Source organism: Micromonospora sp. WMMD964 (assembly GCF_029581455.1).
In the GTDB taxonomy this organism is placed as follows: Bacteria; Actinomycetota; Actinomycetes; order Mycobacteriales; family Micromonosporaceae; genus Micromonospora.
Genome location: NZ_CP120860.1, coordinates 1,306,822 through 1,422,164, shown reverse-complemented (window position 1 = coordinate 1,422,164; position 115,343 = coordinate 1,306,822). Strand labels below are relative to the sequence as shown.

Sequence of the window (115,343 nt, the reverse complement as noted above, 5' to 3'; positions counted from 1 at the left end):
CCGGGTCGAACGGGCCGGTGGGCAGGTCGTCGTACCGCCGTTCGAGGTGTTCGACCGAGGCTGGATGGCCGTCTTCGCCGACCCGGCCGGCGCCACCTTCAGCGTCTGGCAACCCCTGGCGATGACCGGTGCCGAAGTGTTCAACGTGCCGGGCGCGATGAGCTGGAACGAACTGGTCACCCCCGACCCGGAGGGTGCGAAGGTCTTCTACGAGCTGGTGTTCGGCTGGCAGCCGGACGACCAGGCGGTGGGGCCCGTGACGTACACCGGTTGGCGGCTCGGGACGCAGATCGTCGCCGGGATGATGCCGCCGCTGGCCGACGACTTCCCGGCCGACCTGCCCGCGTACTGGACGGTGTACTTCGCGGTCACCGACGCGGACGCCGCCGCGGCCCGCGCCGCCGAGCTGGGCGGAACGATCCTGGTCCCACCCCGGGACATCCCGTCGGGCCGGTTCGCCGCCCTACGCGACCCCCAGGGCGCCCTCTTCTCCGTCATCGACCTGGGCGCCTGACCCACGAGCCCCGAGGGGGTCGGGGCGGGTGGGGCGGACGGGGACCACCAGGGGGCCGTGGGTGCCCGGGACCACCCGGACGCTGGCCCGGTAGTGGGTGGCGAGCAGGTGCTCGGTCAACACCTCCGACGGGGACCCGGCGGCCACCACCCGACCGCCGGCGAGCATCACCATCCGGTCGGCGTACTCGCCGGCCAGGGAGAGGTCGTGCATCGTGGCGAGGACGGTCAGGCCGTGCTCACGGCGCAACTGGTCGACGAGCTCCAGTACCTCCTGCTGGTGACCGATGTCCAGGGCGCTGGTCGGCTCGTCGAGCAGCAGCAGTGTCGCCCCCTGGGCGAGCGCGCGGGCGAGGAACACCCGCTGCCGTTCACCGCCGGAGAGGGTGGCCAGCTCGCGACGGTGGAAGCCGGTGAGGTCCAGTCGCCCGAGCACCTCGTGCACGGCGTCGAGGTCGGCGGTCGACTCCCGGCCCAGCGTCGGGATGTACGGGGTCCGGCCGAGCAGCACGTAGTCCAGCACCGACATGCCGGCCGGCACCACCGGCGACTGTGCCACGGTGGCCACCACCCGGGCGCGGTCCCGGCGGCGCAGCGCCGTGCTCGGCGTACCGAAGAGGGTGATGGCCTCGGGCGCGGCCAGCAGGCCGCCGACGGCGCGCAACAGGGTCGACTTGCCGGCGCCGTTCGGGCCGATCACGGTGACCCACTCGCCGGGGGCGACGGTGAGGTCGACGCCGGTCAGGATCGGTGTGCCGCCGAGGTCGACGTGCAGGCCGCGCACCTCGACGGCGGGTACGCCGCCGGAAGAGCCGGCGGCGGACGGGTCGGCGACGGGTTCGCGGCTCACGTGAGCACCCGCCGGGCGGTGCGCAGCACGATCACGAAGAACGGGCCGCCCAGCAGGGCGGTCACCACTCCGATCGGCACCTCGGCCGGGGCGGCGGCGGTGCGGGCCACCACGTCGGTCAGGGCCAGGAACGCACCGCCGAACAGCAGGGACAACGGCAGGATCATCCGGTAGCTCGACCCGGCGAGCAGCCGGACGGTGTGCGGCACGATGATGCCGACGAAGCCGATCAGGCCGGTGGCGGATACCGCCGCCGCGGTGCCCAGGGAAGCTGCCGCGATCAACAGGTAGCGGGTGCGCTGCGGGTGCAGGCCCAGACTCTTCGCCTCGTCGTCACCCACGGCCAGGACGTCCAGCTCACGGCGGTGCAGCAGCACCACCACAGTGGTCAGCACGGCGTACGGGAGCACCAGCAGCACGTCGTGCCAACCGGCGGTGGCGAGCCGACCCAGCAGCCAGGAGTAGACCGGTTGGATGCTGTCGGCGTGCTTCTGCAGCAGGTAGGTCTGCCCGGCGGAGAGGAACGCGGAGACCGCCACCCCGGCCAGGATCAGCATCGCCGGTGAGTGGCTGCGCCCGCCGGCCGCGCCGAGCACGTAGGTCATCGTCACGGCGAGCAGCGACCCGGCGAACGCGGCCAACGGGATGGTCATCGGCAGCCCGGAGATCGCCCCCTCCCGGCCGGCGCCGCCGAGGGCGATCGCCGCGGTGACCGCGAGGCCGGCGCCGGCGGCCACCCCCAGGAGGTACGGGTCGGCGAGCGGGTTGCGGAAGACGCCCTGGTAGCAGCCCCCGGCGAGGGCGAGCAGGCCGCCGACGAGCAGGGCCAGCACCACCCGGGGCAGCCGCAACTCGGTGACGATCGCGATCTCCCGCTCGGACAGGCCGCTGTCGAGGTGGACGCCCGGGATCAGGTTGAGCAGTTCGGCGGCGACGCTGCCGGCGGGCAGGCTGACCGGCCCGAGGGACACCCCGGCGACGAGCGCGACGAGCACCGCGAACACTCCGGCGACCAGCCAACGCTTGCGCAGCCCGGCGGGCCGGGCCACCGGTGGTGGCCCGACGGACCGGGCCGCCGACAGCGGCCCGGTCACCGACGGGTCGGGGTCACGCGGGCACCTTGGCGACCGCGTCGATGATGACCCGGAGGAGGTCGACGACGCGCGGGCCCCAGCGGGAGGCGATGTCGTCGTCCAGCGCGATCACCTGGTTGTTCTTGACCGCGGTGAGCCCGGCCCAACCGCTGCGCGCCTTGACCGAGTCGGCGTTCTGCTGGCAGCACTTGGAGTCGGCCAGGAAGACGAAGTCCGGGTTGGCCTTGACGACGAACTCCTGGGACAGCTGCGGGTAGCCGCCGTTCTTGCCGTCCGCGTCGGCCGGGTCGGCGATGTTGGTCAGCCCGACCTGGCTGTAGAGCGAGCCGATGAAGGTCTTGCTGGTGGCGCTGTACAGCTCCGGGCCCAGCTCGTGGAAGTAGGTGAGCTTCGTGGTGCGCTGCGGCAGGTCCTTGACCAGCTTGGTGATGTCGTCCTTCATCCGGGTGGCGACGTCGTCGGCCTGGTCGGCGTGCCCGGTGAGCGTGCCCAGCTCGGTGATCTGCCGGTACGAGTCGTCGAGCGTGGTCGCCGCCGGGGTGAGGTAGACCGGGATCTTCAGCTTGGTGAGCTGGTCGACGATCTTGTTGGTGTCGTTGGCGAGGACCACCAGGTCGGGGCTCTTGCCAGCGATGGCCTCGGCGTTGGGCTGGAAGCCGGAGAGGTCGGTCTTGGGCGCGTCGGCCGGGTAGTTGGACTGGTCGTCGACGGCGGTCACCTGCGGGCCGGCACCGATGGCGAAGAGCATCTCGGTGGCGGTGGGCGACAGCGAGACGATCTTCTCGGGACGCTTGTCGAGGGTGAGCGCGCCGACCGTGACCGGGTAGGCGGCGGCCGCGGTGCCGGCGCTCGGCTTGTCGTCGGCCTTCTCGGCGCAGGCGCCGAGGGCGAGCGCGGCGACCGCGAGGGTCGCGGCGAAGAGCCGAGGGGTACGTCTGTTCATGGGGGCCTCCTGTCGGTCGAGGAGTGTGGTGCTTCGCCGACAGGGACTTTCGTACGCCCGCCCACGAGGCGCCCTTCCTCGAGAGCGCGTATCGCGACCGATCCGTAGGCGACCTGGCTCGTCCCCACCGGAGTGGGGCATCACAGTTGCGGGACAGCGCCGGGTTAGCACCGGCTTCGCTGCGGACTGGTCGCTAAGACGGTAGCGCACCGCCACGACGTGCCGGATCGACCAGGGGTCGATCGGCGCTGGACGATCAACCGGACCGTCGCGCAGTGCGGGATATGTCCCGGATACGGCACCTCGGAGGCGGGTGGTGGGGCCCCGCCGGGCGGAGCGGGGCCCCACCCGATCAGGAGGACGTGATGGTGACGTTGTCCACAGCCGCCTCTACCAGACTGGCGCCGGAGGCGTCCGCCGCCTCCACCAGGATGCGTACCGACTGGCCGGCGTACGGGCTGAGGTTGAGGCTGGCGACCGCCCAGCTCCCGTTACGGTTGGTGGCCGCGCCGGCCTGGGTGAGCAGCGCGGTGGTACCGCCGTTGTGCACCACGCTCACCCGCAGGTAGTCCGCCGACGAGGCGTTCGAGCCGTGCGCCAGGTACCAGGCCAGCGAGAGCGTCAGCGTGCCGGACGACGGCAGGGTCACCGCCGGGGAGCGGGCACTCGTCACACCGCCGTCGACGTCGTAGTCACCGGCTGCCGATCCGGCGAGCCGACCGGTGACCAGGTCGTTGGAACCGGCGTACGGGGTGAGCTGCTTGGCGCCGGAGGAGGTGGTCGCCTGGGCGGCACCCCGTTCGAACGCGCCGACCGTGGCGGTGTCGGTGCCGGACGGGTTGACGGTCCAGCCGGTGGCCGTCTCGAAGGTGTCCGACCAGACCGTGGTGCCACCACCACCGCCGCAGTACTGCGCCTGCTTGCCGATCGCCCGGTACGGGCAGTCGGCGTACTCGCTGAGCATCAGCACCGCCTCCCGGTTGCGCGAGGTCTGCGCGGGGATCACCTCGTCGGGCGGGTAGAAGCCGCCGCCGCTGGACGAGCCGGGATACATCTCGAAGGTGTACGCCCAGATGTTGTGGGTTGCCCACATCCAGTCGATGCTGTCCCCGTCGGTGATGTAGAGGTCGCTGGACTGCTGCGGTGTGTAGTTGTTGGTGGCCGCCATCTGCTGCCCGATGGTGGCGAAGGTGTTGTACTGGTCCGCGCTCATACCCGCCGCGGTGTTCGCCGTGGTGTAGCCGTACGGCCAGAGCACCAGCTGCGAGTACGTGTGGAAGTCGATGTTCGCCTTGATCTGCTGCACGCCGCCGACCACCCGGCCGTTGACGAAGTTGCGCAGCGCCTGCGTCTCGGGCGCGGAGAACGCCGACGGCCCCCGGTAGGTCTCCGACGAGGTACTGCCGGACGAGCCGCCGCAGCAACCCCAGTTGTAGGACCAGTTGCGGTTCAGGTCGGTGCCCACGTTGGACGAACCGCTGTTGGGCTGCCGGTTCTTGCGCCAGGACCGGTACGACCCGGTGGCGATGTCGTACTCGCTGCCGTCCGGGTTGACCGTCGGCACGATCCAGATCTCCCGGCTGTTGACGATGTTGGTGATCCGGGAGTCGCTGCCGTAGCTGTCGGTGAAGAGGTTGAGCAGGTAGATCGCCATCTCGACGGTCAGGTGCTCACGGGCGTGCTGCTGGGCGTTGAACAGGATCTCCGGTTCACTCTCGTCGGTGCCGACGTTGTCGGAGATCTTCACCGCCATCAGGTCGCGGCCCTCGTACGACGATCCGATGCTGATCTTGCGGGCGATCGCCGGATGGTCGGCGACGACCTGGTTCACGACGGCGGTCAGTTCGGCGTAGTCGTGGTAGTTGGAGTCGGCGGGCGGGAAGGCCAGCGTGCCGATCTCACCGGCGCCGCGCTCGGCGTTGGGCGGCGGGGCCAGGGGTTCCAGCCGGAAGCCGAGCTTGCCGATCGCGGCAGCCTCGGCGGCGGTCGCCGAGATGTGCAGCACACCGTGCTCGGAGTAGTCGATGGCGGCTCCGGTGCGGGCCACCGCGTTGCGGTCGGCGAGGGTCCGGGGCCCGAGCACCCGGTAGCCGGCGGCGGCCGGCTCGGCGGTCCGGTCCGGCGCCGGCTGGGCGGCGACGGGGCCGGTGGCGACGGTGACGATTCCCAGCCCGGCGACGACGGCGAGCACCAGGACGCGGCGGAGGGGGTTGGACGTGCGGAGGGCCATGGACTACCTCCTCGATGGGCGGGAGATCCCGCTCGGTGAAGGACACTTCACCACCTGTCACATGGTCATATCAATATCGATCGCTGGCTTGTCCATCCCGAGCCGATCATCTCGGCGGCAATGATTTTCCACCCACCAACATCTGGCGAAACTTCTCTCCGGGCGGAAAACTGACCAGCGACGATGCCCCTCTCGACACCGCGGAGCACCAATGGCCAGATCCCGCCTGCACGCGGCCGCCCTCGCCGGCGTCACCGCGTTCACCCTGCTCGCCACCGCCGCGCCCGCGACGGCGGCCCGCCCACCCGCCGTCAGCCACGACGAGCAGATCACCTTCCAGGACTGGTCCGGGCCCGCCGACTGGCACCGGGGCGACCGGTCCGGCACCCGCGTGGCGCCCGGCCCCCGGGCGGGCCTCACCCTGGCCCGCCCGGCCGGCACCACCGAATACGTCGACCCGCACACCGGCGCCGCCCGCACCTGGGAGTACGGAACCTGGACCTCACCGGTGACCCGGATCGGGTTCGACGCCACCGAGCTGATCGCCTCATGTAACGCGGAGACCCCCGCCGGCACCTGGATCCAGGTGGAGATGCAGGGCAGCTACACCAGCGGTGACCAGACCCCGTGGTACGTCATGGGTCGCTGGGCGTCCGGCGACACCGACATCAAGCGGACCAGCGTCGAGCGGCAGGGCGATCCCTGGTCGACGATCTGGACCGACACCTTCAGCATCGATGACGCCGCCGCCGGGGTGCTGCTGCGGTCGTACCAGCTGCGGCTGACCCTCTACCGGGCACCCGGGCAGACCGCCGCGCCGGTGGTCCGGATGCTCGGCGCGATGAGCTCCACGGTGCCGGACCGGTTCACCGTGACGCCGAGCGCCGGGCACATCGCCTGGGGCGTCGAGCTGCCCGTGCCGCGTTACTCGCAGAACGTGCACGCCGGGCACTACCCCGAGTACGACGGCGGCGGCGAGGCGTGGTGCTCACCGACCTCCACGGAGATGGTGGTCGAGTACTGGGGTCGTAGGCCGTCGGCGGCCGACACCTCCTGGGTGGACCCGACCTACCCCGACCCCACCGTCAACCACGCGGCCCGGATGACCTACGACTACGCGTACGACGGGGCGGGCAACTGGCCGTTCAACACCGCGTACGCGGCCGGCTTCCCCGGGCTGGAGGGGCGGGTCACCCGACTGCACTCGCTGGACGAGCTGGAACGATTCATCGCCGCCGGCATCCCCGTCGTGACCAGCCAGTCCTTCCTCGCCAGCGAGCTGGACGGGGCGAACTACGGCACCTCCGGACACCTCTTCGTGGTGGTCGGCTTCACCGCCGACGGCGACGTGATCGTCAACGACCCCGCCTCGTCCAGCAACGACGTGGTGCGCAACGTCTACAAGCGCGCGCAGTTCGAACAGATCTGGCTGCGGACCAAGCGCACCAACGCCAGCGGGGGCACCTCCGGCGGCTCCGGCGGCATCGCGTACCTGATCAAGCCGGTGTCCAAGCCCTGGCCCAAGGTCCCAGGCTCCACCAACTGGTAACCCACCACCCACCGGGCTCACCCCGCCCTCTGCACGGGTGATCAAGAGGTTTGCGTCACGGATCCCGTCTTCGATGACGCAAACCTCTTGATCAACGTGAGGAGTCGGTGGGCGGGGTCTGGTTCGGGTCTTGGTCTTCGCCGGCCAGGGCGGAGCGGAGGCGCTCCTTCTCCGCCCGGCGGCGCTCGGTCGCGTCGGCCATCTCCCCGGCCATCTCGTCCCGCCACCCGCGCAGCAGGAAGAAGGAGAGCGCGGCGGAGAAGACCAACGCCAACATCAGCTTCAGGAACACGTTCATGTCGATCAGCCAGAGACCCGCCAGCACGGCGACGAACAGCCCGATCCGGCCCAGCGTGTACTTGAGCGCGGCGCTCACCCGCACCACTCCGTTCTCTCCGTCGCCCGCCGAGGCCGGCGGAACTGTCGATCCGCCCGGTGGGCGGTAGCGGTCAGCCGGTCCGGCGGGCCAGCCAGCGGACGCCCGGGAACCAGACCACCGCGTACGCCACGGTGAACGCCGCCGCCGCCAACGCGCCGGAGAGCAGCGGCGGCAGCCCCGCGCCCAACCCGGCGATCAGCAGACCGACGAACACGCCCACGGCCGCGGCGACCACCGCCGCCAGCACCCGCGCCGCACCGAAATCCCAGGCCCGGAAGTCGTCCCAGAACAGCCACGCCGGCAGGATCACCGCCAGCCAGCCGTTGGTGTGCCCGAAGTCACCGGCGCCGATCGAGGCGAACGCCCAGTCGAACAACACCAACGCCAACGCGCCGATGACGACCCCGGCCAGGCACACCCCGAGCAGGTCACCCAGGGTGGCGACCCGCCCCTCGGCGTCCCGGCGGGGAAACCCGCCCTGCTGCTCGGAACCGCTCTGCTCGGTCATCGACTGCGAGGGTACGTGGTGACTCAGGCCCAGACCTGCTGCGGCTCGGCGCGCCGCTGCGCCAGCGACGGGGCCTTGTCGTACTCCCGGACCACGTTGTAGCGGGTGTCCCGCTCGACCGGCTGGAAACCGGCGTCCCAGATCAGGTGCAGCAGGTCCTCGCGGTGCATGGTGTTCGGGGTGCCGTACGAGTCGGCATCGTGCGTGATCTTGTATTCGACCACCGAGCCGTCCAGGTCGTCCACGCCGAAGTTCAGCGAGAGCTGGGCCACCGACAGCCCGTGCATCACCCAGAAGTTCTTCACGTGCGGCACGTTGTCGAAGAGCAGCCGGGAGACGGCGAACGTCTTCAGCGACTCGGCCGGCGACGCCATGGTGGTGCGCGCCTGGATCCGGTTACGGATCTTGCCGTCCGCCGAGTCCACGAAGTCGTGCTGGTAGCGCAGCGGGATGAAGACCGCGAACCCGCCGGTCTCGTCCTGGAGCTCACGCAGCCGCAGCACGTGGTCGACCCGGTGCCGGGGTTCCTCGATGTGGCCGTAGAGCATCGTCGCCGGGGTCTTCATGCCCTTGCTGTGCGCCAGGGCATGGATGCGCGACCAGTCCTCCCAGTGGCAGGCGTGGTCGACGATGTGCTGCCGGACCTCCCAGTCGAAGATCTCCGCGCCACCGCCGGTGAGCGACTCCAGACCGGCGTCCATCAGCTCGTCGAGGATCTCGTCGGCGCTCAGACCGCTGATCTTCTCGAACCACTGCACCTCGGTCGCGGTGAAGCACTTGAGCTTGACGTTCGGCAGCGCCGCCTTCAGCTCCCGCAACACCTTCGGGTAGTAACGCCAGGGCAGCGTCGGGTGCAGACCGTTGACGATGTGCAGCTCGGTGAGCTGCTCACCCTCCATCTCCTTGGCCTTGCGGACCGCCTCGTCGATGCGCATCGTGTACGCGTCCTTCTCGCCCGGCTTGCGCTGGAACGAGCAGTACGCACAGGACGCCGAGCAGACGTTCGTCAGGTTGAGGTGCCGGTTGACGTTGAACATCACCCGCTCACCGTTCAACTCGGTGCGCTTGTGGTGCGCCAGCCGCCCCAACCAGGTCAGGTCGTCACTCTCGTAGAGGGCGACCCCGTCCTCCCGGGTCAGCCGCTCACCGGCGTACACCTTCGCTTCGAGCTCACGCTTGAGTCCGGCGTCCATGGCACGTCCCTTCCACCTGCGGTCCCGGTCGAGCGTACGTCGGGACGCCGACAGCCCCGGCGGCACGGTCGCCGGCAGCGACCCACTTCACCGAACTCTCAGCCTCCCGTAACCCGGCCACGCATCGACAAGGTTGGCGAGGTGCGGTAGTAACAAGGTGGGGCGGAACACACACACTGGTACCGTCCCGGCGGTCGCGCCCACCGTGCGCGGCGAGGAGCAGCGGGACGGGGAGCGGCATGATCTACAGCGGGCGCGGGCGACGGCAGCGACGACGGAGCCCGGTGATCTCGCCGGTGCTGCGTCCGAAGCTCTGGGCCGCCCTGCTCGGTGCGATCGCCGCCGCCGTGATGGCCACCCCCGCGTACGCCGAGCCCGGTATTCCCACGACGGTGCCGGACGCCGGCGCCCGACCGCCGGCCATCGGCACCGTTCAACTGCCCGGCGGCCCACCCGTCGCCGGCGTCCCGGCGCCGCCGGTGGGCACCATCGGCACCGGCCCGCTGGCCGCGCAGATCTACGCCGGCGAAGCTCAGGTCGGCACACTCGGCGATGCGCTTCTGAAGATCAAACAGAAGCAGTCCGACGCGAAAGCCCAGGTGGAATCCGCCGGCAAGGTGCTTGCCAGCGCTCAGGACGCCCTGCTTCGAGCGCAGCAGGTGGCTGACGCGGCAGCCGCCGAGGCCGTCAAGGCAGCCGCCGCGCTGCCGCCCGGTGACCTCGCCGAGGACATCCGAGAGCTGAGCCGCCTCCAGCAGATCACCCGCGGCGAGAAGGTCGACGGCGGCACCACCGGCGTGGCCGGAGGGCTGTCCCGGGCCCGCGCCGCCGAGCAGGAGGCGTACCAGAAGCACGCCGAGGCCAAGAACCTGCTCGCCGCCGCCGACGCGGAGTTCACCGCGAGCGAGACGGCGCTGCGCACTGCCGAGGCGAGCCTGCTCAAGTTGCGCCGCGACAACGCCGCCCAACTGATCGAGATCGAACGTCAGCAGGAGGCCGCCGAGCAGCAGTACGGTGCCGGCTACGTCGCCAACCAGAGCATCAGCGGCATGGCCGCGCACCCCCGGGCACTGGCCGCGGTCCGGTACGCGCTGGCGCAGCTCGGCGACCCGTACAAGTGGTCCGAGGAGGGGCCGGACGAGTTCGACTGCTCCGGTCTGATGTGGGCGGCGTACCGGTCTCCCGGCGCCGACTACTTCGACCTGCCCCGGGTCTCCCGGGACCAGTACGCCGCCACCCGGGCCCGGACCGTGCCGCAGGGCGCGCTGCTCCCCGGCGATCTGCTCTTCTTCGCCTCCGGCAGCAGTTGGACGACGATCCACCACGTCGGCATGTACATCGGCAACGGCAAGATGGTGCAGGCACCCACCACCGGCGACGTCGTCAAGATCTCGGTCGTCCGCTGGTCCCGGCTGTACGCCGCGACCCGGGTGATCGGCGCGGTACCGGCGCCGATCGTGACGGTTCCGACTCCGCCGGTCTCGACGCCCAGCACGACGCCCACCCCCAAGCCGACGCCCACCAAGTCCGCCACGCCGACGCCGACGCCGACCAAGTCCGCGACCCCGACGCCGACGCCGACCAAGACCACCACCCCGACGCCGACGCCGACCGGCAGCGCGACTCTGACGCCGACGCCGACGCCGACCAAGACCACCAACCCGACCAACACGCCGACCACGCTGCCCTCGGCGCCCACCAGCGCGCCGAACACGACGACGCCGCCGACCACGCCGAAGGCCACCACGAGCGCGACCGGCGGCAGCAACCCGACGGGCAGCGCCAGCGCCACCGGTTGATCCGCCACGACCCGCTCCGGCTGTCCGCTCGGGACGATCTGTGGCACGGTGACAACCAGGCACATCCGACTCGACGTCACGGGTCCGGGTGCGAGCATGGCGCGGAGGGCGGAGATGGCCGAGCAGAGAGATCCGGCGGAGACTGTCGACCCCGTGGTCGACCGAGCCGACCCGCCAGGGCTCGGCGGCGCTGACCCGGTGTCCGACCCGCCGTCGTCCACCGACCCCGTGACCTCGGGGGCTGACCCGGTCCTCAGCGACACGGTCCAGGCCGCGCGAACCGACACCGGAGACGCCGCCGCCACCGCGTCTCCCGACAGCTCCGCCGACACCGGAGACGCCGCCGAAGCCCCGGCCGCTCCCGCCGAGGCCACTGCCCAGACGACGCGGACCGAAACCGCCGGCCAGGCGATCCCCGCCGAGACCGGCGGCCAGGCGACGCCCGCCGAGACCACGGCCCCGACGACGCCGACCGAAACCGCCGACCAGGCGATCCCCGCCGAGACCGGCGGCCAGGCGACGCCCGCCGAGGCCACTGGCCAGACGACGCCCGCCGCGGTCCGCCCGGAGCAGGCCGCCGCGCCGGTACGGGCCCGCGCCAGCGTCGCGACCGCCGGGGCGTCCCGCAGCGATCTCCCGGCCAGCGCCCCGGCCAGCGCGACCACCTACCGCGCGACCGGCTCGGCCGACGTCGCGGTCCCCGGGCAGCGCAACGAGTCGCCCGCACCGGCCCGGGCCAGCGCCACCGTTCCCAGCAGCAGCCGCGTCGCGGCCGGTGCGATCGGCACCCCGGACCCGCGGGCCAGCACACCGACCGTCTACGGAGCCGGGCCGGTGAATCCCGAGCCGCCCGAGCCCGCGCAACCGCCGCAGCCCGCCCAACCGCCGCAGCCGGCGACTCCCGAGCCGGAGCCGACGCCCCCGCCGCCCGGCCCCGGGCCGACCCAGCCGGCACCACCCGAGCCGGAACCCGCGCCGACGCCGGGTCCGTACCCGCCCGGGCCGATGCCGACGCCACAGCCCCGACCCACGCCACCGCCCGGTCCGGTCCCGCCGGTCCCCGGCCCGCCCGTACCCCCGCCCTCACCGGTGCCGCCCATCCCGGGTCCGCCGTCTCCGCCCGTCCCCGGGCCGCCCGTTCCGCCACCCGGACCGCCCGTGCCCGCGCCACCGGCGCCGCCCGGCCCGATGCCGGCACCGCCGTTCCCGCCGCCGCCCGCGATGGGCGACACGCCCGGTGTACGCGCGACCGCGTCGGTCTCCGCACCGCCGGCCGGATGGGCCGCCACCGCCGAGACGACACGCTCGACGTCAGGCGGCGGGTGGGCCGAGACACCCGTCTCCGCACCGCCGGTGGTGCCGGCCCCCGCCCTGCCGAGTTGGCCGCCGTCCAGCGTCGGCGCTCCCCCGTCGACCGGAAGCGGCACCGGGAACACCCGGACCACCGGGCCGACCGCCAGGTCGGAGGTCAATTCCGGACCGGGTCCGGCCGGTGTTCGTGACGGGCGACGCGGCGGCTCCGACCTGGCCGGCACCGTCTACGGCAGCGGTGAGGGACCGGGCTTCACCACGATCGCGATGCCCACCAACGCGGTGGAGACGTCCGGCTCGCTGACCGGGCACATCCTGGCCCAGGGCTGGGCGGACACGCCGGCCGAGCGATCCCGCAACACGCGTGTGGTGATCGTTCTGGTCGCCGCGCTGGGGCTGCTGGTCGCGATCAGCGTCATGATCGTCCTGCTCGCCGGCGACGTGTTGGACGGTCTGGTGGGCGGCGCGCTCAACGGGTGAGCCGCCGAGTGGACGCGATGGTGAGTCCGCCCACTACGGTCGGGCAACCGGCTGGCGGGTTCGCCGGACCGCCGTACACTGGCTTAGATCACTGACCCGGCGCGCGTGGTGCGCGCCCCTGGGCGATCTTGCGGGCGATCCGGCGGCACAGCCGCGGCAGGCCATCGCGAAGATGCGCCCCGCTCGAAAGGCTTTTGTTGACCACCTCTGCTGACTCCAGCACCGTCACGTCCGTTTTCGACCCCACCCCGGCGACCGACGCCGCCGATTCCATCGACTTCGCCGCGCTCGGTCTGCCCGAGCCGCTGGTCCGCGCCTTGGCGCGGCAGGGCATCACCAGCCCGTTCGAGATCCAGCGGGCCACCATGCCGGACGCGCTCGCCGGCCGGGACGTGCTGGGCCGTGGGCAGACCGGTTCGGGCAAGACGCTCGCGTTCGGCCTGCCGCTGCTGGCCCGCGTCGCCGCCGCCGAGCCGGCCCGCCCGATGCGTCCGCGCGCCCTCGTCCTGGTCCCGACCCGCGAGTTGGCCATGCAGGTCAACGACGCTCTGCTGCCGCTGGGCAAGGCGCTCAACGTGTTCCTGAAGACCGCCGTCGGCGGTGTGCCGTACGACCGTCAGATCGACGCGCTGCGGCGCGGCGTGGAGATCATCGTGGCCACCCCCGGTCGGCTCGGTGACCTCATCGAGCGGGGCATCTGCCAGCTCGACGACGTCGAGGTCACGGTGCTCGACGAGGCCGACCAGATGGCCGACATGGGCTTCCTGCCCGAGGTGACCGAGCTGCTGGCGAAGACGCCCGCGAACGGTCAGCGGCTACTCTTCTCGGCCACCCTGGACGGTGACGTCGACGCGTTGGTCAAGCGGTTCATGAACGACCCGGTGACCCACTCGACGGCGCCGTCGACCGCTTCGGTGTCCACCATGGACCACCACATGTTGTTGATCCCACCGCACGAGAAGTTCCCGGTGGCGGCGTCGATCGCCGCTCGGGACGGCCGGACGATGGTCTTCGCGCGTACGCAGCTCGGGGTGGACCGGCTGGTCGAGCAGCTCGCCGCGGTCGGGGTACGCGCCGGTGGGCTGCACGGCGGCAAGACCCAGCGGATGCGCACCAAGACCCTCGCCGAGTTCCGTGAGGGCCGGATGAACGTGCTGGTCGCCACGGACGTAGCGGCTCGGGGCATCCACGTCGACGGGGTCACCCTGGTCCTGCACGTCGACCCGCCGAAGGACCCGAAGGACTACCTGCACCGGGCCGGGCGCACCGCCCGGGCCGGCGAGTCGGGCGCGGTCGCCACGCTGGTGCTGCCCAAGCAGCGCCGCACCACCCTGGCGATGATGGAGAAGGCCGGCGTCGCGCCGGCCGAGACCCGGGTCCGGGTCGGCGACCAGGCGTTGGCCGAGCTGGTCGGGGCGCGGGAGCCCAGCGGTGTCCCGGTTCGCGTCGAGGCCGAGCCGCGCGGCTACGGCGACCGCTCCGGCGGCCCGCGCCGATTCGGTGACCGCACAGGCGGCGACCGCCGCTACGGCGACCGCCCGCAGGGCGAGCGCCGCTACGGCGACCGGCCCACCGGCGAGCGGCGCTACGGCGACCGTCCGCAGGGCGAGCGCCGCTACGGCGACCGGCCCACGGGCGACCGGAACTACGGCGACCGTCCGCAGGGCGAGCGCCGCTACGGCGACCGGCCGACCGGCGACCGGAACTACGGCGACCGCCCGCAGGGCGAGCGGCGCTTCAGTGACCGACCCACCGGCGAGCGCCGGTTCGGTGACCGGCAGCACGGCGACCGGCAGCACGGCGACCGGCAGCACGGCGACCGGCCGCAGGGCGAGCGGCGCTACGGCGACCGGCCGACCGGCGACCGGAGCTACGGCGACCGGCCCGCCGGCGAGCGGCGGTACGCCGATCGGGACTCCCGGGGCTACGGCGACCGGCCGCAGGGCGAGCGCCGGTTCGGTGATCGGCCGCAGTTCGGTGACCGGGACGGCCGGGGTGACCGGCCGACCGGCGAGCGGCGCTTCGGTGACCGGCCGCAGGGCGAGCGGCGGTTCGGTGACCGCGACGAGCGGCGGTTCGGTGACCGCGACGAGCGGCGGTTCGGCGATCGGGACTTTCGGGGCGGCTTCCGCCCGGAGGGCCGCGGTCGGGACGACCGTCCCCGCGACGACCGTGCCCGTGACGACCGTCCGCGCGACGACCGGCGCGGTTTCGGCGGGCGACCGCCGGCGCGTACCCACTGATCTGCTGATCCACTGAACGCCGTCGCGGAGCGCACGCTTCGCGGCGGCGTTCGCGCATGCCCTGCCGAGGCGGGCCGGGTCGCGTAACGTCCGGCTCATGCCGACCATGCCGCAGTCAATCTTCTGGTCCCGGACGGACACCGCCGGCAGCGAGCAGGTCCTCTTCGACGACAGCCGCGGGTTGGCGGCCCGGGGCACGCTGCTCGCCGTGGACCCGATCCCGTGGACCGCCCGCTACCAGCTGACCACGGCACCGGACTGGTCCACCGCCCGGGTCGAGGTCGAGGTCGAAGGGCTGGGCTGGCAGCGCAGGGTGACCCTGGAGCGGACGGCTGACCGGTGGCGGGTGACCACCGCGGAACAGGGCGACCTGGACCGGGCCCTGGTCAACGCCGGTCATCCCCGGGCCGGCCTGCCGGGCACCGACGACCCGGACCGGCTGGCCGACGCGCTCGACGTCGACCTCAGCGGCTCGCCGCTGTTCAACACCCTGCCGGTCCACCGGCTCGGGCTGGCCGCCGAGCCGGCCGACATGGCACACCGGATCACCGTCGCCTGGGTGCTGCTGCCCGGCCTGGAGGTGGTGCCGGCCGAGCAGATCTACACCGGGCTCGGGCCGGGCCGGGTGCGCTTCGCCAGCGGCACCTTCACCGCCGACATCGATCTGGACGACAACGGCTACGTGGTGCGCTACCCCGGGCTGGCGGAGCGGATCGACCCGCGCTGAACGCCGGCCGACCAGTCGCGCCCACGCCGAAGGTCAGCCGACCGCTCGCGCCCACGCCGAAGGTCAGCCGACCGCTCGCGTCCGCGCGGCTCAGGCGGGCCAGGTGCCGCTGGTCAGGAAGCGGTCGATGGTGGCCAGGTGCGGCGTCAGGTCGAGGCCCTGGGCGGCCACCCAGTCGTCGGAGTAGTAGGTGTCCGCGTACCGGTCGCCCGGATCGCAGATCAGGGTGACGACCGAACCGGTCCGGCCCTCGGCGAGCATCGCGGCGATCAGGCCGAACGCGCCCCACAGGTTGGTGCCGGTGGAGCCGCCCACCCGGCGGCCGAGCACCGCCGAGCCGGCGCGCATGGCGGCCAGTGACGCCGCGTCCGGCACCTGGACCATCCGGTCCACCACCGAGGGCAGGAACGATGCCTCCACGGTGGGACGGCCGATCCCTTCGATCCGGGAGCCCTTCCCGGTACGCACCGACCAGTCGGCGGCCAGCCACGCCGGGTAGAACGCCGAGTTCTCCGGGTCGACCACGCAGAGCTTGGTGGCGAGTCGGCGGTACCGGGCGTACCGGCCGATCGTCGCGCTGGTGCCCCCGGTGCCGGCGCCCACCACGACCCAGGTGGGGATCGGGTGCCGTTCCAGTTCGAGCTGGGCGTAGATCGACTCGGCGATGTTGTTGTTGCCCCGCCAGTCGGTCGCCCGCTCGGCGTAGGTGAACTGGTCCATGAAGTGCCCACCGGAGTCCTCGGCCAGCCACCGGGCCTCGACCACCACGCTGGCGGGGTCGTCCACCAGGTGACACCGGCCGCCCTGGAACTCGATCTGCGCGATCTTCTCGGGCGAGGTGGAGGCGGGCATCACCGCGATGAAGGGCAGACCGAGCATGCGGGCGAAGTACGCCTCGGAGACCGCCGTGGAGCCCGACGACGCCTCGACGATCGTGGTGCGTGGCCCGATCCAGCCGTTGCAGAGGCCGTAGAGGAACAGGGAGCGGGCCAGCCGGTGCTTCAGTGAGCCGGTGGGGTGCGAGGACTCGTCCTTGAGGTAGAGGTCGATCCCCCACGCCCGGGGCAGCGGGAACGGGAGCAGGTGGGTGTCGGCCGAACGGTTCGCGTCCGCCTCGACGGCGGCGATCGCCTCCGTCACCCAGGTTCGGCTGGCCTCGTCGCACCGGTCGAGATGAGTCACGCCGGAAACCTAGCAAGCAGGTCAGGTGCCGGTCAGGGCCGGTCCGGCCGGGTGCTCCGGCGGTGTTGACGACGTTGACCGGCGCGGCCGGCGGCCTGGACGAGCGGGGTCAGCGCGACGGCCAGCCGGGGCAGTGCGTCCAGCAGTCGCACCTGCGCTCCCCGCCACCGGGGCAGGCTGACCACCGGGCGTGGCCGGTGGGCCAACCGGACCGCTCGGGCGGCCACCTGCTGAGCGGTCAACATCGACCCGGTGAACGAGGCCACCGCGCCCGGGTCGTCCAGCCGGTCGTGCAGCATCGGGGTCCAGATGCCGTCCGGGCAGAGGCAGGAGACGTGCACCCGCCGGTATCCCGCGATCCGCAGGTCGGACAGGGTGCCCAGGCTGAATGCCAGTAGGGCGTGCTTGCTGGCCGCGTACACCGTCTCGCCGGGCGCGGCGATCAGCCCGGCCAGCGAGACGACGTTCAGCACGTGGCCGTGGCCCTGACCGCGCATCACGGCCAGCGCGGCGAGGGTGCCGTTCATGGCGCCGAGGGCGTTGACGTCGAACATCCGGCGGCGGGTCGGCCCGTCGTGCTCCCAGGACGGCCCGGTGGTCAGGACACCGGCGTTGTTGACCCAGAGGGCGAGGTCACCTCGGTCTGCCGCGGTCGCGGCGACGGCGGCGCAGGCGTCCTCGTCCCGAACGTCCAGGGCTGCCGACCAACCGCCGAGGGGTGCTGCGGCGGCGGCCACCGCCTCCGGGTCGAGGTCGGTGAGCAACACCGTCCAGCCGTCGGCGTGCAGCGCGGTCGCGATGGCGCGGCCGAGACCGCCGGCAGCGCCGGTCACCACTGCCACGCGAGGTCCCGGCGGGGTCATCGGCGCACGCTACCGCCGGCCGACCGGGCGACACCAGGGTACGCGGCGGTCAGGCCGCAGGCGGGCCGACCGGCTGCGGGCGGTTCTCCCACTTGGTGGAGAGGGCGATGGCGGTACGGGTGGAGGCCACCCCGGGTGTCCGGTTCAACCGCACGATCAACTGCTCCAACTCGGCGATCGTGCCGACCCGGGCCTTGAGCAGGAACGACTCGACGCCGGCCATGAAGTAGCAGGACTCGATCTCGGGCAGTACCCGCAGCGACTCGAGCATGTCGTCGGTGTCGGCGCCGGAGTCCTCGACGATGCCGATCAACGCGGTGACACCCAGCCCGATCGACTCCGGGGCGACGTCCGCCCGGTAGCCCCGGACCACGCCGCTGCTCTCCAACTTGCCGACCCGTTCGTGCACGGCCGGAGCCGAGAGGCCCACCTGTCGGGCCAGCTCGGCGTACGAGAGGCGGGCGTTGCCGCGCAGCAGGTCGACGAGATTCAGGTCGATGGCGTCCACAGAGAGTGACCCTAGCCGCTGAGGCATAACGTGCGGGCTTCGGCATCCGTTGGACTGAGTGGTGAGTCACTGTTGACAAACCGCCGGTCAAGGCGGAGGTCGCACAAGTACCATTACTAACTCCTCACTCAGTGCATTTTTCGCGTTTGGGCGGACAGGTCATGTCCGCGGTGCTGTAATTGCCATACGTCCCTCATGACGGCTCTGGGCTACGCACCAGCCGGGGGCAGTGTGTTCAGCCGGGGGCTTCGTCGACGCGAGGAGGGGGCTGTGGACACTGGAGATCGCCTGCTGACACCGGGTGAGGTCGCCGCGCTGTTTCGGGTAGACCCGAAAACTGTGACGAGATGGGCGGCGGCCGGCCGGATAGGAAGCATCCGGACTCCAGGCGGGCATCGCCGGTTTCGGGAATCCGAGGTGCGGGCCCTGCTTGAGGGGGAGGGCATGCTGGACGAGGTGGACGAGGTCGGAAAGCCACGCAATGTGGGGCCGGCCGCATCCACGGGGCCGGGTCCGGCCAACGCCGGCATGTACTGAACTGGTGCGGACATCGCTACGCGGACCGGACTTCGGCCCGGTCCGCGTCCCGCCTCGGCCGACCGCCGGGCGGTCTCGCGGCGCGGGGCGGATGCTTGCCGACCGGTCGGCTCAGCTCCGGGCCGTGCCGAGCTGGCCGGACCACCGCCGGAACAGGGTGTGGGGGACGCCGAGCGCGTCGAGTACCTTGCCGGCCACGAAATCGACCAACTGCTGGGCGCTGGCGGCCGCGCCGGCTCCGTAGAAACCGGGGCTGGCGGGCAACACGACAGCACCTGCGTCGTGCAGTGCGATCAGGTGCTCCAGGTGACTGCGGGTCACCGGTGTCTCCCGGGGGACGACCACCACCGGACGGCGTTCCTTGAGGTTGACCTCGGCGGCGCGCTGTAGGAGGTCCTTGGAGAGCCCGATCGCGATGCCGGCACAGGCTGCCGTGCTGGCCGGCACCACTGCCATGCCGCGTACCCGGTAGGAGCCACTGCTCGGCCCGGCGGCCAGGTCACCGGCCGCCCAGTGCCGCACGTCCGCCCCGGTCAGGTCCCGGTCGAGCCAGGCGGCGAGATCCTCGGCCCAGTGCCCGTCGCGGAACGGTCGGCCGGTCTCGTCGAGCACGGTGAGTCGTGCCGCGCGGGAGACGATCAGGTCGACCGGCTCGCCCGCGTCGAGCAGCCCGCCGATGACGGCCGCCGCGTACGGCGTGCCGGACGCTCCGGAGACCCCGACCACCCATGGTTCCCGCATGCCCCCAGCCTGCCTGGTCCGGCTGGGTCGGTGGGGAGCACCCCCGGGATCTCCGGATCGGCATGGCCGACGGGCTACGTGGGCATTCCGTCGACCTGACATGCTGCTGGTGGGGATTCGCATCGGAACCATCTCGCACAGGAGGCATCGGTGACGACCGGCGAGACCCTTCGGGTGTTGCGCACCGAGTGTCCGATCCCGTCCCGGCTCTCACCGTACGCCGACGACGTGCAGGAGTGGCTCCTCGGCCTGCTGCCCGACCTCGACCTCGCCCTGGACGACGCGGCGGTGCACCGGCTGGCCCGGGGAGGGTTCGCCAGGTACGCCGGAAGGCTCTACCCGGACGCCACCGAGGCCGATCTCCAGGTGTTGACGGCGCTGTTCACCTGGTTCTTCCTGGTCGACGACGCCAGCGACGGGTCGGGTCGGCTGACCTCGGAGCAGATCCGGGCCCTGCGCGACGACACACTGACGCTGCTGCGCGAAGGCCCCCGGCTGCGTCGGGCCGGGCTCACCGGCCCGCTGCGGCGGCTACTGGCGTTGGCCTGGGAGGAGCCGCGCCGCCGGATGCCGGCCCGGTGGCGGTCACGTTTCACCGACGCGGTGGGCCGGCACCTCGACGGCACCTGGCAGGAGGCGGTCAACAAGGAGGCCGGCCACCGGCCCGGCGTCGACGAGTACGTGGAGCTGCGGCGGGCGACCTCGGCGGCGGAGGTGTCGTACGCGCTCGTCGAGTTCGCGGGCGGGCGTCCGTTGCCCGATCCGGTCCACCAGCACCCACTGCTGCGTCAGATCGCCCAGGTCGGCAACGACCTGCTCTCCTGGTACAACGACCTGGCCTCGCTGGAGAGGGACCGGGCTACCGCGGGCGGGCACAACCTCGTCCTGGCCATCGAGGCCGAACTGGCGGTGCCGTCGGCGCACGCGGTCACCCTGGCCGTCGAGCGCTGGCGGGAGTCGATGCGACGCTTCCTCGCGCTGCGGTCGGCGGTGCCGTCGTTCGGCCCGACGGTGGACCGGGCGGTCACCGACCACCTCGACGTGATCGCGTACGCCGTCCGCGGCACCATCGACTGGACCCTGGAGAGCGCCCGCTACCCCACTGGAGACGACGAGCCGGTGGTCACCCGGTCAGGGGCGTAGGTCGAGTCGGATCACCAGGTCGAGCAGCGCGAAGACGAACAACGCGATGCCGACGAACCCGTTGGCCGTGAAGAACGCCCGGTTGACCTTGCTCAGGTCGGTCGGGGTGACCACCAGGTGCTGGTACGCGAACGCGACGGCCGTCAACGCCAGCCCGATCCACCAGAGCCAGCCGAGCCCGATCAACGCGCCGAACCAGACGAACAGCGCGAAGGTCACCACGTGCGCGATCGTGGAGGCGTGCAGCGCGAAGCGCCGGCCGTACCGGGCGGGCACGCTGTGCACGCCGATCTCCTGGTCGATCTCGGAGTCCTGGCAGGCGTAGATCAGATCGAAGCCACCGATCCACAGCCCGACCGCCGCGCCGAGCACCCAGGCCGGCCCGGAGCCGTCCAGGGTGCCGGTGACCGCGAGCCACGCGCCGACCGGCCCGACCGCCTGGGCGACCGCCAGGATGGCGTGCGGCCAGTTGGTGAACCGCTTGCCGTACGGGTAGACGACCAGCGGCACCACAGCGAGCGGCGCGAGCACCAGGCAGAGCGGGTTGAGCAGGGCGGCGGCGGCGAGGAAGACCACCAGCGCGACGGCCGCGCCGGTCCAGGCCGTCCGCACGCTCACCGCACCGGTGACCAGTTCCCGCCCGGCGGTACGCGGATTCCGCGCGTCGATCCGGCGGTCGAGGATCCGGTTGGCGGCCATCGCGAACGTCCGTGCCCCGACCATCGCCACGGTGATCAGCAGTAGGTCCAGCCACCGCACCCGCCCGCCGTCGACCTGCATGGCGCTCAGCGCCGACAGGTACGCGAAGGGCAGCGCGAACACCGAATGCTCGATCGCGACGAGCTTGAGGAAGGACTTGACCCGGCCCGGCTTCTCGGCGGGAGCGTCGAGGACGACCATCAGATCCCGTACTCCTTCCAGCGCTTGTCGACCAGGGCCGTGACTTCCGGACTCATGCTCATCTCCTCCGGCCAACCCCGGGTGTAACCCTCGGTCGGGAGCTTGCGGGTCGCGTCGACGCCTGCCTTGCCGCCCCAGAACTGCTGGTACGACGAGTGGTCGAGGTGGTCCACGGGGCCCTCGGTGAGCAGCAGGTCGCGGGCGTAGTCGACGTTGCCGAAGGCGCGGAAGGCGACCTCGTTGTAGTCGTGCACGTCGCAGTCCTCGTCGACGATCACGATGAGCTTGGTCAACGACATCAGGTGCGCGCCCCAGATCGCGTTCATCACCTTCTGCGCGTGCTTCGGGTACCGCTTGCGGATCGACACGATCGCGCAGTTGTGGAAGACCCCGGCGGCCGGCAGGTCGTAGTCGACGATGTCCGGGATCATCAGCTTCAGCAGCGGCTGGAAGATCCGCTCGGTGGCCTTGCCGAGGCCGTGGTCCTCCTGCGGCGGCTTGGAGGTGACGATCGAGTGGTAGACCGGCTTGCGCTGCATCGTCATCGCCTCGACGTGCAGCACGGGGAACGGCTCGACCGGCGTGTAGAAGCCGGTGTGGTCGCCGAACGGCCCCTCGGGCAGCCGCTCACCGGGCTCCAGGTAGCCCTCCAACACGATCTGCGCGTGTGCCGGGACCTGCAACGGCACGGTGAGGCAGTCGACCATCTCCACCCGCTCGCCGCGCAGGAACCCCGCGAACAGGTACTCGTCGATGTCGCCGGGCAGCGGGGCGCTGGCCGCGTACGAGACGACCGGGTCGCAGCCGATCGCGATGGCGACCGGCAGGCGCTGCCCGAGTCGTTCGGCGACCGCGTGGTGGGCGGTCGAGTCCTTGTGGATCTGCCAGTGCATGCCCAGGGTGTTGCGGCCGTGCTGCTGGAGGCGGTACAGGCCGAGGTTGCGCTTGCCGGTCTCCGGGTGCTTGGTGTGGGTCAACCCGTAGTTGTGGAAGATCCCGCCGTCGCCGGGCCACACCTGCAACCCCGGCAGCCGGTTCAGGTCGACGTCCTCACCGCGGTAGACGACCTCCTGGCAGGGCGCGGTCTTCACCTTGCGCGGTGGCACCGACTTGAGCTGCATGACCTTGCCGAGGCCCTCCCGGATGCCCGACCAGCCGACCGGCAGCTCCGGCTTGATCAACGCGCCGATCCGGGCACCGATCTCGTCCAACGAGTCGACTCCGAGGGCCATCGCCATGCGCTTCTCGGTGCCGAACAGGTTGATCGCCACCGGCATCTCGCCCCGGGTCGGACGCTCGAAGAGCAGCGCCGGACCACCGGCCCGGACCGTGCGGTTGACCACCTCGCTGATCTCCAGGGTGGGGTCGACCGGGACGTCGACCCGGCGCAACTCCCCCGCGCGCTCCAGCGCCGCGAGAAAGTCCTTGAGATCGGTGTACGGGAAGCCACGAGCCGCCATACCCGCCAGTCTCCCGCACCGGGTGCGGTACGACCCAAGCCGGGTGCTGTGACACCGGCGACGGCTCCATACTTCCGGTCCGCCACCCTTCGGCTTGATCCACTCGGGTTCACGGAAGGTGCGGTGTCCTACGGCTGGGACACCGCCGTTTTCCCGAAACGCGAGTGGATCAAGCCGAGGGGGCGGTCAACGGTGTGCCGGCTGGTGCGGCGGGTCAGGCCGCGGGCGTCCAGGCGTGGGCGGCCAGCGGTGGGTCCAGCGGCGCCCGGGTGAGGCGGTTGGCGAAGGTGGACATCGTGTACGCGCCGACGCCGAGCACCACGTCCAGCGCGTGCCGGGGTAGGTAGCCGGCGGCGAGGAAGTCGTCCAGCTCGTCGTCGGGCACCGCGCCCCGGTGGTCGAGCACGGCCAGCGTGAACCGGCGTAGCGCCTCCAGCCGCGGATCGGGCAACGACGATCCGGCGCGAAGTGCGGTGATCAGCTCGGGACTCACGCCGAGTCGGGTGAGCTTGCCGGTGTGCAGGGCGACGCAGTAATGGCACTCGTGGGTGGTGGAGACGACCAGGACGACCACCTCCCGTTCCAGGTCAGACAGATCGGTCTGCTCGAAGCCGGCACTGGCGGCGATGAAGCCGGCGAGCAACTGCGGCGAATCGGCCATCAGCGCCACCGGGGTGGGCAGCCAGCCGAACCGGGTCTGCGCACCCTCGATGGCCCGACGGGCGGTGACGGGTGCGGTTTCGGCGGTGTGTTCGGTGAAGACGGACACGGTTCACCTGCTTTCGCATATTCAGCCGGGATGGCCGGATGGCCGCGCTCGCGGGGTTGCGAGCGTGCGGGACCGGGTGCGCGGAGTCGAGAGCGCGGATTGAGCGGGGGATCGGGAGCGCGGGCGAGCGAGGGGTCAGGGGCGTTGCGAGCGCGGGTTTGCGAGCGCGGGTTTGCGAGCGCGGGTTTGCGAGCGCGGGGTTTGCGAGCGCGGGGTCGGAGCTGCGCGAACGGGAACGCGCAGGGTTGGGCAGCGCGGGACTGGGGTTACCAGGGACGGCACGGCAGCCCGTACGATAGTCAACGTGGTTGACGAAATAGTAAACGTGGTTGTCGAACATGGCAAGCGCTGATCCGGCCCGGCCCGGCTTCCAGTTGCCGCTCCTGCTGCTGGCCGGGTTTCGGACGCTCATCGACGATTTGCACGCCGAACTGGCTCGGCAGGGGCATCCGGAACTACGGCCGCTGCACGGCTTCGTGCTCCAGGCCGTCGGAATGGGCGGCACCACAGCCACCGAGTTGGGTCAGCGCCTCGGCATCTCGAAGCAGGCCGCCGGCAAGACCGTCGACCGGCTGGTCGAGGTCGGCTACCTGGAACGCGTCGATGACCCCCGGGACGCCCGCCGCCGGTTGGTCCGGGTCACGCCGCGCGGCGCCGACGGACTTCGCCGGTCGGCGGAGGTCTTCGACGAGCTACGTCGACGGTGGACAGATCGCCTCGGCGAGGAACGGGTCGACGCCATTGAGGACGACCTGCGCACCATGGCCTCGACTAACTGGTTCCGTCTGGACATGCCGGGCTGGTTCGGCGGCTGAGCAACAAGCGCGATCGACGCCCAGGCGTGACCGACACCAGGGCACGACCGACGCCTGGGCATGATCGACGCCTGGGCGTGACCGACGCCTGGGCATGATCGACACCTGGGCATGATCGACACCAGATCGCCGATGTGGTGCCATGCGCAAGGCCGGAAGCCGCCACATCGCCGACCTGGAGTGGATCACCCTGCCGGATACCGCCACATCGCCGAGCCGGCGTGGACCAGGGTGGGCTGGGTTGGTGCCGGGCGCGCTTTCCGGCGGGCGGGGTCCAATGCGGGTGGGTGGGTGGTGGTTTGCGCAGGCGTGGTCCAGCGCGGGTCGGTGAGGTGGTGACTTCCGGCGCGACAGCCCGCGGAGAGCCCACCCGGCACCAACCCCAGCCCGCCCCGCACCCGCCCAGCCCGCCGGGCACCGAACCAACCCACCCCTTCCGCATCAGCCCACCCCGCCGGGCACCGAACCAGACCCAGCCCGCCCCGCACCAACCCACCCCATCCCGCATCAGCCCACCCCGCCGGGCACCGAACCAGACCCAGCCCGCCCCACACCAACCCACCCCGCCGGGCACCGAACCAACCCACCCCCTCCCGCATCAGCCCACCCCGCCGGGCACCGAACCAACCCAGCCCGCCCCGCGCCAACCCACCCCGCCGGGCACCGAACCAAACCCAGCCGGCACGGAGCCGAAGTCGGTCAAGGTCTCCGGGCACATCTCACCCGTCGTGGCGTGACGGTGGGGCTGGGGCGCAGGCTGGGGCGATGTCGGATGCGTACGTCGTCGGCGACCCGGACGGGTTGTCGCCATTGCTGATCGCGGTACGCGACGCGGTCGCTCGGGAGCTGCACGCACAGGTGGCGCTACGTGGTGAGCGAATCGAGCTGGCCGATGTTCCGGAGGTGTCCTACCAGGTCACGGTCCAGGTCGAACGGACCCTGCGAGCCTGGCAGCCTAGGTGACAGTCGCCCGGCCAGACCCCCGTGTGGGGCCATCCGCCGCACGATCGGCCCATCCAAGACTGTCATAGGTGATCTCTAGGATCAGGGGTGCCGATCGGGCCGGGGACGTCGATCCCGGCTTCTTCCGATCGGCTCATCCCTCACCAAGGAGATCGATGAGATCTGTGCACGTTACGCGTGGCAGGCTCCTGCGCGGCCTCACCGCGTTGGTCGTGGGCACCGCGACGGTCGGCGTGGCGGCTGGTCCGGCCATGGCTCAGGACGACCCGGGCTGGGTCAGCGCCTGGCTGGACGACCTCACGGTCGGCGGTCCGGGCGCTCCCGGCCGCACTGTTCCGCTGACCCTGACCAGCACCGGCGCCACCCAGCCCCGGGTGACCGTCGACCTGACCGGCCTGACCGGCGTGGCCACCGCCACCTTCCCCGATTACTGCGCCACCGAGGGCGCCTCGGTCACCTGCCCGATGCCGCCGACGGCCGTCGACGATTTCGGCACGCTCACCGGTACCGTGCCGGTGGTGTTCCGGGCCGCGCCCGGTGCGACCGACGGCGCGACCGGCACCCTCGCCTACACGGCGCTCGGCGAGCAGATCGAGCCGTCCACCCAGCAGGCGGCGATCACCGTGCGGTCCGGGCCTGATCTGCTCGACCTCGTCCAGGAGTCCGTCTCCGGCGTCGCGGTCGGTGACAGCCTGCCCGTGCCGGTGGCCGTGATGAACGCGGGTGACCAGCCGGTCGTGGACCTCCGGCTCACCATGAGCTTCCCGGTGGGTCTGATTCCGGCCAGCTACCGCAACTGCCGCTACGGCACCAACACGTCGCTCGCCACGGTGGTGGTCTGCACCGTGCGGGGCACGTTCGCCCCCGGCCAGCGGCACGAGCTGCGGCAGAAGCTCACCACCACGGTCGGCCCGGCCACCCTGGGCAGCAAGCGGATCACCCAGTTCGTGGAGCCGCTGGCCGGTGCCGGGCCGCTTCCGAGCGGGGTGAAGCTCACCCGCCGCGAGGCCGAGCAGGGGCTGCGGCTGCGGCCGGTGGGCGACCCGCTCGACGTGATCCCGGCCGGGGTGACCGGCGCCGCAGGCCAGACCTACCTGCGCTCGGTGCAGGGGGCCTTCGACGTCGTCGCCCGGGGCGCGACAGTGACCGGGGCCGTCGGTGACACCGTGCGGGTCACCGTGGGCCTGCGCAACGAGGGCCCTGGTGTCCCGGACGCCACGCTTTCCGGCGGCGGCGTCGGCAGCTTCCTCTTCGTGCCCCCGGTCGGCACCACGGTGGTCGGCAACCCGTCGAGCTGCTGGCTCAACGGGGACGAGGAGTCTGCCGGAGACGCCCCGACGACCTATTACTGCAACGGCCCGGGGGGCGTGTTCCCAGCCGGTCTGACCCACACCGCGGCGTTCGAGCTGCGGATCGACAGCCTCTCCGGGACGCCGGGCGAGGTCCGGCCGTTCGAGCGCTACCCGCGGGTGGACGACAACCCGGGCAACGACGTCGCCCCGGTGACGGTGGGCTGATCCGGCACGCCACAACGACGCGGGCCGGTCACTGACGGAATCCGTGACCGGCCCGCACGCCGTTTTCCAGGTCAGTCCAGCCCACCGTACGAGTGCAGGCCGGTGAAGAAGATGTTCACGCCGAACAGGTTCATCAGCATGGTGAGGAAGCCGAGCACCGCGAGCCAGGTCGCCACGTTGCGTCGCACGCTGGGCGTGGCCCGGGCGTGCAGGTAACCGGCGTACACGACCCAGGAGATGAACGCCCAGGTCTCCTTCGGGTCCCAGCCCCACGGCCGACCCCACGCCGCCTCGGCCCAGATGGCACCGGCGATCACCGCGAAGGTGAAGATCGGGAACGCGAAGGCGTGCAGCGCGAAGGTCAGCCGCTCCAGGCCGGCCGCGCCGGGCAACCGCTTGGCAAGGGTGTACGGGAAGCTCCGCTTGCCCTTCTCGTACCCGTTGCGCATCAGGAAGCCGACCGCCGGCACCGCACCGAGCAGGAAGATGCCGGACGCGAACACGATCGTCGAGACGTGGATGATGAACCAGTACGAGTTCAGTGCCGGCACCAGCGGCACGATCGGCACGTACAGGACCAGCTCGGCGGTGGCCACCAGCAGCACCATCACCAGGGTGAGGAACAGCCCGAGCTTGCGCAGCGACGGTCGCTTCCAGAGCACCACCAGCCAGGCGGCGACCCCGATGAACGTCACGGTGAGCACGAACTCGTACATGTTGCCCCACGGCATCCGGTCCGCCGCGAGGCCGCGGGTGACCAGCGCCGCCAGGTGCAGCACGGCGGCGACTGCGGTGGCGCCCACCCCGAGCAGACCGGCGAGGCGGGCACGCCGGGCGGAACGGTCGGCCCCGGGCGACGGCGGGACGGGCGCGGGCGGCTCAGCGACCACACCACCGCCGGCACCCACCAGCTCGCGGATCGGAGCCGCCGCCGCGACCCGGGTACGGGCGTTGCCCAACGCGTACTCGACGGCGTGGCCGATCATCGCGACCAGGTACGCCAGGATCGCGAAAGTGACCAGATTGTCGGAGAGTGCGGACATCACTCGGCTCCTTCTCGCACACCTGCCCGGTCGCCGGAGTCAGCGCCGTCGTCGGCCCGTCGGTCACCGCTGACGGCGGCCACGAGCTGGGCGAACTCCTCGGCGAACCCTGGATAGTCGGTGCGCGGCAACCCACCGGCCTCCACCAAACTACTACCGCCCGTCGGAGATCCTTCGCCGGGGTTGGCCGGTATGACCCGGAAGAACACCCGGCGACGCCGCCCGAACAGCGAACCCATCAGCCCGACCAGCAGGACGCCACAGCTGATCAGCAGCGGCGTCGCACCGGGGTCGTGTCGGACGGAGAGGGTGACGTACCGCTCGGTGCCCAAAAACTCGACGGTGGTGCCGTCCGCCAACGTCCAGGTCTCGCCCTTCTTGAGGAGCTTGGTGCCGACCTCCTTGACCTTGCCGGCACGCACCTGACGCTGGTCGAGCTGGTAGACCGAGCCGGGGATGCCGGCGTCCATGCCGAGGTTGCCCTGGTAGGCGACCAGGTTCAGCACCGGGTTGCGCTCGGTCGGATACTGCGAGCGGACGAACGGCCCCTGCTCGGGTGCCGTGGGCAGGTAGATGCCGGTGAAGGCCATCTGCCCGTCCGGGCTGCGCCGGCCGGTAGCCGGGTCGACGTTCGCGTCCGGGAACGCGGCCAGGCCCTCACTGGTCAGGCCCATGTCGCCGGTGGTCAGGAACGGCTCGTCGCTGACCTGGCTGTTGCCGAACCGGTCGGTGTAGCGGATCACCGGGGCATAGCCGTGGCCGAGCAGGTAGACGTTCGCGTCGGCGAGACGCAGCGGCGAGTTCACCGAGAAGTCGGCGCTGCGGGTCGGCTCGTCCGGGCCGTCGACGGTGACCGTCGCGTTGAAGAACTCCGGCTGACCGGACGGCAGGAACCGGGCCTCGAAGTCGTCCAGCCGCAGGCAGAAGCGGGGAAGGTCGGCGCTGTCCACCCGGGGGCCGAGCTTCGCCTCGGCGTACTGCTGGCGGGTGTTGCAGAAGGCGTTGTCCGCGCCCGCCACCAGCAGTCGGTTACCGCTCCAGCCGTACCACGAGCCGAGCGCGACGCCGATCAGCACCGCGATGAGCGAGGTGTGGAACAGCAGGTTGCCGGTCTCCTTGAGGTAGCCCTTCTCGGCGGAGACCTCGTCGCCGCGCACCTCCACCCGCCAGCGGCGCTTGCGCAGCACGTCGGCGATGGCCGCCACGCCACCGGGCGGGGCGGGCAGCACGGTGTGCTGCGGCAGCCGACTCATCCGCTTCGGCGCGGCCGGCGGCCGGGACCGCAACGCCCGGATGTGGTCACGCAGTCGGGGCGTGATGCAGCCGATCAGGGAGGTGAACAGCAGCAGGTAGATCGCGGAGAACCAGACCGACCCGAAGACCTCGAACGCGCCGATCCGGTCCAGTCGGGGGGCCCAGTCCGGGTGGTCGACGAAGTACTCGTTGACCTTCTCCGGGCTGATCCCGCGCTGCGGCAGCACCGAGCCGGGGATGGCGGCGACAGCGAGCAGGAAGAGCAGGATCAGGGCGGTACGCATGCTGGTCAACTGCCGCCACGAGTTACGCAGCAGCGCCAGCAACCGGTTCGGCCGGCGGCGTGGTGCCGGTGCCACGGTCTCCGGCCGGTCGTCGACGACCGTCATCAGATGCTCACCTCGCCCACCCCGACGGTGGTCTGCAACCAGATCACGAAGCTCTGCCATCCGCCGGTGACCAGCGCCAGGCCGATCAGGATGAGCAGGGCGCCGCCGACCCGGGTGACCCAGCGGCTGTTGCGCCGGACGGCGCGGAAGACCCCGAGCAGGCGTTCGAAGCCCAGCCCGAAGACCACGAACGGTATCCCCAACCCGAGGCAGTACGCCACGGCGAGCACCACGGCGCGGTCGCTCTGGCCGGAGGCGGTCGCCATCCCCATCACCGCGCCGAGCGTCGGGCCGGTGCAGGGCACCCAACTGAGTGCGAAGACCGCCCCGAAGACGGGTGCCCCGAGCAGCCCGGCCGAGGGCAGCCGGGAGATCCGGAACTCCCGTTGCAGGGCGGGGATCATCCCGAGGTAACCGAACCCGAGCACGACGATCAGCACGCCGACGGCGATTTCGAGCTGCCGCTCGTACTCGAAGAAGACCCGGCCGATGCCGGCGAACAGGATGGCGGTGGCGACGAAGACGACGGTGAAGCCGGCGATGAAGAGCAGCGTGCCGGCGAGCACCCGGCCCTTGACGGCGACCGTGGCGGCCCGCTCCCGGACCGCGACGCCGCCGCCGTCGGGGGCCGGGTCCGCGGGAGCCCGGCGGCCTTCGAGGTCCGCCCCGGCGAGGCCGGTGACGTACGACAGGTAGCCCGGGACGAGCGGGAGCACGCACGGGGAGAGGAAGCTGACCAGACCGGCGAGCGCCGCCGCGCCGATGGCGAGCAGCAACGGCCCGTTCAGGGCCAGGTTCCGGAAGGTCTCGCCCATCAGTTCGACGCCGGCTTCTCGGCCGCGATCCGCTCGACGATCGGTTGCAGGCCCTCCTGCTTGACGGCGGCCCGGATCACCGACGCGATCCGCCCCTCCCGGTCGAGCACCACCGTCGCGGGGACGGTGTTCGGCGGGATGTCGAGGTCGAGTGCCAGCCGGCTGGCCGGGTCGAACAGGCTCGGATAGGTGACCCGCCCCTGCTCGAACGCCTTGGCCTTGTCCCGCGAATCCTGCACGTTGATGCCGAGGAAGGTCACCCCGGAGCCCTTGGTGGCCTGGTAGACGGCTTCCAGGTCGTCCGCCTCCGCCCGACACGGCGCGCACCAGGAGCCCCAGAAGTTGACCACGACGACCTGGCCGCGCGCCTGGCTGACGTCATAGGTGCCGCCGAGCAGCAGCTCCCCGGCGAGCTTCGGAGGGGCCGAGCGCTGGTCCGGTGCGCACTCGAAGATCCCGTCGGTGGTGGTCGTGCAGGTCTTCTCCTGCCCCTTGGACGACGTGCAGCCGACCAACGCCACCGCGGCGACTCCCGCGAGCAGGCCGGCGGTCCACCTCCGGGCGTTCATCAGGCCCCCTTGGCCGTCCGGGCGGTCGCGGAGAGGGCGATCAGGTGCGCGGCCGGCTCGCTGTAGCCGATGCCCACCACCTTCGCGCCGTCGAAGTGGAACGAGGTGAGGCTGGCCAGCCCGCACTGACGCTTGCGCGGGTCGTGCCAGAGCCGCTTGCGCTCGACGTAGCGGCGCAGGGTCCAGATCGGCAGCTGGTGCGACACCAGCACCGCCTCGCGCCCCTCGGCGGCGACCCGGGCGGCCTGCACGGCGGCGAACATCCGCTCGGCGATCACCCGGTACGCCTCGCCCCAGGACGGGGTCACCGGGTCGCGCAGCACCCACCAGTTGCGCGGGTCACGGAACGACCCGTCGCCCGGGGACACCTTCTTGCCCTCGAACCAGTTCGCGCTCTCGATCAGCCGCTCGTCCACCCCGACCGGCAACCCGAACTGGGCGGCGATCGGCTCGGCGGTCTGCTGGGCGCGTTCCAGCGGGCTGGCCACCACGTGCACGATCTCCCGCTCGGCCAGGCCCTGCGCGGCGGCCTTGGCCATCTGCACACCCAGCTCGGAGAGGCGGAAACCGGGCAGCCGACCGTAGAGGATCTGATCCGGGTTGTGCACCTCGCCGTGCCGCAGCACGTGGACCACCGTCTTGCTCACCGTTGACTACCCCCCGTGACCAGCCGCCGCTGCGGCGTTCGCCGCCGTCGGCAGCGCGTCGGCGATGTGCTCCAGAGCGGCGTCGTCCAGCGCCGCCGACACGAACCACGACTCGAACGCGCTCGGCGGCAGGTAGACGCCGGCGGCGAGCATCGCGTGGAAGAACGCCTTGAACGCCGGCACCTGCTGGGTGCGGGCGCTGTCGTAGTCGACCACGTCGGCGTCGGTGAAGAAGATCGAGAACATGCTGCCCGCGTACGACAGACGGTGCGGGACCCCGGCGGCGGCCAGCGCGTCGGAGGCCAGCTTTCCCACGACGGCGGCCGTGTCGTCGAGCTTGCGGTAGAGCGCGTCGTCGGCGAGCCGCAGCGTCGCCAGCCCGGCGGCGCAGGCCAGCGGGTTACCGGAGAGCGTGCCGGCCTGGTAGACCGGGCCGGCCGGCGCGAGTCGCGCCATGATGTCCGCCCGCCCGCCGAAGGCCGCGGCGGGCAGGCCACCACCCATGACCTTGCCGTACGTCCACAGGTCCGCGTCGGAGGCGTCGAGGCCGTGCCACCCGGCGCGGGACACCCGGAACCCGGTCATCACCTCGTCCACGACGAGCAGGCCACCGTGGGCGTGGGCGATCCGGGCGAGCTGCTGGTTGAAGCCGTCGCGAGGAGCGACCACCCCCATGTTGCCGGCGGCCGCCTCGGTGATCACCGCCGCGATGTGCGGGCCCTCGGCGGCGAACGCCTCCTCGACGGCCCGGATGTCGTTGTACGGCAGCACGATCGTCTCGCCGGCCGCCGCGCCGGTCACGCCCGGCGAGTCGGGCAGACCCAGGGTGGCCACGCCGGACCCGGCGGCGGCGAGCAGCGCGTCGACGTGCCCGTGGTAGCAACCGGCGAACTTGACGATCTTCGAGCGGCCGGTGTAGCCGCGGGCCAGCCGGATCGCCGACATGGTGGCCTCGGTGCCCGAGTTGACCAGGCGGACCTGCTCCATCGGGGTCCGGTCGACCAGCTCCGCGGCCAGCTCCACCTCACCCGGGGTGGGAGTGCCGAAGCTGGTGCCCCGGGCGGCGGCGGCCTGCACGGCGTCCACCACCTCCGGGTGGGCGTGCCCGAGGATCAGCGGCCCCCAGGAGCAGACCAGGTCGACGTAGCGGCGGCCGTCGGCGTCGTACAGCCACGGGCCCTCGCCACGGACCATGAAGCGTGGGGCACCACCGACCGCCTGGAAGGCACGCACGGGGGAGTTGACCCCGCCCGGCACGATGGCGCGGGCGCGGTCGAACAGGGCCTCGGAGGCCGGCGCTTCGGCCGGGTAGCGGCCGGATCCGGCGGGAAAGATGTCGGTCACGATGCCGCCATTGTGTCAGCGGCGAGCGGCTCACCAGCAGCCACCCCGCGAGGGGGTTACCCGGCTCACCCACAGCCGGTGCCCGTCGGCGGCGCCGACACCGGGCGTTCCGCCTGGGCGGCGATGGCTCACAGCTGGCGCGGCGACCTCTCGCGGCCTGGGCGGCGAGGGCATGCGGCCTGGACAGCCACGGCCCCGGCCTCGGCGGCGAGGGCTCCCGGCCTGCCCGCCGACGGCTCACGGCCTCGACAGGCCGGACCGGTCGGATCGCGCTAGGCTGACCGGGTGGATCGTGCCGAACTGTCCATCACGCTACACCGGACGGGCGACGAAGCTGTGCTTCGCCTGGCCGGTGAGATCGACATGCTCACGGCGGCCCAGCTCTCCACCGTCGTCAACGAGGTGCTGGCCGACCCGCCGCCGCGGATCGTGCTCGACCTCGGCGGTGTCACCTTCTGCGACTCGCAGGGCCTGGGCACCCTCGTCGTGCTCAGCCGCAAGGCCAGCCACGCCCAGAGCCTGCTGATGCTGACCCACGTGGGTGACTTCCTCATCCGGGTCCTGGACATCACCGGGCTCCGCAGCGCCCTGATGATCCGCAACGACCAGCCCACCGGCTGACCCACCCGCCGCGTCAGGCGGTGTTGCCCCAGCGGGCCTGCTCCAACATCTCCACCGCGCGCTCCCGGGCCTCGGCGTCGTCGGAGCGCAGCAGGGTCGTCGCCTCGTCGACCGCATCGGTGAGCCTCCGCCACTGCGTGTCACGCTCTCGGACGAGGTCCGACTGGGCGGCCAACTGCCGGGTCTTCACCCACAGCTCGACGAAGACCGACACCTTGGCCCGGAGCACCCACGGGTCGAACGGCTTGGTCAGGTAGTCCACCGCGCCCACCTGGTAACCCCGCAGGGCGAGCTGGGCGTCCCGGTCGGCAGCGGTCAGGAAGATGATCGGCACGTGCCTGGTCCGCTCGCGGCGCTTGATGTGACTCGCCGTCTCGAAGCCGTCCATGTCCGGCATCTGCGCGTCGAGCAGGATCACCGCGAAATCGTCCACCAGGAGTTGCTTGAGCGCCGCCTCGCCACTCTCCACCGCGACGGACTGCACCGGCAGGCCCTGGAGGATGGCCTCCAGGGCCGTCAGATTCTGCCGCCGGTCGTCCACGAGCAGCGCCTTGGCCATCTGGGTCACGAAGTCTCCTCGGTGCGGCTGCCGTTGATCCAGGACGACATCAACTCGATCAGATCGTCCAGGTCGACCGGCTTGGTGATGTAGTCGCTGCCCCCGGCAGCGAGCGCCGACTCACGATCACCAGGCATGGCCTTGGCGGTCAGGAAGACCACCGGCAGGTCGGCGAAGCGGTGGTTGCGGCGGATCTGGCGGGTGGTCTCGTAACCGTCCTGGTCGGGCATCATGGCGTCCATCAGCACGATGTCCACCTCCGGATGCTCGGCCAGCAGGCGGACACCGTCCGCCCCGTTGTCCGAGTACAGCACGGTCATCCCGTGCAGTTCCAACGCGCTGGTCAAGGCGAAGACGTTCCGGACGTCGTCGTCCACGATCAGAACGGTGGCGCCGTCCAGTTGACGGGTGGCCGGTGCCTCCGGCCGCTCCGGCAGCAGCTCCAGCGGCGGCATGAGCAGCGACGACGGCAGGCCGGCGCGCTGCGGAGACGGCGGCTGGGGCGCGACCACCGCGTCCGGAGCCAGCACCTGCGGCACGAACAGGGTGAACGTCGAACCCTGACCGGGCGCCGACGACACGGTGATGGTGCCGCCGATCAGCCGGGCCAGGTCGCGGCTGATCGACAGACCCAGACCGGTGCCGCCGTAGCGGCGACTGGTCGTGCCGTCCGCCTGCTGGAACGCCTCGAAGATGATCGACAACTTGTCGTCGGAGATCCCGATCCCGGTGTCGATCACGGTGAACGCGATCACCTGTTGGGCGTTGGTCAGCGCCGGCACGTCGAACACCGCGTTCTCCGCCGCCGGAGCGATCCGCAGCGTCACCGCGCCGTTGTCGGTGAACTTCACCGCGTTGGAGAGCAGGTTGCGCAGGATCTGCTGCAACCGCTGCGCGTCCGTCACCAGCGCCGGCGGCAGATCCTTGCTCACCCGTACCTGGAAGTCCAGGTTCTTCTCCTCGGCCTGCGGCGCGAACGCCTGCTCGACGAAGCCGCGCAGCTCGGTGAAGCGGATCTCGGTCGGCTCGACGTCCATCCGACCCGCCTCGATCTTGGACAGGTCGAGGATGTCGTCGATCAGGCGCAGCAGGTCGGAGCCGGACCCGTGGATGGTCCGGGCGAACTCGATCTGCTTCGGGCTGAGGTTCTGCTCCGAGTTCTCCGCGAGCAGACGGGCCAGCAGCAGCAACGAGTTCAGCGGCGTACGCAGCTCGTGGCTCATGTTGGCCAGGAACTCCGACTTGTACGCCGAGGCCCGGGTCAACTGCTGCGCCTTCTCCTCCAGGCCCAGTCGCGCCAGCTCGATCTCCCGGTTCTTCGTCTCGATGTTGCCCTTCTGCTCGGACAGCAGAGTGGCCTTCTCCTCCAGCTCGGCGTTGGTGCGCTGCAACTCCGCCGACTGCTCCTGCATCTCGTGCGCCAGGCGCTGCGACTGGGCCAGCAACTCCTCCGTACGCCGGTTGGCCTGGATGGTGTTGACGGCGATGCCGATGGTGAGCACCAACCGCTCCAGGAACGCGAGGTGCAGCTCGGAGAACGCCGACACGCTGGCGAACTCGATCACCCCGAGCAGCTCGCCCTCGAACAGCACGGGGAGCACCACCAGGTCGGACGGAGGTGTCTCGGCCAGACCGGAACGCAGGGTGAGCCGGCTGTTCGGGGAGGCGCTGACCCGGATCGTGCGGCGGGACAACGCGGTCTGCCCGACCAGCCCCTCACCCGGCCCGAAGGTGACGTCGGTGCCCCGCGCCACGTACCCGTAGGAGGAGGTCAGCCGCAGCCGCATGCTGCCGTCGGTGTCGTCGGCCAGGAAGAAGGCGCCGAGCTGGGCGTCGACCAGCGGCGTCACCTCCGTCATGATCATGCGGCAGACCTCGCCGAGGTCGCGCTGGCCCTGCAACAGGCCACCGATCCGGGCCAGGTTGGAGTCCAGCCAGCCCTGCTCGGCGTTCTTCTTGGTCGTCTCCCGGAGGGTGACGATCATCTGGTTGATGTTGTCCTTCAGCTCGGCGACCTCGCCCTGCGCCTTGACCGCGATCCGCTGGGTCAGGTCACCCCTGGTCACCGAGGTGGACACCTGGGCGATGGCCCGCAGCTGCGTGGTCAACGTCGAGGCGAGCTGGTTGACGTTCTCGGTGAGGTCCCGCCAGGTGCCGGAAACGCCCTTCACCTGCGCCTGACCGCCCAGCTTGCCCTCGATGCCGACCTCGCGGGCCACCCGGGTCACCTCGTCGGCGAACGACGACAACTGATCCACCATCGTGTTGACGGTCGACTTCAGCTCCAGGATCTCGCCCTGCGCGTCCACCGTGATCTTCTGGCTCAGGTCGCCCTTCGCCACCGCCGTGGTCACCGAGGCGATGTTGCGGACCTGACTCGTCAGGTTCGACGCCATCGAGTTCACGTTGTCGGTCAGGTCCCGCCAGGTGCCGGAAACGCCCTTCACCTGCGCCTGGCCACCCAGCTTGCCCTCGGTGCCCACCTCGCGGGCCACCCGGGTCACCTCGTCGGCGAACGACGACAACTGATCCACCATCGTGTTGACGGTCGACTTCAGCTCCAGGATCTCGCCCCGCGCGTCCACCGTGATCTTCTGCGACAGGTCACCCTTGGCGACCGCGGTGGAGACCTGGGCGATGTTGCGGACCTGGGCGGTCAGGTTCGACGCCATCGAGTTCACGTTGTCGGTCAGGTCCCGCCACGTGCCGGCGACACCGCGCACCTGGGCCTGACCACCCAGCTTGCCCTCGGTGCCCACCTCGCGGGCCACCCGGGTCACCTCGTCGGCGAACGACGACAACTGATCCACCATCGTGTTGACGGTCGACTTCAGCTCCAGGATCTCGCCCCGCGCGTCCACCGTGATCTTCTGCGACAGGTCACCCTTCGCCACCGCCGTGGTCACCGACGCGATGTTGCGGACCTGACTGGTCAGGTTCGACGCCATCGAGTTCACGTTGTCGGTGAGGTCGCGCCACGTACCGCTGACGCCCTTGACCTGCGCCTGCCCGCCCAGGTTGCCCTCGGTGCCCACCTCACGGGCCACCCGGGTCACCTCGTCGGCGAACGACGACAACTGGTCCACCATCGTGTTGACGGTGTTCTTCAACTCCAGGATCTCGCCCTGGGCATCCACCGTGATCTTCTGCGACAGGTCACCCTTCGCCACCGCCGTGGAGACCTGGGAGATGTTGCGGACCTGGCTGGTCAGGTTGCCGGCGAGCTGGTTGACGTTCTCGGTGAGGTCCCGCCAGGTGCCGGACACGCCCCGCACCTGAGCCTGACCGCCCAGCTTGCCCTCGATGCCCACCTCACGCGCGACCCGGGTCACCTCGTCGGCGAACGACGACAACTGATCCACCATCGTGTTGACGGTGTCCTTCAGCTCCAGGATCTCGCCCTGCGCCGCCACGGTGATCTTCTGCGACAGGTCACCGCGCGCCACCGCCGTCGAGACCTGCGCGATGTTGCGGACCTGGGCGGTCAGGTTCGACGCCATCGAGTTGACGCTGTCGGTCAGGTCCTTCCAGGTGCCCGCCACGTTCGGCACCTCGGCCTGACCACCGAGCTTGCCCTCGGTGCCCACCTCGCGGGCCACCCGGGTCACCTGCTCGGCGAAGAGCCGCAGCGTGTCGGTGAGGTAGTTCATCGTGGCGGCCAGCTCGGCCACCTCGCCCCGCGCGCCGACAGTGATCTTCTGCGACAGGTCGCCCTTGGCCACCGCCGTCGCCACCTGCGAGATCGACCGCACCTGGCCGGTCAGGTTCGACGCCATGGTGTTCACCGAGTCGGTGAGGTCCTTCCAGGTGCCGGCGACACCCCGCACGTCCGCCTGACCGCCCAGCTTGCCCTCGGTGCCCACCTCACGGGCCACCCGGGTCACCTCGTTGGAGAACGAGGACAACTGGTCGACCATCGTGTTCACGGTGCGCCCGATGCGCAGGTACTCACCGCGCAGCGGCCGACCGTCGATCTCCAACGCCATGTGCTGCGACAGGTCGCCGTCGGCCACCGCCACGATGACCCGGGCGATCTCGGTGGTCGGTCGGCCCAGGTCGTCGATCAGCGAGTTGATCGCCCGCTGCCCCTCCGCCCAGGATCCGTCCAGCCCTTCGTCGTCGAGCCGCTCGGTGAGCCGGCCGTCGCGACCGACGATGCGGCTGATCCGCCGCAGGTCCAGGTACTGCCGCTCCTGGAGCGAGACGACCTCGTTGAAGGCGTCCGCCACCTCACCGGCCGCGCCGGCACGGCGGGGAAGCCGGACCTTCAGGTCGCCGCGACCGATCCGTCGCAGTGCCTCGGTCAACTCACCGAGGAGCGCCTCGTGGTCGGGCGCGGACGGATCCGCCACCGACTGCTTCGCCGTGGTCATCATTCCTCGCTCAACTCGGGGGCACCGGTCCGTGCGGACACACCGGCACCCCATATTGTGCCCGCGCGAGCCGTAGTGCCAGGGTGTGCGACCCGCCAGGTGGCCGGGATCGCCACCGGGACCGCCTCGACGACGCTGGATCGGGCACGGCCCACCGCAGACCTCGCAGGGGTGACCGACGGGCCCGGAATGCCTGTTCCGTACGGGCGCTCACGCCGAGGCGGAGTCCGGACACGGCTCGATTGCTCTCTTCGCCCGCGCAAGGCTCGCGAGGGTGATCGGCTTGGCACCCGGTAGGGGGACGGTAGAGGATACGGGGGTGTCAGCCGAGGCGGGGACGGCGACGAACGGAGCCCGGGACGGGGCGGTCCGGCGTGTCCGGCTGCCCGCGGATCGCCGTACCCCGGCCGCCGCCCGCGCCGTGGTCCGCTCGGTGTTGACCGAGTCACACCTGGACGAGTTGGTCAACGAGGCACTGCTGCTCACCACCGAGCTGACCACGAACGCCGTGGAGCACGCCCGCACCGAGTTGGACATCGAGGTCGTCGCCGACGAGATCGGGCTGACCGTCACCGTCCTCGACTTCGCCCCCGGCTCCGGCGACGAGCTGACCGTCGGCACCCGCAACGACTCCGCCGAGATCAACGAGGTCTCCGAGCGGGGTCGCGGCCTCCTGCTGGTCGACCACTTCGCCAGCCGCTGGGGCACGACCTACCTGCCCACCGGGAAGGGCGTCTGGTTCCGGCTGGACCGCCCCGGCGTCGAGGCGTCGGCCGAGGACGTCGCCGACCGCCCGACGGCACCGGCCAGCGCCGGCCCCGGTACGACCACGGAGAAGTCCGCGCCGAGCGCCAGCGCGATGAGCGAACTCATGCAGACCGCGCCCGACCTGTACGCGGACGACCCCCTGCCCGACTTCGCCACCAGCCTCCTCAGCCGGGTCGCCGAGATGGTCGGCGCAGCCGGCGGCACGATCCGCCTGGACCGGGGCGACGGGCAGGGGCGGCAGGTGTTGGCCCGCTTCGGTCGACCGCCCCGCCCCGACAGTGAGCTGCTCCGGGTGCCGTTGACGGTGCACCGCCCGTACGCCGGGGAGCTGGAGTTGGACGCCGCGCCGTCGGCGTACGCCCGGCCGTTGGCGGTGCTGACCGCCGAGCGCCTGTCGCTGCACCTGGAGAACGACCGACTGCGCCGCGCCGACGTCCGTCGACAGGTGTGGCTGACGTTCCTGGCCGAGGCGAGTGAACTGCTCGCCCAGTCGTTGGACGTCGACCTGACCATGGCGCTGGTGCCGCAGTTGGTGGTGCCGCGGCTGGGCCAGTGGTGCGCGGTGCACACCACCGACGAGTGGGGTCGGCTGCGGCTGGCGGCGGCCAGCCACGCCGACGAGTCGACGCTTCCGCAACTGCACAAGGTGTTGGCGGAGACCGGGCCGGATTCGATCCAGGCCCGCCTGCGCGAGGCGTCGCGCAGCGCGGCGCAGATCCCCCTGGGCGGGCCGATGGAGGGTTTCGCGGTCCCCCTGATCGCCCGTGGGCAGCGGCTCGGCACCCTGGCGGTGGGGCGGCACCAGCGCCACCGGCACGATCCGGACGAGGTGGCCGTGTTGGAGGACGTGGCCCGGCGGGCCGCGTTGGCGATCGAGAACGCGCGGATCCACGCCGAGCGCCGTCGGGTGGCGCAGACGCTCCAGCAGTCCCTCCTGCCTCCGGCGCTTCCCGTGGTGGACGGCATCGGTTTCGCCGCCGAGTACGTGCCGACCGGCGACGACGCCGAGGTGGGGGGCGACTTCTACGACGTGGTGCCGCTGCCCGACAGACGGTGGCTGGTGGTGATCGGTGACGTCTCGGGCAAGGGCGTCCAGGCCGCCGCGGTGACCGGGTTGGTCCGCGATGTGATCCGGGTTCTGGTCGGTGACGGTAAACCGTTGCCGGAGGTGTTGGCACGGCTCAACGAGACGCTCGTCGAGCGGGGCGGCGGGCGGTACTGCACGTTGGCGCTGGCGGCGGTCGGGCCCGGCGAGGGCGACGGGCTCGACGTGTCACTGCACCTGGCCGGGCACGACCGGCCGGTGCTGCTGTCCGCCACGGGCGGCGCGGGGTTCGTCGGCACCGGCGGCACCGCCCTCGGCCTCCTCGACACGATCACCTCACCGACGGCGGAGATCACCCTCGCGCCCGGCGACTCACTGATCTTCTACACCGACGGCGTCACCGAGCGGCGGCGGGGCCGGGAGTTGTTCGGCACCGAACGCCTGCGGGGTGCGGCAGCGCCCCTGGCGGGATATTCGGCCGACGTGGTGGCCGCCAGGCTGCGCTCCGCCGCGATCAACTTCTCGGTCGAGCCGCCCCGGGACGACATCGCCGTCCTGGTGCTCCGCAACGACGCCACCTGACCCGCCGCAGCCTGAGCCGACCTGCACACCTGGTGGATGGACTGACCGGTCACAGACCGCCAGGGAGGCGCCCGGGCGCGAGCCGGTGTTCCGGATCGAGGTGCTCCTTGGCCGCCCGCAGCCGGGTCAGGCCGGCCAGCTCGCCCCAGAGGTCGACGGCGCGGCGGACCGCCGTCGGGGCGGAGACCACCACGCAGCGGCCCTGCCGGGCCAGCAGCACTCCTCGGACGGCCGCCAGGATCGACGCCACCCGGTCGGGGGCCAGGGCTCCGGGCAGTGCCGCGTGCACCACGCCCAGCCCGGCGGAGCCACGCACCGGCACCGGCGCGCCGGCCGCGTCGCGCAACGCGTAGACGGCGGCGTGCAGGTCGCCGATCGGCACCTCCAGGCGCAGTGCGGTGTCGCCGGGCGCGAACGGGTATCGACGCCACCACGTGGGCGCGGAGTGGGCGATCGTGGCCTCCCCGTGCAGCAGGCCGACCAGGCGCTCGGCGCGTTCGGTGACGTCGGAGGGGCCGCCCTCCAATAGCACCACCAGGCTGCCCGCCCGCGACGGCGCTCCGGCCCGGCCGGACATCGACGGGTGGCGCTCCCGGGCGGTGGCCGCCGGGTGGCCCGGCGGGTACGCCGCACGCGGCCGGGGCAGGCCCCCGGGCAGGTCCAGCTCGATGGCGGCCGGCTCCAGTCGGGCGGCCAGGATCGTCCGGACCAGGTCGTGCACCTCCAACGGCGTCCACACCGGACGGGACACCCACAGTCGGCTCGCCGGAACCGGCTGCACCCGCAGGGTCGCCGAGACCAGCACACCGAGCGCACCCTGCGAGCCGCAGAGCAGCCGGGCCAGGTCGAGACCGGGCGCACCACCCCCGGCACTCACCAGCTCGCCGTCGGCGGCGAGGTAACGGACGCCGAGCAGTTGGTCGCACGGGCTGCCGTGGCGGTGGCTGATCGGGCCCGCCTCGCCCGCGGCGAGCACCCCGCCCACCGTCGCACCCGGCGACGGGGCGTCCATCGCCAGTCGCTGGCCGGTGCGCTCCAGGGTGGCCTGCACCGCCCGCAACGGGGTGCCGGCGCCCACCTCGGCCACCAGCGCGCCGACCGGCTCGTGACCGATGCCGGCCAGTCGACCGGTGTCGAGCAGGATGTCCACCTGCACCGGGGTGGCACCCCAGTCGATCTTGGTGCCGGCGCCCCTGGGCACCACCGCCAGGTCGTGCGCGGCGGCCAGCCGCAGCACCTCGGCAGCGGCGTGCGGACCGCCCGGCACGGCCACCCAACGCGCCGGACGGCCGGCCACCTCGTCGGCCGGCCCACCCAGCCGGGAGAACGGTGGGCCACAGATGGCCGCCAATCGTCGGGTGATCTCGAGGGCTCCGGACCGGCCGAGGGAACTCGCTGCTGCCGCCATGGCGGTTATCGTACATGTGTTCGAAAGACGTGGTGACGACTATCAGGATGCCGCTGGTCCGGCGCACATCGGGCACCGGCCGGTAACGTGGCCGCCGTGACCACCGAGACTGCCCCGCCCGCGGCGAAGCGGGTGCCCAGCGAGCGCACCCACCACGGCGACACCGTCATCGACGAGTACGCCTGGCTCGCCGCCAAGGACGATCCGGAGACAATCGCCTACCTGACCGCCGAGAACGCGTACACCGACACGCGCACGGCGCACCTGGCCGACCTACGCGCCGCGTTGTTCGAAGAGACCCGCCGGCGGACCAGGGAGACCGACCTGTCCGTGCCGACCCGCAAGGGCGGGCACTGGTACTACACCCGGACGGTCGAGGGGCAGCAGTACGGGGTGCACTGCCGCCGCGCGGTCCGCGACGGTGAGACCGACCCGCCGGTCAGCGCCGACGGTGCCCCGCTCGACGGTGAGGAGGTGCTGCTCGACGGCAACCTGCTGGCCGAGGGGCACGACTTCTTCTCGCTGGGCGCGTTCGACGTCAGCCCGGACGGCCGTTGGCTGGCCTACTCCACCGACTTCTCCGGCGACGAGCGGTTCACCCTGCGCGTGAAGGACCTGACCACCGGCGAGCTGCTGCCCGACGAGGTGCCCGACACCTTCTACGGCACCGCCTGGTCGTCCGACGCCTCGGTGCTCTTCTACGTGACGGTGGACGACGCCTGGCGGCCGAACCGGGTGTGGCGGCACACCATCGGCTCGGCCGCCGCCGACGACGTGGTGGTCCACCAGGAGGACGACGAGCGGTTCTGGGTCGGCGTGGAGCTGACCCGCTCGGAGAAGTTCATCCTGATCGACATCCACAGCAAGGTGACCAGTGAGGTGCTGGTGATCCCCGCCGGCAACCCGGCCGGCGCGCCCGCGGTGATCGCCCCCCGACGCCAGGGCGTCGAGTACGCGGTGGAGCACCACGGGCACCGCTTCCTCATCCTGCACAACGACGGCGCGGAGGACTTCGCGCTGGCGTTCACCTCGGCGGACACACCGGGCGACTGGGTGCCGGTGATCGAGCACTCCCCCGGCACCCGGTTGGAGTCCGTGGACGCCTTCGCCAACCACCTGGTGGTGTCGCTGCGCACCGACGGCCTCACCGGGCTGCGGGTCCTGCCGGTCGGCAGCGACGACTCGTACGACATCGACTTCCCGGAGCCGCTCTACAGCGTCGGGCTGGACGCCAACCCGGAGTACCGCACCGGGCAGGTCCGCCTGCGCTACTCCTCCCTGGTCACCCCCGACTCGGTGTACGACTACGACCTGGTCACCAGGCAGATGGTGCTGCGTAAGCAGAAGCCGGTGCTGCCCGGCCCGGACGGCCGGCCGTACGACCCCGCCGAGTACGAGCAGCACCGCGACTGGGCACTCGCCGACGACGGCACCCGGGTGCCGATCTCGCTGGTCTGCCGCGTCGGCACGCCCCGGGACGGCTCGGCGCCCTGCGAGCTGTACGGCTACGGCTCGTACGAGGCCAGCATGGACCCGTGGTTCTCGGTGGCCCGACTGTCCCTGCTGGACCGGGGCGTGGTCTTCGCCGTGGCACACACCCGGGGCGGCGGTGAGCTGGGTCGACGCTGGTACGACCAGGGCAAGCTGCTGGCCAAGAAGAACACCTTCACCGACTTCGTCGCCTGCGCCCGGCACCTGGTCAAGGCCGGCTGGACGGCCAGCGACCGGCTGGTAGCCCGGGGTGCCTCGGCCGGCGGCCTGCTGATGGGCGCTGTCGCCAACCTCGCGCCGGACGCGTTCACCGGCATCGTGGCGCAGGTGCCGTTCGTGGACGCGCTCACGTCGATCCTCGACCCGTCGCTGCCGCTGACCGTCACCGAGTGGGAGGAGTGGGGCAACCCGCTGGAGGATCCCGAGGTGTACGCGTACATGAAGTCCTACACGCCGTACGAGAACGTGACCGCCGTCGACTATCCGGCGATCCTCGCGGTGACCAGCCTCAACGACACCCGGGTGCTCTACTCGGAGCCGGCGAAGTGGGTCGCCCGGCTGCGCGCTGTCGCACCGAACGGTGACTACCTGCTCAAGACCGAGATGGGTGCCGGGCACGGCGGTCCGAGCGGTCGCTACGACGCCTGGCGCGAGGAGGCGTTCATCAACGCCTGGATCCTGGACCGGATCGGCCGCGCCTGACCGTCTGCTCGACTCCGGGTCGGGATGCCGCGAACATCCCGACCCGGAGTGGATCCGCCCCGCCTAGACTTCCGACGTGAGCGACGAGGCGGGCGAGGGGGCCGGCGATGCGGGCACCCCGGGCGCGGCCCGGCGCAGGTCCGGTTGGATGATCCTCGCCGTCGTCGCCGCCGCACTGCTCGTCTGCTGCTGCTCGGCCGCCGTCGGGCTGTTCATCTCCTGGTCCGCCGGGCTCTTCCACGCCCCGACCTGAGCAGCCCGCGCGTCGCGGCAGGGCGTCACACGCGACCGGCACCCACCAGCGCGGCAGCCTCGCCGGTACGCGCCATCCGCTGCCAGCGCAGCCGGTTGCCGATCAACGCGGTGACCACCGACTGCACCACCACCAGATACATCAACTGCCGGTAGACCAGTTGCTGCAACGGCAGCGCCCACAGTGGGCCGTACCGTTCCCGGTCCAGGCGCAGCGCGTAGCCGGCGGTGGCGGCCTGAAGCAACAGCAGTCCGGCCCAGGCCAGGGCGAGGGTCGACCAGGGCAGGAAGAGCAGGCCGTAGACGGCGAACACGTCGACCGCCGGGGCGGTCAGCGGCAACACGATCTGGAACACAGTGAGGTACGGCAGGCCGCGCCGGCCCAGCTTGCCGCCGGCACCCGACTCACGCAACGCGTGCCGGTGCTTCCACATCGCCTGCATCGTGCCGTAGCACCAGCGGTAGCGCTGCCGCCAGAGCTGACGCAGCGACGACGGGGCCTCGGTCCAGGCGATGGCCGACTCCTCGTAGACCACCCGCCAGCCGGCCCGGAGCACCTTCATGGTCAGGTCGGTGTCCTCAGCCAGGGTGTCCGACGGCACCCCGCCGACCCGCAGCAGCACCTCACGACGGAACGCACCGATCGCGCCGGGGATGGTCGGCATGCACTCCAACACGTCGTACATCCGCCGGTCGAGGTTGAAGCCGATCACGTACTCCAGGTGCTGCCACCGGCCGAGCAGCCGGCGCCGGTTGGCGACCTTGGTGTTGCCGCTGATCGCACCGACCGACGGGTCGGCGAAACCCTGGACCAGCCGATGGACGGTGTCCGGCTGGAACACGGTGTCCCCGTCCACCAGCACCAGCAGGTTCGCCCGGGCGGCCCGGATGCCGGTGTTCAGCGCCGCCGGCTTGCCGGCGTTCGCCTGCCGGATCACGCGTACGCCGCGCAGCCGCATCCGCTCGACGATGTCGGCGGTGCCGTCGTCGGACCCGTCGTCCACCACGATCACCTCCAACGCCGGGTACGCGCTGGTTATCAGGGACCGGACCGTGGAGGCGATGTTCGCCGCCTCGTTGTACGCGGGGACGATCACCGACACGGGTACCCGCACCTCGGGCCGGCCCGGTCGGGGACGTCGGACCCGGCGGACGTGCCGCTGGGCGCAGAACACCTGCACCGCAAGGCGTGCGACACCGAGCACGAGCGCGGTGGCCAGCAGCACGTTCATCACCCCGGCGGACCAGCGGGCGCCGGTCTGGGTCCACCGGAGCGCGGTGCCGCTCAACCGGGCGCCGGAACTCGCCGGGACCATCGACGGCGAGGCGTCGATACCGGCGGACACGGTGGTGAACCGGTAGCCGCGATCGGCCAACGCGGGCAGCAGCCGGTCCAACGCGGCGAGGGTCTGCGCCCGGTCACCGCCGCCGTCGTGCATGAGCACCACCGCCCCACGCCCCTGCTTGGGGGTCGCCGCTCGGACGATCTGCTCCGAACCCGGGCGCTGCCAGTCCTTGGTGTCCAGGTCGGCGAGTACCGCCACGTGACCGGCCTGGGCCGCGCCGCGCAGAGCGGTGTACTCGGGGTCGGTCAGGGCGGCCGGCACGGACGAGAACGGCGGTCGGAACAGCGTCACCTCACGGCCGGTGGCCGCCGCGACGGCCTTCCGGGTCAACGACAGTTCGAGGTCGCGCCGCCACGGCGACACGGTGGCGAGGTCGGCGTGGGTGAACGTGTGTGACCCGATCTCGTGGCCCTCGGCGAGAATCCGCCGCACGAGCTCCGGGTGCTCGTTGACCCGGGCACCCACCACGAAGAAGGTGGCCTGCGCGCCGTGTCGGCGCAGCATGTCGAGGATCTGCGGGGTCCAGCGCGGGTCCGGCCCGTCGTCGAAGGTCAACGCGATGGTGCGGTCCGGCAGCGCCCGGGTCGCCGGTTCGGCCTGGTCCAGTCGCAGCACCGGACCGCCCGAACCGGCGGCGGCCGGCACTCCCCGCGCCGGCTGGTCACCGGCGGCGGGCGTACCGGACCCGCCGGTGAGACCTGTCACCAGACCGTTCACGGTGAGCGCCGCGAACAGCAGGAGCAACCCGAGCAGGAGCAACAGCCAGTGCGCGCGAGGGTCACGCCGGGCGACGTGTCGCGGCCTCGTCACTGCGGCTTCCCCGGCGACCGGGTCGGCTTCGCGGTGTTGCGGTGCTCGTCGCCACGCCCCGGCCGGTCAGTGGCCGACGGCGCTCCGGTAGCCGTGACCGGCGTTCGATCGTCGGCGGTCGGGGTGGGCCGCGGCGGAGGCGTCGAGGTGCGGGGCGACGGCGACGGCGACCTGACCACCCGGGGCTGGTTGATCCCGTCGACGCCGGCCTCCAGCGGACGGGTCTGCCGGGGGGTGTCCGACCAGCCGGGCAGCGGCACCGAGGTGTCCAGGAAGATCCCGGCGGTGACCAGTGCGAGGCTGGTCAGCAGACCGAGACCCACCGTGGTGCCGGCGATGACTGTCAGTCGACGGCGCCGCCCGGTGCGGTCGACGAACACCGGCGGGGTCGACCCCGACTGACTGTGCATCTGCGGTCTCCTACCGACGCCACGCCGGGACCATCCGGTCCCGGGCACCGGAGACCCGACGGGCCAGGCCTCCGGTGCAGTCAGCGGTACCGCCACCTGCGGTGTTACATCGACTCAGGTCGTGCGCAGCTCGTCCACCGCCGTGCTGGCGCGCAGGAAGAGCAGGCCGACGCCGACCGTCACCAGCACCGCGACCAGCCCACCAGCGCCGAGCCAGGCCAGGTGCTCCAGGGGTACGGGAACGGCTCGCTGAACTTCGGGGAAGTGCACGATCCGGGTGTATTGCCCGCTGGTGGCCGGGTCGGCACAGAGCGCCGCGGTGGCCTCACAGATCATTTCCGACCCGCCTCCTGCGGACACCTCCGTGACCAGCCCTCGGCCGAGCAGGGTGCCCACGGTGAGCGCGAGCAGGATCGCCGGCACGGCCGGCGCCAACGCCTGCCAGGCCACCGAGCGGCTCAGCGCCGCGCGGGGCACACCGGTGGCGACCAACGCGGCGTACGCCCGCCGCCGGGCGACGATCCCCTCGACCAGCGCGACGATCAGCCCGCCCGCCGCGATCAGGACGGCCACCGCCACCGCGGCGTCGACCAGATCCATAGTGGACAGGTAGAACGAGTCGCGGACCTCGGCCCCGCCGACGAGCTGGTTCTGCTCCCGGTCGACTTGGTCCTGGGTGGCGAAGTAGGCGCGCTGAGCGGCCGCACCCCCGCCGAAGATCAGGGCAGCGAGCAGCGCCGCGAACGTGCGGCTCCCGGCCCACGGGTCGGCCATCAACCGGCCCGCCGCGAGCAGGGCCGGGGGCCGACGGGCGTATCGCCGCATCAGCTTCCCGCAGTGGTACGAGATCCAGCCGGTGCCGATCACCACTCCGATCATCGCCGCGAGGGCACTCACCGCGAACATCAGCGGCACCAGCCGGCTGAGCATCGCGGTGTTGTCGCCGAACCGGTCGTACACCGGGCGGACCGCCGCGAACGACACCACACCGAGCCCGATCAGGTAACCCGCCCACGGCCGGGGGCCGCGTTCGCGGGCCGCCTTACGGCTCACCCCGAGCGGGGTGGTGGTGACCGTACGCAGCATCAGCACGGTGGCCAGCGCGGCGACGACCGGCAGGCCGAGCACCACGGCGGCCACCGCCCCGGGCGACGGCATCACATCGGTCGGCAGGGCCAGTTGGCCTCGCGCGTCCGGCCGGTGCAGCAGCTCGCGGCCGACCAGGTGGACACCCAGCCCGGTGAGCGTGCCGAGCAGGGCGGCCAGGCCGGTCTCCAGCACGGCCAGCCTCGTGACCTGACCGGGCGTGGCCCCGGCGAGTCGGATCGCGGCCAACCGCCGGTCCCGCGCCGGTGCGCCGAGCCGGGCACACTGACCGGCCAGCGCCAGCACCGGAACCATCAGCATGAGCAGCGCGAACGCCGTCCCGCCGCGCAGCCCCGGCTGTTCGAGCAGCGCGTTGTGGTACTGCTCGGACCACCTGTTCGGGTTTTCGTCCGTCGCCAGCGGTGTGGGGATGGCCAGCACGGTCAGCGCCGCGAGCCCGGCCAGGGTCGCCAGCAGGGCGCTGAGGGCGGTCAGCACCACCCGGGCGACGTCGGTGCGGCTCCCGGCGAGCGCGAGGCGGACCAGCGTCGCCGGTCTCACCGCGCGCCGCCGACCATCGGCACGTCGAGCCCCAGGCCGGTGTGGTCGACCAGGCCGTCACGCAGCACGATCTCCCGATCGGCGTACGCGGCGATCCGCGGCTCGTGGGTGACCAGCACGACGGAGGTGCGCTGCTCACGGGCGAGCCGGACCAGTTGGGTGAGGACCTGCTCGCCGGTGAGCGTGTCCAGTGCCCCGGTCGGCTCGTCCGCGAACAGCACCCGAGGCTCGGTCACCAGCGCCCGTGCCGTGGCGCAGCGCTGCTGTTGACCGCCGGACATCTCACCCGGCCGGACATCAGCCACCTCGGGCACCCCGAACCGTTCCAGCCAGGTGAGTGCCGCCGTCCGTGCCTCTCGCCGCCCCGTGCCGGCGAGGAGCAGGGGAAGGGCGACGTTCTCCGCCGCCGTCAACTCGGCCACCAGTTGGCCGAACTGGAACAGCACCCCGAACTCGGTGCGCCGCAGCCGGGACCGGGCCGCCTCCGACCAGGTGTCGATGCGCTGCCCACGCCAGGTCACCTCGCCCGCGTCCGGGCGGAGGATCCCGGCCAGGCAGTGCAGCAGGGTCGACTTGCCGCAGCCACTCGGACCGGTGACGGCGACGATCTCGCCCTCGGCCACGTCGAGCGTCACACCGCGTAGCGCGGGTGTCGGGCCGTACGCCCGAACCACGCCGCGAGCCTGGAGTTGCGTCACGGGTGCACCTCCCGGTGCCAGTCGGCGACCCGGCCCAGGGTGGTGTGCAACCACCGCAGGTCCGCGTCGAGGTGGGAGATCGCGAAGTCGGCGGCGACCACATCGCTGAGGGTGGCGGCTGGGTCGGCCTTCACCGTCGTCAGCTCACGCAGACGTGCGGTGTGCGCGGCGCGCTGGGCGATCAGGTAGGACCGGGCCCGGTCGACGTCGGCGACCAGGAGCGCCACCACGACCTTGGCGAAGAGCGTGCTGGCCACGTACGGCATGGGTGGTTCCACAGTGGCGAGCCACTGGTCCAGGGTGACCCGGCCCCGGTCCGTCAGTGCGTAGGCCGTGCGATCCGGCCCGCCCGCGCGGTCCTGCCCGGCGGCGGCCACCAGGCCGTCCCGTTCGAGGCGACCCAGGGTGGCGTAGACCTGCCCGAAGGCCAACGGCCGGGCTCTCGGCAGCCGCTCGTCATGCGCACGCTTCAGCTCGTAACCGTGCCGGCTGCCGGCAGCCAACAACCCGAGCAGAACATGCGGCGTAGACACGCCACCCACTATTCACCCAGCGAATACCCAAGTCAACAACCCCACCCCAGCCCGCCCCCACGCCCGGCCCCCGGCCCCCAACCCCCCGGCCCCCGGCCCTCGGTGATCAAGAGGTTTGCGTCAAGAACGCGCCGCAATCTGACGCAAACCTCTTGATCACCGGAACGAGGGGTGGGGGTGGGGGTGGGGGGTGGGTGGGGGGCGGGGGTGGGGGTGGGGGGGCGGGGGGTTTGGGGGCTTTTAGGGGGTTGGGGTGGGCCAGGTGGGGGTGCGGCCGGTTTGGGTCAGGAGGTGGGCCAGGTCGGGGTGGTCGGTCGGGGTGGGGTGGGGTACCGGGTCGGCGAAGACGCCCATCTTGCGGGCGGTGGGGGCCAACTGCTCGACGAGGCCGTGCAGCTCGGCCACCGCCTCCGGGGCAGGCTGGTACGACTGGCCGGTGGCGACGGCGAGGTCCCAGCCGTGCACGGTCAGGTCCAGCAGGGCCATCCCGCCGACGACGGCCTGCGGCATGCCCATGCCCGGCGACACACCCTCCAGGGTGGACGGATCCGACCACGCCGCGACCAACCGATCGGTCTCCACCTCGAACCGGTCCCGCCAGCCGTCACCGAGGTGGTCGGGCTTCTCGGCCCACTCCACCGAGTGTTTCGCGGCCAGCCCCTGGAAGTTGACCACCACCTCGAAGAGGTGGTTGAGCAGGTCCCGCACCAGGTAGTCACGACAGGGCGTGGGCAGGTCGAGCTGGTCGTCGGTGATGCCCCGCACCACATCGACGGTTCGCGGCGCGGCAGCCGCCAGCAGATCGCTAGTCTGAGTGGTCATAGGGCCAGCGTATGAGGGTGGTCTTGAACAAATGCGACAGCGACCGCGTGGCGACAGCCGGGGCATTCTCGACCCCGCGCGCATGCTGCGCGAGGTGCGCTTCCAGCGGCACCTGCCGGCGGAGCCGCTACGCCACTGGGTCGAGCACTACTGGTTGATCGACTGGGCGTTGCGTACACCGTTCGAGCAGCGGGTCGTGCCACACCCGGCGGTGAATGTGGTGTTCCGGCAGGACGGTGACGGGCCCGAGTACGGCGAGGTCGCCGGTGTGGGCCTCGACCTGTTCCGGGTCACGCTGACCGGCACCGGCCGCGTCTGCGGTGTGCAGTTCCGCCCCGGCGGTTTCCAGACGTTCTGGCGACGACCCGTGAGCGAGCTGACCGGTCGGCGGGTGCCGCTGCCCACCGGTCGGCTGACGATGCCGCCCGGCGCGGTGTGCGCGGGCACCGACGACGAGCGTTGCGCTGCCCTGGACAGCCTGCTCACCGCCTGGGGGCCGAGACCGGACCCGGCGGCCGAGCAGGCCATCGTGTTGGCCGAGGCCGTCCGCACCGACCGGACGGTGCTGCGGGTCGACGACCTCGCCGCGCGGCACGACGTTCCGGTCCGCCGGTTGCAGCGACTCTTCCTGGAGTACGTGGGGGTCGGGCCGAAGTGGGTGATCCGCCGCTACCGGCTCCAGGAGGCCGTCGAACAGGCTGCCGGCACCCCACCGAGCTGGGCGGACCTCGCCGCCGACCTCGGCTACAGCGACCAGGCCCACCTGGTGCGTGACTTCACCACGGTCGCCGGGGTGTCCCCCGCCGCGTACGCCCGGTCGGTGCGCTGACGGTCAGCGGCGGCGCAGGACGACGACGGCCACGTCGTCCTGGATCTCCGGCGGGGCCAACTCCACCAGCAGGCGGGCGCAGAAGCGGTCCAGGTCGTCGTCGACGGTGGTGGAGATCGCGGCGACCGCGGCCAACCCCTCGTCGATCGTCGCGTCCCGCCGCTCGATCAGCCCGTCGGTGTAGAACACCAGCGTCGCCCCGGCCGGCAGCACGAACTCCAGGTCGGGCGGGCGAGGCGCCCGGACGCCGAGCAGCGGTGCGGAGTGCTGCACGAACTCGACCTTGCCGTCCATGCTGAGCACCGGCGGGAGGTGCCCGGCGCTGGCCAGCCGGACCCGACCGGTCGGCGGGTGCAGCAGCAGCACGCAGAGCGTGGCCAGTTCGTTCGGCAGCAGGGTGCGCATCAGCTCGTTGACCCGGTGCAGGATCTCGCCGGGCTGGTGCCCCTCGACGGCGTACGCCCGCACCGCGTGCCGCAGCTCGGCCATCACCGTCGCCGCGTGCAGCGAGTGACCGGCCACGTCCCCGATCGCCAGCAGCAGGTGCCCGTCGAGCATCACCAGCTCGTAGAAGTCGCCGCCCACCTCGGTCTGGGCGCTGGCCGGCTCGTAGCGCACCGCCATGTCCAGCCCGGCCACGTCGGGCAGGCCGCGCGGGAGCAGGCTGCGCTGGAGGGTCACCGCGATCCGGTGCTCCTCGTCGAACGAGCGCTGCGCCTCCACGGCCGCGGCCACCGCCTGCGCGAGCTGCACGAGCACCGGGGTCCGAGCGGTCTGGGTGGCGGTCGGAACCACCACGTAGAGCGGGGCCCGGTCCTCGCGCAGCTTCGCGGCGGCGACAGTCACCGTGTCGCCCGCCGGCCAGTCAACCAGCGCCCAGTCCGCCGGAGCCTCCACCCGGACGGTGGAGCCGGTCGGCACACCGGTGTCGTCGACGACCCACGGCACCACCGAGGCCGGGGCGCCGGGGCCGGCGCAGATCCCGGCGAGACAGTCCCCGTCGAACGTCTCGGCGATCACCGCCGCCGGGCTCTTGAAGATCTGCGCGGCACCCTCGGCGGCGGCCTCCAGCAGGCGCGCGAAGGTCGGCGCGGCGTGCACCGCCACTGTCGTGTCGGCCAGGCCGAGCAGCCGCTCGGCGAGCAGTTCGGCGCGTTGCCGGGCCTGGTAGTAGCGCAGGACCGCCCGGGTGGTGGCGATCAACTCTTCCGGCTCGATCGGCTCGGTCAGGTACGCGTCCGCGCCCCGGGTCAGCCCCTGGGCCCGGTCGGCGACGTCCACGGCGTGCGCCGACACGTGGATCACCGGCATCGCCGGGTGACGGGCCTTGATCTGTTCGCAGACCTCGTAGCCGCTGAGGTCGGGCAGCCGGACGTCGAGGACGACGAGGTCGATCCGGTCCACCTCGACCCGCGCCAACGCCTCGGCGCCGTTCTCGGCCTCCAGCACTGTGAAACCGGCCCGGGTCAGCCAACTGACCAGCAGGTAGCGCTTGGTACGACTGTCATCGACCACCAGGACGGTCGTCGGCATGCCGTCCACGCCGTCACGCTCCGCCGACGGGTAGCGAGACGTGGAACGTGCTGCCCCGACCGGGCTCGCTGGTCAACTCCAGCGTGCCGCCGAGCAGCGTCACCAACCGTCGGGCGTACGGCAGGCCGAGGCCGGTGCCGCCGACCCGGGTGGCGCCCGGCACCTGGTAGAACTCCTCGAAGATCCGGTCGTGCAGCTCCGGCGCGATGCCCGGCCCGGTGTCGCTGACCTCGAAGGTCCACCGGTCGCCCTGCTGGTGGGCGCGCAGTCGCACCTCGCCGCGCTCGGTGAACTTCAACCCGTTGTGCAGCAGATTGCGCAGCACCTGACCGAGCAGCACCTCGTCGGTACGCAGCAGGGCCGGGGCGTTCGGCTCCTCCACCACCAACTCCACCTCCGGACGGGTGGCCAGCGCGCGCAGTGTGCCGCGCAGTTGACCGAAGACCGGGCGCAGGTCGACGTCCGACAGGTCCAGCTCGATCCGCCCGGATTCCGCCTTGGCCAGGTCCAGCAGCTCGTTGACCAGGTTGAGCAGGTCCGCCGCCGACGACCGGATCAGGTCGACCTGCCGGCCCTGCTCGTCGGTGAGCGGGTCGGACGCGGAGTCGGTGAGCAGCCGCCCCAACCCGATGATCGCGGTGACCGGGGCGCGCAGCTCGTGGCTCACGTTGGCGAGGAACCGGCTCTTCGACTCGCTCGCCGCCCGCAGTTGGGCCGACTTCTCGTCCAGCTCGGCGTAGAGGGCGACGACCCCCCGGTTGGTCTCCTCCAGCTCCTCGGTGAGCTGGTTGTAGAGCGCCAGCACACCACGGTTGGTCTCGGCCAGTTCCTCGTTGAGCACCGCCAGCTCGTCGCGTTGGCTGCGTACCTCGTCGAGCGCGGCGATGAGTTGACCGTTCTGTACGGTCAACTCGTCCAAAGCGCTGGCCGGGGCGATACTGCCGAGTTCGCTGCGGAACTCGGCCAACCGCTCCGGGGTCGGGATCGGCGCGTTGGCCGGGACTCGTCGGGACATCCTCACGACCGTAACCCCGTCGACGGTCGACACGCTCAACGTGTCGACCAGCCGGGACACCGCACCGGACTGCGGTTCGTAGCGGCCGTCCGGCAGCGGGGTCACCGGAGCCAGGTCGGCGCGCAGGTGGTACCGGCCGTCGGCACCCGCGTCGACGTGGAAGGTGACGTCCGCGCCGCCGGTCGTGCCCAGCAGGTCCCGGGCCACCTCGCTGAGCGCGGTGGCGACGCGGACCTGGTCCTGGTGTTCGAGGCCCACCACGGCGGCCACCTCGCGGCCCCGCTGACGGATCACGAAGATGTCCTGCTCGACCCGCAGCGCCATCGCGAGCAGCGGCTGCACGGCCGGGTCGCGGGTCATGCCCAGGACCTCGCGACGAGTACGCAGGCGTCGTCGCGTCGCACGCCCGCGTCGCGCAGGAGGGTCGCCGCGATGACCAGCGGGGAACGCTCCGCCAGACCCGGGTAGTCCTCCAGCCGCCAACGGTCGACCACCCCGTCGCTGTGCATCACCAGCCGGGAACCCGGACCGAGCGGGTAGTCGTACTCCCGGATGGCCGGGCGCTGGTGGCCGGCGATGCCGGGCAGCGACACCAGCCCACGACGGCGGCCGTTCTCCTCCACGATCGCACCGGCGATGTTGCCCAGACCGGCGTAGCGCAGGACACCCGCCTCCGGCGTCAGTTCGGCGACCGCGAGCGCGGCACCACGGGTGTGCGACATGCTCCGGTGCAGGTGGGTGATCACCGCCGCTGGTGGACCGGCCGGGGCGGTGCGGAACGCGGCGAGCGCGGCCTCGGTGGCGGCGGCGGCCAACGGGCCGTGCCCCAGGCCGTCGCTGACCAACACCTGGTGCCGCCCGTCGGCGACCCGGACGGCGTACCCGTCGCCGCTGACCGTCTCGCCGGTGATCGGCCGGGTGAGGGCACCGGCCCAGGAGGGCCGCGCGGGCTCCGCCGGCCAGACCTGCACGGCGAAGACGGTGCCCCGGCCGGGAAGCGAGTATCCGTCGAACCAGCTGGCCTGCCGGACGATGGCGCCCAGACCGATGCCGAGCGTGCCGGTGGTGGAGTGCCCGTCCTGGGACGAGACGGTCAGGTCGGCCATGCCCGGCCCGGAGTCGATCGCCACCAGCTCCACCCCGGCCTGCCCGGCGCGACGCACCGGCCGCAGCAGCAGCACACCGTCGTCGGCGTGCTTCACCAGGTTGCTGGTCAGCTCGGCCGCGACGATGGCCAGGTCGGCGATACGCATCTCACCGATCTCGACCTGCGCACCGAGTCGCTCGGCGGCACGCCGGACGGCGCTCGCCGCGCTGCTGGCCTCCACCCGGAACCAGATGCCACTGTCGGCGACCGCCTCGGCGTTCACCGGGACCACTTGGTGACCGTGATGCGGGTGCCGGTCTCCGGCGAGGTCTCGATCTCGAACTCGTCGACGAGGCGACGGGACCCGCTGAGGCCCAGGCCGAGGCCACCGCCGGTGGTGTAACCGTCGGTCAGGGCCAGGTCGAGGTCGGCGATGCCCGGCCCGGAGTCGGCGAAGACGATCCGGAGGCCCCTGCGCCGACCGTTGTCCACGGTCGCCACCTCGACCGAGCCACCGCCGCCGTAGACGAGGGTGTTGCGGGCCAACTCGCTCGCCGCGGTGACCACCTTGGTCTGGTCGACCAGGGACAGCTTGACGGCCACCGCCACGGACCGGACCAACTGCCGGACGCGCACCACGTCCTCGTCGCTGCGAACCGACTGCGCCTGCGGGTGGCCCAGGTCGATGCCCGCGGTCACGGCGTGGCCGTCTCGGCGTCCGGATCGTCGTCGAGCTGGTCGTCGAGCTCGTCGGCGCGGGCCGCCGCGATCAACTCCATGCCGCGTTCGACGTTCAGCGCGGTACGGATGCCGTTCAGCGACAGCCCCAGTTCGACAAGGGTGATGGCGACGGCGGGACGCATCCCGACCACTACCGTCTCCGCGTCCAGCACCTTGGAGATCGACGCGATGGTGGAGAGCATCCGGCCGACGAACGAGTCGACGATGTCCAGCGCGGTGATGTCGATGATGACGCCGTGGCAGCCGGTGTCCACGATCCGCTCGGCGAGGTCCTCCTGGAGCGCGACCGCCGTCTGGTCGGACATGTCCACCTGGATGGAGACGAGCAGGATTTCGCCGATCTTGAGGATCGGTACGCGTTCCATCAGTTGCTCCGACGCGGTTGGCGACGGGCCGTCTCCACCCCGGTCAGCCGCAGCACGTGGCGCAGCGCGTCGGCGAGGCTCGCCTTGGTGGCGATGTCGCCGAACTCGATGCCGAGCGCCACGATGGTCTGCGCGATCTGCGGACGGATGCCGGAGATGATGCAGTCGGCGCCCATCAGCCGGGCGGCCACCACGGTCTTCAGGATGTGCTGGGCGACCTGGGTGTCCACCGCCGGCACGCCGGTGATGTCGATGATCGCGTACGGGGAGCCGGTGTCGACCAGGGTCTGCAGCAGCCGCTCCATCACGACCTGAGCCCGGGCCGAGTCCAGCGTGCCGACCAGCGGGACGGCCACCACACCCTCCCAGAGCTTGACCACCGGCGTGGAGAGTTCGAGCAGCTGCTCGGCCTGGTCGGCGATCAGGCTCTCCCGGGTGCGGACGAAGCTCTCGAAGGTGTAGAGGCCCATGTCGTCGACCAGCTTGGAGAAGGCGACGAAGTCGTGTAGCGCGTTGGCGCCGCCGGTCTCCTGCATCAGCTCGGCCAGCACGTCCTTGAGGGCGAACACGCTGATCGTGGTCTCGGTGGCGGAGAAGCCCTGCCGGGCCCGGCCACGGGACAGTTCGGCGAGCGCGGCGCGCAGCTCGGCGGCGTGGTCGGCGGACAGGTCGACGGCACCCTGCTCGCCGGTGGTGACGATGGCGCGGTGCAACTCCTGGACCTGTCGGCGCAGCTCGGCCTGGCTGAGCCGGCCTCGCAACGAACTGGTGACGATCTCGGTCCACCGAGCCGTGACCCGGTCGGCCTGCCCGCCGAGCAGCGCGACGAGCCGATCACTTTCTTCGGTGCTCAACGCCATTTCGAACCCCCTTGACCTGGACCGGGCGGACTCTATCACCGGGGCCCGATCAACTACTTGCCCCGTAGCAACGGAATGACGATGGCCACCGGATCCCGGCTCCCGTTCTGCGTTCGCCCCCCGTCGTGGGATACCGTTCCCCCGATAACAGGAGGTCTGGCGAATGTCCTTGACGGTGCACACGGAACAACGCGGCGATGTGGTCGTCGTGTCGGTCGCGGGCGAGCTGGACATGGCCACCGCACCGCAGCTGCAGGACCAGATCACCGACCTGCTCGACAAGGGCCGTAGCCGGCTGGTGTTCGACCTGGCGGATGTCTCGTTCTGCGACTCGACCGGTCTGTCGGTCTTCGTCCGCGCCAAGAACAGCTGCGACGAGGCCGGCGGCGTGGTCCGGCTGGCCGCGCCGCAGCGCGGGGTGCTGCGCATCCTCGAGGTGAGCGGGCTGGTCGAGGTGCTGCACACCTACCCGACGGTGGACGAGGCAGTCGCCGGCGAGTCGACGCCGGCCTCCTCCTGACCGCTGCCGTTCCTCACTCGTCCTCGACGTAGCGGGGACGGGCGATCGCCATGCCCGCCGTGGTCTGCACGGCGAGGGCGCCCAGCAGGAACCCGATCGGGGCCGTCCAACCGCCGGTGGCCTCGTAGAGGATGCCGACCATCAGCGGGCCGAGTGCGGCGATCACGTATCCGGTGCTCTGCGCGAACGCGGAGAGCGCGACGGTCCCCTCGGCGGTGCGGGCGCGCAGGCCGATGGCGGTCAGGATCATCGGGAACGCGCCCTGCCCGACGGCCAGCAGCGCGACCCAGAGCAGCGCGGCGCCGTGCGGAGCCAGCGCCAGCCCCAGGTAGGCGAGCGCCGACGCGGTGGTCAGGCCGAGCACCAGCGGGCGCAGGCTGCCCAGCCGACCGGCCAGGGTGGGCATCAGCAGTGCGATCGGCACGCCGAGCGCGGTCACCCCGGCGAGCAGCAGCCCGGCCGACTCGGGCTGGTAGCCGGCGTCGCGGAACAGCTGGGCCAACCAGCCCATGATCGCGTACCCGCTGAGCGACTGCGCCCCGAAGTACACGGCCATCGCCCAGCCCAGCCGGGTCCGGGCCGGTCGGACCCGGGTCGGCGCGGCGGTCGTCGGGGTCGTCCGCCGCGCGCCCGTCCGGGTCCGCAGCGCCAGCGGCACCCACGGGAGTACGGCCACCGCGGCCATCGCGGCCCAGATGCCGAGCCCGGCCCGCCAGGACCCGAAGGCGTGCGCGATCGGCACGGCGGTGGCGGCGGCCACCGTCGTGCCCACCGTCAACGCCATCGTGTACGCGCCCGTGACCAGGCCGGTGCGGTGCGGGAAGTGCTGCTTGACGAGCATCGGCAGCAGGATGTTGGCGACCGCGATGCCGGACAGCGCCAGCGCGCTGGTGAGCACGAAGATCCAGGTCGAGTCGGTGACGACCCGGAGCACCTGACCGACGGCCAGGGCCGACATCGCGACCACCAGCACCCGGGCCGGTGCCACCCGGCGCACCAACCACGGGGTGAGCGCGCCGAGACCGGCGAACGCGATGGTCGGCAGGGTGGTGACCAGACCGGCGGTCGCGCCGGAGAGGCCCAGTCCGTCGCGTACCTCGTCGAGCAGCGCGCCGAGGCTCGTCACCACGGCACGCAGGTTGACGGCGACCAGCAGCATCCCGACCAGCACGAGCGCGCCACCGGTCGCCGGATGCGTCCGCCGGGGCTCGCCGGGGCCCTCCGCCGGGCGGGTGTCGACGGCGACGGGGGCGGGCGGCGCCGGAGCGGCGGTGGGTGGCGGGGTCATGACCTCTAACCTACAATCATGGGATGAATTTAGGCCCGGTGTTGTAACCAGTGCCACCCTCGGTCGATTCCTCCTCCGCGCCCCCGGCACCGCCACGCGGGCGGCCCGCCGTGCCGCCACGCGGCCACCGCGTCCGGCAGACCATCGAGCAGCTCCGGGCCCGGATCCTCGGCGGTGAGTGGCCGGTCGGCGGGCGCATCCCGACCGAGCCGCAGTTGGTCGCCGCGCTGGGCGTGGGGCGCAACACGGTCCGCGAGGCGGTTCGCGCCCTGGTGCACGCCGGGGTGCTGGAGTGCCGGCAGGGCTCCGGCACGTACGTGGTCTCCACCGACGAGCTGGCCCCGGTGGTGGCCCGCCGCCTCGGCGACGACCGGATGACCGAGGTGATCGAGGTACGCCGCGCCTTCGAGGTGGAGGCCGCACGTCTCGCCGCGCTGAGGCGTACCCCGGAGGATATGGCGGCGCTCGACGGCGCCCTCGCCGCCCGCGAGACCGCCTGGCACGACGGCCGGGTCGACGCGTTCGTCGAGGCCGACGCGGCGCTGCACACGGCGGTGGTCGCCGCCGCGCACAACACCATGCTCGCCGAGCTGTACGCCTCGGTCGGCAGCGCCCTGCGCAGCACCGTCGCCCAGGCGATGGGCGACGCGCTCACCCCGGAGCGCTACGTCGACCACAGCCGACTGGTCGAGGCGATCCGGGCCGGCGACCCGGGCCGGGCGGCGCTCGAAGCCGGCGCTTTTCTGGAGCCCGCCGAACGGGCATAGGTTGTCCCCGACAGAAAAGCGGACACCTCGGGAGTACGGATGCTCAAGGGCTTCAAAGACTTCATCATGCGCGGCAACGTCGTCGACCTGGCGGTCGGTGTCGTCATCGGCGCCGCGTTCACCGGCGTGGTCACCCAGCTGACCAAGTCGTTCCTCGAACCATTGATCCGGGTCATCGTGCTGCTGATCACGGGCAGCGACAAGGGCCTGGCCGGCACGGCGCCCGAGTTCCGCGGCATCGCGTTCGACTGGATCGCTTTCGTCAACGCGGTGATCACCTTCCTGCTCACCGCGGCGGCGCTCTACTTCCTGGTCGTCTACCCGATGAACCGGCTGGCCGAGCGTCGCAAGCGGGGCGAGGAGCCGCCGCCTGCCGCGCCGAGTGAGGAGGTCAAGCTGCTCACCGAGATCCGGGACGCGCTGGTCTCCGCCGGCCACACCACCCCGGGTCAGCAGCGTGGGGCGCTGGACGACGTGCTGGGCCGCCGGACGGAACCGCCGACGCAGCGCTGACTCGATCGGATGCACATCGGCCCCTGTGGGAATCCCGCAGGGGCCGCATCTTCTCGTACGTGTGTTCGATAGAGTCCCGCCATGGAGCAGCGGAAGCACTGGTGGAACGGGAAGTGGGGGAGGCTGGCCCGGCGGGACGTCTTCCTGCGGGTCGACGCCGACCGGTGGCACGTCGAGCAGCGCGCCGGCGGGGCCGAGGGCATCTCCCGGTTCTACGAGTACGGCAGTGCGGACGAGGCCGAGGACACCGTCCGGGCTCTCCTCGACGGCCCGGACACCTGGCGGGAGTTGTCCCCCCGCCCGCCGGGCAGCTGGACCCTCCCGAACAGCTGAGCGGGCTCACCGCTCCAGGCCCGGCCGGGCGGCCGCTGCGACGCCCCCTGCCGTCACGGCCCGGCACCCTCGGCACCCGGCACCCGGCACCCGGCACCCGGCTACCCGGCACCCGCGGCGTCCCGCGCCGGGAGCCGGTAGCACTTTTCAACGATATGACTCTGAGGCATTTTTATGACTCAGAGTCATATCGCTCTCCAGCGCGGCCGCCGCCCGGCCGTCCATCCAGCCCGCCTGAGCGTAGGCACGGCGTGTCGCGAGCCCACACGGTGTCGACCCGCCCGACACGGCCGCCCAGCCCGCCCCTGCACGGCGTCGGCCGGCCCATGCACAGCTCGGCCGGTCAGGCACGGCGTCGGCCCGGAGCGGACCGGACTGCCGGGCTGGCTGAGCGTCCGGCGGGGTGGCGGGGTACGGCGTTTAGCGGCGCGCCGACCCGGGAACCGCGATGTGATGGACCAGCAGGACGCGCAGCAGGCGACCATCTCGCGGATCACCACCGGGATGCCGGTGATCGACTCAGCCGGCACCGAGGTCGGAACGGTGGACCTCGTCCAGCGGGGCGACCCGAACGCGGTGACCGTCCAGACCTCGACCGCCGACCCGGGCAGCAGCCTGGACGAGCTGATCGAGTCGACCGCGGTCGAGGAGCCGGACGTCCCGGCCGACCTGGCCGCGCGGCTGCTGCACAGCGGCTACCTGAAGGTGTCGACGGAGTTGACCCGTACCGGCGCGGTCTACGTGCCGGCCGACCGGATCGGGTCGGTGGCCGACGGTCGGGTCCTCCTGGCCGTCGGCGTGGCCGACCTACCCCCCGAGGAGTGATCCGCCGGCCCTGGCCCGTCGGCCGGCGGCTCGGTGGGCGGGAGGCGGCGGCGGTGGAAGAGCAGCAGCATCAGGCAACCGGCGGCCAGGCCCCAGAACGCGCCGCCCACCCCGATCAGCGTCACCCCGGAGGCGGTCACCACGAAGGTGACCACCGCGGCCTCCCGGGTCGCCGGATCGGCCACCGCCGAGGCGAGCGCGGTCGCGAGGGCGCCCAGTAGGGCCAGCCCGGCGACCGCCTCGATGAGGATCGGTGGGGCGACCGCGACCAGCGCGGTGGCCGCTCCGGCACCCAAGCCGAGCAGGGCCAGCCCGAGCCCGGCGGTGATCGAGGCGATCCACCGGCGCTCCGGGTCGGGGTGCGCGTCGGGGCTGGCGGCGAGCGCGGCGGTGATCGCCGCCAGGTTCACCGCGTGCCCACCGGCCGGGGCGGCGAGCAGGCTGGCCAGGCCGGTGGCCCGCAGGGCGGCGCCGAACGGCGGCCGGTAGCCGTAGCCGACCAGCACGGCCATGCCGGGTACGTTCTGCGCGGCCATGGTGACCAGGAACAGCGGAAGGGCCAGCCCGACCAGCGCGGACGCGTCCCAGGCCGGCATGGTCAGCGTGACCGACGGGACCAACGCGGCAGCGGTCAGGCCCGCCGGCGGTGCGGTCGCCGCGATCGCCGCCACCGCCACCACCAGCGCGCCGGGCACCGCCCAGCGGCGGGCGAACCGGTGCAGCGCCAGCCAGGCCACCACCACCGGGCCGGCCACCAGGGGCAGCTCGACCAGTGCGCGGACCGGGGCCGTACACAGTGGCAGCAGCACCCCGGCGAGCATCGCACCGGCCACCGGCTTGGGGATGGCGGCCACCGCGCGGCCGAGGGGCGGGAACAGCCCTGCGGCGACGATCAGCGCCCCGGAGACGAGGAAGGCGCCCACCGCGACCGGCCATCCGCCCGGGGGCGGCCCGGTCGCGACCAGCAGCGCCGCGCCGGGTGTCGACCAGGCCACGCTCATCGGGATGCGGTGCCGCCAGCCCAGCCAGGCGGCGGCGAGCCCGCACGCCACGCAGAGGGCGAGCAGCCCGGAGGCGGCCTGCGCGTCCGACGCGCCGGCCGCACGGAGCCCGGCCAGGACGACTGTGAACGAGCTGGCGAAGCCGACCAGCGCGGTCACCACACCCGCCAGCAGTGGTTGCACACGTCCGGCCATTCGACTCCCCCGACTGTTCCGTTTACGGAACGACAACGTGTAGCACCATAGTCGGGTGCCGCAGCCACCACCAGCCCGCCGCCCGGGCCTCGACGTGGATCCCGTCGTCGTCGGCCGCCGGGTTCGCGCCCTACGCGAGGAGCGGGGCATCTCGCTGTCCACACTGGCCCGGCTCGCCGGCGTCGGAAAGGCCACCCTCTCCGGCCTGGAACACGGCACCCGCAACCCCACCCTGGAGACGCTCTGGGCGGTCACCGCGCAGCTCGGCGTACCGTTCACCGCCCTGTTGGCCGAACCGGCGGCCGAGCCGATCGTGCACGGCACCGCCGTCACCGCCACCCTGCTGGAGGTGTTCACCGACACCGACGCGACCTACGAGCTGTACCGGATGCGCGTCGCTCCGGGCGTCGTACAGACCTCTCCCGCCCATCAACCAGGCGTGACCGAGCACATCACCGTCTTCGCCGGAATGCTGCGCGCCGGGCCCGCCGACGCGCCGCTGACCGCCCCGGCCGGTGGCCACCTCCGCTGGGTGTCGGACGTGCCGCACACGTACGCGGCAGTGGGTGACGAGGAGGTCGCCGCCAGCCTGCTGCTGCGTTACCCGCGCCGCTGAGACGCGGTCCCGGCGGCGCATATCTCAATCATTTTCGCCCCACGCAGTAGTGCGTAGAGACGAAGGCAGGGTCTTCTTGGCAAGCTTGACCCCATGACGCTGATCCTCCGCTCGGTCATCCTCAACGACATCGGCTTGGTTCGCACCAACAACGAGGACTCCGCCCTCGCCGGTGACCGCCTGATCGCCGTCGCCGACGGCATGGGTGGGCTGCCCGCGGGTGAGGTGGCGAGCGAGATCGTGATCCGGATCCTGGACGAGCTGGCCCCGCCCACCGACCCCGACAGCGCCGCCGACGCCCTACGCGCCGTGGTCAGCACCGCCAACCAGCGCATCCACGCCGCCATCACGGTCGACCCGGCCCGGGAGGGGATGGGCACGACGCTCACCGCGGCGCTGCTGGCCGGGGAGACGCTGGTGCTGGCCCAGGTCGGCGACTCCCGCTGCTACCTGCTGCGCGACGGGGAGCTGACCCAGCTCACCCGGGACGACACGTTCGTGCAGGCGCTTGTCGACCAGGGCACGCTCTCCCCCGACCAGGCCCGTCACCACCCGCAGCGGTCGCTGGTGACCCGGGCCGTGCAGGGTGCCGACACCCCGCCGGCGGTCGGTGTCCTGACCGTGGTGCCCGGCGACCGGCTGCTGCTGTGCAGCGACGGGCTCTCCGACTACGTGGAGGACGACGCCATCGCGGCGGCGCTGGGCATGTACTCCGACCGTCAGCAGTGCGGCGAGCAGTTGGTGAAGCTGGCTCACCACGCCGGTGCTCCGGACAACGTGACAGTCGTGGTCTCCGACGTGGTCGCCCGCTGACCTCACCCGACCCGCTCGACGGTTCGCGGAACCGGTCGGATCGGGTTCGGCCGCCTCGGTAGGTAGTTGTGCCATCTAGCTTGCACCGCTACTGTCCGACGCGTGGATTCCGACCGGCGCGGGCAGTGGCTGCGAGGGGTGCTCGACATCTGCGTGCTGGCCCTGCTGGCCGAGCGCGAGTCCTACGGCTACCAGCTCGCCCAGGCGCTCGACGCCTCAGGTGTGGGGCCCATCCAGGGCGGCACGCTCTACCCCGTGCTGCTGCGCCTGCAGAAGACCGGCCTGGTCACCGCGCAGTGGCGGGAGGGCAACGCCGGGCCGGCCCGCAAGTACTACCGGCTCACCGACGACGGGTACGCGGCGCTCCGCGCGGGCGGCAGCGCCTGGCTCGCCTTCGTCCAGCCGGTGAACGACATCGTCACGAAGGGGGTCACCCGGTGAACGCCGACGATTGGCTGCGGACGCTCACAGCCGAGTTGCACCAGCGCCGGGTGGCACCGGACGCCGCCCGACACGTGGTCGCCGAGGCCGCCACACACCTGCGCGACGGGGGCGGTGACCCCTGGGTCGTCTTCGGTCCACCCCAGCAGTACGCGGGAGCGGTCGTGGAGAGCATCGGCACCGCGCCCGGACCACGCCCCGGGCCGGTTCGGCTGCACGCGGCAGGCATCACCAAGCGGTACGGACGGCGAACCGTGTTGCGCGACGCCACGCTCACCGTCCGGGCCGGTCAGATCGCCGCCGTCGTCGGCGCGAACGGCTGCGGCAAGAGCACCTTCCTGCGCATCTGCGCCGGGCTGATGTCACCGGACGCCGGTGAGGTGACCGTCTCCGGGAAGCTCGGCTACTGCCCGCAGTCCGGCGGCACCGCCGACTTCCTGCTCGCCGACGAGCACTTCGTGCTGGTCGGTGCCGGTCAGGGGATGGCCCGGGGCCCGGCCCGTCGCGCCGGTCGGGCGGCGGCACGTCAGCTCGGTTGGGAGGCGGGCGGGGACGTGCAGGCCCGCCACCTGTCCGGCGGCACCCGGCAAAAGCTCAACCTGACCATGTCCACGCTCAGCGCCCCCGACGTGCTGCTGCTCGACGAGCCGTACCAGGGCTTCGACCAGGGCACCTATGTCAACTTCTGGGACCAGCTCAGCAGCCTGCGCGACGCCGGGGCGGCGATCGTCGTGGTGACCCACCTGCTCAACCAACTCGACCGGGTGGACATCGTGCTCGACCTGACCCCGGCACGAGAGACCGAGTGGCACGCGCCCGGCATCCAGGGAGGTCACCAGTGAACCGGCTCGTCACCGTCGCCGAAATGACAGTGCGGGAGCTGCTGCGGCGTCGAGGCGTACTCCTGCTGTTGTTGTTGATGCCGTTGACCTTCTACCTGATCCGGCGGGACGCCTACCTCGGGCAGTCGGTCCGGTCGCTGCTTCTCGGCGTGGGCTGGGCGGTGAGCACCGCCGCGCTGTTCGCCACGACCGCGGCCCGCGAGCTGGAACCGAGGCTGCGGATGGCCGGCTACCGCCCACATCACCTCTACCTCGGTCGGGTGCTCGGTCTCTGGACGGTGGGGCTGATCATCTCCGTGCCGTTCTTCCTGCTCCCCATGGTCGACGGCGCGGAGCTGCGGTACGCCGGCCTGGCCGCCGCGCTGCTCTGCTCCGTCGCGGTGGCGGCGCCGTTCGGGATGCTGATCGGCGCGCTGCTGCCTCGTGAGATGGAGGGCACGCTGCTGCTGCTCACCGTGGTCACCGTGCAGATGCTGATCGATCCGGCCGGGTCCGGGGCGAGGTTGACGCCGTTCTGGTCGACCCGGGAGATCGCCACCTGGGCGGTGGACCACACCGACCAGGGCTACCTCTCCCGGGGCCTGCTGCACGGACTCGTCGTCACCACCCTGCTGGCCCTGGGCGTTGCCGCCGTGTCCAGCGTCCGCCTGCGCCGCCGCCGACACCTGCGCCAACTGCCGGTCGGCTGACCGCGCTGGTCGACATCGACGGCGGGGATCGGCGAATCCGGTTGCTGCCACCTCGGCGGCGGGTTGAGATGGACGAATGACCATCCGCCGGGTGACCGCCGACGACCGTCTCACCACCAGCTTCCCGCTGGCCGCGTACGCCTTCGAGTCCTCGCCGCTCGGCGCCGCACGCATCGACGAGTTCCGCGACTACCTCCCCTACCAGGAGGACAACCGGACGTTGATCGTCGAGGAGGGCGGTGCCACGCTGGCCGCCGTCTCGGCCATCCCGATGCGGCAGAACCTGCGCGGGGTGGTGCAGCCGATGGCCGGCGTGGCCTCGGTGGCGACCCACCCGCTGGCCCGCCGGCAGGGGCACGTCCGGACGTTGCTGCACCAGCTCCTCGACGAGATGCGCGACGAGGGGCACACGCTCAGCGCGCTCTACCCGTTCCGGCCCAGCTTCTACGCCCGGTTCGGCTACATCGGGCTGCCCAAGCCACGCCGGGTCACCTTCGCCCCGGCCCACCTGGGGTCGCTGCTCCGCGTGGACCTGCCCGGCGAGGTGAGCTGGGAACGCATCGCGGCCGGCTATCCGGTGTGGCGGGCGTTCACCGAACGCAACCTCCAGGAACGGCACGGCTTCTCGATCTTCCCGGACTACCGGGCGGCCGGAATGCGCGACCGGGACGAGTACTGGCTGGTGACGGCCCGGGTGGGCGGGGAGGTCACCGGCGCGGTGACGTACCGGATCGACGGGCACGGCGGCACGCTGCACGGCAACGAGATGCTGTACGTCGATCCGCTCGCCCGGACGTTGCTGTTGCAGTTCTTCGCCCGGCACGTCGACCAGATCGAGCGGGTCAGCGTCCAGGTCCCGCCCGACGAGTTGCCGGAGCTGTGGCTGACCGACCTGGACGTGCACGTGGAGGCACGGACGGCCGTACCGGCTTCGTCGGCCCCGATGGCCCGACTGCTGGCGATGGACGCGTTGCGTGGGCTGCCCGCCGGGCCGGGTCGGGTACGGGTCGAGCTGACCGGGGACCGTTGGCTGGCCGGCACCCACCTGCTGGACGGCACGACCGGCACGGTCGAGCTGGTCGACGACACCACCGGCGGTACGCCCACCGCCACCCTGACCGCCGCCGGTCTCTCCGCCCTCGCGTACGGGGTGTTGGACCCGGCAGAGCTGCCGTTGCGGGGCCTGGGCGAGGTGCCTGCGGACGCCGCCGCCGAGCTGCGCGGCATCTTCCCCCGTCGGGTGCCGTGCCTCTTCGCCGACTTCTGAGCTCCCTTAACCAGGGGTTGAACCGGCACGGCGAATTCGTCGCGACACCGTCGCGGCTCCTAGCATCACCTGGTGCGCATGACGTCGCTTGCCGCTCTGCTCGTCCTCGGTGTCGCCACCGCGACCCTGCCCGCCTGCGCGGCCGACGATCCGGCTCCCGCTTTCCAGTCCGGCTCGTCCACCCCGCCGACGGCAGTGGTGACCGGCGACCAGGACGCCTCCCCGGGGTCCCGGGACGGCCTCGGTGGCCCGGGGGCCAGCGCCAGCCCGAAGCCCGCCGGGAAGCTCCTCGCGGCCGGAAACCCGAACGGCAGGGCCAGCGTGCCGGCCGAGGCGCGGGCGGTGGACACCTCGAAGCCGACCCGGACCGTCGGCACCGGCACCCCGGCCAGCTGCACCTCGGCGGCGGTCGTGAAGGCGGTCGCGGCGGGCGGTGTCATCACCTTCGACTGCGGCCCGGCACCGGTGACGATCAAGATGGCCGCCACCGCGAAGGTCCGCAACGCCAACGGGCCGAAGGTCGTGCTGGACGGCGGCGGCAAGATCACGCTGAGCGGCCAGGGTCAGCGCCGCATCCTCTACATGAACACCTGCGACGAAGCCCAGGGATGGACCACCTCGCACTGCCAGAACCAGGATCACCCGCAGCTCACCGTGCAGAACCTGACGTTCGCCGACGGCAACTCCACCGGCGACAAGGCCGAGGGCGGCGGCGGTGGGGCGATCTTCGTGCGCGGCGGCCGGTTCAAGGTGGTCAACTCGCGCTTCGTCGGCAACCGCTGCGACCGCACCGGCCCGGACCTGGGTGGCGCGGCCGTCCGGGTGCTGAGCCAGCACGACAACAAGCCGGTGTACGTGGTCAGCAGCACCTTCGACGGCGGCTCCTGCTCGAACGGAGGGGCGCTGAGCAGCATCGGCGTGTCGTGGGTGGTGCTGAACAGCCTGCTCAGGAAGAACGAGGCGATCGGCAGCGGAGCCAACCCGGCCAAGTCCGGCACGCCGGGCGGCGGCAGCGGCGGTGCGATCTACTGCGACGGCAACGAGTTCACCGTCCGGATCGCCGGCACGATCATCGAGGACAACAAGGCGAACGAGGGCGGCGGCGCGATCTTCTTCGTGAGCAACAACCGCACCGGCACGATGCGGATCGAGAGCTCGACACTGCGCCGCAACCCGAGCGGCAGGTTCGAGACCCGCGGGTTCCCCGGCATCTTCTTCCTGGGCGCAAAGAACCCCACGGTGACGGGCTCCAAGCTGTCCTGACGCTCCACTTCTCTTCGTTGATCAAGAGGTTTCGGTCATCGGAGGCGCCTTCTCTGACCGAAAGCTCTTGATCAACGCGGTCAGTAGGGGTTGCCCTGGCCCGGGGGGCGGGCTTTGAGGAGGGCGGTGGGGCGGCCGGGCAGGTCGCGGGTGCCGGACAGCGGTGGGCTGCCCGTGTGGTCGCCGTCGGCCATCCCGGCGAAGAGTTCCTTGAGGGCCGCCAACGCGTCGATGGTGGGCCGCCAGCCCAGCTCGGTCTCGGCACGTTCGCTGGACATCAGCGGGGCGTTCAGACCCAGCTCCACCCAGCCCGCGTCGACCGGCTGCAGCCGCGCCCGCCAGCTCAGCGCCGCCGCCGCCCGCAGCACCGGCGCGGCGACCGGCACCGTCCAACCGTGGAAATGCCGGGCCACCAGCTCCGGAGTCAGCACCGGGTCCGCGGCGACGTTGAAAGCGCCGCGCACATCACCCAACACCGCCCGGGTGTACGCATCAGCGACGTCGTCGGCGTGCACCGCCTGCATCCGCAACCGGCGGTTCGTCGGCACCAGCGGAATCCGACCGAACCGCAGCAGCCGCACCGGCGCCAGCGGGCCGAGGAAGTAGCGGGTGATCTCCACACCGGCGGCCCGCTGGAAGATCAACCCGGGTCGCATCCGCACCACCCGCAACGTGGGGTGATCCCGCTCGACCTCGTCCAGCAGTGCCTCCACCTCCGCCTTGTGCTCGCTGTACGACGAGCCGGGCACACCGGTGGCCGGCCACCGCTCGCTGATCGGGTGGTCCTTCGGGCCGGGCGCGTAGGCGCCCACCGACGAGGCGTACACCAGGGCCGGCACTCCGGCCCGCACCACCCCGTCGATCACCGCCCGGCTGCCGTCGACGTTGGTCCGGCGCAGCACCCGCTGGTCATGGCTCGGCTGGATCTGCCAGGCCAGGTGCACCACCGCGTCCGCACCCCGGAACACCTCGGAAAGCTGCCCCATCGCGCCCGGCGCGCCGATGTCGCAGGAGTGCCACTCCACCTGGTCGTACGGCTCACCGGCGTCCGGGCCGGGCAACCGCCGAACCACCCCGGCCAACTCCACGCCCCGCTCCCGGCGCAGCCGCCGCAGCAATGCCGTACCGACGTTGCCGCTGGCCCCCACCACCACGATCCGCATGCCCGACCCCGTACCCGCCCAGCCGCAGCTCAACCACCCACCCAGGCTCGACGCCCGCCTGTTCTGTCCGAGCTTGCCCACTCGGGCCATCCAGCAGCCCACACGGGTGATATCAATCCCCCATGTCCCGATCTCTCGCCCGCGGACTTCTCCGCGGGACGTTGACGCTCGCCCTGGTCACCTCGACAACGGTCCTCGGCAGCGCGGTGGCACACGCCGCCACCCCACGACTGGCGCTAACCGCGCTCTCCTTCGAACACTCCACGGTCGATGCGACCCAGGACAACGGGTCGAACCGGCTGACCTTCACCGCCACCAACACCGAACCCGACGCGCAGTACCTCGCGGGCACCGTGACGCTGCGCATGCGCAGCTCGGTGACCGGTGAATGGCTGGGGCACGACCGTGTCGTGCAGTTCGACTACAACTCCGGCTGGGGCGACGTCGAACTCGTGTCGGGCACCCCCCGAGAGGCGACTTTCGCGTACCACATGCCGGTGCGCCGCTACTCCGACGCGACCACGGCGACCTGGGAGGTCACCAAGGTCACCCTTCGTGGCGACGACATCTCCGCGACGGTCGGCGCCGCCAAGTTGAGCACCTTCCCGGGCTACCGCTTCACGGCGACCACGCTCATCGACTCGTCCGCACCGACGTTCAGCTCCCTCGCGCTCTACAACGGGCGCGACCCGTACTTCTACGTCAAGGACGACCCCGCCCACTTCGCGATCGACCTGACTGTCGACGACTACCAGTCCGGCTTCTGGAAGGGCTCGATCAAACTGGTCGGCCCGGGTGGGCAGAGCATCAGCACGCAGATCGACTGGGCGCGCGACGAATACAGCACCGCCTTCCGGTGCGGCCTGTCGACCAGCGGTGACGCCGACGGCCACTACATGCCGTGTTCGATGGAGATGAAGTTCCCGCCGGGCACCGCACCGGGGAGCTGGCGGGTCGCCCAGATCATCCTGATCAACAACGCGGGCGGCCGGGCCACCTACAAGAACCCCGCCGGCCCGTCGATGGTGGTGACGTCCAACTCGACCCTGCAGGCCACCGACTTCGTCGTGTCGCCGAACCCGGTCAACAACTGGCGCGCCGACGTGACCACCGAGCTGTCGATGGCGGTCAGCGGCGCCGTCCGCGGCATCTCCCAACTCGACGTCACCTTCGAGGACCAGTGTTCGACGACCGGGCAGCCCTACACCACGGCCGACGGTAGGCTCGCCGTCCGGGTGCTGGTGTCCAGCCGCGCACGCGGCTGCGAGGTGAAGAAACTGTCCGTCCGGGACGGCGCCGGAAATCTCGCGCTCTACGGTGCCGACGCGTCGGCACCGGACCCGCAGATCTCGATCGACCAGGTGCCCAGCACCGAACCGCCGACGGCGCTCAGCGCCGCGCTCGATCCGGCGTCGATCCCGTTGAGCCAGCTCGCCAACCAGAACATCAGGCTCACCGTGCAGGCCGAGGTGAAGGTCGCGCCCGTCACGAACATGCCGGTCTACGTGTACGACGCCGACGGCGACGTCGTGTTCCAGACGTCCGGATACGGCAGCCAGGCACCCGACGGCTCGCTCACGTACGACATCTGGCTCGGCTACCGGGATCTGCAGATCGGCGAGTACACGGTCGGCTTCGAGCTGTCCGATGCCAGCGGCCTCCGCACCTACTGGAACATGCCGGACGTCTCGAGCAGCCTGACCCTGCCGGGCGGTCCGGTGGTGCTCACCATCACCGAGGGCTGACGCAGGGCGGGGCGGGCCACCGATCTTCGCGTGGCCCGCCCCGCCTGTTCTGTCCGAGCTTGCCCACTCGGGCCATCCAGCAGCCCACACGGGTGATATCAATCCCCCATGTCCCGATCTCTCGCCCGCGGACTCCTCCGCGGGACGTTGACGCTCGCCCTGGTCACCTCGACAACGGTCCTCGGCAGCGCGGTGGCACACGCCGCCACCCCACGACTGGCGCTAACCGCGCTCTCCTTCGAAAAGCCCACAGTCGACGCCACGACGACTGCCACCGCCGTCAACCGACTCACGTTCACCGTCACCAACACCGACCCGGAGGCCGAAACGGTCAGGGGTGTGGTGACCCTCCGCACGCGCAGCACGGTGACCGGCGAGTTGGTCGGCCACGAGCGACTAGCGCACTACCTCTACGGCTCGACCTCGGAGAACGCCGACTACGTCTCCGGTACGCCGCAGCAGTCGACCTACACCTACGACTTCCGGGTGCCGCGCTTCTCCGACTCGGCGACCACGACCTGGGAGGTCACCAGGGTCACCATTCTGGCCGGCGAGCGGGAGACGACCGTCTCCGGCGACAAGCTGCAGGCGTTTCCGGGCTCCCGATTCGTCGCACAGACCACGATCGACGCATCCGGCCCCACCGTCGACACGATCCAGTTGGCCGGCACTGAGCCCTTCCTCTACGTCGACGACAAGCCCGCGTCCTACGCCTACACGTTCAACGTGCAGGACTACGGCTCCGGTTTCTGGAAGGGCACGCTCAAGGTCGCCGGCCCCGGCGGCCAGAGCGTGACGACGCCGTTCACCTGGGAGCGGCCCGCCAACAGTTGGGGGGGCATCACCTGCGGCGGCACCGACACGAGCGGAGGCGAAGAGGCGACCTACGTGTCGTGCACCGTTCTGGTGACGCTCCCGGCCGGCGCCACTCCCGGCAACTGGCGGGTCGCGCAGCTCGTGTTGTTCAACAACGCCGGCGTCCGCACCACCTACCAGAACCCGACGACGCCGTCGGTCACCGTGACCTCCAACTCCACCGTGCAGGCGAGCGAATTCGCTGTCTCCTCCACCGAGGTCAACAACTGGCGCGAGGACGCGATCGTCGAGCTCTCCGTGGCGGTCACCGGCGCCCTTCGCGGCGTGGCGTCAACCCGCTTCTGGTTCGACAACGGCTGTGGGCAGTCGGCCCCGCCGGTCACCAGGCCGGACGGTCACCTCGCCGTCACGGTGCGGGTCAGCACCGGCACCGAGGCATGCTCACTGACCGGTGTCGCGATCGTCGACGGGGCCGGCAGGGCGGCGCTGTACGGCTCGATGTTCGGTGCCCCCGACCCGCAGATCCGGATCACCCGGGTGGCGAGCACCGAACCCCCCACGGCCCTGGGCGCGACTATCAGCCCGAAGACGGCGCCGGCCAGCGAGCTGTACGACCTGCCACCGGTTGAGCTCACCATCTCCGCCGCGCTGAAGGTCGCACCGGCGCGGATCGCCGCCACCTACGTCTACGACGTCGACGGCAACGTGGTCTACCAGTCGTGGGGCAGCGGGGACCAGGCCGAGGACGGCACCCTCACCGACCACCTCTACCTCGCCTGGTACGGCCTCACGGTCGGCGAGTACACGATCGGCTTCACCCTGACCGACGCGGCCGAGCGTTCCACCAGCTACGGCGTGCTCGGCGACCAGTCCAGCGAGCCGATGCCCGGCGGACCGCTGATCTTCACCGTCACCGAAGGCTGAACAGCCGTGTGCGCCCCCACCAGTCGACAGGACGGTGGGGGCGCACACGATCAGGCTTGAAGATCAATTTCGCTGCTCCAGGCGGGGCGGACATCAACCGGAGCCCCGACGGTCGGGTAACCTGAGCGCGCGGGCCGCTAGCTCAATGGCAGAGCTGTGGACTTTTAATCCATAGGTTCAGGGTTCGAGTCCCTGGCGGCCCACCACAGACCCCTCTGGCAGCAACTGCGACGGGCCGCATCTGCCCTTTTCCGACACCGTCGCCCGATCTGTCGAGCCCGTCTCACCCACGACCGCACCATCTGCCCGACCACGGACGGCGACCCGACCCTTCCTCACGACGGGTGGTTGCGTCGTTCCCGGTCGCGTTGCAGTCGCCGCGTCGCAACCGCGACGGCTACCAGTAGGACCACTAAAATCGGACAGGCGTAGACGACGGCGAAGCCCAATCCGGTGTTCGCACCGATCTCCCCGGCGGTCAGCACCCGCCAGAACCAGCCGACGATGGCACCGACCCCGACCAGCGGAAGCAGAACCCACCACCAGCCGAAGGCGATCTTGCGGGTGTACGTGCCCAGGACCAGAACGCCGAACGCACTGATGGCGCCGATGCACGCCAGGACGCCGACGATGCGCTCACCTGCGGGACTCAGGTTCAGCGGACGGATCACGTAGTCGAGGTCGACGCCCTCAGCGTCGAGTTGCCGCGCCGCCTCGTTGGTCTGGTCGCCGACGATCCACCAGAACACCACCGTCACGGCCACGATCAAGACGACGGCCGCCACCTTCAATGACGCTTGATTCTGTTTCGCCATGCGTTGTCACCCCTTCGCGCGAACCTGTTTTCTCGGCTGGTCGCCAAGCATTGCGGGCGCAGGTAGTGCGAGGCTTGAGCACTGCTACTCACATGGTCTGCACAACCCGTCCGACCGGAACGGCAGCAGCGGACGGAACCGCCGGCTCATCCGCCCGGCGTCGGCCCGAACGCGAGGACCGGCGCAACGGACGGTGCGACGGGAGTCGGGCCGTCAGGCGGGATGCCTGAGGTCAGCGAGCGACGAGTTGCGCGCGGGCTCGCATCAGTGCGAAGCCGAGGAGGTTCTGGCCGCGCCACCGGACGGGGTCCTCGGCACGCGGATCCGTGGCCGCCAGTCCGATGCCCCAGACGCGATCCAGCGGGCTGGCTTCGACGAGTACCCGATTGGCCGTACCGGACAGATACCGCCCGAGGTCGGGGTGCTGGCTGAACTTCGCCACGTTGCCGGCGACGACCAGGTCGAAGCGGTGCGCGTCCCAGCCGGCCTGGTCGAAGTCGCGTACCTGCCGACCCAGGGCCTTGACCACGTTGGGGTGCGATGCCGTCAACATCTGCGCGGCGATCGCCTCGTCACCGAACAGCCGAGCCTTGCCGACCATCATGTAGTGCTCGGCCGTCGGGTAACGCACGCCGTCCACAGTGAACGGGGCCGGCCACCACTGGCTCAGGCACCCCGGCCCGATGCTGCCGTCGGGTTGGGGCTGGTGGCCCCAGAAGAACAGGTACTTGGGACGCCCACCATCGGCGACCAGCGCCTGCAGTGCGGGCAGGTCGTACGGCAGGGGATCCGTCTCGGGCACGTCCAGCAGGGTGCCAGACCGGTAGGACGACACCGGGCGCCAGGGTCGGGATGCTTCGGAGCCTGGCGTACGCGGCCGACGCAGTTATCCTCTTCAAGTGCTGGCCTGTGGAGATCGTTGACGCGGGGTCGGCGCTGCGAAGGGACTATCGACATGCCCCGTGTGGTACCGGCGGTCAACCGCGCACTCGACGTCCTCGAACTGTTCGTGGACTGCCCTGAACTGTCGGCCCGCCAGGTGATGGAGCGGCTCGACCTACCCCGCACCACGGTCCACGAACTGCTCGTCACGCTTGAGGCCCGTTCGTACCTGATCTCCGTGCCGGGCCAGCCGGTGCGTTATCGGCTCGGCATGCCGCTGTTCCAGCTCGGTGCGGCGTTCGCCGGGCGGCTTGATCTGGTGCGTGAGGCGCAGTGCGTCGCGCGGGACGTGGCCGCCGCATGTGACGAGGCGGTCCACGTGGCGGTGCTCGACGGCGCGGATGTCATCTACCTGGTCAAGTTCGACAGCACGCACCCGGTCCGGATGGTGTCTGCGGTCGGGCGGCGGCTGCCGGCACACTGCACGGCGGTGGGCAAGATCCTGCTGTCCAACCTCGATCCGGCCGGCCTGGACGCCGTCCTGACCAACGGCGCCCTGCCCGGGATGACGCCGGCCAGCATCACCGACCCGGAGCGGCTACGCGCACACCTCGCTCGGGTGCGGGCGGACAGCGTCGCGGTGGACATCGGTGAGTCTGACACGGCCATGCGCTGCGTCGCCGCGGCGATCCGGGACCATTCCGGTGCGACCATCGCCGCGATGAGTCTGTCCGCGCCGATCATCCGCTGGACGGCTCAGGCGTACCGGGAGTGGACCGAGCTGGTTCGCGAGGGTGCGGCCACGTTGTCCGCCCGCATGGGCTACCGGGCGCTGCCTCGATAGCCCGCCTCCCGTTTTCGGTTCGAAACACCATCGAAACATTGACATTCTTCTCAGGGCTGTTCTAGCGTCGCGACCACTTGATGCGGTATTTCGAACTGAGTTCGAAATTTCGAACGGCGGTGGTCCCGTGGCCCGACCGAACTGGAACATCAGCACCGCCTTCTCGGCCTGGTCGCCGATCGCCTCAACGCACTGACCGATGCGGGCGACGCGCATCCGTGGTCGCCGTCATGAAGACACACCTGTTGCACGAGCTACGCCCTCGGCGTGCCGTGCCGCGGGGACTTGAAGGAGGCGAATGTCAATGGGAAACAACCCAGCCTGGTCACGACGCGGCTTTCTGGGGATGGGGGTGGGGGTGCTCGGCGCAGCCGGCCTGGCCGCCTGCGGTGGCGAGTCCGACTCGCCCCCCAAGGTGCAGCCGGAGGTTCCGCAGGAGCTGATCGACGCCGCCGCGGCGATGAAGGGCTCCTCGATGGGGATGCTGTCGCAGAAGCTGTACTCGACGGCGGCGAACGAGGCACTCGACAGCTCGATCAAGAAGTTCGCCGACACCACCGGGACGAAGATCGAGAACAGCCTGGTCCAGGCCGACGCCGGTGACGTCGTCGCCAAGATCCACGCCGAGGTCGAGGGTGGGGTGGCTCGTGACCTGGCGTTCATGACCGACTCACGCTTCGTCGCGCAGTTCCAGGCGCTGGGCGACCTCGAAGACGTGACGGACGTCGTCCAGGCACTGACGGCCAAGTACGGCGAACCCTGCGCCGAGGCCAAGAACTTCTGCGTCTTCGACGGCAAGTGGTTCGCGATCCCGTACCACTTCATCGGGATCGGGTCGTTCCTGCGCAAGGACTGGATGCAGGACAAGGGCATCACCCCCAAGGACATCTACAGCTGGGAGGAGCTGCGGGACGTCTGCCTGGAGATCTCCGACCCGGCCAAGCGCCGGTTCGGCTGGGGCATGACGGTGAACCGGTCCGGTGACGGCAACGGCATGATCGAGGCGCTGATCAACGCGTACGGCGGGTCGATCGCCTCCAACGACGGCCGGAAGGTCACGTTCGACTCCCCCGAGACGGTGCAGGCGGCGACCTTCCTGGGCGACATCTACACCAACCCCAAGTACAAGCCGATGCTGCCGCCGGGGATCGCGAGCTGGACCGACACCAGCAACAACGAGAACTGGCTCGCCGGGATCCTCGGCTACACCCGCAACCAGTTCAGCGTCTACGCGGACTCCCGGACCAAGAAGAACCCGGTGCACGCGAACACCCACGTGTTCTCCGACTGCATCGGCCCGGCGACCAACAACCCCCTGCTGCTCGGCCAGTCGCAGGGTTTCGTCGTCTTCAAGGGTGCCAAGAACCCCGGGCTCGCCAAGCTCCTGGCGCAGTACCTGGTCAGCGCACCGGCCCTGCTCGGCGTGGCGAAGGAGGCGCCCGGCCTGGTGATGCCCGCCTGGGAGAAGGTCTGGGACGCCGACCCGTTCTTCACCAGCGGCGACCCGGCGTTTCCCATGCTGCGCAAGATCACTGAGCTGAAGCTGCCGCTGAACACGAAGAACGGCCTGTCGTTCCCGCAGAAGGCCAGCGCGGGCCAGCAGGCCGTCGGCTCGGCCTACGTCCTCACCGACATGATGCAGCAGATCGTCCAGGGAACCGCTCCGGCGCAGGCCGTGAAGGCCGCCCACGCGAAGATGGTGCAGATCTTCAACCAGCAGGGGCTGCGGCAGTGAGGTCGGTCCGTCCCGCGCGGGTCCCGGCGGCGAGGAGATCCCTGCCGTCGGGGCCCGGCTCCCTCACCGTGACCCAGCGCCGACTGGGTCGTGACTGGCGGCTGGCGACACTGTTCCTGGCCCCGATGGCCGTGCTGGTCGGCGGTCTCGTGCTGGTGCCGATCGCCCGGTCGATCCTGACCAGCACCACCGAACGACACGGGCAGGACACCGTGTTCGTCGGCCTGGACAACTACCTCGCGCTCATCGGCGACGACCAGTTCCACACCGGCGTGGTGAACTCGTTCGTCTTCACCGCGTACGCCGAGATCTTCAAGGTCGTGTTGGGTCTGTCGGCGGCCCTGCTGCTGCATCACCGGCGTCGTGGGCGGGCCCTGCTCACCGGGTTGCTGCTCGTGCCGTGGGTGGTGCCGACGGTGGTGACGGCGTTCAGCTGGCGCGCGCTGCTCGACCCGATCTTCGGCAGCGTCAACACGCTGCTCACCGCCACCGGGATCGGGCCGTTGCTGGCCAGCGCACACCTGGTCGACACCTGGCCGGCGGGTTGGCTGTCCGACCCGGAGCTGGCCATGCCGTCGGTGATCCTCGTCAACGTCTGGAAGGGGGTGCCCTTCTTCACCGTGTGCTTCCTGGCGGGGTTGAAGGCCATCCCGGCGGACCTCTACGAGGCGGCGACCATCGACGGTGCCTCGTCGGTGCAGCGGTTCATGAACGTGACGCTGCCCGGGTTGCGCCACGTGCTCACCGTGACGGTGACCCTGTCGTCGATCTGGACGTTCAACAACTTCGACCTCGTCTGGCTGCTGACGCAGGGCGGCCCGGGCGACGTGACCGCGCCGTACGTGCTCGTCGCCTACACGAAGGCGATCCTGCAACTGCAGTACGGCGCCGGTGCGGCGGTCACGCTCGTCATGCTGCCGGTCATCGGCGGGTTGGTGTTCGTCCTGGTCCGGTTGCTGCGCCAGGACACCACCATCAGACTCCCCCGGCGACGCCAGGCAGCGTGGTGGGCCGGGGCGCGGCGGTGGGCCGCGACGGCGCGGAAGGCGCTGCCGTGGGTCGTCACCGCGGTGGTCACCGGTCTGCTCTTCTGGGCGTCGCCGAAGATCTTCTGGAAGGCGGCGGTGGTCCTCGGGGTGATTCTGCTGATCGCGGTGGCGGTCGGCCGGGTGGTCTCGACCCTGCAGTCCCGGGGTGGTCGACGGTCGTCGTCGGCGGTGTCGGGACTGGGGTCCTGGGTCGCGCTGGCCGGGTTGCTCTTCTTCGTGCTCGGCCCGCTGTACTGGATCGCCGTCACGGCCTTCAAGTCCGAGGGCCAGGTCGTCATGCGCACCGACGACCTGTGGCCGACCCCGTGGACCCTTGAGCAGTTCGGTGCCCTGTTCGACAACCAGCCGTTCGGCCGCTGGTATCTCAACACCCTGCTGGTGTCCGCGGCGTCCACCGCGGTGGCGCTGATCTGCGCCGCCCTGGCGGGCTACGCGCTGGCCCGGCTGCGGTTCCGCGGGGCGCAGGGCTTCACCGTCACGGTGCTGCTCACCTATGTGATGCCGGGCGCGCTGCTGTTCATCCCGCTGTACCAGATGCTCATCGGCGCTCGGCTCACCGACTCGTTGTGGTCACTGGTGGTGACGTACCCGACCTTCACGCTGCCGTTCGCCACCTGGCTGCTGGTCGGCTACTTCTCGTCGATCCCCATCGAGTTGGAGGAGGCCGCGCTCGTCGACGGCTGCACCCGCCTCCAGGCGTTCGGCCGGGTGGTGCTGCCGCTCGCCAAGCCGGGGCTGCTGGCGGTCGCGCTCTTCACCCTGACCAACGCCTGGAACGAGTTCCTGTTCGCCTTCGTGTTCATCACGAAGGACGAGTACAAGACGCTCCCCGTCGGGATGCAGTCGATGATCGCCGGCGACGTCGTCCCACAAGGACAACTCGCCGCGGCGTCGCTACTCGTCAGCATCCCGGTGGTGATCATGTACGCCCTCGGGCAGCGCTTCCTGACCGAAGGACTCACCGCGGGGGCGGTGAAGGGGTGAGGTGACGGGCCGCTGGTGCCGATCGCGCACCAGCGGCCCGTCACCGACGACGGAACGGAACCACCCGCGTCAACCGAAGACCAGCCACACCAGCACGGCGAGCCCGATGAGTACGGTGGTCACCCACCCGGTCCGGAACGACGACGTCTCACCCCACAACTCGCCGGCCAGGTCAGCGGCCGTGCCGGGGAGTTCGGGCAGCGACGACGGTCGGTACACCAGTGTGCCGACACCCCCCGCCGGCACGTCGACGAGACCACTGGCCGGTCGCCCCGGAATGCCGGTACGGCGCGGCAGCCACGCCACGACCTCGACCATCCCGGCGGGAACCGCGATGTCGTACGGGTTCCACTCGGGCAGCCGATGCTCGGTCTCCTCGACCACGACGACCGGCCTGGTGTCGTCGTCGTAGGCGTCCGGATCGTTCCACCAGGCGGGTTTGATCGGGACGATCCGGAGGGCGCCGCGTCCGGGAGCGAGCGGAACGGTGACCGGCGCGGCCGCGACAGCGGTCAGCTCACGGATCGCGTTCTGGGTGAGGGCTTTGTCGCGTACGCAGAACAGCCGTTGGAACAGCTTCGGCCCCAGCAACGCATCGAACAGGAAGGGGGTGGCCGCATAAAATCCGACGACTGCGACGGTGATCCCGATTCCGAGGAACAGGCGGGCGACGATCCAGACGTCGCTGAGGAGGTATGCCAGCCCGAAGAGGGCAGCCGCCACCGCGACCGAGACGACCACGAACAGCACGGCGAGACCCGCTGAGGTGGCCATGTTCCTCCAGTACCCCGCCTCGACGCCACCCTTCACCACATCGAGCGTAGCGATGCCGGGCAATGCGTCGTGCGCCCACGGGCTGGTGGCTCCCGCGTTCCCACTGGTGGAAACACACCACCGTCACTGCCCGATGAGCTTCTCGAACCAGTGGTGGGCGTAGTGCTCGGTGTTGTACGCCTCGATCTCCCGGTAACCGGTCGACCGGTACAGGGCGATCGCCTCGGTGAGGTTGCGGTTGGTGTCCAGCCGGACGGCGGTCGCGCCGGCCTCGGCGGCGTACCGTTCCAACTCGCCCAGCAACCGCCGCCCGACGCCGAGCCCGCGGACGGTGTCCGCCACCCACACGCGTTTGATCTCGGCGGGCGCGTCCCGGTGGAGTTTGACCGCGCCGCAGCCGACCGGTTCGGCGTTGAGGGTGGCGAGCAGAAACACCCCGGCGGGTGGGACGAGGTGCTCGTCGTGGACGGGGTTGCTCAGCGCCGGGTCGAACCCGTCATCGAACCGCCGCGCGATCTCCCGTTCGTACGCGCGCAGGCACGCGCGGGCCTGTGGATCGTTCGGCCGGCACGGTTCGATGACCACCATCGACCCGATGAGCAGCCGTTCGACCTCGGCCATGGCGGTGACGAGCCGATCGCGACGCGACGCGGTGAGTGGTTCGAGGATCGAGGCCGCCAGTTCGTCGGATCGCTTGTCGAGCTGGGTCCATTCGGTCCGGCCGGCGTCGGTGAGCCGAGCTGTACGTACTCGGCGGTCGCCACCGCTCTGGCCGGCCGGTCCGACGGTGACCAGCCCTGCGGATTCCAGGGTGCGCAGGAGTCGGCTGAGATAGCCGGAGTCCAGGCCGAGCCGCGCACGCAGAGCCGCGACCTCGGCGCCCGCCGGGCCGATCTCCCACAGCAGGCGGGCCTGCCCGAGAGGCCGACCCTGGGCCATGTACTCGTCGTCGAGGGCACCGACCCGCTGGGTGACCGTCCGGTTGAACCGCCGCACGGCGGCGATGAGCGCAGCGTCCATAACCTGACTTTAGTCAGGATTACGGACCTGACGGTAGGACAAGATGCCGGCGCGGTCCAGGACGACCACCACGAGCACCACCACCACGGCGACCGCGCTGAGCGCCAGCAGCGGGGGCCGCAGGGCGGCCGCCACGCCGCCCAACACGAACAGGGCGGCCACCCGGGGCCAGGAGATCCGACGGTGGATCGTCAGGGAGAACAGGATCCGCCCGACGAGGAACAGCGTGGGGCCGCCCAGGATGACCAGCGCGGCGGTCGTGTCGCTGGTCGCGGTGGGGTGGGCGATGCTCAGCTCGGCCCCGACGGCGGTGACCACCAACCCGGCGATCATCACCAGGTGCAGGTGACCGGTGATGACGCCGAGCCGGGCCGGGTCGGCGTGCTCGATGGCCGACCCCAGGCGCTGCCCGGCGGGCGTCACGTAGAGCAGACCGATCAGCACCGCGGTTACGAAGACCAGCAGGAAGGCGGCGGTCTCGGGCAGGTGGAGTCGGGTGTCGGCGTACGAGAGACCGGCGACCAGCACGAGTTCACCGAGCGCGATGATCATGATCTGTTGGTACCGCTCCGCGAAGTGCTCGCCGACGAGATGCAGTTCCTTCCGTTCCGCACGACCCAACATCGGCGTGGGCCAGCCGAACCGCGGGCCGGTGAGGTCGATCGAGAGGGCGAGCACCCAGAGCGGCACCCGCCCGTCCGCCCAGAAGCCGCCCGCCAGCCACGGTACGGCGGAGAGGGTGTACCAGCTGAGGATCCGCAGGGCCCGGCGTTGTCGAGGGTGCCCCCGCAGCGTGGCGGCGGTGACCACACTCCGGCCGACGTGCAGCGCGACGTACGCGCCGGCGAAGAGCATCCCCCGGCCGTCGAAGGCCTGCGGAATCGCCACCCCGGCCAACAGGCTGGCCAATGCGGCGGCGATCAGCAACCCCCGGACCGCCGCGCTCTCCGGGTCGTACCAGTCGGCGAACCAGGTGGTGGTCACCCACAGGGTCCAGACCCCGGTCAGCAGGAGGGCGGTACGCAGCGCACCGGCCAGGGTGAGGTCGTGCAGCAGGTGCTCGGCCAACTGGCTCAGAGTCAGAACGAACGCCAGGTCGAAGAACAGCTCCAGGAACGAGGCGCTCAGCGGCGCCTCGCTCCCGCGGAGCAGCCGTTCGGGCTTGCTGGCCATCGGCGGCTCCTCCCGGTGGCACGCCCTGCGTCCGTCGTACCACCGGAAGCCGACCGGCGGAGACGGAAACGGCTGGGCGACGACCCGCCGCCCCCTCGTGTCGTTGATCCGGCAGCGCCCATGGTCGTCGCTGACCACGGTGGGGGCACCGACTCAACGAGGAGGTAAGCCGATGACCGCTCAGCGCGAGACCGTGCAGGTCGACACCGACCTGTTCCGCGCCGTGTACGACTCGCCCGCGTCACTGCCCGGCCGACACCGCTGGACCACCCCGGAGTCGGACGTCCGGCGGCTGGAGAAGCTGCTCGGCATGCCGGCGCGCAGCATCGGCGCGCCGCTCTGGGTCAGCGGCGACGACCCCGACTGCCCGAAGTGCGGCCGGCGGGTCACCTGGTACGACATCGTCTCGTCGGCGCTCTCCGGTCTGCACGACAAGGCCATGATCGCGACCGTCATCCTGGGCGAGCGCAAGTACGTCAACACCGGGATCCCCGACGCCATCGCCGGGGTGCGCTGCTCCGACTGTCACACCGCGATCGACGGCCTGCGCAGCTTCAAGTGCCACAACTGGGCGTACGCCTTCGAGGCGTTGGAGGCCGTCCGCGAACGGATGGCCGGCGGTCCGGTGCCGGCCTGAGCCGGGTGGGTCAGTCGGCCTGAGCCGGGTGGGTCAGTCGGCCGAGCGACGGGTGGGGCGGCGGCCGGGCGGGGACTGCGGCTCCGGCCCGGGGTCGGGCACCGGCGGCATCGGCCGGGTGACCGGCTCGGCGCCGGTGATCCGTACCGACTCGCCGTGGTGCCACACCTCGACCTCGGTGTCGGAGGCGGCGTCGGGCAGTTCGTAGCGGGCCTCGTCCGGCGTCAGCGTGACCCGCAGCCGGTGGCCGCGCCAGCGCAGGCTGAACGCCAACCGGTCGATCCGACGCGGCAGCCGGGGGTCGAAGGAGAGCACCCCGCGGTCGTCGCGCAGCCCGCCGAAGCCCTGTACGAGCGCCAGCCACGCGCCGGCCAGCGAGGCCAGGTGCAGCCCGTCGGCGGTCTTGTCACCCAGGTCCGCCAGGTCCTGCAGGACCGACTCGGCGAACAGGTCGTACGCCAGATCCAGGTGCCCGACCTCGGCGGCCAGGACGGCCTGCGGCGCGGCCGACAGCGACGAGTCGCGGACCGTCCGGGCCTCGTAGTAGGTCAGGTTGCGGGCCTTCTCGGCGGCGGTGAACTCACCAGGGCAGACCTGCATGGCGAGGACGAGGTCGGCCTGCTTCACCACCTGCTTGCGGTACAGCTCCAGGTACGGGAAGTGCAGCAGCAGCGGGTAGTCGTCCTCGCCGGTGTTCGCGAAGTCCCACTCGGGTTGCTCGGTGAACCCGGCGGCCTGCTGGTGCACCCCGCGCTCGTCGTCGTACGGGATGGCCATCGCGTCGGCGGCGGCCCGCCACCCGACCACCTCGTCGCGGTCCACGCCGAGCCGTCCGGCCAGGTCGGGGTGGCTCTCGGCGGCGTCCGCCGCGCCCCGCAGGTTGCGCTTCGCCATGAGGTTGGTGAACACGTTGTCGTCGACGAGCGCGGCGTACTCGTCCGGGCCGGTCACCCCGTGCAGGTGGAAGTCGCCCCTGTCCGACCAGTGGCCGAAGCCGTGCCAGAGCCGGGCCGTCTCCACCAGCAACTCCAACCCCGCGTCGGCGAGGAACCGCCGGTCGTCGGTGGCCGCCAGGTAGCGCAGCACCGCGTCGGCGATGTCGGCGTTGACGTGCAGCGCGGCCGTGCCGGCCGGCCAGTAGCCGGAACACTCCCGACCGCCGATGGTGCGCCACGGGAAGGTCGCACCGGTCAGCCGCAGCTCGCGGGCTCGCTCCCGGGCCTCCGGCAGGTGGGCGTGCCGCCAGTTCAGCGCCGAGCGGACCACCGCCGGGGCCAGGTAGGTGAGCACCGGCAGGACGTAGGTCTCGGTGTCCCAGAGGACGTGCCCGTCGTAGCCGTTGCCGGTCAACCCCTTGGCCGAGATCGTCCGGTCCGAGTCCGGCCGCCCGGCCTGGATCAGGTGGAACATCGCGAACCGGACCGCCTGCTGAAGCTCCGGATCGCCGTCGAGCTCCACGTCGGCGACCTGCCAGGCCGCGTCCAGGGCGGCCCGCTGGTCGGCGAGGAGAGCGTCGAACCCGTCCGCGCGGGCCGCGTCCGCCTCGGCGGAGACGAGGGCCGCCAGCTCTTCGGGGGGTACGTCGTCGACAGCCGACCACTCGTACGCGGCGAACTTCGTCAGCCGCAGCCGCTCCCCCGGATGCAGGCGACCCGCCACCGTCAGCCGGACCCGGTCCGGGGTGCCGTCCCCGGTGGTGGTGACCGTGTCCGGCCCGTCCACCAGGTGGCTGACCGCGACGGCCACGCGCTGGTCGCTGCGCTCGGTACGGTGCACCAGCACCCCGTCGAGGCCGCCGGCCTCGTACGACTCGGCGGTCAGCGGGTCGGTGGGCACCGAGGCCGCGCGGGGGTCGTCGGAGCGTTCCGGCACCTTCTCGTTGGCCAGCAGGTCCGAGCAGACCCGCAGCTCGACGGGGGCGCCCAGCGCCTCGACCTCGTATCGCACGGCGGCCACCGGTCGGCGCGGCAGGGACACCAGCCTGGTGCTACGGATCCGCACTCCCCGGCCGGAAGGGGAGATCCACTCGGTGTCCCGGCGCAGCACACCGGTGCGCAGGTCGAGCACCCGTTCGTGGCTGCGCAGCGTCCCGGTCCGGATGTCCAGCGGCTCGTCGTCGACCCAGAGCCGGATCAGCGCGGCGTTCGGTGCGCTGATGACGGTGTCACTTTCCTGTGGAAACGCGTACCCCTCCTCGGGGTAGCTCAGCTCGCGCCGCTCGTGCAGGCCGTTGACGTAGCTGCCCGGCATCCCGCACGGCGCGCCCTCGTCGAGGACACCGCGCCACCCGACCCACCCGTTACCCAGAGCGAAGATCGACTCGGTCTCACCGAGCCGGTCCAGGTCCGCCGCCGCACGCCGGATCCTCCACGTCTCGTCGTCCCCCGTCCCGGCGGCGGGCGGTGGTTGGTCGGTGGCCGAACTGGTGTGCACGAAGCCTCCCGTGGATGCCGACGTCCCTGACCAGCCAAGCAGAGCCGGCTGTGCGAAACCTGGACGAAGGTCGGGACGGCAGCCTGACCTTCGACAGCGGCGATGCCCTCTGCCGCGTTCCTAGGGTGTCTCCAAGATGAACGGGGTATGAACATGAGGTGAGGTGAGGCATGGCCGACAACGGCAGCATTGACGTTCCGGAGATCAGCGCCGAGTGGTATCGCGACGTCGTCGACGCCGCCGCCGCCAGCCCCGAGCCGGTGCAGTGGTTCGTCGGGCACGCGACCGAGGGGGTGATCCTGCTGCTCGGCGCGCTGCTGGTGATCGCCGCGCTGGGCCGCCGCTCGGGCGGCCCGCGCGACCGGGCACTCGCGCTGATCTCGCCGCTGCCGGCCCTCCTGGCGTACGTGGGCAGCGAATGGTTCAAGACCGTGGTGGACGAGGATCGCCCGTGCCGGACGGTCGGCCAGGCGATCATCGCGGGCACCTGCCCGCCCCCTGGCGACTGGTCCTTCCCCAGCAACCACGCCACGATCGCCGGTGCCCTGGCGGTCACCACGCTGCTGCTGTCCCGCCGACTCGGCCTGATCGCGCTGCCACTGGCCGCGCTCGGCGCGTTCTCCCGGGTCTTCGTGGGGGTGCACTACCCGCACGACGTCATCGCGGGCGTGCTGTTCGGCGCTCTGGTCGCCGTGGTGGCGACCCCACTGCTGGCCCGACCCACCGCCGAGTTGCTGCGCCGCCGCGCCCGCACCCCGATCCCCAAGCTGGCCGGCCGCCCGCATCCCTGACCCACCACGCGCCCTCGCCAGGCGGTCAGAGTGACAGCAGGAGTGCGCCCGTCGTGCCGAGCAGGAGGAACGGGCCGAAGGGCAGGTGCGTGTTCCAGTGCGCCCGACGGGCGGCCAGCAGGCCCAGGCTCAGCAGCGCGGACAGCCCGAAGGCGAGCAGCAGCCCGAGGGCCAGCACCGGCCAGCCGTACCAGCCGAGCAGGGCTCCCACACCGAGGGCCAGCTTGGCGTCGCCCAGCCCGAAGCCACGACGCCCGAGCAGCACCGTGGTGCTGGCGAAGAAGAGCGCCAGGCCGGCACCGGCGACGACCGCACGCAGCCAGTGCCCCGGGTCGGCGTCGAGCGCGGCGACGCCGAGCAGCAGCCAGGTCCCCGCCGCCGCCGGAAGGGTGAGCCGGTCGGGTAGGCGGTGCACGGCCAGGTCGACGAGGACGGCCGGGATCGTCCAGCCAAGCCACCAGGCCAGCGCCGGCAGCGCCCCACCGGACGAGCCGACCAGAGCGAGGAGCAGCACCACGGCGGCGAGCACCGCCGCCTCGACCGCGCCGGGGGGCGGGCCGACCCGGGCCCGGCAGCGACCGCACCGGGCGGTCGGCCCGAGCGCCGGCCACGGCCGGGTCAGGTCGACCGGCGCGCCGCAGGCATCGCAGCCGGTCCGGCTGGGCATGCCAGGGGGTACGGCGTAGCGCAGCGCGGCCAGCCGCATCAGTGGGCCGATCGCGAGGATCGCGAGCACCGTCGACAGCCGGGTGCGCGCCACCGCCGGCCCGTGTTCCGTCGTGCGGTCGCCGCCCGCTGCCGGGCGAGCGGGTTGCGTCACGCCGCCGATCGGTGGGGTTGCCGGGCTCCGATCGAGTGGGTTCTCCGGACCCGGGACGGCTGCCGAAGGGCCGGTCAGCGCCATGATGCCTCCGATACGACAGGGCGTCGCCTCATGAACGTGAACACGGATCGTGACCGAACGATCGCCATGGTGTGGCGGATGGCGCAGAAAGCGACAGTGCCGCCCCGCCCCCGGAGACACCTCTGACCTGAACTGGGCCGGACCTCTCGTCGACCGAGGCACTGCCCTCGACCACCCGGCAACACCGGCGGGATGCCGGGATGGGGCCGCGTTGTCCCACTCCTGGGGACGGCGACGAAGCATCGGCGCCCCCACCACCTCCGACGTCGAGCGGGCCCCCACGAGCCCTCGCCCGGTAATTGCTCGGGGCGCAGCGCGGACACCCGTCACCACCACCTGTCATCACGCAGAGTGTTCACTTGAATTGCCTCTGTTGCATCGGTGCGCGTCAGCCTATGCTCGCCCCTTGGGTGTGACGCAAGCCTCACCTAGACAACCGGAAGACATAGGACCTTGCATTTGTAGAAGATCCGTAACGGTGAATGCAGAAGCGCAATGAAGGGCTCCGGATGTGCTGATCCGGGCGCGCTTCCGCATGCCCGGCGGCGGTGAACCACCACCGCTGCGGGCTACCACGAGGAGGCTCGACGGTGCGCGGACGGCAGCTCAGACGAGCGGCAATCTGCCTGCTGGCGGTCGTGGCGGCGACGTCACTCGCCGCCTGTGCCAGCGGACAGGAGTCGGTCGGACGACCGACGGCAGCCCGTGAGGACGGACGACAGACCGATCCCGAGATCGAACGGCGAGCCGCCGAAAAGGCGGCACTCGACGCGTACTCCGGTTATCTCGCGGCCTCGCGCACGGCGAGCGGGCGCAGCGATCCACGCGCGCCGGAACTCACCCGGTATCTCGCTGATCCACTTCTCACCCGCGTCCAATTGTCCATTCGCGACGCTAAGGAGCACGGCGCTGTGCGTACCGGGACGGTGAAGTCGGACCCGACCGTGATCGCGGTCAGCCTGGACGCGAAGCCGGCCACCGTGGAGATCCAGGACTGCCTGGACACGACCGGCTACCGGCTGGTCTACGCCAAGGACAAACGAGTGGTTCCTGGCAGCGGGGGCGGTAAGCACTTCTCCACCGCCACCGCGACCCGGTTTCCCGACGGGCGCTGGCTGATCAACTCCGGCACCACACACCGGGACCAGCCGTGCTGACGGGGAGCGACCGGTCGCGGCGTGCCGGTGCACCCTGGCGGGTTCTGGCCGGGGTCGGCCTCGCCCTCCTGCTGGTGGTCGGCACGAGCGTCCCGGCCGTCGCCGCCGGACGCGCCGACCCGGGGGCCAACTGCCCGCCGGACCAGCCGGACTGCAACGTCTGGGACGACGAACCCGGAAACCCGGGTGACCCGGGCGGCGGCGGAGACGACGGTGGCGGAGACGACGGCGGTGGCGGCGGTGGCGGCGTCTGCCGGTGGGACGGGCGGACCATCCCCTGCTACGACGAGTTCAAGGGGTGGTTCAACAGCGGTGACGGCTGCTACTACAAGTTGTCAGTGCCGCAGCCCGAGGCACCCGACGGCCAGCAGTGGTACGTGCAGACCTGCAACGGCGGCGCGGACGTGGGCAACCAGACCGAGGTGTTGCTGGACGAGCCACCGGCCGGCTTCGGTGCGCCACCCAACCCGGAGGAGTTGGCCCGTCGCGCCCTGGCCTCGATCAAGCTGCTGCCGGCGCCGCTGAAGGTCGCACCCCGCAAGGGCATCGGCCCCGGCCTGGTCGGCCTGCCGGTGTGGCTGTGGGCGAACCCGGGCGAGGACTACTTCGGCCCGCTGACCGCCAGCGCCACCGACCGGGACGTGACCGTCGAGATCACCGCGGTGGTCAGCCGGATCGTCTGGGACATGGGCAACGGCGAGCAGATCACCTGCGAATCGGCCGGAACCCCGTACGACTCGAAGAGCGACCTCGCCGGCCGCCCGTCCCCGGACTGCGGCGACCCCGACGGCTACCCGAAGGCCGGCGAGTACACGATCAGCGCCACCACGCACTGGACGGTGACCTGGAACGGCGGCGGTCAGAGCGGGGAGATCCTGGTGACCCGCCGCAGCGGCAACGTGCAGATCCTGATCAACGAACTCCAGGTGGTGACCCGGTGAGTGAACCGATTGTGCGATCCCCGCGAACGGAGATGACCCAGTGAGCCTCGCGACGCGCAACGGCACCCCACCGGTCGACGCGCCGGTCACCCCGCCGACCGTGGTCCGGCAGCGGCGGGTCCGCCCCGGCCTGCTCGGTCTCGCCGTACTCCTGATCGCCCTGGGTGGGCTCGGCGCGGCCTTCGCGGTCACCTCGGTCCGGGCCACCGGCAGCTACCTGGCGGTCGCCCGACCGGTGGAGGTGGGACGCGAGATCACCGCCGCCGACCTGGTCAGTGTGCAGGTCGCCGGCGGTCAGGGGCTGCGCCCGGTGCCGGCCGGACGGCTCGACGAGGTGGTCGGCAAACGCGCCGCGGTGGCGCTGCTCCCGGGCACCCTGCTCACGCTGGGGCAGGTCACCGACGACCCGTTGCTCGGCCCCGGTCAACAGCAGATCGCGCTCGGCCTGAAGACCGCCCAGGTGCCGGCCCGCAAGTTGCACCCCGGCGACAAGGTTCTGCTGGTCAGCACCCCGGACCGCAGCAGCACCGGGGACACGGCCACCGCCGCGGGCACGAGGTTCTCGGCCACCGTGATCGACATGGTCAGTCCGGCCAACGACGACAAGGTCCTGTACCTGGCGTTGGTCACCCGCGACGTGCCGGCGGTGGTGGCGCTCGCCGCACAGGACCGGCTCGCCGTCGTGCTGACCGAGACGGCCTGAGCATGGCGATCATCGCGCTGGTGTCCGCGAAGGGCTCACCCGGCGTCACCACCTCGGCGCTCGCCTGCGCGCTGACCTGGCACCGACGGCTGGTCCTCGCCGAGTGCGACCCGGCCGGCGGCTCGATCCTCGCCGGCTACCTCGGCGGGCAACTGGACGGCCCGCGCGGCCTCGGCGAGTTGGCCGTCGGGGAGCTGCGCGACGGCAACCTGGAGACGGCGTTCTGGTCACAGCTCGTCGACCTGGACGCACCCCGTCGGGAACGGCTGCTGCTCCCCGGGCTCGTCGACCCCGCCCAGGGCGGCAGTGTCACTCCGCTCTGGCAACGCTTCGCCGACTACTTCGACGCCCTGGACCGTGGCACTCCCGGGTACGACGTCCTGGTCGACTGTGGCCGGCTGCACGTCACCGGGCCGCCGTGGCCGGTGCTGCGAGCCGCCGCGGTGGTGCTGCTGGTGACCCGGGCGAACCTGCCCGACCTCTCCGGCACCCGTGCGGTGGTCACCGCGATCGAACGGGACTTCGCCGAGCACCGGGTACCACCGGGCACCCTGCGGCTGCTGCTGGTCGGTGCCGGGCACGGGCGCGCCGAGATCAGCCGCGCCCTGAAACTGCCGGTGATCGCACGGCTGCCGCACGATCCACGTACCGCCGGGGTGTTGGCCCTGGGCGGAACCGTGCGGGCCGGACGGCCGCTGATGCGCGCGGCGGGCGCGCTGGAGGTGCCGATCGGCGCGCTGCTGGAACGGCGGCGGGCCCGGTTGGCGTGGCCCGTGCAGCAGGGGGTGCCGGATGCGGTTTGAGCCGGTCTCCGCCGACCCGCGGCAACAGCCACCGGGCGTCACCTCCACCGCACCGCCGATCGCCTCCCCGAACGGCCGGCACCAGCAGCACGGGCCCATGCCGCAGCCGCTACCCACGGCCACCGCGACACCGGAGCCGACCCCTCGGCCCCGGATCGACTTCCAGGTGGTCCGCGAGCTGCGTCGGGAACTCACCGAGCGGCTCACCCTGTGGCAGCGCGGCCGGGAGTTCAGCGCCGACGAGGAGGACACCGAGCGGGCCCGACTCGCCGTCGCCGTCGTCGCCGCGTACGCGGACTCCGTCCGCCGGGCCGGCACACCGATGGCCGCCGGTGAGGAACGACTGCTCCTGGACCAGGTGACAGCCGAACTCGTCGGGCTCGGCCGGCTGCAGACGCTGCTGGTCGACGACACCATCGAGGAGGTGCACATCCTCGGTTGCGACCAGGTCCGCATCACCAGGCACGGCGGCGGGGTCGAGTGGGCCGAGCCGATCGCCGACAGCGACGCCGAGCTGGTGGAGATCCTCCAGGCAGCGGCCCGTCGGGCGGGTGCGACCGAGCGGTCCCTGTCCACCGTGAAGCCCACCCTCGACCTGCAACTGCCCGACGGCAGCCGGTTGGCCGCGGTGTTCCTGGTCAGCCACCGCCCGTACGCGGTGATCCGCAAGCACAACACCCTGGACGTCAGCCTGGACGACGTGGCGGGCGCCCGGGGCGACCTGGACGAGATGATCGACCCGCTGTTGCGCGACTTCCTCCGCGCGGCGATGCGCGCCGGTCTGAACATCATGGTCGCCGGGCTGGCCGGCGCCGGTAAGACCACGATCATCCGCGCGCTGATGAACGAGATCCCGCCGGACGAGCCGTACGTGCTGCTGGAGGAGAGCCGCGAGCTGCTACCCGCCCGACGGCGAGAGCGACACCGGGCGGTGATGAGCTTCGAAGCCCGGGAAGGGCACGGCGAACGCGGCTTCGACGGCCGCCCGGCCGGCGAGGTGACCATCGCCGACCTGATCCCGCTCTCCCTGCGGATGGGGGTGCTGCGGATCATCGTGGGCGAGGTGCGGTCCCGGGAGATCGTGCCGATGCTCCAGGCGATGACCACGAGCCGGGGCTCGATGTGCACCATCCACGCCCGCACCGCTGCCGGTGTGGGCGAACGGATCGTCGAGCTGGCACTGGCCCACGGTCGGGAGATGACAGTCGACCAGGCCCGCCGGATGGCCGGCAACGCCCTGGACCTGATCGTCTACGTCACCGTCGAGGACGAGACCGCGATCGGCGGGCGCAAACACCGGTTCGTGTCCCATGTGGAGGAGGTGATCGGGGCCGGCGAGGCCGGTCGGATCACCACCACCAGTGTCTTCGGGCCCGGCCCGGACGGTCGTGCGGTCCCCCGGCACCTGCCGGAGCGGGTCCGTGAACAGTTGCTGCGGGTGGGGTACGACGTGCGGCTGCTCACCAGGTGGATCGAGGCCGGTGCGGGCGCGTGGCGGCGACCCCGGCAGACCCGACTGGCCCGGCGGTGACACCGATGGGCAGCCTGGAACTGATCGCGGTGGTCTCCGGAGCCGCCTGTGTGGCCGGGCTGCTGCTGGCCGTGGTGGCGTTGGTGGGCACCCGTCGGCCCCCAGGGCCGCGCCCGGGGGGCGGGTCCGGCCTCGGTCGGCTGTGGCGCGGACCCGGCAACACGGCGGCCGAACAACGGTCCTACCAGGCGTTGCTGGTCGCCGCGCTGGCGGCGGGCGCGCTGGCGTTCCTGCTGACCGGGTTGCCGGTGGTGGGGCTCCTCGTCGCGGTCGCGGTGCCCGGCACCCCGTGGCTGTTCGGTGTGGGCAAGGCCGAACAACGGGCGATCGCCCGGATCGAGGCGGTCGGCGAGTGGACCCGCCGACTCAAGGACGTCTCCAGCACCGGTCAGGGCCTCCAACAGTCGATCATCGGCACGATCGGCAGTGTGCCGCCCGGCATCGAGGACGAGGTACGGCTGCTCGCCGCCCGCCTACAGGCCGGCTGGATGGCCCGCTCCGCGCTGTTGGCGTTCGCCGACGACATCGCCGACCCGGTCTGCGACCAGGTGGTCGCGGCGTTGATCCTGCACCTCTCCGACCGGGGTGAACGGCTCGGCGACGTGCTCGGCTCGATCGCCGGCGCGGCATCGGCGGAGGTGGCCACCCGTCGGGAGATCGAGGCCAAGCGCACCCAGCCCCGGTTCGCGGTCCGCTTCCTCACCGGAATGACCCTGGCGACCCTCGCGTACGGGCTGATCAACACCGAGTACATCAGGCCGTACGGCACACCGCTCGGTCAGGTGGTGATGGCCGTCCTCGGTGTCGCCTTCATCGGCCTGCTGGCCTGGGTGCGGTCGATGAGCCAGCCACAGCGGCCGGCCCGGTTCCTCCCGGCGCCCGACCCGAGCGAAGTGATCGCATGATCGTCAACTGGCAGTTGGTCATGGCGGTGTGTGGCGGCGCCGGCATCGGGTTGGGTGTGTTCCTGGTGATCCGGGAACTCGTACCGGCGACTCCGGCGCTCGGTCCGGCGCTGCGCCGGCTGCACCAACCGGCGGGCACCGGCCAGGTCGCCGAGTCCGCCTCCCGCCGGTTGGACTGGTTGAGCGGGTTCACCCGCTGGCTGCGGCCGCCCCACCGGCAACTCGCCCTGATCGGCCAGACCGCCGAGCAGTACGCGCTGTCGGTCCTGCTCTCCGCACTGATCGGGCTGGCCACGCCGACTCTGCTCGGGGCGGCGCTGTTGGTGCTCGGCGTTCCGGTCCCGCTCGTCGTACCCGTGCTCGGCAGCCTCGGCCTGGCGCTGATCGGCGCGCTGCTCGCCCACCGCGCGGTACTGACCAAGGCCGACGCCGCCCGCGACGAGTTCCGCCAGGCCGTCTGCACCTACCTGGACCTGGTGGCGTTGCAGCTCTCCGCGGCGCACGGCCCGGTGCAGTCGCTGGAACGGGCCGCGGCGGTCTGCGACGGCTGGGTGTTCGACCGGCTCCAGGAGTCGTTGCGGATCGCCCAGATGCAGATGCACGCGCCCTGGGACGAACTGCGCGACCTCGCCGACAAGATCGGCATCCCGGAGCTGGGCGACGTGGGCGCGATCATGCGCTCGTCCGGCAGTGAGGGCGCCCAGGTGCACGAGACCCTACGCAGCCGGGCCGACTCGCTGCGCGACCAGATCCGCACCGACAACCTCGCTCGCGCCGAGGCGGTCACCAGCAAGCTCGACATCCCGGGCGCGCTGCTCGTCTTCGTGCTGCTCGGCTTCGTCCTCTATCCGTTCATCGCCCGTCTCTGACCCCCGTCCGCACAAAGGAGCACGTCATGCCCATCTTCAGCTATCTGCACGTCGTGTTGACGACGCGCCTGGCCGAGCTGCGCCGCGACGGCGAGCGCGGCGACAGCCCGGTGCCCACCGCGGTGATCATCGCCGGCCTGGTCGTGGTCGCCATGGCCGTCACCGCGCTGGCCCTGACCAAGGCCGAGAACTGGATGGACAACATCCCGGACTACACGGAGCCGGAGTAGCCGGGATGCGTCGAGCCGCGTTCCCACTGTGGCGCCGGGCGGTCGAGGCCGTCCGGCGCCACCTCGCGGCCGGCGACCGGGATCGGGGCGCCAACCCGGTGGAGCTGGCCGTGATGATGCCGCTGATCCTGGTGCTGCTCTTCGCCTCGATCCAGATCGCGGCCGTCTTCCTGGCCCGCTCGACCGCGTTGAACGCCGCGCAGGGCGGTGTCAACGCCCAGCGGTCCTACCAGGCGGCGAACGGCGCCGGGGAGGACAGCGCCACGAAGTTCCTGGAGTCCGCCGGCGGCTGGTTGGTGGGCTGGAAGGCATCCGGCCCGAGCTGCGTGATCATCAACGACGTCGAGGTGACCTGCACCGTCAGCGGCCGGTCCCTGTCGGTGGTGCCGGGCGTGGACTTCGCGATTCAACAGACCGCCCACGGGACGGTGGAGAGGGTGACCCCGCCGTGAACCGCACCGCCGAGCGGGGCTCGGTCTCCATCGAGGTGGCGGTGCTCGCGCCCGCGTTCATCGCGCTGATGGTGCTGGCCGGCGTGGTCGGGCGTACCGCGCTCGCCGCCGAGGCGGTCGAGGCCGCGGTTCACGACGCCGCCCGCGCCGCCTCCATCTCGCGGAACTCGACGGCCGCGAAGACGGCGGCGCGGGAGGCCGCCCAGAAGCAACTCGACTGGCACGGCCTGGCCTGCGCGAACGATCTGGACCCCACGTTCACCGGTTCGGTGGCCGGTAAGGCGACCAGCTTCGACGGTGCCTTCGCCAGCACGGTCGGCCAGGACGCCACGGTGACGGTCGAGATCGTCTGCCTGGTCTCGTTCGACGACATCTCGCTCGGGATCCTGCCCGGGATGCCCGGCGGGAAGCAGATCACCGCGAACTTCACCTCGCCCCTGGACCGCTACCGGAGCCGGCAGTGACCGCCACCGCGCCGTCACCCGAGCGCCCACCCTCGGGTGAGCACGGCCGGGTGAGCATCTTCCTCGCGGTGACGATGATCGGAGTGCTGGCCGTCATCGGCCTCTCCTTCGACGGCGCCGGGCAGTTACGCACCCTGCAACGCGCCCAGAACCTGGCCGCCGAGGCGGCCCGGGCCGGCGGTCAGGCCATCGACCGGGCGACCGCCATCGAGGGCGGACCGAAGCGGATCGACGAGGACGAGGCGGTCGTCGCGGTCGCCAACTACCTGGCCGCCGTCGACACCGCCGGTCACACGGTGAACTTCCCCGTGGTCGACGGGGAAACCCGGATCCGGGTGACAGTCAGCATCACCTACCACCGCTCGATGCTCGGCCCCTTCGTCAGTGCCGACACCGTCACCGTCACCGGCGAGGCAACCGCGAGTGCCATCACCGCAACACCGTAGGAAGGAAGGCAGCCATGCCCGCATCGGGTGGGTCCGTCGTACGGCGGACCGGACGGATCCTCACCGGCATCGGCGCGCTGGCCGTGCTCTTGGTGCTGCTGATCGGTGCGCCGATCGCACTGCTGGCCTTCGCCGGCAACCCCCTGCCCGACCACCTTCCCACGATCGGCGAGGTGGGCACCGCCCTGACCAGCCGGGACGACGGTCAACTCTTCCTGCGCGCACTCGCCGTCGCCGGTTGGTTCGGCTGGGCCACCTTCGCCTTCTCCGTCCTCGTCGAGCTGGGCGCGCAGACCCTGCGCCGGCCGGCCCCGAGGTTGCCCGGGATGGGCCGCCAGCAGAAGGCCGCCGCGGCGCTGGTCGGCTCGGTGGCGCTGATCCTCGTCGCCAGCCCGGCCGCCGCCAGCGCGGCCGCGATCTACGGCCCCCCGGCGTACTCGGGCACTGTCACGTCGACGGCCGCCACGGTGGCCGCGCCGACCCGCGCGGGCGCGACACCCGACACGGCAGCCCCGCTGGCCCGTGGTGGACCACTCGGGCTGGCCGGGACCGAGGTGGCCGCACCCGGCGGACCGGCGGCGAACGGTGAGGCCGCGCCGGTGTACCGGGTGGCTCGGGGCGACTACCTCGGTGAGGTGGCCGAGCGTTACCTGGACGAGTTCGGTGACTACCGACAGCTCGCCAAGCTGAACAAGCTCGACGACCCGGATCGGATCCGCCCCGGCCAGCTACTCCGGCTGCCGTCGGAGGCCGCCGACCAGGGGGCCCGCCAGCACGCGAGCGGCCGACTGGTCGGCCCGGCCGCCGCGCCGAAACCGCCCGCACCCCGGCCGGCGCCCGAACGGACCGCACCGCAGCGGGTGGACCCGGCACCATCCAGCGGTACGCGGTCAGCGGCGCAACCACCCGCGATGACTGTCGGAGCGGCCCGGGCCGGTGCGGACGACCGGGTGAACCGACCGCTGGCGGTCTCCGCCGTACTGGCCGTGGCGAGCATCGTCGGCGCCCAGATCGGCGCGGTCCTGGGTCTGCGTCGACGCCCGGCCACCGCCGGGGCGGCTCCCCGACTGGCCGCGTCTTCCCGCAAACCCCGGGGCAGCACGGCGCGGAGCAGCGGCAGCGGCAGCGGCAGCGGCAGCGGCAGCGGCAGTCCGAGCCGAACCACGAGCGCCGCCCGGCGGACCACCGGCGCGGCGGCCGGAAGTGGTGCGGCCTGGGCCGCCGGCCGGGCGGCGGCAGCCATCGAGGCTCCGACGCCACCGACCGGCCGAGCGGCGGCGGGCGACAGTCACACCACGCCCCGCAGCAGCGGCAGACCACCTGCCGGCGGCGGGATGGCTCCCCCCGGTAGCACGGCGTTCCCCGGCGGCGGGATGGCTCTATCCGGCGGCACCGCACCTTACGGCGGCACGGCACCTCAGGGCGGCGGGGTCGATCCCGCCGGAACGCCGGGGTGGGGCGATGACGACGGTTGGGCTGGTGACGGCGACGAGGGTGGCCTGCTCAACGGCGGGCACGGTCTGGATTCCGTGCCGGACGGGCCACCGGTCGGCCGCCACCGACGCGGCTGATCCGGACCGGCCGAGGACGATCCGGACCCGGCCCGATCGGCAGACCTCGGCGACGGCCGTCAGGGCAGGCGGGTCTGGAGCACGCCGTTCTGGATCCGGGTGGGCAGGATCTGCTGGTCGTTGCCGGACGGCCCCTGCACGACCTCACCACCGTTGAGCCGGAACGCGCTGCCGTGCCACGGGCAGACCACGCAGGCGTGACCATCGATCTCCTGCACCTCGCCCTCGCCGAGTGGTCCGCTCTGGTGCGGGCAGCGCTCCAACATCACCGTCACCTCGTCACCGTGGCGGTAGAGGATCACCGAGATGTCGTCGTCCACCTCCCGGGTGATCAGGGTGCGCTGCGGCAGCGTCGCCATGTCGACGAGCGAGTGCCAGCCATCGGTCATCCGGCGCAACTCGGAGATGCTCTGGTTGACCTGTGCCCCCTGCTTGTACGCGAGGTGACCCCCGATGTACGCCCCGAGGCTGACCGTGGAGAGGCCGAGGAAGCCGAGGGCGCGACCGACGCCGTGCCGACCGGACATCCGCGCGGCCAACGAGCCGGCGTAGAGCGTCAGGCCGACGGTGTTGGCGGCGGCGTGCACCAGGCCGACCCGGCGCTGGTCCCGGGCGAGCGCCGCCCAGTCGTTCAGCCCGGCGATTGCCGCCGGCACCGCGCTGACGGTGCCCAGCCCGACAAGCATGGTGGCGGGTCGGCGTTGCCCGGGCATCAGGTCGAGGACCGCGGCGCTGATCCACGCGCCAACCGGCACCTGCACCATCGCCGGGTGCAGCGGATGCCCGATGGTCACCCCGTGCAGCAGGTCCCGCAGCCGGCGCGGACGCAGCGTGCTGAGGACGACTCGCTGCAACCGGTCACCCGTCCGGTCCAGCCTGGATGCCTGCTCAACTTTCGTCAAAAGTGCTCGCACCCGTACCGACTTCCCGGCGAACGGGGTCGCAAACCGGTCGCGGGCGACAAAACTGCCACTCAAAGTGAGCGTGTCGTCGCGACGCGACGGTCCAGGGCGGGACGTCGGCCCGCTCGGTGCCAAGATCTCCGCGGATCTCGGGCGCGGGCGCGGGCCGTCGCAAGATCGACCGGAATTGTGGGCACCGGGCGGCGCGGGCATGCTGAGCCGATGGGTGTGCGGGTGGAGCGTTCCGGGCCGGTGACGACTGTGGTGCTGGATCGGGCGGCGGCTCGCAACGCCGTGGATGGGCCGACCGCCCGGGCGTTGGCCGACGCCTTCCGGGCGTTCGAGGCCGACCCGGACGCGTCGGTGGCCGTGCTCTGGGGCGCCGGTGGCACGTTCTGCGCCGGGGCCGACCTGAAGGCGATCGGTACGCCGAGTGGCAACCGGGTGGAGCCGGAGGGCGACGGGCCGATGGGTCCGACCCGGATGGCGCTCAGCAAGCCGGTGATCGCGGCGATCTCCGGATACGCGGTGGCCGGCGGGCTCGAGTTGGCGCTCTGGTGCGACCTGCGGGTCGCCGAGTCCGACGCGACGCTCGGGGTGTTCTGCCGCCGCTGGGGGGTGCCGCTGATCGACGGTGGCACCGTCCGGCTGCCCCGGTTGATCGGCGAGAGCCGGGCGATGGACCTGATCCTCACCGGCCGCCCGGTGGCGGCGGACGAGGCGTACACGATGGGGTTGGTCAATCGGGTGGTGCCGCCCGGCCAGGCGCGGGCGGCGGCCGAGGAGCTGGCGGCGACGATCGCCCGGCACCCGCAGACCTGCCTGCGCAACGACCGGGCGGCGATGCTGACCGCCGCCGGGCGTTCTGAGCCGGAGGCACTGGCGACCGAGTTGGCGTACGGGATGGACTCGCTGGCGGCGGACGCGCTGGCCGGCGCGGCCCGGTTCGCGGCGGGCGAGGGCCGGCACGGCACGACGCCGCCGAGAGGGTTGGACCTCCCGACGGCGTCGGCTACCGGGTGAGTCAGTTGCGGTTGATGGTGAAGGTCGTCGTGGTGTTGCGGATGTCCTGGTAGTTGTTGGTCAACCGCAGGTTGTTGAAGGTGACCGAGCCGACCGCCGGACCCTGGCCGGGTTCCGGCATCTCGTTGGCCCAGATCGCGTAGCCGGACTTCGCGTCGTACGCGTCACCGCTCTTGCGCACGCCGCTGATCGAGACGTTGGTGAAGACCGTGTCGGTGATCGGATTCTCCGGCTGCGACCCGGTGTACTTGGTCTGGAACATGATCCCGGTGTACGTCGGGTCGACGATGTCCACGTCGGACACCCGGATGCCGCGGAACTCCTTCGATGCGGAGAAGACCCAGATCGCCGGGAACGTCTGGGAGCCCCAGAAGTGCCCGCCCGCTCTGATCAGCGAGATGTTCTGGAACTGGGTCGGCGGGCTGGATCCGAACCCGATGAACGGATAGCCGAAGTCCAGCGAGCTGATGGTGATCCCGGAGTACGTCAACATGTCCGCGATGTAGAGGTTGCGGAAGATGTTGTTGTAGCCGCCGTAGACCGCCACCCCGGCCGCCCGCCAGGTCAGCGTGGCCGAGAGGTTCTCGAACACGTTGCCGTTGTTGCCGACCGACGCGCCCTGGTCGGTGGCCGAGAAGAGGGCGAACGCGTCGTCGCCGTTCGACCGGCCCTCGGAGTTGGTGACCAGGTTGTTGGTGCTGCCGTTGGTCAGGTTCACGGCGTCGGCGAAGGTGTTGCGGAAGCGGCTGTTGCGGATGGTCAACCCGCTGACGCTCACCCCCCAGTACGCACAGACGGTGTGCTCGACCCAGACGTTGTCGAGCGTCATGTTGTCGACGTCCTTCAGCTCACCCCAGACCTTGCCCGGCCCGTCGATCCGGTTGGTGTAGTTGCCGAAGAAGGCCAGGTGCGAGAAGGACGACCCGCTGGCCGAGGACTCCACCCTGAAGCCCGCGTCGGTGTTCTGCTGGTTGGTGGGCGTCTGGAAGCGGGTGTACCAGACACCCGCGCCGACGACGGACACCGCCTTGCCGTACACCTGGAACTTCTGCGCGGTCTCGTAGGTGCCGGCCGGCAGGTAGACGCCGACCAGGTTGCCGGTGGTGTCCATCCGGACCGCGTCCAGCGCGTTCTGCACGTCCTGGTGGCTGAAGCCACTGGGGACCCGGTACCGCGAGGGGTCCGGGTTGGCCCGAGGTGCGACCAGCTCCAGGTTGACGAAGTCGATCGCGTACGTGGTGGTGTTCGCCGGATCCTTCTGGAGACGGATCTTGCTGCCGGCCGGGATGGTCGAGTTCAGCATCACGTTCGCCTCGTCGTACAGGTGGCGAGGCGGGCCGGCGCTCGGCGAGTCACTCGGGCTGGCCTCCGCGCCGTACAGCCAGATGTGCTTGGAGGTCAGGTTGATCGGCTTGTGCAGGGTGCCGTTGACGTAGATGTTCAGCGTCGAGTCGATGCCCCCGCCGCCCGCCGAGTCGGGGATGGAGAAGCGGGTGACCAGGGTGTTGGTCGCCGCCCGGGTGGTCCACTCGACGTACGCGCCGGTGCTGTTCAGGGTGACCGCCCGACGGCCGGACGCCTCACCGCCGAGGTTGCCGATCTCCCGGTTCGGGCCGACCTGCCCGGCGCCGCCGCCGGTGGTGCCGTCCTCGGCCTCGTACATGTCGTAGCCGAGGTTGGCACCGCGACCGACGAAGAGCGGCCGGTCACTGGTGTTGTTGGTCTGCTTCACCGGCAGTTCGTTGCCGTCCGCGGCGAGCACCACCCGGACGGTGTACTTGCCGTTCGCGGCCGTCCAGGTGCCCAGGTTGATCGGGCCGACCGTCGCACCGGCGTTGATCACACCGGAGTACGAGCCGGTCAGGGTACGGACCACGGTGCCGGACTCGTTGAGCACGGTGAGGGTGATGCCGTGCGCCCCGGACGCGGACGCCTGGTTGCCGGCGTTGCGGATCGACACCGAGAAGGTGACGGTGCTGCCCGGCGGCGGGTTGCCCGGCGACCAGTCGACGGCGGAGGCGACCAGGTCGGAGCTGGCGACCGCGCCGACCACCAGCGGGCTGGGGTTGGTGTAGCTGTTGTTGGTGTCGTCCTGCTCGACGACGGTGTTCGACTCGTCCACCTTCGCGCTGAGCGGGTAGCTGCCCGAGTCGCGGGTGCCGATGCCGGCGCTGACCGTCGTCGACGCGCCGGCCGCCAGGCCGCCGACCGACGCGGTGCCCACCCGGGTGGATCCCAGGTAGAAGTTGACGTTCGTCGCGCCGGAGGCCGCCGAGCCGGCGTTGCGCACGGTGGCCGAGAGGGTGATGGTGCTGGTCTCGACCGGCGCGGACGGGCTGAACGACATGCCGGTCACGGTCAGGTCCGGGTTCGGCGCCGGGGTGCCGAAGACCTGGAACTCGGCCACCTGCCCGGCCGGTGCGCCGGTGTTCGAGGCGATCGAGAGCCGGACGTCGGCCGCCGCGCCGCTGACCGGGATGGTCACCGTGTTGCCGCTGCCCGGGTTGAAGGTGTAGTTCGCCGCGCCGACGAGCGTGGTGAAGTTCGACGAGCCCTGGTCCCGGCCGAGCACCGTGATGTTCTGGGTCCGCGTACCCCAGGCCGAGTCCGGGTTGAGCTTCAGCACGACCTGGCTGAGGGTGGCGTTCGCGCCGAGCTGCACGGTCAGCGTGCTCGGGTTGCCGTTGCCCTCCCAGTAGGTGGCCACGTTGTTGTCGTTGGCGTTGGTGGCCACGAACGTGTGCACGAAACCGGAGGCGGTGATCGGCTTACCGATCGCCAGGTTGCTGCCGGTCGGCGGGTTGCCGGTGCCGGTGCGGGTCACCGTGTTGCTGTTCGCCGACTGGTTGCCGGCTGCGTCCTTGGCCCGGACGTAGTAGGAGACGGTGGCGCTGTCCGGCTGACTGTCGGTGTACGCCAGCGTCGAGCCGTTGACGCTGCCGCGCAGCGCGCCGTTGGCGTAGATGTCGTAACCGGTCACCCCGACGTTGTCGGTGGACGCCGACCAGGTGAGCCGGATCTGCCCGCTGGCCGGCTGGGTGTACGCCAGGTTGCCGGGGACGCTGGGGGCCTGGGTGTCGGTGCTGCCGGTGGCGCCGTACACCTCGACCTCGGAGAACTGCGCGGCGGGCCAGCCGGTGTTGCCGGTCACCTGCACCCGTACGTAGCGGGTGCTGGTGGCGGTGAAGCTGACGGTCGCGGTGTTGCCGCTGCTCGGGTTGAAGGTGTAGCCGGCGGACGCCTTCAGGGTGCTGAAGGACGAGCCGTTCGTCGAGCCGAGCACGGTCAACGTCTGGGTGCGGGTCTGCCAGTCCGACGACGGTGGCAGCTTCAGCACCACCCGGTCCACGTTGACCGTGGCGCCCAGGTCCGCCTGGATCCACTGCGGGAACGCGTTGTTGGCGCTCTCCCAGTAGGTCGAGGCGTTGCCGTCGTTGGCGTTGCCCGCCACGTAGTTCTGGACGTGGCTGCTGGCGGTCATGGTGGCGGAGAGCCCGGCGAGCATCGCCACCCGCGCGGCGGCCGCCACCGCGTCGACTGCCGGTGCCGCGCTCGCCGCGGGGACGGCGGCCGGGGCGGTGGCGAGGAGCATCCCGGCGAGCACGCCGGCCAGTAGCCGCCGGTGGCCGGTGCGGGGGACGGGATTGGGCGCGCCGGGTGGCGGCGTGCCTGGTCTGGTGCCGTTACTGGACATGGGGTCGCTACACCTCTTTCGGGGGTGGGTGTGGGTGCGTTGCCCGGCGGCGGGTGCAGGGGGTACGCCCGCCGTTCCGCGACAGGTGAGGGCTAGCAGGTGAGGGCTAGCTGGAATAGACCTCGAACTCGCTGAGCTGACCGGCCGGCCAGCCGCTGTTACCGGTGACGGTCAGCCGCAGGTACCGCTGGTTGGTCGCCGTGAAGGTCACGGTGGCCGTGTTGCCGCTGCCCGGGTTGAAGGTGTAGCCGGCCGACGCCTTCACTGTGGTGAACGTCGTGCCGTTGGTGGAGCCGAGCACCGACAGCGTCTGGGTACGGGTCTGCCAGGCCGACGACGGTGGGAGTTTCAGCACGACCCGGGACACCGACCGCTCGGCGCCGAGGTCCACGGTCAGCGACTGTGGGAAGGCGTTGTTGGCGCTCTCCCAGTAGGTGTTCGCGTTGCCGTCCACCGCGTTGGCGGCGACGTACACGTCGGAGTGGCTGGTCTCGGTGATCGAGCGCCCGGCCGCCAGGTTGCCGCTGGGCGGCGGGGTGGTGGGGGGCGGGGTGGTCGGCGGTGGGGTGGTGGTGGGCGGTGGGGTGGTCTGCGTGCCGCCGTACACCTCGACCTCGGAGAGCTGCGCGGCCGGCCAGCCGGTGTTGCCGGTGACTGTCACCCGGATGTAGCGGCGGTCACCGGAGGGCAGCCCGATCGACACGGCGTTGCCCGAGCCGGGGGCGAAGACCCGACCGGCGGACGACGCCAGCGTGGCGTACGACGAACCGTCGGTGGAGCCGAGCACCGACAGCGTCTGGGTGCGTTGCTCCCACCCGCTGGGCAGCTTGAGCACCACCCGGTCGACGGACCGGGACGCGCCCAGGTCGACGGTGATCGACTGCGGGAAGGCGTTGTTGGCGCTCTCCCAGTAGGTGGCCGGGTTGCCGTCCACCGCGTTGCCCGCCGCGTAGTTCTGGTTGGTGCTGGTCGCGGTCGTCGACCGGTTCAGCGCCAGGTTCCCGCTGGTCGGCGGCGGGGTGGTCGGCGGCGGCGTGGTGGGAGGCGGCGTGGTCGGCGGCGGCGAGGTGGGTCCGCCGCCCCACTGCGGGTTCGGCCACGGGCCGCAGTACGGGGTCGGGGTGTACCAGCCGGAGTTGCCCGAACCCTGGGTGATCTGGAAGCCGGCACCGACACAGTTGTGGATCGGGTTGCTCTGCGCGATGTTGGTGGCCCGCACGTTGGTGAACGACACCTGGCTGTTCGCCTGCACCTGGAGCGCGTACGTGCCGGCTCCGTCGATCCGGACGTTGTTGAGGTTGATCCCGTTGGTCTGACCCTCGATCCAGTGCAGGGCCGCGTACGAGCTGTCCAGGATGTCGGTGTCGGTGATGTTGATGGTGGGGTTCTGGAACGCCTCGTTGAGGGCGGAGAACCAGATCGCGCCGACGCCGAAGTTCCAGTTGTAGTCCGAGTTGCCGTTGCGGATCAGGGTGTTCCGGGCGATCGTCCAGGTGCCCTGGACACCGGTCGCGCCCTGCACGCCGGGGTAGCGGTTCGCGACGTGGATGCCGCCGCCGTTGGTCAGCGAGTCGGCAGTCACGTTGTCGGTGATCTTGATGTCCCGGCCGCCGTAGCTGACCAGGTGGTTCGCCAGCAGCGTCACGCCGATGGTGTTGTGGGTGAAGGAGTTGTTGACGTTCGGCACGCTCTGCGCCCACATCGCCAACGCGTCGTCGCCGGTGTTGCGGACGAACGTGTTCGTCACCGTCGAGTTGGTGACGCCGGTGTGGAAGTTCACGCCGTCCGCGGTCTGGTCCAGGATCCGGCTGTTGCGGATGGTGAAGTTGTCCATCGGGCCGTCCATCCACGCCCCGACCTTGGTGTTCTCCAGCCACAGGTTGTCGACGACCGAGTTGGTCATCGCCCCGCCCAGCGCGTTGACCTGGTCGTCGTCGACCCGCTCGCGGATGTCGCCGATGATGGCGAAGTCCCGCAGGGTGACGTTGCGGCTCGGCCCGTTCGCCTCGTGCGCGCGGACCGGCCCGGTGTAGCCGCCGCCGGGGACGTACTTGCCGTAGATGCCGACGGACCTGTTCCGCTCGGTGGGGTGGCGGCCGCCGAGCACCGAGTACCAGGGCCCGGCGCCGCGCAGTGTCACCCCGTCGACCACCACGTGATCCCAGAGGGTGAACGTGCCGGTCGGGATCCAGACGGCTCGGCCCTGCGCCTTAGCGGCGTCGACGGCCGCCTGGAACTTCGCCGTCGAGTCGGTCGCGCCGCTCGGGTCGGCGCCGAAGTCGGTGACCACGTCGATGACACCGCTGGGCTTGGCGATGGGCGCGACGAGTTCGAAGTCGGCCAGGTCGATGGTGAAGGTGGGCGACTGCGCGGTCGAGGAGACCTGGAGGCGGATCTTGGTGCCGGCCGGCTGGGTGCTGCCGAACAGTGCCCGGGTCTCGTCGTAGAAGTGGTGCGGGTTGGTGTCGCCCGGGTTGTTGTTGAACGGGTATCCGCCGTAGTACCAGCCGTACTTCGACGTCACCGGAACCGACTTCAGCAGGTTGCCGTTGGCCCGCAGGTCGATGGTGGCGTCCCGGCCGGTGCCGGCCGAGTTGTCCGGCAGGCTGTAGCGGAAGGTGACCGCGTTGGCCGGGGCGGTGAGGGTGAACTCGACGTACTCCCCGACGGCGTCGAGGGTGACCGCCTCCCGGCCGGACGCCTCCGACGGCAGCGTGCCGTAGCGCCGGTCCGGGCCGATCTTCGTGCCGTTGTGGGCGACCTTCTCCGCCTCGTGCTCGATGAACGGCACGGTGGCGCCCCGGTTGGGGATGTCGAAGGGGGACAACCCGGCCGCCGAGGCCGGGGTCGCGGTGCCGGTGACCGCGAGGGCGGTCACCGAGGTGGCGGCGAGCAGGGTGGCGGCGATGGCGGCCAACCCTGCCCGGGTCGGGTGTCGAAGGTGGTGCGCGGTGCCGGTGGTGTGGTTGGCCATGAGCTGCGCTCTCCCTTTCGTCAGGCAGGCCAGGTCCCCCCGTGTCGGTGCGGCGCGTCCCCCGTCGTTCCTCCTTTCGTTCGGGTGGCGTGGTGCCGGCGGCCGGGACGGGCCGCCGGCATCACGTCGAGCGGGGTCAGGTCAGGTCAACGGCCTCGGCGGTACGCAGCCAGACCGCCGTGTCCGACGGCAGCATCCCGTCGTCGAGCGGGCCACTGGCCAGCAACAACTCCCCCTCGGCCGGCATCGGAACCGCGGAGTCGGAGAGGTTGACGACGCAGGTGAAGTGGTCGCCGCGACGGAAGGCGAGCACCCCGTCCGGGGCGGGCAGCCAGGTCATCTCCCCGTCACCGAGCGCCGGGTCGGCCCGCCGGGCATGGATCGCCGCCCGGTACAGCTCCAGCATCGAGGCCGAGTCTCCGGTCTGCGCGCTGGCCGTCCGGTCCTTCCAGTCGGCCGGCTGGGGCAGCCAGGGCGCCGCAGCACCGGCGGGGCTGAACTCGAACGGTGGCTCGTCACCACCCCAGGGCAGGGGTACGCGGCAGCCGTCCCGGCCCGGGTCGATCCGGCCGGAGCGCTCCCACATCGGGTCCTGGCGCAGCGCGTACGGGATGTCCTCGACCTCGTAGAGGCCCAGCTCCTCGCCCTGGTAGACGTAGGCGGCACCGGGCAGCGACAGCGACAGCAGCGCGGCGGCCCGGGCTCGTCGGGTGCCCAGCTCCAGGTCGGTGGGGATGCCCTCGCGCTTGGCCGCGAAGCTGAACCTGGTGTCGGCCCGACCGTAGCGGGTGACGTGCCGGGTGACGTCGTGGTTGGACAGCACCCAGGTGGCCGGCGCGTTGACCGGCGCGTGCGCGCTCAACGTCCCGTCGATGCTCTCGCGCAACGCGGAGGCGTCCCAGGCGCAGCCGAGGAAGTCGAAGTTGAACGCGGCGTGCAGCTCGTCCGGGCGCAGGTAGTTGGCGAACCGCTGACGGTCCGGCAGCCACACCTCACCGATCAACGCGCGGTCCGCGTACTCGTCGGCGACCCGCCGCCAGCCCCGGTAGATGTCGTGCACCCCGTCGAGGTCGTGGAACGGGTGCGGCTGGTCCGGGTGGACCTCGGGCAGCGTCCCGTCCTTGACCAGCAGCCCGGCCGAGTCGATCCGGATGCCGTCCACGCCCCGGTCGAACCAGAACCGCAGGATGTCCTCGAACTCCGCCCGCACCCGGGGGTGGTCCCAGTTGAAGTCCGGCTGCTGCGGGGCGAAGAGGTGCAGGTACCAGTCGCCGGGGGTGCCGTCCGGGTTGGTGGTGCGGGTCCAGGTCTCGCCGCCGAACTCGCCCACCCAGTCGGTGGGCCGCTGGTCGCCGTTCGGGCCTCGGCCGGGGCGGAACCAGAACAGGTCCCGTTCGGGTGCCCCCGGCCCACCGGCGAGCGCCGCCTGGAACCAGGGGTGCGCGTCGGAGCAGTGGTTCGGCACCACGTCGACGATGGTCCGGATGCCCAGCGCGTGCGCCTCGGCGATCAACGCCTCCACCTCGCCGAGGGAGCCGAAGACCGGGTCGATGTCGCGGTAGTCGGACACGTCGTAGCCGGCGTCGGCCATCGGCGAGGGGTACCAGGGGCTGAACCAGATCGCGTCGACGCCGAGCGCGGACAGGTGATCCAGCCGGGACCGGATGCCGGCGATGTCGCCGATGCCGTCGCCGTTGCCGTCGGCGAAGCTCCGGGGGTACACCTGGTAGATCACCGCTCCACGCCACCACGGACTGCTGTCTGCTGTGGACACGAGCACCTGCTTTCTGGGTCAGTACGTCGGCGGGTTCGCCGGACCTGGATGTGTGCCGGGCGAACGGTCGTTGTTCGCCGCGGGGGCTGCGGTCGTGGCTACCCCTTGAGGCTGCCCGTGGTCAGACCGGACATGATGTTCCGTTGGAAGATCAGGAAGATGATGACGGTCGGGATGGCGGCGATGACCGAGGCGGCGATCACCACGTTCATCGGCGTACCGCCGGCGAAGGCGTAGATGCCGACGCTCACCGTCCGGGTCTCCGGCGAGGGCATGACCAGCTTCGGCCAGAGGAAGTCCTTCCACACCGCCGTCACCGCGAAGATCGAGACGACGCCGAGGATGGGGCGCGACAGCGGCAGGATGATCGACCACAGCGTGCGCAGCGACGACGCCCCGTCCATCAGGGCGGCGGCCATCAACTCCTCCGGGATCGAGTCGAAGAACCGCTTCAACAGGAAGATGTTGAACGCGTTGGCGACCAGGGGCAGCCAGATGGCGAACGGCGAGTCGAGCAGGTTGATGTGCAGGATCGGCAGGTCGATCACCGTCACGTACTGCGGGACGATGAGCACCATCGCCGGGATCATCAGTGTTCCCAGCATCAGGGCGAGGATCACGTTGCCGAACACCGGCCGAAGTTTCGACAGCGAGTACGCGGCCGCGGTGTCGAAGACGAGCTGGAACAGCACCGCCCCGGCGGCGTAGTAGAACGTGTTGAACAGCAGCTTGGCGAGGTCCAGGTTGTTCCACGCGTCGATGTAGTTCTGCGGCTGGGGGTCCTTCGGGAACAGCGAGGGCGGGGTCTGCGCGATCTCCTGACCGGACTTCAGGGCGCCGGTGACCATCCAGTAGAGCGGCCCGAGGAAGACGAGGGTGAAGCCCACGACGACGACGGTGAGCAGCGTCCAGTAGATGAACCGGCCGCGCCCACGGCGGAGTTGCGCGTGAGAGATGAGGGTCCGGGTGCCGGAGTCCTGTGCCATGTCTCGCCCGTCCTAGTCCTGTTTCGCGCTCAGCCGCAGGTAGGCGGCCGAGAAGCCGGCCAACACCACGAGCATGAGCACGCCGAGCGCCGCGGCGCCGTTGAGGTCGTTCTGGAAGAAGCCGTGCTGATAGATGAGGTACGCCACCGACGTCGCGGAGTCCTCCGCGCCCGCACCGTTGGCGAGGATCAGGGGCTCGATGAAGAGCTGCATCGTGGCGACGATCTGGATCATCGCCAGGAGCGCGAGGATCAACCGGGTCTGCGGGATCGTCACGTGGCGGATGCGCTTCCAGATGCCGGCGCCGTCCAGCTCGGCAGCCTCGTACAGCTCCCCCGGGATGTTCTGCAACGAGGCCAGGTAGATCAGCACCGCCCCGCCCATGTTCATCCAGGTCGACGCGAGCACCATGGCCGGCATTGTCATCTCGGGCGACTGCATCCACTGCGAGGTGGGCAGGTGCAGCGCCTTCAGGATCGCGTTGAAGAGACCGGCCTCGCTGGGGTCGTACGCGTAGAACTTGAAGAGGTACAACGCCGACGCCGGCGGCAGCATCACCGGCAGGTAGACCAGGATCCGCAGGTACCCCTTGGCGTGGCGGAACTCGTTGAGCAGGACCGCCACGAAGAACGGCACCGCGTACCCGAGGACGAGCGCGAGCAGTGTGAAGTAGAGCGTGTTCTGCCAGGCCGGCCAGAAGCTCGGGTCGGCGAGGATGCGGGAGTAGTTGTCCCACCCCACCCAGGTGGTCTCACCGCGCCGGGTCCGCTGGAAGCTCATGACGATGCCGCGGACCATCGGGTACCAGGAGAAGACGACGAAGCAGAGCACCGCGCCGATCAGGAACGCGTGCCCGGTGAGGTTGTCCCGTACCTTGCGGCCGAGGCTTGTGCGCTGCGCCCCGGCCGAGTACGGCGACGGCGGGCGGCCCGGTTTCCTGGGGGTCTCCGGGACGACGGTGATCGCCAAGGCAACTCCTGGGTGGGTTGAGTGACGTCGAGATGCGGTGCGGGTGGTGTGTGGGGGCCGGGTCGGCGTCCCGGCCCCCACACGCTCGGTCAGCTCTCCGCGGCGAGGAGCTGGTTGACCTTGTCCTCGGCGGTCTTGAGCAGCGCGTCGATGTTCGAGTTCGGGTTGGTCAGCACACCGGACATCGCGGCGTCGAGCACCGCGTAGATGGCCTGGGCGTTGCGCGGTTCACCCTTGATCGGGACCGGGGTGGCCTCGAAGAGCGCGAAGTTCGCGGTGTCCACGTTCGCGTTCGCCTTGCGCAGCTCCAGCTCCTGCTTCTGCGCGTCGCTGCCGTTGGCGAACAGCAGCGGCTGGGGCAGACCCACCGGGTAGTTCTGCGGCTTGGCCCGCACGTAGTCGAACTGCCCCTTGCCCGGGGTGAGCTTCTGGTATGCGATCCACTTCAGACCGGCCTTGACCTGCTCCGGGGTGAGGTCCTTCTTGAAGAAGTAGCCCTCGCCACCACCGAGCGTGCCCTTCGCCGCGCCGTCCTGGCCGGGCAGCGGGCTCATCGCCCAGTCCTGGAACTTGCCCTGGAACTGGCTGACGATCGCCTGGGTGGCGTCCGGCGCACCGATGAACATGCCGACCTTGCCGGCGCCGGCGTTGGTCAGCAGGTCGCCCCACTGGAGCAGCTGGCGGGCGCCCATGCTGTTGTCGCCGTACCGCATGTCCTTGAGGTTCTGCAGGACCTGCTTGCCCATGGGGTTGTTGAAGTCGGCCTTCTTGCCGTCCGCCGTGAGCACCTGGCCGCCCTGCGAGTAGAGCAGGGAGGTGAAGTGCCAGCCGCCGGTGTTGCCGGCGCTGTACTCCGAGTAGCCGGCGATGCCGTTGCCGAGCGCGGAGATCTTCTTGGCGGCGGCCCGGACGTCGGCCCAGGTCTTGGGCGGGTTGTTCGCGTCGAGCCCGGCCTGCTGGAACAGGACCTTGTTGTAGACCAGGCCCATCGAGTAGTTCTTCACCGGAACGGCGTAGAGCTTGCCGCCGTCGGTGAAGACCTCCTTGAGCGCCGGGTCGACGCTGTCCCAGGTCGGGATCGTGTCCTTGTTGGCGTACTGGCTGATGTCCATCGCCTGACCGGAGTCGAGCACCTGCTGGAGATCGGTCATGTACCCGTAGAACACGTCGGTCACGGTGCCGCCGGCCAGACGGGCGGTGAAGTCCGGCGGGTTGTTGCACTGCTCGCCGACGCTGACGCTCTTGATGATGATGTCCGGGTTCTGCTTCTGGAACTCGGCGACATCGTCGTTCCAGTTCTTCAGCAGCTCTTTCTGGGCACCGACCGGCTGGCAGTCGACGGTGATGGTGACCTTGCCGCCGGCGGTCGCGCCCTTGTCGTCACTCTTCGTGGAGCACGCCGTGAGGCTCAGCCCCAGGCCGGCCACGAGCGCGACCGCCGCAGCCTTTCGGTATTGCGGTACGGACATCTGTCCATCCCTTCGGGAACGGGTGTCTCCAATGACCTTCGCTGATCTGCGGTGATGCGACCTGACGCCCAGTAGCTGCGTCGGAGCCAGGTGTGAGTGGAGTCACTGTAGCGAGGCCGACTCATTTCAGCAAGGTGTCGACCCCATGACGAAAGGACACGACGCGATGGCGACAGATGTTGGCAAGGATTTGAAAGCAGCCGGGAATGTCGCCTTTTGTTCCTCTATTGCAGGTCATTCGATCGCTTCGATGAGGTTCGCTGCGAGCAACCACGAAAACGGCCGCCGACCGCGCGAAGCGGTCGACGGCCGAAGCGTCGTTCGGGTGCGGTACCTAGCGACCAGGGGCGGGAGCGGTCGAGCCGCGGACCACCAACTCGGGCTCGAACAGCAGCTCGTCCTGGAGCACGCCGGCACCCTCGATCTGGGTGACCAGCAGATCCACGGCGGCCTGACCCATCGTCTCGATCGGCTGCCGCACGGTGGTCAACGGCGGGTCGGTACAGGTCATGAATGCGGAGTCGTCGTAGCCCACCACCGACACGTCGGTCGGCACCGACCGACCCAGCCGCCGGGCCGCACGGATCGTGCCCAACGCCAGCACGTCGCTGGCGCAGATGATCCCGGTGACGCCCCGCTCGACCAGCTTCGTCGCGGCGACCCGCGCCCCCTCCATCGAGAAGCTGGAGCGTTCGACGCACTCGGCGTCGTCCTCGCCCCAACCGGCGGCCCTGGTCATCGCGTCCAGTTTGCGGCGCGACGGCACGTGCCCCTCCGGGCCGAGCACCATCCCGATGCGTTCATGCCCGAGTGAACGCAGGTGCCCGTACGCCTGCTCCACAGCCACCGCGTCGTCGGTCGAGACCCGGGGGAAACCCAGCTCGTCCACACCCGCGTTGACCAGCACGACCGGAAGGCCCCGATCGGTCAGCCGACGGTAGTGGTCGTGTCGCGCGTCGGCGAGCGCGTACGAGCCACCGGCGAAGATAACCCCGGAGACCTGGTGGTCGAGGAGCATCTCCACGTAGTCCATTTCGGAGACGCCGCCGATGGTCCGGGCGCAGAGAGCCGGCGTGTAGCCGCGCTGGGCGAGCGTCCCGGTGACGACCTCGGCCAGGGCCGGGAAGATCGGGTTCTGCAACTCGGGCAGCACCAGCCCGACCAGCCGGGCGCGTTCGCCACGCAGCTTGGTGGGTCGCTCGTAACCGAGCACGTCCAGCGCGGTCAGCACCGCGGTCCGGGTCGCCTCGGAGACGCCGTCGCGGCCGTTGAGCACCCGGCTGACGGTGGCCTCGCTGACGCCCGCCTTCTTGGCGACTTCAGTCAACCGCTTGGTCACGGCCGCAATCGTACGTCGTCTTGGTGAAAGAAATGAACAGCAAAATGCGCTGCGTTTGCTGTCCAGCTGCCGCATTCTTCCCATCCGCCACCAAACAAGCGCGTCCCGCAGGCCCACGCGCTAGACCTCCGACGGTAGGCGCGGTCGGGTCGGGACCACCTCGACGCTTCGCCTCGTCTCCGGCGGTCGTGCCTGCTCGGTGCCAAGATCCGCGCAACAACAGGTTTGTTGCTGTCTCCAGCTCGTCGGAGGCAGCAACATCCCCGATGTTGCGCGGATCTTGGCCGCGGGGCGCGGGGCGCGGGGTGGGGAGCGGGGGGCGCGGGGTGGGGAGCGGGGGGCGCGGGGTGGGGGGCGCGGGGTGGGGGGCGCGGGGTGGGGGGCGCGGGGCGGGGTGGGGGGGCGTCAGGACAGGTTGCGGAGCGCGTCACCGATGGCCCGGTGGAAGGTCGGGTACGCGTAGATCATGTGCCGGAGCTGACTCAGCGGAACCGCCGCGTGCACCGCCACCACCAGCGCGGACAGGACCTCGCCACCGGCCGGGCCGACCGAGGTCGCGCCGATCAGCACACCCTGGTCGGCGTCCGCGACGACCTTGATGAAGCCCTCGTCGCCGACCTGGTGGATCCAGCCCCGCGTCGAACTGCTGAGCTTGGTGAACCCGACCTGCACGTTGATGCCACGGTCGCGGGCCTGTCGCTCGGTGAGCCCGACCGCGCCGACCTCGGGGTCGGTGAAGGTCACCCGGGGAAGCGCGCGGTAGTCGGCGCGGGGAACGGTGCCGGCCGATCCGCTCGACCCGCTGGCGGCCAGTGCGCTGGACGCGCCCATCGCTCCGCCGACCACGCTCGACGTGCCGCTGGCGTCGGCCCCGGCCTTCGCCTGGCGGGCGCGGGCCAGGATGTCGGCGATCACGATCCCCGCCTGGTACATGGCGATGTGGGTGAAGGCGCCCTCGCCGGTCAGGTCACCGACCGCCCAGACGTGGTCGGTGACGTGCAACCGGTCGTCGACCGGCAGGTAGCGCTGACTGGCGTCCAGGCCGATCGTGTCCAACCCCAGCTCGCCCAGGTGGGCCTTCCGCCCGGTCACCACCAGCAGTCGGTCGGCGGTGTACGCCGCCCCGCCGCTGCCCCGCAGTGTGAACCGGGTGCCGTCATGTTCGACCCGTTCGGCGCGTACCCCGGTGTGGATCTCCACGCCGTCGGCGCGCAGCGCGGCGGCGGCGACCTCGGACGCCTCCGGTTCCTCGACGGCCAGCACCCGGTCGAGCGCCTCCACCACCGTCACCCGGACCCCGAAGCGGGCGAAGACCTGTGCCAACTCCAGGCCGATAGCGCCGCCGCCGAGCACCAGCAGCGACTCCGGCAGCTCCTCGGCCTCGATCGCTTGATGATTGGTCCAGTACGGCGTGTCGGCCAGACCGTCGATCGGGGGCACTGAGGGACGGGTCCCGGTGCCCAGCACGATTCCGTGCCGGGCCTCGAAAACCTGGTCACCGACCCGGACCCGCCGGGGGCCGTCGAGACGGCCGGTGCCGCGCACGAGCCTGCCGCCCTTGCCGGCGAACCGTTCGGCCGCGACTGTGTCGTCCCAGGTGTCGGTGGCCTCCTCTCGGATCCGCTTCGCCACCGGCGCCCAGTCGGGCTGGACCTGTGCCGTCCCGGCGAGCCCGTCGACCCGGCGGGCCTCGGCGAGGGCGTTGGCCGCCCTGATCATCATCTTGCTCGGGATGCAGCCCCAGTAGGGGCACTCCCCGCCGACCAGGTCCCGTTCGACGCCGACGACGCTCAGGCCTGCTTCGGCGAGCCGTTCGGCCACCTCCTCGCCGCCAACCCCGAGCCCAACCACGACCACGTCCACCAGCTCCGGATCTGCCACCGGAACAGCATGCCCCAGCGACACCGCCCGAATCGTCGGGGGCGGAGAAAAGTCCGCACACTCACCGGTCCGGGCCGCCTACCGTGTCGGGATGCACGCACGCTTCGCCCCCGTCCGGGACTGCTTCCACGACCTGCTCACGGCCGGTCGGGAGACCGGTGCCGGCCTGGTCATCTGGTACGACGGGCGACCCGTCGTCGACCTGGTCGGAGGCCACCGGGTCGGTGCCGAGCCGTGGCGACCGGACACACTCGCCAACGTCTACTCGGTCGGCAAGCCGGTGGCCGCACTCTGCCTGCTGATGCTCGTCGACCGGGGGCAGGTCGACCTCGACGTGCCGGTCGACGCCTACTGGCCGGAGTTCCACACGCCGGCCAGCGTGCGTCAGGTATTGACGCACACCGCCGGGCTTCCGGCCTTCCC

Annotated in this window: 102 protein-coding genes, 1 tRNA gene, 1 pseudogene and 1 riboswitch (2 of these 105 only partly in view); of the genes and pseudogenes, 50 read left to right on the top strand and 54 right to left on the bottom strand. The window is 71.3% G+C overall.

The window, feature by feature from the left end; genetic code table 11:
• Window positions 1-514 carry the 3' portion of a VOC family protein gene (locus O7616_RS06690; RefSeq protein ID WP_282306055.1) on the top strand. The gene continues 251 nt to the left of window position 1, outside the view, so only the last 514 of its 765 coding nucleotides appear in the window; the start codon falls outside the window, past its left edge; its stop codon occupies window positions 512-514.
• Here the strand turns inward: O7616_RS06690 and O7616_RS06685 are convergent.
• The 4 genes from O7616_RS06685 to O7616_RS06670 form a co-directional block, all read right to left on the bottom strand.
• A complete protein-coding gene (locus O7616_RS06685; protein WP_282306054.1) occupies window positions 464-1,363 on the bottom strand; it encodes an ABC transporter ATP-binding protein in 900 nt (299 codons plus the stop codon). The genes O7616_RS06690 and O7616_RS06685 overlap by 51 nt on opposite strands.
• Window positions 1,360-2,457 (bottom strand): iron ABC transporter permease, encoded by a 1,098-nt coding sequence (locus tag O7616_RS06680; protein WP_282306053.1) that lies wholly within the window; start codon window positions 2,455-2,457, stop codon window positions 1,360-1,362. The genes O7616_RS06685 and O7616_RS06680 overlap by 4 nt, the downstream gene beginning before the upstream one ends.
• A gap of 13 nt (window positions 2,458-2,470) precedes the next feature.
• Entirely contained in the window at window positions 2,471-3,400 is a 930-nt protein-coding gene (locus O7616_RS06675) for an ABC transporter substrate-binding protein (RefSeq protein ID WP_282306052.1), read from the bottom strand.
• Window positions 3,401-3,492: 92 nt separating this feature from the next.
• A riboswitch (cobalamin riboswitch) is annotated at window positions 3,493-3,629 on the bottom strand.
• 123 nt (window positions 3,630-3,752) lie between these two features.
• Window positions 3,753-5,630, bottom strand: coding sequence for a M14 family zinc carboxypeptidase (locus O7616_RS06670; protein ID WP_282306051.1), 1,878 nt, complete (start codon window positions 5,628-5,630; stop codon window positions 3,753-3,755).
• A gap of 211 nt (window positions 5,631-5,841) precedes the next feature.
• Between O7616_RS06670 and O7616_RS06665 the strand changes: the two genes are divergently transcribed.
• Window positions 5,842-7,179, top strand: coding sequence for a C39 family peptidase (locus O7616_RS06665; RefSeq protein WP_282306050.1), 1,338 nt, complete (start codon window positions 5,842-5,844; stop codon window positions 7,177-7,179).
• Between the two features lie 91 nt (window positions 7,180-7,270).
• On the opposite strand, the gene O7616_RS06660 is transcribed toward O7616_RS06665, so the two are convergent.
• From O7616_RS06660 to mqnE, 3 genes are all read right to left on the bottom strand, one after another.
• Window positions 7,271-7,555: a DUF4229 domain-containing protein gene (locus O7616_RS06660; protein ID WP_282306049.1), complete on the bottom strand. Its 285-nt coding sequence runs from the start codon at window positions 7,553-7,555 to the stop codon at window positions 7,271-7,273.
• A 73-nt stretch (window positions 7,556-7,628) separates the two neighbouring features.
• Entirely contained in the window at window positions 7,629-8,066 is a 438-nt protein-coding gene (locus O7616_RS06655) for a hypothetical protein (RefSeq protein ID WP_282306048.1), read from the bottom strand.
• 23 nt (window positions 8,067-8,089) lie between these two features.
• A complete protein-coding gene (mqnE, locus tag O7616_RS06650; RefSeq protein WP_282263155.1) occupies window positions 8,090-9,259 on the bottom strand; it encodes an aminofutalosine synthase MqnE in 1,170 nt (389 codons plus the stop codon).
• Window positions 9,260-9,498: 239 nt separating this feature from the next.
• Between mqnE and O7616_RS06645 the strand changes: the two genes are divergently transcribed.
• The 4 genes from O7616_RS06645 (at window position 9,499) to O7616_RS06630 (ending at window position 15,819) form a co-directional block, all read left to right on the top strand.
• On the top strand, window positions 9,499-11,058 hold the full coding sequence (locus O7616_RS06645; RefSeq protein ID WP_282306047.1) for an NlpC/P60 family protein: 1,560 nt from the start codon (window positions 9,499-9,501) through the stop codon (window positions 11,056-11,058).
• 114 nt (window positions 11,059-11,172) lie between these two features.
• Window positions 11,173-12,849 (top strand): hypothetical protein, encoded by a 1,677-nt coding sequence (locus tag O7616_RS06640; protein ID WP_282306046.1) that lies wholly within the window; start codon window positions 11,173-11,175, stop codon window positions 12,847-12,849.
• A gap of 197 nt (window positions 12,850-13,046) precedes the next feature.
• The gene (locus O7616_RS06635; RefSeq protein ID WP_282306045.1) at window positions 13,047-15,092 is read left to right on the top strand and encodes a DEAD/DEAH box helicase; all 2,046 of its coding nucleotides are present in this window, start codon (window positions 13,047-13,049) and stop codon (window positions 15,090-15,092) included.
• A gap of 106 nt (window positions 15,093-15,198) precedes the next feature.
• On the top strand, window positions 15,199-15,819 hold the full coding sequence (locus O7616_RS06630) for a putative glycolipid-binding domain-containing protein (protein WP_282307550.1): 621 nt from the start codon (window positions 15,199-15,201) through the stop codon (window positions 15,817-15,819).
• A 90-nt stretch (window positions 15,820-15,909) separates the two neighbouring features.
• Here the strand turns inward: O7616_RS06630 and O7616_RS06625 are convergent, their stop codons facing one another.
• Genes O7616_RS06625 through O7616_RS06615 form a run of 3 tightly spaced genes read right to left on the bottom strand, consistent with a single transcriptional unit; the run spans window position 15,910 to window position 18,372 of the window.
• Window positions 15,910-17,001 carry a PLP-dependent cysteine synthase family protein gene (locus O7616_RS06625; protein ID WP_282306044.1) on the bottom strand — a complete coding sequence of 364 codons (1,092 nt, stop codon included), beginning with the start codon at window positions 16,999-17,001 and terminating at the stop codon, window positions 15,910-15,912.
• Window positions 17,002-17,033: 32 nt separating this feature from the next.
• Window positions 17,034-17,864, bottom strand: a complete 831-nt coding sequence (locus O7616_RS06620; protein WP_282306043.1) for an SDR family NAD(P)-dependent oxidoreductase — start codon at window positions 17,862-17,864, stop codon at window positions 17,034-17,036.
• Between the two features lie 49 nt (window positions 17,865-17,913).
• A complete protein-coding gene (locus tag O7616_RS06615; RefSeq protein ID WP_196920624.1) occupies window positions 17,914-18,372 on the bottom strand; it encodes an Lrp/AsnC family transcriptional regulator in 459 nt (152 codons plus the stop codon).
• 270 nt (window positions 18,373-18,642) lie between these two features.
• On the opposite strand from O7616_RS06615, the gene O7616_RS06610 reads away from it, so the two are divergent.
• On the top strand, window positions 18,643-18,909 hold the full coding sequence (locus O7616_RS06610; protein WP_007454516.1) for a BldC family transcriptional regulator: 267 nt from the start codon (window positions 18,643-18,645) through the stop codon (window positions 18,907-18,909).
• A 111-nt stretch (window positions 18,910-19,020) separates the two neighbouring features.
• Here O7616_RS06610 and O7616_RS06605 read toward each other — a convergent pair whose 3' ends face one another.
• Window positions 19,021-19,650: a UbiX family flavin prenyltransferase gene (locus tag O7616_RS06605; protein WP_282306042.1), complete on the bottom strand. Its 630-nt coding sequence runs from the start codon at window positions 19,648-19,650 to the stop codon at window positions 19,021-19,023.
• Between the two features lie 150 nt (window positions 19,651-19,800).
• On the opposite strand from O7616_RS06605, the gene O7616_RS06600 reads away from it, so the two are divergent.
• Window positions 19,801-20,793, top strand: a complete 993-nt coding sequence (locus O7616_RS06600) for a terpene synthase (RefSeq protein ID WP_282306041.1) — start codon at window positions 19,801-19,803, stop codon at window positions 20,791-20,793.
• Here O7616_RS06600 and mqnP read toward each other — a convergent pair.
• The 3 genes from mqnP to O7616_RS06585 all read right to left on the bottom strand — a co-directional run bounded on the left by mqnP (window position 20,782) and on the right by O7616_RS06585 (window position 23,922).
• A complete protein-coding gene (gene mqnP, locus O7616_RS06595; RefSeq protein WP_282306040.1) occupies window positions 20,782-21,693 on the bottom strand; it encodes a menaquinone biosynthesis prenyltransferase MqnP in 912 nt (303 codons plus the stop codon). The two genes, O7616_RS06600 and mqnP, sit on opposite strands and share 12 nt — an antisense overlap.
• Window positions 21,693-23,153: a menaquinone biosynthesis decarboxylase gene (locus O7616_RS06590; RefSeq protein ID WP_282306039.1), complete on the bottom strand. Its 1,461-nt coding sequence runs from the start codon at window positions 23,151-23,153 to the stop codon at window positions 21,693-21,695. Before O7616_RS06590 ends, mqnP begins: the two co-directional genes overlap by 1 nt.
• A gap of 214 nt (window positions 23,154-23,367) precedes the next feature.
• Window positions 23,368-23,922 carry a carboxymuconolactone decarboxylase family protein gene (locus O7616_RS06585; protein WP_282306038.1) on the bottom strand — a complete coding sequence of 185 codons (555 nt, stop codon included), beginning with the start codon at window positions 23,920-23,922 and terminating at the stop codon, window positions 23,368-23,370.
• Between the two features lie 338 nt (window positions 23,923-24,260).
• Here O7616_RS06585 and O7616_RS06580 point away from each other — a divergent pair, with 338 nt between their 5' ends.
• The 3 genes from O7616_RS06580 to O7616_RS06570 all read left to right on the top strand — a co-directional run bounded on the left by O7616_RS06580 (window position 24,261) and on the right by O7616_RS06570 (window position 27,217).
• Entirely contained in the window at window positions 24,261-24,737 is a 477-nt protein-coding gene (locus O7616_RS06580) for a MarR family winged helix-turn-helix transcriptional regulator (protein WP_282306037.1), read from the top strand.
• A 765-nt stretch (window positions 24,738-25,502) separates the two neighbouring features.
• The gene (locus O7616_RS06575) at window positions 25,503-25,700 is read left to right on the top strand and encodes a hypothetical protein (protein WP_282306035.1); all 198 of its coding nucleotides are present in this window, start codon (window positions 25,503-25,505) and stop codon (window positions 25,698-25,700) included.
• Window positions 25,701-25,855: 155 nt separating this feature from the next.
• Window positions 25,856-27,217, top strand: coding sequence for a hypothetical protein (locus O7616_RS06570; RefSeq protein WP_282306034.1), 1,362 nt, complete (start codon window positions 25,856-25,858; stop codon window positions 27,215-27,217).
• Between the two features lie 71 nt (window positions 27,218-27,288).
• On the opposite strand, the gene ccsB is transcribed toward O7616_RS06570, so the two are convergent.
• From ccsB to hemL, 6 genes are read right to left on the bottom strand one after another with little or no spacing between them, the layout of a single operon-like run.
• On the bottom strand, window positions 27,289-28,260 hold the full coding sequence (gene ccsB, locus O7616_RS06565; RefSeq protein WP_282306033.1) for a c-type cytochrome biogenesis protein CcsB: 972 nt from the start codon (window positions 28,258-28,260) through the stop codon (window positions 27,289-27,291).
• The gene (locus O7616_RS06560; protein WP_282306032.1) at window positions 28,260-29,903 is read right to left on the bottom strand and encodes a cytochrome c biogenesis protein ResB; all 1,644 of its coding nucleotides are present in this window, start codon (window positions 29,901-29,903) and stop codon (window positions 28,260-28,262) included. Before O7616_RS06560 ends, ccsB begins: the two co-directional genes overlap by 1 nt.
• Window positions 29,903-30,718 carry a cytochrome c biogenesis protein CcdA gene (locus O7616_RS06555; RefSeq protein WP_282306031.1) on the bottom strand — a complete coding sequence of 272 codons (816 nt, stop codon included), beginning with the start codon at window positions 30,716-30,718 and terminating at the stop codon, window positions 29,903-29,905. The genes O7616_RS06560 and O7616_RS06555 overlap by 1 nt, the downstream gene beginning before the upstream one ends.
• Complete coding sequence (locus tag O7616_RS06550) at window positions 30,718-31,287, bottom strand: TlpA disulfide reductase family protein (RefSeq protein ID WP_282306030.1); 570 nt, start codon at window positions 31,285-31,287, stop codon at window positions 30,718-30,720. Before O7616_RS06550 ends, O7616_RS06555 begins: the two co-directional genes overlap by 1 nt.
• The gene (locus O7616_RS06545) at window positions 31,287-31,934 is read right to left on the bottom strand and encodes a histidine phosphatase family protein (protein ID WP_282306028.1); all 648 of its coding nucleotides are present in this window, start codon (window positions 31,932-31,934) and stop codon (window positions 31,287-31,289) included. The genes O7616_RS06550 and O7616_RS06545 overlap by 1 nt, the downstream gene beginning before the upstream one ends.
• Before the next feature lie 6 nt (window positions 31,935-31,940).
• Window positions 31,941-33,278 carry a glutamate-1-semialdehyde 2,1-aminomutase gene (hemL, locus tag O7616_RS06540; protein WP_282306027.1) on the bottom strand — a complete coding sequence of 446 codons (1,338 nt, stop codon included), beginning with the start codon at window positions 33,276-33,278 and terminating at the stop codon, window positions 31,941-31,943.
• A 285-nt stretch (window positions 33,279-33,563) separates the two neighbouring features.
• On the opposite strand from hemL, the gene O7616_RS06535 reads away from it, so the two are divergent.
• On the top strand, window positions 33,564-33,899 hold the full coding sequence (locus O7616_RS06535) for an STAS domain-containing protein (protein ID WP_007454492.1): 336 nt from the start codon (window positions 33,564-33,566) through the stop codon (window positions 33,897-33,899).
• A 13-nt stretch (window positions 33,900-33,912) separates the two neighbouring features.
• Here O7616_RS06535 and O7616_RS06530 read toward each other — a convergent pair whose 3' ends face one another.
• Together O7616_RS06530 and O7616_RS06525 are read right to left on the bottom strand one after the other, a co-directional pair.
• Complete coding sequence (locus O7616_RS06530; RefSeq protein ID WP_282306026.1) at window positions 33,913-34,467, bottom strand: response regulator; 555 nt, start codon at window positions 34,465-34,467, stop codon at window positions 33,913-33,915.
• Complete coding sequence (locus O7616_RS06525; RefSeq protein ID WP_088991270.1) at window positions 34,464-38,831, bottom strand: HAMP domain-containing protein; 4,368 nt, start codon at window positions 38,829-38,831, stop codon at window positions 34,464-34,466. Before O7616_RS06525 ends, O7616_RS06530 begins: the two co-directional genes overlap by 4 nt.
• 319 nt (window positions 38,832-39,150) lie before the next feature.
• On the opposite strand from O7616_RS06525, the gene O7616_RS06520 reads away from it, so the two are divergent.
• Window positions 39,151-41,226, top strand: coding sequence for a SpoIIE family protein phosphatase (locus tag O7616_RS06520; RefSeq protein ID WP_282306025.1), 2,076 nt, complete (start codon window positions 39,151-39,153; stop codon window positions 41,224-41,226).
• A gap of 49 nt (window positions 41,227-41,275) precedes the next feature.
• Here O7616_RS06520 and O7616_RS06515 read toward each other — a convergent pair whose 3' ends face one another.
• A complete protein-coding gene (locus O7616_RS06515; RefSeq protein ID WP_282306024.1) occupies window positions 41,276-42,634 on the bottom strand; it encodes an FAD-binding oxidoreductase in 1,359 nt (452 codons plus the stop codon).
• Between the two features lie 96 nt (window positions 42,635-42,730).
• Between O7616_RS06515 and O7616_RS06510 the strand changes: the two genes are divergently transcribed.
• Window positions 42,731-44,827, top strand: a complete 2,097-nt coding sequence (locus tag O7616_RS06510; protein WP_282306023.1) for a S9 family peptidase — start codon at window positions 42,731-42,733, stop codon at window positions 44,825-44,827.
• A gap of 76 nt (window positions 44,828-44,903) precedes the next feature.
• On the top strand, window positions 44,904-45,080 hold the full coding sequence (locus O7616_RS06505; protein ID WP_282306022.1) for a hypothetical protein: 177 nt from the start codon (window positions 44,904-44,906) through the stop codon (window positions 45,078-45,080).
• A gap of 25 nt (window positions 45,081-45,105) precedes the next feature.
• Here O7616_RS06505 and O7616_RS06500 read toward each other — a convergent pair whose 3' ends face one another.
• The 6 genes from O7616_RS06500 to O7616_RS06475 all read right to left on the bottom strand — a co-directional run bounded on the left by O7616_RS06500 (window position 45,106) and on the right by O7616_RS06475 (window position 51,345).
• Window positions 45,106-47,235 (bottom strand): bifunctional polysaccharide deacetylase/glycosyltransferase family 2 protein, encoded by a 2,130-nt coding sequence (locus O7616_RS06500; RefSeq protein WP_282306021.1) that lies wholly within the window; start codon window positions 47,233-47,235, stop codon window positions 45,106-45,108.
• The gene (locus O7616_RS06495; RefSeq protein ID WP_282306020.1) at window positions 47,232-47,645 is read right to left on the bottom strand and encodes a hypothetical protein; all 414 of its coding nucleotides are present in this window, start codon (window positions 47,643-47,645) and stop codon (window positions 47,232-47,234) included. The genes O7616_RS06500 and O7616_RS06495 overlap by 4 nt, the downstream gene beginning before the upstream one ends.
• A gap of 114 nt (window positions 47,646-47,759) precedes the next feature.
• Window positions 47,760-49,292: an FtsX-like permease family protein gene (locus tag O7616_RS06490; RefSeq protein ID WP_282306019.1), complete on the bottom strand. Its 1,533-nt coding sequence runs from the start codon at window positions 49,290-49,292 to the stop codon at window positions 47,760-47,762.
• Window positions 49,289-49,990: an ABC transporter ATP-binding protein gene (locus tag O7616_RS06485; RefSeq protein WP_282306018.1), complete on the bottom strand. Its 702-nt coding sequence runs from the start codon at window positions 49,988-49,990 to the stop codon at window positions 49,289-49,291. Before O7616_RS06485 ends, O7616_RS06490 begins: the two co-directional genes overlap by 4 nt.
• On the bottom strand, window positions 49,987-50,523 hold the full coding sequence (locus O7616_RS06480) for a PadR family transcriptional regulator (protein ID WP_282306017.1): 537 nt from the start codon (window positions 50,521-50,523) through the stop codon (window positions 49,987-49,989). Before O7616_RS06480 ends, O7616_RS06485 begins: the two co-directional genes overlap by 4 nt.
• A gap of 240 nt (window positions 50,524-50,763) precedes the next feature.
• Complete coding sequence (locus O7616_RS06475; RefSeq protein ID WP_282306016.1) at window positions 50,764-51,345, bottom strand: TIGR03086 family metal-binding protein; 582 nt, start codon at window positions 51,343-51,345, stop codon at window positions 50,764-50,766.
• A 31-nt stretch (window positions 51,346-51,376) separates the two neighbouring features.
• Between O7616_RS06475 and O7616_RS06470 the strand changes: the two genes are divergently transcribed.
• Window positions 51,377-52,174: an AraC family transcriptional regulator gene (locus O7616_RS06470; protein WP_282306015.1), complete on the top strand. Its 798-nt coding sequence runs from the start codon at window positions 51,377-51,379 to the stop codon at window positions 52,172-52,174.
• A gap of 3 nt (window positions 52,175-52,177) precedes the next feature.
• Here O7616_RS06470 and O7616_RS06465 read toward each other — a convergent pair whose 3' ends face one another.
• The 6 genes from O7616_RS06465 to O7616_RS06440 are packed head-to-tail and all read right to left on the bottom strand — an operon-like array spanning window position 52,178 to window position 57,775.
• Window positions 52,178-53,707: a SpoIIE family protein phosphatase gene (locus O7616_RS06465; RefSeq protein ID WP_282306014.1), complete on the bottom strand. Its 1,530-nt coding sequence runs from the start codon at window positions 53,705-53,707 to the stop codon at window positions 52,178-52,180.
• A 13-nt stretch (window positions 53,708-53,720) separates the two neighbouring features.
• A complete protein-coding gene (locus tag O7616_RS06460; RefSeq protein WP_282306013.1) occupies window positions 53,721-55,082 on the bottom strand; it encodes a sensor histidine kinase in 1,362 nt (453 codons plus the stop codon).
• A complete protein-coding gene (locus O7616_RS06455) occupies window positions 55,079-56,101 on the bottom strand; it encodes a SpoIIE family protein phosphatase (protein ID WP_282306012.1) in 1,023 nt (340 codons plus the stop codon). The genes O7616_RS06460 and O7616_RS06455 overlap by 4 nt, the downstream gene beginning before the upstream one ends.
• Window positions 56,089-56,508 carry an anti-sigma regulatory factor gene (locus O7616_RS06450; RefSeq protein WP_282263209.1) on the bottom strand — a complete coding sequence of 140 codons (420 nt, stop codon included), beginning with the start codon at window positions 56,506-56,508 and terminating at the stop codon, window positions 56,089-56,091. The genes O7616_RS06455 and O7616_RS06450 overlap by 13 nt, the downstream gene beginning before the upstream one ends.
• Window positions 56,505-56,915: an STAS domain-containing protein gene (locus O7616_RS06445; RefSeq protein WP_282263210.1), complete on the bottom strand. Its 411-nt coding sequence runs from the start codon at window positions 56,913-56,915 to the stop codon at window positions 56,505-56,507. The genes O7616_RS06450 and O7616_RS06445 overlap by 4 nt, the downstream gene beginning before the upstream one ends.
• A complete protein-coding gene (locus O7616_RS06440; RefSeq protein ID WP_282306011.1) occupies window positions 56,915-57,775 on the bottom strand; it encodes an STAS domain-containing protein in 861 nt (286 codons plus the stop codon). The genes O7616_RS06445 and O7616_RS06440 overlap by 1 nt, the downstream gene beginning before the upstream one ends.
• A 163-nt stretch (window positions 57,776-57,938) precedes the next feature.
• On the opposite strand from O7616_RS06440, the gene O7616_RS06435 reads away from it, so the two are divergent.
• Complete coding sequence (locus O7616_RS06435) at window positions 57,939-58,295, top strand: STAS domain-containing protein (RefSeq protein ID WP_179781714.1); 357 nt, start codon at window positions 57,939-57,941, stop codon at window positions 58,293-58,295.
• 13 nt (window positions 58,296-58,308) lie between these two features.
• Here O7616_RS06435 and O7616_RS06430 read toward each other — a convergent pair whose 3' ends face one another.
• The gene (locus tag O7616_RS06430) at window positions 58,309-59,454 is read right to left on the bottom strand and encodes an MFS transporter (RefSeq protein WP_282307549.1); all 1,146 of its coding nucleotides are present in this window, start codon (window positions 59,452-59,454) and stop codon (window positions 58,309-58,311) included.
• A 179-nt stretch (window positions 59,455-59,633) separates the two neighbouring features.
• Between O7616_RS06430 and O7616_RS06425 the strand changes: the two genes are divergently transcribed.
• The 4 genes from O7616_RS06425 to O7616_RS06410 all read left to right on the top strand — a co-directional run bounded on the left by O7616_RS06425 (window position 59,634) and on the right by O7616_RS06410 (window position 62,021).
• Window positions 59,634-60,350, top strand: coding sequence for a FadR/GntR family transcriptional regulator (locus O7616_RS06425; RefSeq protein WP_282306010.1), 717 nt, complete (start codon window positions 59,634-59,636; stop codon window positions 60,348-60,350).
• A 39-nt stretch (window positions 60,351-60,389) separates the two neighbouring features.
• The gene (gene mscL / locus O7616_RS06420) at window positions 60,390-60,863 is read left to right on the top strand and encodes a large conductance mechanosensitive channel protein MscL (RefSeq protein WP_088986829.1); all 474 of its coding nucleotides are present in this window, start codon (window positions 60,390-60,392) and stop codon (window positions 60,861-60,863) included.
• 81 nt (window positions 60,864-60,944) lie between these two features.
• Window positions 60,945-61,196 (top strand): hypothetical protein, encoded by a 252-nt coding sequence (locus O7616_RS06415; protein WP_088951051.1) that lies wholly within the window; start codon window positions 60,945-60,947, stop codon window positions 61,194-61,196.
• A gap of 453 nt (window positions 61,197-61,649) precedes the next feature.
• Entirely contained in the window at window positions 61,650-62,021 is a 372-nt protein-coding gene (locus tag O7616_RS06410; protein WP_282263217.1) for a hypothetical protein, read from the top strand.
• Here the strand turns inward: O7616_RS06410 and O7616_RS06405 are convergent.
• A complete protein-coding gene (locus tag O7616_RS06405) occupies window positions 61,934-63,217 on the bottom strand; it encodes a benzoate/H(+) symporter BenE family transporter (protein WP_282306009.1) in 1,284 nt (427 codons plus the stop codon). The two genes, O7616_RS06410 and O7616_RS06405, sit on opposite strands and share 88 nt — an antisense overlap.
• 55 nt (window positions 63,218-63,272) lie before the next feature.
• Here O7616_RS06405 and O7616_RS06400 point away from each other — a divergent pair, with 55 nt between their 5' ends.
• The 7 genes from O7616_RS06400 to O7616_RS06370 all read left to right on the top strand — a co-directional run bounded on the left by O7616_RS06400 (window position 63,273) and on the right by O7616_RS06370 (window position 69,148).
• Complete coding sequence (locus O7616_RS06400; protein WP_282306008.1) at window positions 63,273-63,833, top strand: XRE family transcriptional regulator; 561 nt, start codon at window positions 63,273-63,275, stop codon at window positions 63,831-63,833.
• Between the two features lie 93 nt (window positions 63,834-63,926).
• Window positions 63,927-64,646, top strand: coding sequence for a protein phosphatase 2C domain-containing protein (locus O7616_RS06395; protein WP_282263222.1), 720 nt, complete (start codon window positions 63,927-63,929; stop codon window positions 64,644-64,646).
• Between the two features lie 102 nt (window positions 64,647-64,748).
• On the top strand, window positions 64,749-65,087 hold the full coding sequence (locus O7616_RS06390; RefSeq protein ID WP_282306007.1) for a PadR family transcriptional regulator: 339 nt from the start codon (window positions 64,749-64,751) through the stop codon (window positions 65,085-65,087).
• Window positions 65,084-65,929 carry an ATP-binding cassette domain-containing protein gene (locus tag O7616_RS06385; RefSeq protein ID WP_282306006.1) on the top strand — a complete coding sequence of 282 codons (846 nt, stop codon included), beginning with the start codon at window positions 65,084-65,086 and terminating at the stop codon, window positions 65,927-65,929. Before O7616_RS06390 ends, O7616_RS06385 begins: the two co-directional genes overlap by 4 nt.
• On the top strand, window positions 65,926-66,618 hold the full coding sequence (locus tag O7616_RS06380; protein WP_282306004.1) for an ABC transporter permease: 693 nt from the start codon (window positions 65,926-65,928) through the stop codon (window positions 66,616-66,618). Before O7616_RS06385 ends, O7616_RS06380 begins: the two co-directional genes overlap by 4 nt.
• A gap of 76 nt (window positions 66,619-66,694) precedes the next feature.
• Window positions 66,695-67,885 carry a GNAT family N-acetyltransferase gene (locus O7616_RS06375; RefSeq protein WP_282306003.1) on the top strand — a complete coding sequence of 397 codons (1,191 nt, stop codon included), beginning with the start codon at window positions 66,695-66,697 and terminating at the stop codon, window positions 67,883-67,885.
• Window positions 67,886-67,963: 78 nt separating this feature from the next.
• The gene (locus O7616_RS06370; protein ID WP_282307548.1) at window positions 67,964-69,148 is read left to right on the top strand and encodes a hypothetical protein; all 1,185 of its coding nucleotides are present in this window, start codon (window positions 67,964-67,966) and stop codon (window positions 69,146-69,148) included.
• 80 nt (window positions 69,149-69,228) lie between these two features.
• Here O7616_RS06370 and O7616_RS06365 read toward each other — a convergent pair whose 3' ends face one another.
• Complete coding sequence (locus O7616_RS06365) at window positions 69,229-70,311, bottom strand: NAD-dependent epimerase/dehydratase family protein (protein WP_282306002.1); 1,083 nt, start codon at window positions 70,309-70,311, stop codon at window positions 69,229-69,231.
• A gap of 122 nt (window positions 70,312-70,433) precedes the next feature.
• Here O7616_RS06365 and O7616_RS06360 point away from each other — a divergent pair, with 122 nt between their 5' ends.
• From O7616_RS06360 to O7616_RS06350, 3 genes are all read left to right on the top strand, one after another.
• Window positions 70,434-72,056, top strand: coding sequence for a hypothetical protein (locus tag O7616_RS06360; RefSeq protein WP_282306001.1), 1,623 nt, complete (start codon window positions 70,434-70,436; stop codon window positions 72,054-72,056).
• Window positions 72,057-72,164: 108 nt separating this feature from the next.
• Window positions 72,165-73,796, top strand: a complete 1,632-nt coding sequence (locus tag O7616_RS06355; protein WP_282306000.1) for a hypothetical protein — start codon at window positions 72,165-72,167, stop codon at window positions 73,794-73,796.
• A gap of 131 nt (window positions 73,797-73,927) precedes the next feature.
• Window positions 73,928-74,002: transfer RNA gene (locus O7616_RS06350), tRNA-Lys, on the top strand.
• Window positions 74,003-74,131: 129 nt separating this feature from the next.
• On the opposite strand, the gene O7616_RS06345 is transcribed toward O7616_RS06350, so the two are convergent.
• A complete protein-coding gene (locus O7616_RS06345; protein WP_282305999.1) occupies window positions 74,132-74,581 on the bottom strand; it encodes a hypothetical protein in 450 nt (149 codons plus the stop codon).
• A gap of 262 nt (window positions 74,582-74,843) precedes the next feature.
• Entirely contained in the window at window positions 74,844-75,413 is a 570-nt protein-coding gene (locus tag O7616_RS06340) for an NADAR family protein (protein WP_282305998.1), read from the bottom strand.
• Window positions 75,414-75,566: 153 nt separating this feature from the next.
• Here O7616_RS06340 and O7616_RS06335 point away from each other — a divergent pair, with 153 nt between their 5' ends.
• From O7616_RS06335 to O7616_RS06325, 3 genes are all read left to right on the top strand, one after another.
• Entirely contained in the window at window positions 75,567-76,337 is a 771-nt protein-coding gene (locus tag O7616_RS06335) for an IclR family transcriptional regulator (protein ID WP_282263231.1), read from the top strand.
• 304 nt (window positions 76,338-76,641) lie between these two features.
• Entirely contained in the window at window positions 76,642-78,072 is a 1,431-nt protein-coding gene (locus O7616_RS06330; protein ID WP_282305997.1) for an extracellular solute-binding protein, read from the top strand.
• Between the two features lie 68 nt (window positions 78,073-78,140).
• Entirely contained in the window at window positions 78,141-80,105 is a 1,965-nt protein-coding gene (locus tag O7616_RS06325) for an ABC transporter permease subunit (protein ID WP_282305996.1), read from the top strand.
• Window positions 80,106-80,174: 69 nt separating this feature from the next.
• Here the strand turns inward: O7616_RS06325 and O7616_RS06320 are convergent, their stop codons facing one another.
• The 3 genes from O7616_RS06320 to O7616_RS06310 all read right to left on the bottom strand — a co-directional run bounded on the left by O7616_RS06320 (window position 80,175) and on the right by O7616_RS06310 (window position 83,072).
• Entirely contained in the window at window positions 80,175-80,915 is a 741-nt protein-coding gene (locus O7616_RS06320; protein WP_282305995.1) for a hypothetical protein, read from the bottom strand.
• 87 nt (window positions 80,916-81,002) lie between these two features.
• Entirely contained in the window at window positions 81,003-81,899 is an 897-nt protein-coding gene (locus tag O7616_RS06315) for a helix-turn-helix domain-containing GNAT family N-acetyltransferase (protein WP_282305994.1), read from the bottom strand.
• Window positions 81,900-81,908: 9 nt separating this feature from the next.
• On the bottom strand, window positions 81,909-83,072 hold the full coding sequence (locus O7616_RS06310) for a low temperature requirement protein A (protein WP_282305993.1): 1,164 nt from the start codon (window positions 83,070-83,072) through the stop codon (window positions 81,909-81,911).
• A gap of 172 nt (window positions 83,073-83,244) precedes the next feature.
• Between O7616_RS06310 and O7616_RS06305 the strand changes: the two genes are divergently transcribed.
• On the top strand, window positions 83,245-83,709 hold the full coding sequence (locus O7616_RS06305) for a hypothetical protein (protein ID WP_282305992.1): 465 nt from the start codon (window positions 83,245-83,247) through the stop codon (window positions 83,707-83,709).
• Window positions 83,710-83,742: 33 nt separating this feature from the next.
• Here the strand turns inward: O7616_RS06305 and O7616_RS06300 are convergent, their stop codons facing one another.
• Complete coding sequence (locus O7616_RS06300) at window positions 83,743-86,142, bottom strand: glycosyl hydrolase family 65 protein (protein WP_282305991.1); 2,400 nt, start codon at window positions 86,140-86,142, stop codon at window positions 83,743-83,745.
• Window positions 86,143-86,312: 170 nt separating this feature from the next.
• On the opposite strand from O7616_RS06300, the gene O7616_RS06295 reads away from it, so the two are divergent.
• Complete coding sequence (locus O7616_RS06295; protein WP_282305990.1) at window positions 86,313-86,933, top strand: phosphatase PAP2 family protein; 621 nt, start codon at window positions 86,313-86,315, stop codon at window positions 86,931-86,933.
• Between the two features lie 25 nt (window positions 86,934-86,958).
• Here the strand turns inward: O7616_RS06295 and O7616_RS06290 are convergent, their stop codons facing one another.
• Window positions 86,959-87,639, bottom strand: coding sequence for an A24 family peptidase (locus O7616_RS06290; RefSeq protein WP_282307547.1), 681 nt, complete (start codon window positions 87,637-87,639; stop codon window positions 86,959-86,961).
• Window positions 87,640-88,427: 788 nt separating this feature from the next.
• Here O7616_RS06290 and O7616_RS06285 point away from each other — a divergent pair.
• The 12 genes and pseudogenes from O7616_RS06285 to O7616_RS06230 form a co-directional block, all read left to right on the top strand.
• Window positions 88,428-88,994, top strand: coding sequence for a hypothetical protein (locus O7616_RS06285; RefSeq protein WP_282305989.1), 567 nt, complete (start codon window positions 88,428-88,430; stop codon window positions 88,992-88,994).
• Window positions 88,988-89,935 carry a hypothetical protein gene (locus O7616_RS06280; RefSeq protein ID WP_282305988.1) on the top strand — a complete coding sequence of 316 codons (948 nt, stop codon included), beginning with the start codon at window positions 88,988-88,990 and terminating at the stop codon, window positions 89,933-89,935. The genes O7616_RS06285 and O7616_RS06280 overlap by 7 nt, the downstream gene beginning before the upstream one ends.
• 40 nt (window positions 89,936-89,975) lie before the next feature.
• Window positions 89,976-90,638: an SAF domain-containing protein gene (locus O7616_RS06275; RefSeq protein WP_282305987.1), complete on the top strand. Its 663-nt coding sequence runs from the start codon at window positions 89,976-89,978 to the stop codon at window positions 90,636-90,638.
• A gap of 2 nt (window positions 90,639-90,640) precedes the next feature.
• Window positions 90,641-91,441, top strand: coding sequence for a ParA family protein (locus O7616_RS06270; protein ID WP_282305986.1), 801 nt, complete (start codon window positions 90,641-90,643; stop codon window positions 91,439-91,441).
• Window positions 91,431-92,972, top strand: coding sequence for an ATPase, T2SS/T4P/T4SS family (locus tag O7616_RS06265; RefSeq protein WP_282305985.1), 1,542 nt, complete (start codon window positions 91,431-91,433; stop codon window positions 92,970-92,972). The genes O7616_RS06270 and O7616_RS06265 overlap by 11 nt, the downstream gene beginning before the upstream one ends.
• Complete coding sequence (locus tag O7616_RS06260; protein WP_282305983.1) at window positions 92,933-93,877, top strand: type II secretion system F family protein; 945 nt, start codon at window positions 92,933-92,935, stop codon at window positions 93,875-93,877. The genes O7616_RS06265 and O7616_RS06260 overlap by 40 nt, the downstream gene beginning before the upstream one ends.
• Window positions 93,874-94,746, top strand: a complete 873-nt coding sequence (locus O7616_RS06255; protein WP_282305982.1) for a type II secretion system F family protein — start codon at window positions 93,874-93,876, stop codon at window positions 94,744-94,746. Before O7616_RS06260 ends, O7616_RS06255 begins: the two co-directional genes overlap by 4 nt.
• A 26-nt stretch (window positions 94,747-94,772) precedes the next feature.
• On the top strand, window positions 94,773-94,976 hold the full coding sequence (locus O7616_RS06250; RefSeq protein WP_282263248.1) for a hypothetical protein: 204 nt from the start codon (window positions 94,773-94,775) through the stop codon (window positions 94,974-94,976).
• Window positions 94,977-94,981: 5 nt separating this feature from the next.
• Entirely contained in the window at window positions 94,982-95,428 is a 447-nt protein-coding gene (locus O7616_RS06245; RefSeq protein ID WP_282305981.1) for a TadE family protein, read from the top strand.
• The gene (locus O7616_RS06240) at window positions 95,425-95,892 is read left to right on the top strand and encodes a TadE/TadG family type IV pilus assembly protein (protein ID WP_282305979.1); all 468 of its coding nucleotides are present in this window, start codon (window positions 95,425-95,427) and stop codon (window positions 95,890-95,892) included. Before O7616_RS06245 ends, O7616_RS06240 begins: the two co-directional genes overlap by 4 nt.
• A complete protein-coding gene (locus O7616_RS06235; protein ID WP_282305978.1) occupies window positions 95,889-96,338 on the top strand; it encodes a pilus assembly protein TadG-related protein in 450 nt (149 codons plus the stop codon). Before O7616_RS06240 ends, O7616_RS06235 begins: the two co-directional genes overlap by 4 nt.
• A 14-nt stretch (window positions 96,339-96,352) precedes the next feature.
• Window positions 96,353-97,387, top strand: a pseudogene (locus O7616_RS06230) (LysM domain-containing protein); the annotation flags it as partial.
• A 581-nt stretch (window positions 97,388-97,968) separates the two neighbouring features.
• Here O7616_RS06230 and O7616_RS06225 read toward each other — a convergent pair.
• A complete protein-coding gene (locus tag O7616_RS06225; RefSeq protein ID WP_278143409.1) occupies window positions 97,969-98,823 on the bottom strand; it encodes a DUF2231 domain-containing protein in 855 nt (284 codons plus the stop codon).
• A 210-nt stretch (window positions 98,824-99,033) separates the two neighbouring features.
• On the opposite strand from O7616_RS06225, the gene O7616_RS06220 reads away from it, so the two are divergent.
• Window positions 99,034-99,834, top strand: a complete 801-nt coding sequence (locus O7616_RS06220; RefSeq protein ID WP_282305977.1) for a crotonase/enoyl-CoA hydratase family protein — start codon at window positions 99,034-99,036, stop codon at window positions 99,832-99,834.
• A gap of 1 nt (window position 99,835) precedes the next feature.
• Here O7616_RS06220 and O7616_RS06215 read toward each other — a convergent pair whose 3' ends face one another.
• From O7616_RS06215 to O7616_RS06180, 8 genes are all read right to left on the bottom strand, one after another.
• Window positions 99,836-103,528, bottom strand: coding sequence for a discoidin domain-containing protein (locus O7616_RS06215; RefSeq protein WP_282305976.1), 3,693 nt, complete (start codon window positions 103,526-103,528; stop codon window positions 99,836-99,838).
• 106 nt (window positions 103,529-103,634) lie between these two features.
• The gene (locus tag O7616_RS06210) at window positions 103,635-106,502 is read right to left on the bottom strand and encodes a discoidin domain-containing protein (RefSeq protein WP_282305975.1); all 2,868 of its coding nucleotides are present in this window, start codon (window positions 106,500-106,502) and stop codon (window positions 103,635-103,637) included.
• 136 nt (window positions 106,503-106,638) lie between these two features.
• Window positions 106,639-108,276 (bottom strand): glycoside hydrolase family 13 protein, encoded by a 1,638-nt coding sequence (locus tag O7616_RS06205; RefSeq protein ID WP_282305974.1) that lies wholly within the window; start codon window positions 108,274-108,276, stop codon window positions 106,639-106,641.
• 98 nt (window positions 108,277-108,374) lie between these two features.
• Window positions 108,375-109,262: a carbohydrate ABC transporter permease gene (locus tag O7616_RS06200; RefSeq protein WP_282305973.1), complete on the bottom strand. Its 888-nt coding sequence runs from the start codon at window positions 109,260-109,262 to the stop codon at window positions 108,375-108,377.
• A gap of 12 nt (window positions 109,263-109,274) precedes the next feature.
• Window positions 109,275-110,231, bottom strand: a complete 957-nt coding sequence (locus O7616_RS06195) for a sugar ABC transporter permease (protein ID WP_282263261.1) — start codon at window positions 110,229-110,231, stop codon at window positions 109,275-109,277.
• A gap of 89 nt (window positions 110,232-110,320) precedes the next feature.
• Window positions 110,321-111,700, bottom strand: a complete 1,380-nt coding sequence (locus tag O7616_RS06190) for an extracellular solute-binding protein (protein ID WP_282305972.1) — start codon at window positions 111,698-111,700, stop codon at window positions 110,321-110,323.
• 334 nt (window positions 111,701-112,034) lie between these two features.
• Complete coding sequence (locus O7616_RS06185) at window positions 112,035-113,039, bottom strand: LacI family DNA-binding transcriptional regulator (RefSeq protein WP_282305971.1); 1,005 nt, start codon at window positions 113,037-113,039, stop codon at window positions 112,035-112,037.
• A 405-nt stretch (window positions 113,040-113,444) separates the two neighbouring features.
• Window positions 113,445-114,920, bottom strand: coding sequence for an NAD(P)/FAD-dependent oxidoreductase (locus O7616_RS06180; RefSeq protein ID WP_282305970.1), 1,476 nt, complete (start codon window positions 114,918-114,920; stop codon window positions 113,445-113,447).
• A 91-nt stretch (window positions 114,921-115,011) separates the two neighbouring features.
• On the opposite strand from O7616_RS06180, the gene O7616_RS06175 reads away from it, so the two are divergent.
• Window positions 115,012-115,343 carry the 5' portion of a serine hydrolase domain-containing protein gene (locus tag O7616_RS06175; protein WP_282305969.1) on the top strand. Its footprint extends 733 nt past the window's final position, so the window shows 332 of its 1,065 coding nt (coding positions 1-332); its start codon is at window positions 115,012-115,014; its stop codon lies off the right edge, out of view.

Excerpts from the sequence above, each read along its gene's own strand:
- O7616_RS06470 (WP_282306015.1), top strand. The coding sequence starts at position 51,377 with ATGCGACAGCGACCGCGTGGCGACAGCCGGGGCATTCTCGACCCCGCG.
- O7616_RS06295 (WP_282305990.1), top strand. The coding sequence starts at position 86,313 with ATGGCCGACAACGGCAGCATTGACGTTCCGGAGATCAGCGCCGAGTGG.
- O7616_RS06290 (WP_282307547.1), bottom strand. The coding sequence starts at position 87,639 with ATGCGGCTGGCCGCGCTGCGCTACGCCGTACCCCCTGGCATGCCCAGC.
- O7616_RS06335 (WP_282263231.1), top strand. The coding sequence starts at position 75,567 with ATGCCCCGTGTGGTACCGGCGGTCAACCGCGCACTCGACGTCCTCGAA.
- O7616_RS06640 (WP_282306046.1), top strand. The coding sequence starts at position 11,173 with ATGGCCGAGCAGAGAGATCCGGCGGAGACTGTCGACCCCGTGGTCGAC.
- O7616_RS06405 (WP_282306009.1), bottom strand. The coding sequence starts at position 63,217 with ATGGCCGGACGTGTGCAACCACTGCTGGCGGGTGTGGTGACCGCGCTG.
- O7616_RS06220 (WP_282305977.1), top strand. The coding sequence starts at position 99,034 with ATGGGTGTGCGGGTGGAGCGTTCCGGGCCGGTGACGACTGTGGTGCTG.
- O7616_RS06395 (WP_282263222.1), top strand. The coding sequence starts at position 63,927 with ATGACGCTGATCCTCCGCTCGGTCATCCTCAACGACATCGGCTTGGTT.
- O7616_RS06590 (WP_282306039.1), bottom strand. The coding sequence starts at position 23,153 with ATGGCGGCTCGTGGCTTCCCGTACACCGATCTCAAGGACTTTCTCGCG.
- O7616_RS06555 (WP_282306031.1), bottom strand. The coding sequence starts at position 30,718 with ATGGGCGAGACCTTCCGGAACCTGGCCCTGAACGGGCCGTTGCTGCTC.
- O7616_RS06465 (WP_282306014.1), bottom strand. The coding sequence starts at position 53,707 with ATGCCGACGACCGTCCTGGTGGTCGATGACAGTCGTACCAAGCGCTAC.
- O7616_RS06435 (WP_179781714.1), top strand. The coding sequence starts at position 57,939 with ATGTCCTTGACGGTGCACACGGAACAACGCGGCGATGTGGTCGTCGTG.
- O7616_RS06265 (WP_282305985.1), top strand. The coding sequence starts at position 91,431 with ATGCGGTTTGAGCCGGTCTCCGCCGACCCGCGGCAACAGCCACCGGGC.
- O7616_RS06215 (WP_282305976.1), bottom strand. The coding sequence starts at position 103,528 with ATGTCCAGTAACGGCACCAGACCAGGCACGCCGCCACCCGGCGCGCCC.
- O7616_RS06315 (WP_282305994.1), bottom strand. The coding sequence starts at position 81,899 with ATGGACGCTGCGCTCATCGCCGCCGTGCGGCGGTTCAACCGGACGGTC.
- O7616_RS06580 (WP_282306037.1), top strand. The coding sequence starts at position 24,261 with ATGGCAAGCGCTGATCCGGCCCGGCCCGGCTTCCAGTTGCCGCTCCTG.
- mqnP (WP_282306040.1), bottom strand. The coding sequence starts at position 21,693 with ATGGTCGTCCTCGACGCTCCCGCCGAGAAGCCGGGCCGGGTCAAGTCC.
- mqnE (WP_282263155.1), bottom strand. The coding sequence starts at position 9,259 with ATGGACGCCGGACTCAAGCGTGAGCTCGAAGCGAAGGTGTACGCCGGT.
- O7616_RS06495 (WP_282306020.1), bottom strand. The coding sequence starts at position 47,645 with ATGCACAGTCAGTCGGGGTCGACCCCGCCGGTGTTCGTCGACCGCACC.
- O7616_RS06310 (WP_282305993.1), bottom strand. The coding sequence starts at position 83,072 with ATGGCCAGCAAGCCCGAACGGCTGCTCCGCGGGAGCGAGGCGCCGCTG.
- O7616_RS06630 (WP_282307550.1), top strand. The coding sequence starts at position 15,199 with ATGCCGCAGTCAATCTTCTGGTCCCGGACGGACACCGCCGGCAGCGAG.
- O7616_RS06620 (WP_282306043.1), bottom strand. The coding sequence starts at position 17,864 with ATGACCCCGCCGGGACCTCGCGTGGCAGTGGTGACCGGCGCTGCCGGC.
- O7616_RS06460 (WP_282306013.1), bottom strand. The coding sequence starts at position 55,082 with ATGACCCGCGACCCGGCCGTGCAGCCGCTGCTCGCGATGGCGCTGCGG.
- O7616_RS06515 (WP_282306024.1), bottom strand. The coding sequence starts at position 42,634 with ATGGCGGCAGCAGCGAGTTCCCTCGGCCGGTCCGGAGCCCTCGAGATC.
- O7616_RS06365 (WP_282306002.1), bottom strand. The coding sequence starts at position 70,311 with ATGCGGATCGTGGTGGTGGGGGCCAGCGGCAACGTCGGTACGGCATTG.
- O7616_RS06210 (WP_282305975.1), bottom strand. The coding sequence starts at position 106,502 with ATGGCCAACCACACCACCGGCACCGCGCACCACCTTCGACACCCGACC.
- O7616_RS06560 (WP_282306032.1), bottom strand. The coding sequence starts at position 29,903 with ATGACGGTCGTCGACGACCGGCCGGAGACCGTGGCACCGGCACCACGC.
- O7616_RS06255 (WP_282305982.1), top strand. The coding sequence starts at position 93,874 with ATGATCGTCAACTGGCAGTTGGTCATGGCGGTGTGTGGCGGCGCCGGC.
- O7616_RS06360 (WP_282306001.1), top strand. The coding sequence starts at position 70,434 with ATGTCCCGATCTCTCGCCCGCGGACTTCTCCGCGGGACGTTGACGCTC.
- mscL (WP_088986829.1), top strand. The coding sequence starts at position 60,390 with ATGCTCAAGGGCTTCAAAGACTTCATCATGCGCGGCAACGTCGTCGAC.
- O7616_RS06670 (WP_282306051.1), bottom strand. The coding sequence starts at position 5,630 with ATGGCCCTCCGCACGTCCAACCCCCTCCGCCGCGTCCTGGTGCTCGCC.
- O7616_RS06605 (WP_282306042.1), bottom strand. The coding sequence starts at position 19,650 with ATGCGGGAACCATGGGTGGTCGGGGTCTCCGGAGCGTCCGGCACGCCG.
- O7616_RS06370 (WP_282307548.1), top strand. The coding sequence starts at position 67,964 with ATGACGTCGCTTGCCGCTCTGCTCGTCCTCGGTGTCGCCACCGCGACC.
- O7616_RS06665 (WP_282306050.1), top strand. The coding sequence starts at position 5,842 with ATGGCCAGATCCCGCCTGCACGCGGCCGCCCTCGCCGGCGTCACCGCG.
- O7616_RS06200 (WP_282305973.1), bottom strand. The coding sequence starts at position 109,262 with ATGGCACAGGACTCCGGCACCCGGACCCTCATCTCTCACGCGCAACTC.
- O7616_RS06245 (WP_282305981.1), top strand. The coding sequence starts at position 94,982 with ATGCGTCGAGCCGCGTTCCCACTGTGGCGCCGGGCGGTCGAGGCCGTC.
- O7616_RS06430 (WP_282307549.1), bottom strand. The coding sequence starts at position 59,454 with ATGCTGCTGGTCGCCGTCAACCTGCGTGCCGTGGTGACGAGCCTCGGC.
- O7616_RS06475 (WP_282306016.1), bottom strand. The coding sequence starts at position 51,345 with ATGACCACTCAGACTAGCGATCTGCTGGCGGCTGCCGCGCCGCGAACC.
- O7616_RS06415 (WP_088951051.1), top strand. The coding sequence starts at position 60,945 with ATGGAGCAGCGGAAGCACTGGTGGAACGGGAAGTGGGGGAGGCTGGCC.
- O7616_RS06675 (WP_282306052.1), bottom strand. The coding sequence starts at position 3,400 with ATGAACAGACGTACCCCTCGGCTCTTCGCCGCGACCCTCGCGGTCGCC.
- O7616_RS06305 (WP_282305992.1), top strand. The coding sequence starts at position 83,245 with ATGACCGCTCAGCGCGAGACCGTGCAGGTCGACACCGACCTGTTCCGC.
- O7616_RS06410 (WP_282263217.1), top strand. The coding sequence starts at position 61,650 with ATGGACCAGCAGGACGCGCAGCAGGCGACCATCTCGCGGATCACCACC.
- O7616_RS06525 (WP_088991270.1), bottom strand. The coding sequence starts at position 38,831 with ATGACCACGGCGAAGCAGTCGGTGGCGGATCCGTCCGCGCCCGACCAC.
- O7616_RS06550 (WP_282306030.1), bottom strand. The coding sequence starts at position 31,287 with ATGAACGCCCGGAGGTGGACCGCCGGCCTGCTCGCGGGAGTCGCCGCG.
- O7616_RS06575 (WP_282306035.1), top strand. The coding sequence starts at position 25,503 with ATGTCGGATGCGTACGTCGTCGGCGACCCGGACGGGTTGTCGCCATTG.
- O7616_RS06645 (WP_282306047.1), top strand. The coding sequence starts at position 9,499 with ATGATCTACAGCGGGCGCGGGCGACGGCAGCGACGACGGAGCCCGGTG.
- O7616_RS06375 (WP_282306003.1), top strand. The coding sequence starts at position 66,695 with ATGACCATCCGCCGGGTGACCGCCGACGACCGTCTCACCACCAGCTTC.
- O7616_RS06570 (WP_282306034.1), top strand. The coding sequence starts at position 25,856 with ATGAGATCTGTGCACGTTACGCGTGGCAGGCTCCTGCGCGGCCTCACC.
- O7616_RS06440 (WP_282306011.1), bottom strand. The coding sequence starts at position 57,775 with ATGGCGTTGAGCACCGAAGAAAGTGATCGGCTCGTCGCGCTGCTCGGC.
- O7616_RS06250 (WP_282263248.1), top strand. The coding sequence starts at position 94,773 with ATGCCCATCTTCAGCTATCTGCACGTCGTGTTGACGACGCGCCTGGCC.
- O7616_RS06445 (WP_282263210.1), bottom strand. The coding sequence starts at position 56,915 with ATGGAACGCGTACCGATCCTCAAGATCGGCGAAATCCTGCTCGTCTCC.
- ccsB (WP_282306033.1), bottom strand. The coding sequence starts at position 28,260 with ATGTCCGCACTCTCCGACAATCTGGTCACTTTCGCGATCCTGGCGTAC.
- O7616_RS06330 (WP_282305997.1), top strand. The coding sequence starts at position 76,642 with ATGGGAAACAACCCAGCCTGGTCACGACGCGGCTTTCTGGGGATGGGG.
- O7616_RS06190 (WP_282305972.1), bottom strand. The coding sequence starts at position 111,700 with ATGTCCGTACCGCAATACCGAAAGGCTGCGGCGGTCGCGCTCGTGGCC.
- O7616_RS06355 (WP_282306000.1), top strand. The coding sequence starts at position 72,165 with ATGTCCCGATCTCTCGCCCGCGGACTCCTCCGCGGGACGTTGACGCTC.
- O7616_RS06655 (WP_282306048.1), bottom strand. The coding sequence starts at position 8,066 with ATGACCGAGCAGAGCGGTTCCGAGCAGCAGGGCGGGTTTCCCCGCCGG.
- O7616_RS06270 (WP_282305986.1), top strand. The coding sequence starts at position 90,641 with ATGGCGATCATCGCGCTGGTGTCCGCGAAGGGCTCACCCGGCGTCACC.